A 101,424-nucleotide genomic window follows, 5' to 3' on the forward strand; every position below is an offset into this window, starting at 1 on the left:
TCGAGATCCGCATATTCGATCGGCCAATCGTCGGCCACGCCATCGATCGTCTTCGCTTTAAAATCCGCGTCATGGAACCGCAGAAAAACGGCGGTAAAATGTACGGTCCCCCCGCCGATACCTCGGCCGGAGTTGTTGTGCCCCATCGTTAAAGGGTCGCTTCCATCCACGATCCGGGTATCCTGCCATCCCAAACGTTTCATCGCCAGCTCGTCGCTCGCGAAATCTTTTTGCGGATCGCGGAACGGCCCCGCATCCAATACGACTACGCTCATCCCGGCCTCGCTCAATTCTTTGGCGAGCACGCCTCCTGCAGCCCCTGCACCGACGATGACTACATCCACTTCTTCGCCCGCATATTTTCGTTTGTTCATTGTTCCGGCTGCGCCTCCCAAGGATCCAATTGTCCAAGCTGTGTGCGTACGTATCCCCGCGGATAAGCCGGACCCGCGTAACCGATTTCGGACCATATTTTCGGATGCGAGCAGTACGCTTCGACCGTTAAATTTTGTATTTTCTTAAACAGCTCCTGTTGCGGTACGGTGGTCCATACTTTCTGCGGTTCGGCAATGGACTCGCTGATGTGCTGTAAATATCGTTTTTGCTCAGCGATATCAAGGTTCATATAAGAGGATCCATATACCGATTGAGCCCCTTGTTCAATTGCCTGAAGTCCCGTCCGGACTAAAGCGGAGGCCGCGGGAACACCTGGCTTTCTCTGACTCTCTCCCGGCGATTGGTGCAGCGTTTGATCGATATGCGCAACTACGAACTGAAGCACATCCGGAGTTTCATCGTTAACCAGAAGCGAGCTGATTCGTCCAACCATTTCCGCTTCGGCAGAGGTAAAGAATTGAAAGCCCTCGTTCGTTTTCAATCGGGATGTAACGATTGTTTGAGTATGGTCATCCCATTCATTCTTTTCGTTCATAACATCGAACGATGGATAGTGGCTTTGATTGATCACAGAATCACCGTGCCCCCCAATAGACTGCGATTAAACCAAGCACGCTCAAAGCGGAGAACATCAAAGGAAGGCCAACCGGCGGTCCAATGAGAAAATTGCGCAGCGCCCATCCTCCGACCCGAATCCCTACACCGCGAAAATGGAAGTAAAAGCCGATCAAACCGTCTAGAACGCCAAGCCACATGAGCACCAAAAACAGCGTATGCAGCCAAGGAGCGTTATACCAAGTCAAAATGAAACCCGCTAAAAAGAAAAGAGGCGCGGAAATGACGGGTACCCACATCGATTTATGGTTAAAATTTTGCCGGTAATGAAACAACGTCACTTGAATCCCCAATACCAGAAACGCCAAACTGACGAACAAAATAAGTATTCGATCAATGGACCACACAGACCAATTCATGTTGTGACCTCTTTTCCATATGCAGTATAGTCTGTCCTAATATTTCCTGCACAGGGAGAGACTATTCCTAACTAATGCGGATTCATCCTCAGTAATAATTGAAAATCGTGGATGACATACTACTTGGAAAAGAGAAACAAGGGAGCGCAGCCACATGCCGAGCATTCTGAATGCCAAGGAATCGAGTGCCACACCAAAAGTAAACCCACGGCAGCGTGCTCCGCAGCCTGTAGCGCAACTGATTCTCGAACAACTGAAGCTATGGGGAGTACAGCGCATTTACGGGGTCGTTGGGGATACCATTTTCGGACTCATGGATGCGCTTGCCAAACAAAACGCCATCTCTTTTATTGCCGTCAAACATGAATCCGTAGCCGCAATGATGGCCTCGGCGGAGGCGAAATTAACAGGCAAGCTTGGCGTTTGTATCGCGCATATGGGACCTGGACTGGCCAACCTCATTAACGGGTTAGGCGACGCTTTTTTGGATAAAGCGCCGGTGCTTGCGATCACCGGACAAGCGCCGCTAGGCAAAATCGGAACCGCCTATAAACAATACATCAATCAACAACAGATGGTGCATGCGGTTTCACCTTGCAGTTTATTGGTCGTTCATCCGGATGCGGTAGTAGAGTCGCTTACTCAAGCGATGCACACATCCGTTTTGCACCGAACCGTTTCTCACCTCTCGATCCCATTGGACCTTTTCGGCATGACAACCGCTATGCAGCCGTCAGAGCCCCTATATTTACCCGCTTCTGTTCCCAATTCCTCGGACTTGCGCGAAGCTTTGCATCTTATCCTGTCCGCCCAAAAACCGATGATCTTAGCAGGCGGCGGCGCCCGATCCGCCCGAGAGTCCATCCAAGCTTTAGCGGATCATTGGGGATGCGGAATTGCGATGAGTTACGGCGCGATCGGCATTATTGACGATACGCATCCGCTCTTGTTGAACGGTCTCGGAGAAGGCGGCAACCCCTACCTGGCTGCATTATTCCGGAAGGCGGATGTGGTGCTTGTTCTTGAAACGTCATGGTGGCCGGAAGGAATGGTCCCGGGTACGGCAAAAGTGATCCGAGTCGCTAAGCATCAAGCCGACCTCGGTACCGCCCCTGCGGATATCCGCTTGGCTCAGGATACGGCCAGTATTATTCCGCAATGGATCGAGGGACTGAAGTCGTACAAACCAAGCTCCGATTGGATTTATGAGGTTCAGCAGTGCAAGCTGAAATGGGCAGCCCAAAACGAAAACGAAAAGGGGCAATCCGGTTCCCCTCTTTCCCCCTCAAGCATTATCGGATTCATGGAACGATATATAGCAGAGGATGCAGTGATTGCTCTGGATGAGGGCGATTGTACGCTCTGGTTCATGAGAAATTTTCGGGCAAAACACCAACACATCTTGTACTCCGAGTGGTGGCGAACTATGGGATTCGGGCTTCCTGCCGCTATGGCGGGCCAATTATGCATGCCGCAAAAACAAGTCGTCTGTGTGACAGGCGACGGCGGTTTGGGGATGGTTTTAGCCGACTTAACAACCGCTGCGCGATACGGCTTACCTGTCACCGTTATTGTTTTGAACAACGGAACGTTACAAATGGAACGGGACAAAATGATCATGAAGGGGCTTAAACCCGAGGGAACGGAGCTGACGAATCCGGATTTCGCCAAAATAGCGGAAGCTTGCGGATGGATTGCTTACCGAATCGAAAACGGCGAGCAATTGGAAAAGGCTTGGAATCAATCGCGAACAAGCAATAACCCCGTCTTGCTTGATGTGCTTACTGCCCCTATCCCTCATCCAGACTTTAAATCGAACTAAAAGGAGAACGGAAATCATGACAACGACGACACAAAATCCGAATCAAACCCGGCCGCAAGTGCAGCCGCCTCTTCCCCCTTATCCGCCCCAGCATCAAACCGAGCAGCCTGGCATGGAATCGCTTATGAATCCAAGACCGGTATTCGATAATCCGGACTATATCGGAAGCGGAAAATTAAAAGATAAAGTGGCAATCATTACCGGCGGCGATAGCGGTCAAGGAAGAGCCATTGCCGTCGCTTTCGCCAAGGAAGGCGCAGACGTCGTCATCGTTTACTTGAACGAACATTCCGACGCTGCTGAAACCAAGCAGTTCGTGGAACAAAAAGGCCGCAAGTGCTTATGTATCGCCGGGGATATCGGAATCGAGTCGTTTTGCGGGCAGGTGGTCGAACAAACCGTCGCGCAATTCGGCAAGCTGGATATTGTGGTCAACAACGCGGCGGAACAGCATGTTCAGACTAGCTTGGAGAACATCACGTCCGAACAAATGGAAAAAACGTTTCGGACGAATTTCTTCTCCATCTTTTATTTATCCAAAGCTGCCTTACCGCATCTGAAGCGCGGCAGCACGATCGTCAATGCCGCCTCGCTTACGGCCTATGAAGGAAACGAACAATTGATCGATTATTCGGCAACCAAAGGCGCGATCGTAGCTTTCACCCGCTCCTTGTCCAAGTCCCTGCAAGGCAGAGGCATTCGCGTCAACGGCGTCGTACCGGGTTCGATTTGGACCCCTCTCATTCCAGCTTCTTTCCCGGCGGACCAGGTTGCGAACTGGGGGGCTAAGAGCCCGATGAAACGTGCCGGACAGCCTTATGAGATCGCACCTGCTTACGTTTATTTGGCTTCGGACGATTCTTCTTATGTGTCCGGGCAATTTATTCATGTCACCGGGGGAGTTATTACGAACGGATAGTCCAGTCTCTATCATTCGATCGTCCATTTGCAATCGCCCATGTATATTTTACCTTCTGTGGGAAAAATAAAGCGCAGAGGGGTGATTTCGGCATGAGCTCCAAATTCCGCAAAACGATGACGCTTTCCGCTTTGCTGCAAAGACGGGCAAAGCGGATGCAGACCATGATGGACAATCGCTTCGAGCAAGAAGTAACCGCTTTGGAACAATTTCCGCTTACCGCTGATTTGGATGCAAACCTCGGCGCTATTCGTTCGACATTCGGGGACAGTGATGATTTGGTCGTTCGGCGCTTTTTTGTCGCTCAAGGCGAACTGGAGGCCGCCATCGTTTATTTCGACGGGCTAAGCGACAATGAAACGGTGAACGAAAATATAATGGCTCCGCTCATGTCCGCCAACCGGCTGCCGGTCCGCAGCGACAGGTCCTTGTCGGTGAATGAGTGGCTGGAAAAATCGGGTATCCCGATTGGCGAATCAAGCCGCACCGACCGGCTGAACGAAATCATACGCTCCGTCCTGTCCGGCGATTCCGCTCTTCTGCTCGGCGGTGTGAATACGGCTATATTGCTGAACACGAAAGGCTGGGAACGCCGCGGTATCGACGAGCCGCGCACCGAATCGGTCGTCCGCGGCCCGCGGGACGGCTTTACGGAAACGCTGTGCGTCAATACTGCGCTAATTCGCCGCCGGTTGAAAGATCCGAACTTGCGCATTCGCCATATAACGGTCGGGCGTCGCACGAATACCGATATTGCGGTCGCCTATGTGGAAGGGATCGCCAATTCGCAAATCGTCGATGAGGTAATGGACCGGCTGCAGTCGATCGAAATCGACGCAGCGTTGGAAAGCGGCTATTTGGAGCAACTGATCGAAGACAGCCACTGGACGCCGTTTCCGCTTATCCAAAATACGGAACGGCCAGACAAAGCGACCGCCAACCTGCTGGAAGGCAAACTCGTCATCATCTGCGACGGAACGCCGTTTGCCCTAATCGCCCCAGCCGTCTTCTCACAGTTTTACCACAGTCCGGAAGATTACTACGAGCGATTTCTGATCGGAACGCTTATCCGGCTCATCCGCGTGCTAAGCATGATTATGGCTTTACTGCTGCCTTCACTCTATATCGCCTTCAGCTCGTTTCATCCGGAAATGATCCCGTCGAGGCTCGTCATCGCTATGGCGGCGGGAAGGTCGACGGTGCCGTTTCCTTCGATCATCGAGGCGTTCCTGATGGAAGTGACGATGGAAATACTGCGCGAGGCAAGCGTTCGTTTGCCCGGACCTATCGGTCCGACGATCGGCATCGTCGGAGCTCTTGTAGTCGGGCAAGCAGCCGTACAAGCAGGCATTGTCAGCCCGATCATGGTCATTATCGTCGCCTTGACGACAATCGGTTCGTTCGCCGCACCCAGTTACAGCGCCGCGATTGCCCTGCGCATGCTGCGCTTTCCGATGATGGCGGCTGCAGCGATGTTCGGACTTTACGGGATCATGCTGCTGCTTATTTTGATTATCATTCATTTGTGTTCGCTGAAATCGTTCGGGGTGCCGTATTTGTCTCCATTGACCCCATCCCGGTTCGGCGATTTGAAAGACGCCTTCATCCGCGCTCCGCTTTTTTGGATGAAAAATCGGCCGTCATTTATGAAAACGGAGGACAAGCGGCGGATAAGCACCGAGTCCGGAAAAGAGGAGGTCGGACAGCAGAATGGCGAACAACGCGAATCGAATGAACGCAACAAATAATCAGCGCCCCAAAAAGGCGGAAACAGTGTCTGGTAAAACTTTCCTGATTAGCAACCGGCAGTCCGGCGCAATTATCGCAAGCTCGCTAATTGGCGTAGGGGTGCTTACACTGCCTCGCGATATGACACAAACTGCCGGGGAAAGCGCATGGATCGCGACGATCGGCGGTGGGCTGATTGCAATGTTCGGTATGGCGATTATCGTTATACTGTCCAACCGATACCCCGGAAAGTCGATCATCGAATATGCGGCAGACGCGCTTGGTCCAGCCAACCACCCTATGATCGGGCGACTGCTCAGCTTCCCGATCTTTCTGGCTTTGTTCCTATTTTGGGGCTCATCTACAGCTATCGTCGCACGCACGTTTGGGGAAGTCGTCATCACAACCGTACTTACGAAGACGCCGCTCGAGGTTATCATTTCCACGATGCTGGTAACCGGCTTCGTACTCGTCATGTACAACGAGGAGGTGCTTGCCCGGGTCAACGAAATATTGCTACCGATTATTGTCATCCCCGTTCTCGTCATCGCACTTTCTTCACTGCAGAGCGCCAGGCTAGACAATTTATTGCCGGTTTTTAACGGCAATTGGGGCGGCTTATTCAAAAGCATACTTACAACATCGGGTTCGTATTTGGGGTTCGAGATAATGGCCGTCTTATATGCCAAAGCCGAAATGTCCGACAAGCGGATGAGCGGGAGCATGGTTGGCCTCGCAATACCAAGCTTTATCTACGTCTTGATCGTCGTATCCGGTATTGCCGTATTCGGCGTCGAAGAAATTCAATTGCTCGCATGGCCAACGCTGGAGCTGGTCAAAACGACGGCAGTTCCCGGACTCATTTTGGAAAGGCTCGAGTCCGCTTTTCTCGGCGTGTGGGTCGCAGCTGTATTTACGAGCGTCGGGAACATGTACTTCACTACGGCTGTCATCGCCAAGCAAGCACTCAAGCTGCGCTCGCACCGATGGATCGCCGTTTGCTTGCTTCCGTTCTTTTATTGGCTTTCCCTTCGCCCGCAGAACGTGCAGGAGTTGTTCCAATATCAGAATTGGTCCGGCAAATTCGGCATTTTTATCGCTTTTGTCGTTCCCGTTCTACTTTTAATCATCTCCTTGCTCCGGAAACAGCGCGGAAATTCAGGCGAGAACCGAAAGGAAGCGAAACCGTCTTATGAATAAACCGTGGCGAGCGGTACGCCTAGTTGTCTTGCTGAGCGTTGCGGTGCTTCTCTCGGCAGGCTGCTGGGATCGTAGAGAGATTGAGGAACGGACATCGGTCGTCGCCATTGCGATCGACAAATCCAACGAACAGCCCGGTATGATTTTGCTCACGGTGCAAATTCCGATTCCGATTCGAATCGCCGGTTCCGGTCTCGGTAGCGGCGGGGGTGGTGGTAAACAAGCGGTAAAAACAATGTCGGCTACAGGTGTGACGGTCGTCGATGCCTTCCAGAATTTGCAGAAACGACTCAATCAAGAGCTATTTTACGGACATACCCGCATTATCGCCATCGGCGAAGAAGTGGCGAAAGCAGGGATCAGCCAAATACTCGATCCGTTCCGGCGCGATCCGCAAATCCGCCGTCTGTTATGGCCGATCGTGGTGCAAGGTGAAGGCCGCAAGTTGCTGACCGCGACTCCAGCGCTCGAACAAATTCCGACCGTTTTCATTATGACGCTTATCGAGAATGGTGCCCGCAGCGGTCGCATCCCAGACATCAATTTAGGCGATTTTTACATCGATTTGACGACAGGTTCGCGGGAGCCCTATTTGAACTACGTCCAAGTGAATAAGGACGACATTAAATGGAGCGGTGTCGCTTTATTTCTGGACGACCGCATGATCGGTACTTTGGACGAACGGGAAACTTGGCGGGTCATGCGAGTTCGGGAAAAAAAGGACGGCGGCAGCATCGCGTTTCCATACAAGGGGAACCCTGCCCATTTGGCGACGATCAACACGGAATTCGTCAGATCCAGCAAAAAAGTAACGTTCCAAAACGGTAATCCAGTCGTCCGGATTACCATCAAGATCGAAGGAAACTTGCTGGAAAAGACGTTCCAAGCCGATTTGAAAGACCCGCAGACGATCCGCCAAATAGAGCAGGATGCAGTCCGTTATTTAGAGGAAAATACGGCGAAGCTCGTTCATAAGCTGCAGAAGCAATACAAAACGGATGCCCTGGGTATCGGTTCCTACATTAAGGCGTACCATCCGACTGAATGGAATCGGATGGACTGGAAGAAGCAATTTTCCGAAGCGGACATTCATATCGGGTATATAGTCAAGCTGCGTAATACCGGTATGGAACTGCATTGATGAACGGATGGGGGTAAACGAAACGACCGGCCGCAAATTGCTGACCGGTCGTTTCGTTGTTATATGGTTCGCAAGCGATCTTAGATTAACCCTGCTTTTTGCAGCAGCCGCTGCACGATGGCAGCCGTCTCTGCCCTAGTCATATTCGCCTGCGGCCTTAGCTGGTCGCCGCTACCTTCAATAATGCCATAGCGGATATGGAGCGCTGCGGCAGACGCGGCCCAATCGCTTAACAGGCTCGAATCGGTAAACGCTGCAAGCAGCTTTACCTGTTGACCGGAAACGGCCTGTGTGTCCATCATGGTCAGCGACATCGCTTTATACAGAATAGCCATCGCTTCCTGCCTCGTGATTTTCCGGTCCGGACCGAACGTGCCGTCCTCGTAGCCTTGCACCAAGCCGTATGTGGCAGCGACGGAAACGGCCTCGTAGCTCCAATCCGACGTTTTCATATCGGTAAACGCCGGAGCTTTACCCGCTGTCCGAAGACCAAGCGCCCTGACGACAATCGCCGTGAATTCCGCCCTTGTAATCTCCTGGTCCGGCTTGTACTCACCGGCCTTTACTCCGTTTACGACCAGACGCGACGCCATATCCTCGATACTTGCTTTGGCCCAGTGTCCGGCAATATCATCAAACGTTTTTACGTTGTAGATGACCGCATAGCTGCTGTTCGTCAAGCTGTTGATTACCGCATAGTACTTCCCGTCAAGCTGCGTCACCTTTGTCGGCACATGTGCAAGCGTACCATCCGCTTTCAAAACGACGCCCGTCGTAATTCGAGTCGGATCTATGCCCTCTGGCAGGGCGATCATCCGTTCCACGTAGGTGTCAAACTGAGTTGCCTCCATGACCTGATCGCCGTAAACCGCTCTTACCGTAAAATCGTACGGCGGTATGACCACAGTAAGTTCATCGTTTGCAGCGGCATTCCGCACTACTTGCGCCGTACTGGAAGCCGAGACAGCCACTTCGATTCGGATCGTAATGTTTTCAAGCGCTACGGTTTTACCGAGCTGTTCCGAAATCGCATCGATATTGATCTGAGAGGCCGGAATGCTATAGATGGCATACGGTGTTTGGATCTTTACAATTCCTTCTTTTTGTTCCAGGCTTTTCACCATGCGGCCGTTCAGCTCGCCGACAATCGTGGCCGAATCGGCCGTGACCGGAATCGTAATGACGGTGCCCGTCCCCTCGGCCGCAAGCTTCTCATCCAGCTTCTTCGGATCAAGCGTAACGGTGGTGACTTGCCGGTCGTTCACCGTTGTTGTCGTCGTCATCCCGGCATTCTCCGCTTTTCCGTTTACGTACACGATGACGGCTGTGTCCGGTTTATCGGAAGGTGCGGTCGGTGTGGACGGTACGGATGGTGTCGATGGTGCCGATGGCTCAGGCGACGAGTTTTCCTCTCCGCTTCCGCCGCTGGAAGGCGCGCTTGGCGTAACGGCGCCCGATGATTCGGAAGCAGCGCTGCCGCCCAATTGGTTGATCGCCTTGACTGTAAACGTATAAGCGGTGCCGTTCGTCAGTCCTGTCACGACAATCGGGCTTGCCGTTCCGGTTGCCTTCAAACTGCCGGGCGATGCCGTCACTTCATAACCGGTAACGGCGAATCCTCCGTTATCGGTCGGAGCCTTAAACGCAACGGTCGCTTGGCCGTTGCCCGCCGTAGCAGCAACTTCGTACGGAGCGGAAGGAACGGTGCCCGGTACGGCGCTTGTTTCGTTCGATGCAGCGCTATCCCCGCCCGTATTTTTCGCTTTAACGACAAAGTAATATGTCGTTCCGTTCGCAAGCCCCGTTACAGAATGACCGTAAACCGAGCCGCCTACCGTAGCTGCCTCCGATCCGTACTGGCCGGAAGTCGTGCCAACGTAAATTTTATACCCAAGCGCTCCGCTGACCGGGTTCCAGGAAAGCGTAACTTGTCCATTGCCTGCAGCAGGGGCTTGTAATACCGGCACTCCCGGCAACGACGCTTGAGGCGTTGCGCTTTTTTCGTTCGATGCCGCGCTGTCCCCTCCCGTATTTATAGCTTTCAGGACAAAGTAATACGTCGTTCCGTTCGTCAGCCCCGTTACAGGATGACTGTAAACCGAGCCGCCTACTGTCGCCACTTCCGCCCCATACTGGCCGGAAGTCGTGCTAACGTAAACTTTATACCCAAGCGCTCCGCTGACCGGGTTCCAGGAAAGCGTAACTTGTCCGTCTCCCGCCGCCGTAGTTTTCAATACCGGCACTCCCGGCAAAGCCGCTTGCGGCGTTGCGCTTTTTTCGTTCGATGACGGGCCGTCGACTCCGACGTAATTGGCTTTGATTACAAAATAATACGTCGTTCCGTTCGCCAGCCCCGTTACCTCATGACTGTAAACCGAGCCGCCTACTGTCGCCACTTCCGCCCCATACTGACCGGACGTCGTGCTGACGAATATTTTGTATCCCGTCGCTCCGTCGACCTGGTTCCAAGATAGCGTAACTTGTCCGTCTCCCGCTGCCGGAGTTTTCAGTACAGGCGTTACGGCTTCTGTAATCTGATCGTCTGCAATCGGGAGCCCTGTCCATTTGAGAACGCGGTTGCTGCCGTCGACCTCTACTACATACAAGTATTGACCGTTCGACGCTTCCATGTTGCTGTTCGCTGTCAACGTTTGCGTATACCCGAGGACAGCCGCGTCTGCTCCGACCACTGGCTGCGTAAAAGAGCCGGCCCCGCCGATCACGTAATTGTAGCTGCCGCCGGGAAGTTGGATCACCTTCGTCGTCCCCGGAGTTGTCCCCTTCGCTAGCACGATGCCGGATAATGCCGGCGCCGCTGTTGCAATCTGGTTATCCGTTACTGCAATATCCGTCCATTTCAAAATGCGGTCACTGCTGTCTACTTCAACCACATAAAGATGCTGGCCGCTACGAGCGGGAATGTTGCCGTTTAAGGTGAGCGCCGAGAGGTAGTTCAGCGCTTCCGCGTCCTCTCCTTTAATCGGCTGCTCATACTCGCCAGCTTCTCCGATCGCATATTTGTATGTGCCGGAGCCCGGCAACAACGTTGCTCTTGTTGTGCCGGCAAGCGTACCCGTTCCCCACACCAAACCGTTTAGAGAAGGAGCCAGCTTCGCGATCTGCTCGTCCACAATCAGAAAATCGCTCCACGCCGTAATCCGGTTGCTGTCGTCGATCCGGGCGGCGAACAGATGCTGACCGCTAGTGACAGGTATATTGCTGTTCCACACAAGCGAATTCATATAGCCGAGTTGTACGGCGTTGGCCCCGATAACCGGATGTGTAATGGAGCCTGCTGTGCCTAAAACATACCTATAAGTTCCCGTGCCCGTCAACTGTATAATCCTCGTCGTATCCGGCACACTGCCTGGTCCCCATACGAGGCCGGTGATCGGAGGGGCTGCTTCGGCAATCAGACTGTCGGCTATCGGAATGCTGGCCCATTTGAGAATCCGGTTGCTGCCGTCGACCTCCACCACATATATGCGTTTGCCGCTGTACATGGTGAAATCAACGTTTTTCTGGAGCGTTTCGGTATAGACGGCTGTGGCATCATCGCCTACCATCGGCTGTGACAGCGTACCCGGATCGTCGATCGCATATTTGTAAGTGCCGGTGCCGGGCAGCACTGTAGCTCGAGTCGTACCCGGCGTGCTGCCGATGCCCCAGTTGATGCCGGTCAGATCAGGCGCTCTCTGGGGGATCGAAACGCTCACTTCCTCCGAGTAGGAGCTGTCCCCGTCGGCATTGTTTGCCTTGACCGCAAAATAGTAGGTTTTCCCTTCCTCCAGACCGGTGGCCGTGTAGCTTCCATCCGTGCCGGGAACTGTAGCGAGCGAAGCGGAACCATAGGTACCCGCTTGGGTGCCCATATAAACTTTATACTCCGTGATCCCGTTTCCAACTGTCCAGCTAAGTGTCGCCGAATCGTTTCCGTTTCTTGTAACCTGTACGCCTGCAGGAGCGGGCGGTCCTTCCTTATACACGGACACTCTGATTTTGCCTGAGTACCCCCAAATCAAATAAAGCCGGTCGTCCGTTGGGACAAAACTGCCTTCATAAGTATTCGCACTCGATTCCAAACCGCTGTTGGCCGGTGTCCAACTCGCCCCATCATAAAATGCTGCTTTTACAACCATGGAGGGATTGGCCATGTTCCAATTCAACCAACTGGCGAACAGCTTGTTATGAAAGACGGTAAGAATCAAGTTTTGCTGATTAAAGCCCGGTGTTTTCGGGAATATTCCGTCCCCCACATTACTCCAGCCATTGCCGCCATAAGCTTTTATTTTAAAGTCGGCATTGTCTTTCCAAACGACATACAACAGACCGTTATAGGCTTGAATCTGCGGTACGAGGACCATCGCCATCGAGTCGCTGATTCCGTTCGTGCCCGACACATTCTCCCAGACGCCGTTTGCGGGTCGCTTTATGACAGGAAGATAGTAGGCATTCGGACTCAATGTCTGCTCGCTCCACGTCAAATAAAGCTCATTGTTATAAACGGAAAAAGCCGGATACGATGCCCCGCTATTCGATTTAAGGGAATCTATAGTTTCGCTCGTCCACGTGGTACCATTATATTTCCTAAGTTGAATTTTGCTGGTAGACGGACTGCCCTCGGCCCACGCCACATACAAGAAACCGTTGTGTGCCATCATGGTAGGCATCCGCCCCAGCCTGTTGCCTGCAGACCCGTTGAGAGGAGTCGGGGTCGGGTCGTTGGTTGTTGACACCCAGTTATTTCCCTGCAACTTTTTTACATAAATCGCCTTTTGTGGGTAGCTTCCGACTTCCTCTTCCCAGCTTGCATAGAGTTCATTGTTATAGACAGCCAACAATGGGGCGGATCCGACTTGACTGGCATTCACATTCAACCGTGTTCCGCCGTCTGCGGAGACCCATTGCTCGCCCTCCAATTTCATCACTCGAATCGAAACAGTAGAGGACATCATATCCTGCTCTTGGAAAATCACATACAATTGATTGTTAAACATGACGGCATGCGGTATAGCTGCGCTCTTAAAAGTAGATGGGGGATTTGTAGTGATTCCCCCGTTGTCAATGGAGGTCCATCCAGGACCGCTTTGTGCATGTCCGATAGAAGGCTGGACAGCGATCCAAAGCAACAGGATGCCGAGCATCGAGACGATAAGTTCCCTCCATATAGGTTTTCGTTTTGGGTTTGCCATAGTTTGCTTTCACCTCGTTAGTCATTATGGATGCCGGTTCTCGGCCAGAATCCAATGTAACAAACGGGCTCACAACATTTTATCAACAAATTTCGTATCAATCCGACAAAATGCGCTCTTTCATCGTTATCGCTTGCCGGGCGCCGGCCGGGTCACCGGTCCGGTTCAAGATGTCGGCCAGCCTATCGTAATATTCCTCCCTATTCGGCTCAAGTCGGATCAGCCTGCGAAGAATCGCGGACCGTACGTCATCCGGCGCTTTGTCCAGAGCCTGCGTCATGCAAGATATCCATTTCCCGCGCAGCTCCATTCTGCGGGCGTTCGCCCATGGATAATGCTCGGTCTCAAAATAATCGCCGTCGTAAAGCTGCAGCGTTTCTAACAATTCCTCTCCGGCAAGGCCGGTCTCCAGCTTGTCCGATAGCCGGTCGATATCGCTTTGGATAACAGATTTATTGATCCAGTACCGCTCGTCGCCGTGCATCACAATGTCGGGGTACCCTTCCGACTTGAACATGACCCGCAAATAATAAAGAGAAGTATGGAGCAGCCGCTGGCTTCGATCAGCCGGATAGTCCGGCCACAGTTCCTCCTGAATGCCATACCGGTAAACCGGTTGACCTTGATAATGCCAGAGAAGAGCGAACAGCTCTTTTGTTTTTTTCGTCCGCCACGTCATCAGCCTGCCGTCCGTCGCGTACAGCTCCATGCTTCCAAGCACCTTGAGCGATAAGGCTGCCTCCCCGCCTTCACCGGTTTTCCCCTCCATGACGGGAGCCGCGTCGTTTGGCTTTGCCTTTTTCTCCTGCAAATCCGCAAATCGGGATAAAGCTTTGATCAGCCGTTCCTTGGCGACAGGTTTGAGCAGGTACCCGATCGCATTCGTATCGAAAGCGTCGATCGCATATTGATGATGTGCGGTCACATATATAATTTCGGCGTCCGGACAGCGGTCGAACAACAATTCGGCGGCTGCAAGACCGCTAATTCCCGGCATCTCGATATCCAGAAAGATCAGATCGGGACGCAAGCGGGCGCATTGTTCGAGCGCTTCGGAAACGAGCTGGAATTTGCCGGCAACCGTGACGCCGCCAATCTCCGCAAGCTGAATGTCCAGGACGTCCAGGGCAATTTCTTCATCGTCGATCAGGATGGCTTTCCACATGATGATCCTCCGTCAAATAAAACGTAATTTGGGTTCCCAAGCCCGGTTTGCTTGAAATGTTCAGCTTCCGTCCATACTTCATTTGCAGCCGGCGGTTTACGTTGTCGATTCCGATTCCGGCGGCCTGCCCCTTTTCGAGCATAGCCAATTGGGATTGCTCCATACCCGCTCCATCGTCCTCCACGGTAATTTCCACGCGGCCGTCGCCTCGGCGAACGATAAGATGCACGGTTCCGCCCTCCGGCTTCTGTCCGATACCGTGACGAACCGCATTTTCGACAATGGGCTGCAAGGTAAGCGGCGGCAGCATACACTGCACGTTTTCATCGATACTGTACTTAACCTTAAGCCGCTGGCCGAAACGAAGCTGCTCGATCGCCAGGTAAGCGCGTACCAGTTCCAATTCCCGCTCCAGCGGCACCGTCTCGCTTTGGAATACGAACGTGAACTTGGCGCGGAGATAAATCGTCAAGTGATGGATCGTTTCCCGAAGCTTATTCGGATCTTTATAACTGAGTCCAAACAAGGCATTCAGGCTGTTGTACAAAAAGTGCGGCGTAATTTGCGCCTGCAGGAAGTCCATTTCCCGGCGAACCGCCTGCTCGGAGGAGCTTTTCATCGCAAGCAGCGACTGTACGCGCGCCTTTAATTCCGCAAGCTCGAACGGTTTCTGCAAAATATCGTTGGCCCCGGCCGCAAAGGCGGCTACGATGTCTCCGGTTTGACCCGAGGCGGTCAGCATCAGCACCGGAAGCTCGGCGAGCCCGTGCAGCGAGCGGATTTCCCTGCATACGTCCAGCCCCGAAACGCCCGGCATCATCAAATCCAGGAGGACCAGATCCGGCTTCTTGCCGAGCAAGGCCGCCAGCGCCTCCTCACCGCCGCCGACTGCCGTATAGGCATGCTTCATGGAAGCGACCGCATCCATCGCTACTTTCAAATTGGAAGGCTCGTCGTCGACGATCAGAATATGGAATCCCGTCCCCGTACCGGCTGTCGTCGTGCCGGAAGCGAGAGGTGTAGCCGTCTCCGCGCGATAATCGGCCGCCACTGCAGCCTCATCCACGATGTTTGGAGCTATCGGCAAGGTGAACGTAAACCGGGAACCTCGGCCCGCTTCGGATTCCACTTCCAATTGACCGCCCTGCAATTCGACCAGTTGTTTGGAAATGCTGAGACCGAGCCCTATGCCGTCGCGCGAATCGGCGCCTTCCTCGCCATATTGGAAGAATGGCTGGAACAGACCGCCCATCACATCCGGGGGTATGCCCCTTCCCGTATCCGCAATCGAGACGGCCAGCATGTCTCCCCGTATTTGTGCCGATATGGACACCGTGCCGCGATCGGTATATTTCAGTCCATTCTCCAATACATTATGTAAAATTTGCCGCAGACGATTTTCGTCGGCCCAAACAAAGGGAAGTGCGGAAGGCAGCTCGTTTACAAGCCGAACTTCGCTCTTCACGGGTGCGATCGATAACGTCTCGATGACGAATCGGGTCGACATGTTTAAATCCACGGGTTTCGGATGGATGGCAAGCTGACCGTGCCGAATCCGGTTCATGTCCAGAATATCGTGTACCAAACCGGCCAGCCTTCGCCCGATCAGATGAAGCAGCCGTATGTTTTCGCGATGTTCCGGTGATAACGGCTTCTCCTTGTTGTCGAGCAGCGTCTGCGACAAGTTGATGATTCCGTGCAGCGGGGTGCGCAGCTCGTGAGACGTTTTCGCCAAAAACTCGTCTTTTTGACGATCGTATACGATCAGCTGCTCCGCTAGCCGCTCGCTCTGCAGGAACGCCTCCCGAGCACGCTCGGACATGAGAAACGATTGCGACAAAACGAGAAGCAGCGGCGTTACAATCATATAAAACGGGTTGTCCAGGGCAAGCTGGTAGCGCGTTTGGGCGTAAACCCAACTAATAATAAGGAAAAATACGCCGAGCAAAATGTAGGAAACCTGCCCCCCGCGATGACGGTAGCGGAACATCCAAACAAAAATGAAAATGAAAGCGACGACTTGCAACACGATTCCAGGCCACAGAATCTGTACCAGATAATGATTCGGGATTGCGACGAGTCCCGCAAGATACGCGTAAGAAACCCGGCGAAGCGTCTTAAATCCTAAGCCTCCCCTATCGCCCAAGTACAGGCGGACATAGTGGATGAAAAAAAAGATGGAGCAATAAGGGAGAATAAAGAGCATCTTCTGCAGCAAGGGGAAAGAAATCGCCGGGAGCATGGTCGCCATAACGATCTCGTTGTCGATGCTGAGGAATACCCCCATCGTCAAACAAAACAAACTGAAAAACAGCAAATAAGGCTCCCGGCGCCACTGCTTGAACATCCCGGCGAAATAAATGCCGAATACGAGCATCGTCGTAATGACAATCATGTCCGCCAGACGGGCGTTATCTCGTCTAGCCAGTACGTCTGCCGTTAAACCGAATTCCGGCGCTTGCACCAAACCGCCTGCCATATACCGGTGGCTGGCCACTTGAACGAGAATCTCGATCGTATTCGTATTCGCTTTGATCGTACCAAAAAACGGAAGGTTGCTCGGAATAAACCGATCGCTTTGCAAATCCGGTTTTCCGGTACCTCCGAGGTCCTCCCCCGCCATATACACATGGCTCGACATGCGAATCTTTTTGCCTCTGAGGCTGTAATAATCCGCCTCGCCGCTCACCCGAACTTGCAGACGGTACGTACCCGCGCCGTATCCGCTGCCGGATGAAACGATGTCCTTCCAGCTTCCGGGAACCTGGATCGTTCGGCGCACCGCTTGTACCCACTTTCCGCCCGGGCTGAAATCTTGCGGGGTCAGCAGCTCGTTCTCATAAAACTCCCATTCGCCCCGCAGCGGAATGATCCCCTGCTTCGCAAAATCCCATCGTGCTGCGTCCAATACGCCATCCTTCGCCTCCGGATATTGAAAGGTAGGATTTAGCCATTGGTAAATAAATAATAGGGTAGCGACGGCAAATACCCCTATCATGCCGATGAGTACCGCCAGTTGTTTTCTCATTGAACCCGTTTACCGTCCTATCTGTTTACTTTCAGTGGTCATACTACAAGTATAGCATTCCTGTCGTCCGCCTTTTATCGGGAATTATTCACTAGACAATCTACCAATCAACTCATCTACTGCTCGCCCATATTGATTTTCAAAGTGTGCCCAATCATTCCCTTTATGTCTTACATAAATTGGAGCCTTAAAAAGAGGAGTTGATATTGTGGTACGTATCCTTGATAAAGCTGCCGTCCAGACACTTAGCCGCTTCAACCCGGCCAAATCGTTTACGATTCGACGTTCCCCGCAAAAATCTGGCATAGCATCAATTCCAATACGGATTCCAGCAAATTCTCAACCGAACCGGGTAGATTTGGTGGTATCCGTTGGTGTCAGAGGTATCACAGGCATTGGGCAAATTCGCTTTAGAGTCTTTCGCGGTAAAACAGAAATTTTCAACACACAGCAAGGGATCGAATATCCCACTTGGCAAATTCATACCTCTTGCTGCCACTATATTTGCTTTCTCTTTCTTACTTTCTCCCCTCTTCCACACATGGTCAGCCCCCTACCGAAACGGATGAACCAGAAATCATGTCATAAAATCATTATTTCGCAACAAACGAAAGATTTCCAGCAGAATGACATTGAAGCTAATCCAAGCCCCGCCAAACACATACCCGGCCACGACATCGCTCGGATACTGAATATTAAAGAAAATGCGGCTGATGCCCACAAATAAACACAACAAAAGAACAAGCATCAAGGCGGTGATTCGTACTTTTACATTTCCATAGTGACGGACCAATAGAAATGCTGCGAATCCACACACGGTGAGTGACAGTAAAGTTTGTTCACTGGGGAACGTATAAGGAAACCCGAGACCTGCTAACGATGGGCCGGATCGATGAAACAGTAACCGAAGCCCTTCATCCAGCGCTTCCCCCCCGACAATGACGACAGCAAAGAAAGTCAATTCCAATGCTCGATTTTTTCCTTTCGCCAGAATCCATACGATTGTGAAAAGAATTAATGGAGCAAATACGTAATACGTGCCCAGCATCGCAAAACGATCCATCCATCCGGTCCAGCTTGGACCGAATACCTCATGAACGATATAAGCGGTGATTTCGTCAAACAAAGCGAACTCATTAGCCAAAAAGTCTTGGATCAATCCGAGCATTAACGAAAAAAACAATACAAACCCGGCAAAAGCAGATAGCAAGATAAACTTTACTTTTCCCATCGTGTGAAAACGTCGAATCCCTTTTTCAAGAAGGGTGGTGACACTGGCGATCAGCTTGTCCTTATAAGTTCGATACAGATAAACCAAACCAACCATAGCCGCAGCGAGGAGAGCGCCAATAAACAAATAGCGATTGATGGTATGATGGTACAACTCCCATTTCGGCCCCAGTACTTTACCGAGCGATATGAACACACTCGTCCAAAAAAATGCTCCAAGATAGGCGAATGCCGCGTACTTTCGAAATGCGATGCGCGTCGTACCCGAAAAGTACCCGGTGATATGACGAACGCCGGGTATAAAATAAGCAATGAGGAGTACTTTATTTCCGTATTTTTGAAACCAACGGGATACCTTATCCAGCTTATCCGGGCCCAAATGAATACGGGCACCGTATTTTTCAAAAAAGGGCATACCAAGACGGTATCCAACCCAATAGGATAACGTCATGCCTACCGATGTCCCTACTCCAGCGCTGACGATGGCAAACAGCCAATTCAGCTTTCCTTGAAACACCAGCAGTCCGGCATAACTCATGAGAACTTCTCCCGGCAAAGGTAAGGCCAGCATTTCCAGGAAAAGGGCAAAAAAGAGGACCCAGTATCCATAATGCTCCAGCCAGTATGTTAAAAAGGACAACGTGATCCTCCCCCTTATTTCTGAGTGCTCTTCTTATGGTTCCCAAGCATCCATTCATAAATAATCGGAATAAGCAACTGTCGTGATGTTTGCGAAGGGCGTTTTGATGACATTGATCAGCACGCTTGCCTTTCCATCTGTACCAAGCTTGCCTCCAGGTTTTTGAAATCGAGGGTTTCCAGTACCTCTTCAAAGCGGTTGTCTCACGTACCCGAGCTCCATAGGTACCCGAAGCACTCTCTTCAGCCCTGTCAGACGGGTAAGGTGATGGCCGAACGTCACCCGGCAACATCCCCGGAATATGAATATTCATTTCATCTTATGTATCGCGCTGGAAGAACACTATAGCGCAACTCCTTCGTTTCATCGCTGGGTATTAGCCGTTTCCTGACAAGCACACATCTCCATAGACTAAACCGTATATGCGAAAGACGTACTAAGTGGTGCCTTAGTACGTCTTTCGTGGGAAAGTTTAATTGTTACGATATGGACGATGCTGCCCGGCATCAACATGAGGGTTAAGTGCCTCAAGGATTGATTGAGGACAGTTGCGCCAAGTCAGAAACCTTTAATGTTCCATCATCGTTTGAGGAGCAGGTACAGATTTCCCCGTTAAACTGTTTTCAAACATGTCAATTATGAACAAAAATCTTTCGGCTTCACGGAATACGTGATCCGCAAGTAACGGATGAATGATACTCTTTATTCGGCATGCGTCGATCAAATCTCTGGCCGTTTTCTTAAAGTCGCGCAACGACTTTACGGAAACCCGATTTTGATCTAGAAATTGATCAAGAAGAGGGCCCGTTTGAGATTGTGGACGCATGGAGTCCATGTCTCTGGCTTGAAATAGTAATTGGTCGAACTCCTGACTGAAATTTTCGGCTTGTTCGACAAGCTTCCGTTCCGAAGGATCGAGCAAATGCCCGATGAACTTGGCATGGTCGGCCATAATTCTCAGAAAAAATACATTTTCATCAATAATGGCGTCAGGAAGCGGTTCCAGTCTGCCTGCATTCAGTTCGGTAAGCCGGTTTCTGAAGTAATTGGCTTCCCTGCTTACGTGATCGACCAGCAACGGAAAATTATTCGCTCCCGGAAGCTGGCAACTTAATATCAAGCCGAGCACTTTTCTTTTGAATGCCCATATATAGGTAGCCGCATTACGAACTTCATCGTTAAAACGTTGGATCGTCTGCGGATCCGTTCCGATCGTGAACGCATTTGCCCTATTTTCGATATTTTCAAATATGGAATAAAATTGATTGGCTTCGTTGATTAATTGAGTATCTTCGCAACGGAAGCCAAGTCTGAGAAATAGGGAATGCTCCTTCATAATGCGCGACCAAAATCTTACTTCATCCAACGAACGCGCTACAAACCCATCGGTCATTGTGATGCTCCTTTCGACTCCATAATCTCCCCAATACCATATGTGTATGAATGCCTCAAATGGTTATATGCCCATTGACATCCAACTAAAAAACATGCCTGGCATAGCCAGACATGTTCTATTTAGTCAAGGCTGACTTTGACCAGTAAGGATTGATGCTGCTTAGGAAAGCAGCAAGTTCGTCTGCATTCGCGTACCATTTTTTCTCTATTTCCGCTGCAGCTTGACTATTGCCGGCTTTAGCCGCCTTAACAAGTTGCGCTGCCAACACAAGATGCTCTCTCATCAGACTGTTAAATTGAGTGGCAATCTTGTCACCGTAGTATCGCTTAAACACGGCAGCCATATCTGAAGGATTCCGAAGGAGACGATTTGTAACAAACTCCTCATCCCGCAGTTCTTCTGCAATGCTTATAATAAGCATCCTCGTCCAAGCAAACGTGTTGTTCCCGAATGTTGATCTTGAGCGGACCCATTCCTTAAAGAAGGCGAAGTCGGCTGCTCGTAAGGTAAATAATAGGATTGGCCATACTTATGTTGTGCAAAGATTTTCGTATGGGCCTTTGACTACTCAGCTTTCAAATAAAAAATCCCCAATTCATGGGGATCTCAAAAGCACCTATGTTTGTATTATCGGACATTGTTTTTGTTGTTCGTACCCCCGGAGTGGACTCCAGGCATTAAATTCAATTCGTTAAAGGAGCTGTTCAATCTTTCACCAGCTTGTCTGCTTCCTTTTCGAAGTAAGGGGTTCTTTTTAGAATTAGGACGTATCGCGGAGACTTTCTTATCATGATTCCCCTTGCGCTTGCTTTGATCTGACAATGATTTCTTATCCTTATTATGGTGAAATGGGGCGGCCTTCCAACTATTCAACGTTGAGTGCCTCCTCTCTCAAAAAATCGGCCCATTATTCATGGACTTTCTTGTGTTTGCCATATACCATACGGTTTAGAATCATTGTATTACCGGTCAGAGCATGGCGACAACGCGAATGCCATGGTTAGTCGAAATTTATGAACCGACTTTCGAGTCTTATCGCCTGAATACCTAGGGTATGATACTATGATACTTCCTTTCATTTGTCTTGAAGTGCTCCCCTTTTTGAAAGATCCGAACTCGATCATGACCGGTGCGGAGGGTGGTGCGCAACAGAGAGATAAATCCCTCGCTTCTCCAGCCGAATCAAATTCAACATGCATTCTCCTAATCATAGACGCATCTCATTTCCCTTCTTTGACGAATTGTTCGATCCGGTTCTTAATCGAATCGCGAACGAAGCGAAACCGGGTCATGATCTCTTCTTCGGTCCCGGTGGCTTTGGCGGGATCATCAAACCCCCAATGCCATTTGACGACATTTTTGTTCGATATGACCGGACAATGCTCGTCTGCATGTCCGCAGAGGGTAATGACAAAATCGGCCCGATTCAAAATATCCGGGTCTATGACGTCCGATGTGTGACCGCTTATATCGATCCCTGCCTCTTTCATCACTTGAACGGCACGCGGATTTAAACCATGCGCTTCCAGACCTGCACTTTTCACTTCGTACGTATCGCTTCCCATTGCTTTTAAAAAACCGTCTGCGATTTGGCTTCTGCACGAATTACCGGTACACAAAAAGTAAACTAAAGGTTTTTTCTCCATTGGTAGTGTCTCCTTTGGGTAATCTAATTGTTTAATGTTACGCCTCTTGATTGCTTCTATTTTTGTTTCCCGAAAATAGCTTTCAACATTATCGCTATGAGCGAAAGCACGACCGCGATTACTATGATACTTAACCATACATTTATGGACGTGGATTGAATAAAGGCAAGCCACAAATAAAGACCTGCAAGCGTAATAAACAAGGTGGGAACGGTTAGAAGAAGGCCGATCTTAAAGTAATACCCCCAGCCGATTTTCACATTTTTGGTTGACAGCACATGAAGCCACAGCAAAGTGGCCAAGGAACCGATCGGGGTAATTTTAGGCCCTAGATCCGATCCGATCACGTTGGCGTAGATCAATGCTTCACGAACGAATCCTTCTGTTTGCATGCCTTGGATCGCAAGGGCATCGATCATCACCGTAGGCATGTTGTTCATGATAGAGGATAGAATGGCCGCAATAAATCCCATTCCAACCGTGGCGACGAACAATCCTTTATCGGCAACCGCCTGAATGACACTGCCTAAAGCATCCGTAAGCCCGACATTTCGTAAACCATAAACGACAACATACATGCCGATGGAGAAAATAACGACCGCCCATGGAGCCCCCTTAACCACCTTCCATGTAGGAATCGCCGGGCTCTTTCTCGCCGCTAGCAGGAATGCGGCCGCAGCGATCCCGGCGATAATTGACACAGGAATAGACAAGAATTCACTTGCAAAATACGCCACAAGCAAGGCAGCCAGAATAACCCAGGATAGAGCAAATAGCCTCCTGTCTTTAATGGCCTCCTCAGGCCTTTTTAACTGGGTCAGATTGTAGGTTCTCGGAATACTCTTACGGAAATACAAGAACAGTACAAGGAGGCTCGCGATAATCGAAAAGAAATTGGGTACGATCATTCGACTTGCATATTCCACAAAACCGATATCAAAATAATCGGCGGAAACGATATTCACAAGGTTACTGACCACAAGCGGCAAGGAAGCCGTATCTGCGATGAAGCCACTTGCCATTATAAACGGGAGAACCATCTTTTCCTCAAATTTAAGCGCCCGGACCATTGCGAGTACGATGGGAGTAATGATCAAAGCAGCACCATCGTTCGCAAATAAAGCGGCGACAGCTGAGCCCAAAAGGATGATCAGCACAAACATCAGGACGCCATTCCCACGCGCCAGCCGAGCCATATGCAGAGCGGCCCATTCAAAAAGTCCAACTTCATCGAGTATAAGCGAGATTAGAATAATGGCTACAAAAGCCAATGTTGCATTCCATACAATGCCTGTTACGGTACCCGCATCGGAAAGGCTGACTACACCGAATAGTAACGCAAGGATAGCACCGGCGAGTGCGGACCAACCAATGTTCAAGCCCTTCGGCTGCCATATAACGAACGTCAGGGTAACTAGAAATATCAGAAATGCAATGTAAATCATGAAGCTCCTCCTGAAGTGTTGTGTTCAATTACAGCATTCGTTCTCTTCGCAAACGGCGGACATCAATTTGTCCTTTTGCGAAGGGATGTGCCTTAAGATTTCTGCGATATAGGGCTTGTCTTGGACACTCAGTGCATAATAAACCCACTGACCTCTTTTGGTCTCTTTAACGAGACCGCCATCCTTTAATTTGCGCATATGCTGACTTATGTTGGGTTGACTCGTTTGTAAGATATCTACGATTTCACAAACACAGAGTTCTTTTTCATTTAGCAAGGCAATAATGGTAAGCCGGTTTTTATCCCCAAGCAGTTTTAAAACATCGGCAACTTGTTCAATTTCATTCACTTCCAACACTCCTTTTACACAATCGGGATATTCATCCATTTCAATAAGTCGAATATTCCACTCTACGTTCAATATGGGAACGGAACGATTGGCCAACGCTCGATTCCCCGTTTGCAAATCGAGTTAATTTGTAAATGATTATATAATTAACTACTTATATATGAAAGTTAAGAAAATGTAAATATATTTCTAGTAAAAAAGACATAGTACATTTACACCATATAAATAGAAAAATATGTTATTCTATAAGAAAACAGGAGGGAATTTTAAATGAATAAGTCCCGCATTTTGCTCACTTTAATAATTTTCATGCTGGTCCTACCGACTGTTCAAGCAAATGCCCATTCTGGAAGAACGGATTCAAACGGAGGCCATAACTGTTCCGACGCATCCAAAAAGAAAGGGTTATGCACGGGCTACCATTATCACAATGGAGGAAGTTCGGGCTCAAACTCAAGTTCCGGCTCAAGCTCAATTCCGTCCAGCAAGCCAGCTTCAACTGCACAGCCGTCACTTCCAGCCCCCTACACCCAAGTCGCAAACAAATGATTTTAAAATCACGATACCTACATACGGCGTTCATGTAAATGGACAAAAGATAGACAATTCATCGAGTAAATTCCCTATTTTTGTATATAAAGATATTACGTATTTCCCGATGACCTGGAATTATACGCAAGTGCTTGGATTGAGCATTTCATGGAATGCCGACAACGGATTATTTATTTCAAAGGACAAAACCATCCCCTACCAGAATCAAGTCGAGCTTGATACTGGGGGCTACTTTGTTCCGGGGACACAAATGAATGCACGTTATCCGACATTCAACATCTTTATTAACGGTACATGGTTGAATAACGGAGCCGAAAGTTATCCTTTGCTCACCTACAATGATATCATTTATTTTCCGATGACATGGAAATTTGCAGTCGAGGAGTTAGGGTTGTCCATCAAATTGGATGAAAAAGAAGACTTTTTCATCGAACGACCTAAAGAGTCAGAAAACTAAACAAAATATAAAAAGCAGTAATAGTGAATGATTCCATCATCCGATACTACTGCTTTTTGGTCTTTTTGACTTCTCTAATAAAATTCAATCTGACACTCATTTGTAGTGCCCTCCGATCATCCCCACTCTGCGCTGCGCCTGCCCGGCATTCGTAACCGAAGAGGCCCGCATGATCGAGGCGTTGCCAAAACGGCTTTTGATCTCGTCGGTAGCCCGCTCGAGCGCCATTTTTTTCTCCCGCTCCGGAAATACGGTCATCTGGTACGTTTCGTCCGGCATCAGCTCGCTTAGGGTCACGCCAAGCTTCCGCACCGGCTGGCCATTCCAATGTTTGGCGAAAATTTCACAGACAACCTCGTAGACCTCCTCCGTCAAGTTCGTGTTGTGCTGCATTTTCATTTGCCGATAAAATCCCGTTGGCTGATCGAAGTCCGCCCCTTGGCAGCCCGCCGACACGACTTGCCCCATCAGCCCTTTCGAGCGTACCCGCTGGCATACGAGCTCCGACAGCTCCAGCAGCACTACCTTCAAGTCTTCGAGCTTCCGGTAGTCAAACGGCAGCGTCATCATATGGCCGATTCCTTTTTGCTGCGTATCGAACGTAAAAGGAGACACCGGCGAATCGTCGCTGCCGTTCGCAATCCGCCAGAGCACCTCGGCGTTAATGTCGCTGTTCCGGCCGAATTTCCGGCTGAGACGAGCTTTAAACTGCTCGAGCGGAATACGCGCCAGCTCGCCGATCGTCGTAATGCCCATCCGGTTGAAATGCTGGGTCATGCGGGAGCCGACCATAAACATTTTGTTGATCGGAAGCTGCCAGAGCGTATCGGCCAGCTCTTCCTTTTTGAGCTCGTATATGCCGGATGCGTTTTTCTTCGCAAAGTTGTCGCAGGCCATTTTCGCGAGTATTTTATTTTCGCCGATGCCGACCCGGGTTCGGATTCGCGTTTCGTTCCACACCTGCTTCTGAATGACCTGGGCAATCTGCTCCGGTTCGCCGAAAAGCCGCTCCGACCCGGTAACGTCGATGAATTGCTCGTCGATCGAATAAGGCTCGACCAAGTCGGAAAAACGTTCGTAAATCTCCGTAATTTGTAAAGAAACATCGATGTACAGCTGCATACGCGGCTTGATGATCTCGAGCTGCGGGCATTTGGCTAGCGATTCGCGGATCGTCTCGGCCGTCGTCACGCCGAACGACTTGGCGATTGGACAAGCTGCGAGAATGATACCGCTACGGCGCTCGGGGTCGCCGGCCACGACGATCGGCTTCCCTTCCAGTTCGGGCCGCTGCGCCTTTTCGACGCTCGCATAGAAGCTCTGGCAATCCGCCAAAAACACGACTCTCGGTCTGCGGACAGCAAGGTTCTTCATAGCCCGTCACCCGCCGGAGACAGCTGAATCCGGATCCAGGTTGCCGAGGTAATAGTGCATGAGCAGCTCGATCTCGCCCTCAAACGTTCCCCAGCGCAGCGTAAGCGAACGACATACGCCTTGAGCAGCGAACCAGCGGGTGAAGGAAATCGCATCCTGCCGTTCCTCGCCGAGCTCGACTCCGCTCGCCTGAAGCACCCTGCTTAACTTCGCAATGTCCCGGTCGATCCGGCGTATCACCCGTCTCGCCACCCACGTATAAGGGCTCGGGTATTCGTAAGTATTGTTATTCTCGAAATACAGGTTATCGCTTGCGAAGTTCGACCGGACAACGGGCAAAATCATAATGTTGCGAATAAGCTGTATAACGTCCGGCGATGCGGCGGTGTGCGTATGACTGACAAGCACGGACATGAGAGACCCTCCTTTAGCCCCGTATAGGAACATGTGTTCTTATTATATGCAGGTTTGCGCCGGTTATTCAAGAGCAAGGCGCTGGAAACGCCATGGATCGAGGCTTTCCGACAAAAAAAACGGCACCACGGTTGCATGGATGCCGCCCTCGTCACCTATGTTCTCAAAACACCTTCTGCGCGTCCCGCTCCTCCTTCAAAATTTCGACCGCCTCGCGGAAACGAAGCGAGTGAATAATTTCCCGCTCGCGCAAAAACCGCAGCGAATCCTGCAAATCGACGTCGTCGGTCATGTCGATCAGCCATTGGTACGTCGCCCGCGCCTTCTCCTCGGCCGCGATATCCTCGAACAAATCGGCGATCGGATCGCCCTTGGCCTGAATATAAGCGGCCGTCCACGGTACCCCGGCGGCGTTGCTGTAGAAAAGCGCGTGATCGTGAGCGGCAAAATTCGCCCCGAGCCCAGCCTCCTCCAGCTGCATCGGCGTAGCGTCCTTGGTCAGCTTATACACCATCGTCGCGATCATCTCGAGATGGGCGAACTCCTCCGTGCCGATATCCGTCAAGAGACCGATCACTTTGTCCGGAATCGTGTAACGCTGGTTTAAATAACGCAGCGCTGCAGCCAGCTCGCCGTCCGCCCCACCGTACTGCTCGAGCAAAAATTTCGCCATGCGCGGATCGCATTTGCACACCCGGACCGGATATTGCAGCTTTTTCTCGTAAATCCACATGGTTTCCTGTACCTCCTGACCGCTTCTCGCTTTCCTCCAATCGAAACGAACATGCCGGATGCCGGCGATCCGAAAATAGGAAAGCCGGAGCCGCACGGGCACGCACGGACGTCAGCACGCCGGAGCTTACACCTGCCAGGGCCAGGGCGTGTTTTTCCAATCCCACGGATACCGGCTGAAGCTGTGGCCGTACTGCAGCAGCGGGCCGTAATCGTTCTCGTACTCGCAGGCGATCTGTCTGCGGACCACGGCCGTCTGGTTGAACTGCTCAATCGCCTGCAAATCGTCCGGATGCGTATCGAGATAAAGCGTCAGCTCGATCAGCACAAAATCCGCTTCCTGCAGCCTCCGAAGCAGCTCATAGTAACGCGCATCGAGTTTGTTCTCCATCGGTTAGCATCTCCTGCTCTCGTAAGGACTGAAGTAAGCCGGCCATAACGTTCCGATCCGCAGCGCCTCCGCCGGGGAAAACTGAGGCAAGCCCGGGGGCTGAAGCGGCATCGTTAAGTTGGGCGGTATGACATACGTTTTGACAAGCATCGGCGGACAAGGGTCGAACGGGCCGATAAAAGGACGGTACGCTCGCAGTTGCGGGTTGATCACAGGCTGCATCCTCCTTATTCGAAAATGTCCCTGCAACTAATTGGGCTCTTTCTTAAGCCTATGTCGACAGCCCGGTCCAGTTTCCGCTTTCTTCGCGTGTACACAGCTTTTGCCGCGGCCGAATCGCTCGCCCCCTGGAGCAAACCGATCCGGTTGCCCCCCAAAACGGAAAGAAACCCCCAAAACACGGGGCGTTTCACCCGTTTGATGGAGGTTTCTTACATCTGTTGTTCCGCTGCAATTATTTTTTCAAGCTATCCCACGTTTTCTGGAATTCGCCGAGCATTTGCTCTTTCGTCATCTTTTTGGCGACGTAAGCTTGCATCGCGTCGGCGAATTTTTTGCTCGACGCTTCGCCGCCCGGGAATTTGAACCAGTTCCAGCTTAGCGTTTTGTTATCTTTGACGTATTTCATAATGTCCGCGGCGAGCGGTCCGAGTGTCGCTTCGTCGGCCGTTACCGACTTAAACGCCGGGATGAACTTGAATTCCTTCGTCATATAGGTTTTGCCGATATCCGACGTAACCATCCAGTTCAAAAACTTCTTCGCTTCGTCTTTGACGGCGGAGTTTTTGTTGATGACCCAGTTGTTCGGCACGCCGACTGGCAGTTTATCGCTGGCCGCCGCGTCGTCGCTGATCGGCATCGGCAGGAAGCCGACTTTCAGATTCGGGTTCGTTTTCGTCAGCTGCACTTGCGTCCAGTTGCCCTGCTGCGTCATGGCCGCCTTGCCGGTAGCGAACGTCGTGACTTGCGTGTTGTAGTCCGTTTGCAGCGGATTGGCGTTGCCGTACTTCAGCTGCAAGTCGAACAGCTTCACCCAGTTGTTGAACGTTTCATTGTCGGCGAATTTGGACGTGCCTTTGTTCAGGCCGTCGATAAACACGTTCGGATTGGACTGGTAAGCGAACGGCAAATTCACAAAGTGATTGCCGAGCACCCACCATTCGCCGTAGCCGTTGACGAAAGGCGTAATGCCTTTGGCTTGAAGCTTCTTGGCCGCCTCTTCCAGCTGGCTCAGTGTCTTCGGCAGCTCGGTAATGCCGGCCTGGGCGAACAGCTCCTTGTTGTACAGGAAGCCGTAACCTTCGAGGTTCAGCGGCTGGCCGTACAGCTTGCCGTTTTTCGTCATCGGCTCTTTGGCCGCTTCGACGAGATCTTTCACCCACGGCTGGTCGGACAAGTCTTCCAGATGTTCGAGCCACAGATCGAGATCGGTGAAGCCGCCGTTGTTGAAAATGTCCGGCTTGTCACCGGAGCTGAATTTCGCTTTCAGCGCCGCTCCGTAATCCGCTCCCCCGCCGACCGTATCGATCTGGATTTTGACGCCGGGATTTTCCTTCTCGTATTCTTTGGCCAGCTTCGCCAGCTGCTCGGCGATTTCGACCTTGAACTGGAACATTTTAATCGTGACGTTTTTGCCTCCGGCATTGCCGCCGCTTGCGGAAGAAGACTCCTCTTTTTTGCCGCAGCCTGCCGCGACGAGCGCCAAAAGCAGTACACCGATGAGACCGAGGAATGTAGCGCGTTTCATCATCTAAATTTCCTCCCTTTTATATATATATTTGGTTTATAGCTGTATTGTAAACGGATCGCTTGCCGCCAAACACGTACGCCGATGAACAAATAGGTGGAATTTTGTGAACCGCTTACCCTTACGCTTATCCTTTTACCGACCCGGCCGTAATCCCTTCGATAATATGCCGCTGCATAACAAGGAAAAACAGCACGATCGGCGTAACGCTGAGCACGAGACCGGCCAGCGCCAAGTCCCACTGCTTCGTATATTGCCCGAAGAACGAATACGTCGCCAGCGGAATCGTGCGCAGCTCGGGAGACGATAAAACGAGCGAAGGAAGCAAAAAGTCGTTCCAGATCCAAAGGCTGTTCAGCAGCAAAATCGTCACGCTCATCGGCTTCAGCAGCGGAAACACGATGCGCCAGAAGACGCCGAACGGCGAGCAGCCGTCCACGACCGCAGACTCCTCGATTTCCCGCGGTATCTCCTTGACGAAGCCATGGTACAGAAACAGGTTAAGCGATACCCCAAAGCCCAAATAACAAACGACCAGTCCGGGAATGCTGTCCATAAGATGCAAACGGTCCGCGACGCGCACAAGCGGAATCATGACCGACTGGAACGGAATGACCATCGCCGCGATGAAGGCAAGAAACAGCAGCTTGTTGAACCGGCTCGGCACGCGGACGATCCGGTAGGCGGCCATCGCGCTGATGACGATGAGCCCGATGTTGCTGAACAGCGTAATCAGCAGCGAATTGACGAACGCGCTCGGAAACTTGGTGATTTCCCAAACGCGGGAGTAGTTTTCGAAGTGGAGCGATTGCGGCAAACCCGCCGCGTTAACGAGCAGATCGCCGAAGCTTTTCACCGAGTTGACGATGACGAAGTAAAACGGCGCGAGAAACAGCAGCGCCAGCAGCAGAGCAACCAACTCCAGCAGAAGCAGTCGGGCCGAATAGGAATGGCGTGTTTCCATTTAGGCCTCCACCTCCCTTTTCTTCGTAATGCTTACCTGCACGATCGTCACGAGTGCGACGGCGACGAAGAAAATAACCGATTTGGCCGAGCCGAGGCCGAGCATGTTGTTGCGGAACGCATCCTGGTAAATGTTCAGCGCGATCGATTCGGTCGAGCCGAACGGCCCGCCCTTCGTCAGCGAAATGTTCAGATCGAACATTTTGAACGCCCAGGAGATCGACAGAAACAAGCAAACGGTGACCGCCGGCATAATCAGCGGAAACGTGATGCGCCCGAGCAATTGCAGCCGGTTCGCGCCGTCGATGCGCGCCGCCTCGATAATGTCTTTGGGCACGCCCGCCAGGGAGGCGATATAGATGACCATCAAATAACCCGCTCCCTGCCATACGCTGACGATGACGATTCCCCAGAACGCGGTCGACTCGTCGCCAAGCCACGGCAGGTTGAAGAAGGAGATGCCCGTTTTTTCGCCGATCGTACCGAACCCTTTGACGAAAATAAACTGCCAGATGAAGCCGAGCAGCAAGCCGCCGATCACGTTCGGCATGAAAAAAATCGTCCGCAGGAAGTTGCGAGTCTTAAGCGCCTGTGTGAGCAGCAGCGCGAGCAAAAAGCCGAGCGCGTTCGTCAGCAGCACGCTCGCCAGCGTGAACCGGACGGTAAAAGCGAAGGAGTGGAGAAATGCCCGGTCTTCGGTTAAGATGGTTGTATAATTGGCGAGACCGACCCATTTCATATCAGAGCTGACTCCGTTCCATTCCGTAAACGAGTAGCCGATGCTCATGACGAACGGAAAAAGCACGATCAGGACGAACACGAGCGCGGCTGGACCGACGAATGCGGCCCCAAGCGCCCAGTCTGCCATCGCTTTGCCTTTTTTCATCGTGTCGACCTCCTTTATTTTCTATAAACCGTTATATCGTTATTGTAAACGGAGCGCGTCAGCGCAAACATGGAACCTCGTGACGTATTAGGTGGAACTTGATGACGTCCGGCCGAGACTACGACGAAAGCGAGCTGGGTACCGGTGTTCCGAACGAGCATTCGCAACAAATTAATCGCTTTCCTGCTGGCCGCCGTTACGGTCCCGCTCGCAACATCCATCATAATTACGTACTGGTACACGAAAGATTCAATCGCAAAGGAACGGATCGGCGTGACCGCGGCGCTGCTCGTGCAAGGCCGGGAAAATATACGGCACTACATGGACACGATTCATCAGGCGACCCTGTCTGTATACAACGACGCGAAGCTGAATGAAGCGATCGAGACCGGGGCGACCGACTACTTAAGCGACAAGGAAACGTACCGCGCGCTTATGCATATGGCGAACGTAATGCCGGACATTTACCAGGTATACCTGTACCTTGATCTGGCGAAACAGCCCTATCTGCTGAAGAGCGCGCTGTTCAAGCGCATTCCCGAATCGCCGCAGCCGTTTCGCCCCGACACCTACGGAGCCGAGGTAGCCGTACAGCCGCCGCACGCCAGCCACGACTACGGCTTCGCGCCGACCGCCTATATCGAGCCCGCAACGGTTATGACGATGCACCGCATCATCCGGAGAGTTCCGCGCACCGAGGAGCTCGGCATTTTGTCCGTCGACGTCGATATGCAGGGGCTAAGGACGATGGCCGAAAGCTTGTACGACCGCAGCCGCGAGCAGCTGTTCCTTATCGACGAGCGCGGATACGTCGTGTACGGTCCCGATCCGGGCGACTGGGGGCGGCGTCTGGAGCAAGGCTGGGCGGCCGAGCTGCTGGCGCGGCCGGAGCGGGCCGGCAGCGTATTCGTAGGCGGCGGCGATGGCTTCCGAGGCGTGCAGGTGTACGATACGCTCGAGACGAGTTATTTGCGCTGGACGATCGTAAAGCGCATTCCGGACGAGGCGCTGTACAAGCAAGCTCGCGACGTGGCGCGTATCAACACCTTCGTGCTGGCCGCTTTCTCGCTGCTGTCTATCGTTGTCACCGTCGGCGTCGCCTTCCTGTTCACGGCGCCGATCAAACGGCTCATCGGTTACATCGCGGCGATCGAGAAAGGCAATATGAACGTCGACATCCGGCTGTCGCGAAGCGACGAGTTCGGCCTGCTGGCGGCGCGCTTCCGTTCGATGATGCAGCATATCAACAATTTGATCGTCAAGGAGTACCGGCTCGAGCTGGCCAACCGGACGAACCAGCTGAAGGCGCTGCAAGCGCAAATTCAGCCGCATTTTTTATATAACGCCCTGCAATCGATCGGCACGCTGGCGCTGCAAATGAACGCGCCGAACGTATACAAGCTGATCGCCTCGCTCGGCAAAATGATGCGCTACAGTATGAATACGGGGGAAACGTCGGTGCCGCTGGCGAAGGAAATCGACCACATTCGCTCCTACATGGAGCTTCAGCGAAACCGGTTCGGCGACGGCCTTGCGCTGACGCTCGATATCGACGAACAGACGCTGCAGGTCGAGGTGCCGAAAATGACGCTGCAGCCGCTCGTCGAAAATTATTTCAAGCACGGCATGGTCCCTTCGCCGGAGCAGCCGGGCGAAATTGAGGTTCGCAGCCGAGCGCTGCAGGACGGCACGATTGCGATTACGGTCCGGGACAATGGCCGTGGGGCGGAACCCGCCAGACTGGAGCGCGTTCGCAGGACACTGCGGCTCGCCGGGAAAGGGCTTGATCCGGAGGCGGAAGATGCGGACGGCGGCGGCATCGGCCTCGCGAACGTACTGTCGCGGCTGAAGCTGTTTTATGGCGATGAAGCGGATATGCAGGTTGAGGGGGCCGAGCCGCATGGGTTCCGGATCACCATCACGATACCGGCAAGGGGAAAGGAGGCAGACGATGAAGATCATCATCGTGGATGACGAGAAGCATGTGCGGGATGCGATCAAACTGCTGATCGATTGGGGCGCGCTTGGCATCAATACGATATTGGAGGCGGCGGACGGCGCCACGGCCGTGCGGCTGATCGAGGCCGAGCGGCCGCAAATCGTCTATACCGACATGATGATGCCGAACATGGACGGCCTTTCGCTGCTTCGCTGGATCAAGGAAAACGCGCCGGCGTGCAAAACGATCGTCATCAGCGGACATGACGACTTCCAATTCGTGCGGGGGACGGTCCAATACGGCGGCATGGACTATCTGCTCAAGCCGATCGACGCCGATCAACTGCTGGACGTAACGCAAAAAGCGCTTCGCAGCTGGAGCGAGGAAGAACGCGAACGGATGGAGTCGCATCTGCGGTCGATCCGCATCAATTCGCTGCGTCCGGTGTACTGCGATAAGCTGCTGTCGAACGTGCTCGGCGACCCGGGGACGTATTATGCCGAGAAGGAGTCGTTCGCCCAGGAGTTTCCGCAGCTAACGGAAGGCGTCCCCTGCCGGATCAGCTTGCTGACGACCGATACGCTGCGGGGCAAGCTGCGCGACAAGTTCGCGGCGCATAACGACCTGCTGCTGTTCAGCCTGACCAACATTTGCGGCGAGCTGCTGAACGCGCCGAAGGACGGCTTCGCCTTTCGCTTCTGGGGCTCGAGCCAGCAGATCGCGCTGCTGCATCTGGGACGGCCGGAGCGGGCGAGAGAGACGCTGGAAGCGATCAACGAAGGCTTGTATCGCACCTTCGGGACCCGCGCCGAGTTTGGCATGGGGGGCGTACATCCGTTTCCGCACGGAGCGAAGCAGTCGTATGCGGAGGCGGAAGCCGCGCTGAGGCAGCGCAATCTGCGCAAGCGGGCGGGGTGGATCTGCGAGTTCGATCCGCACAAGCCGCCCCATCCCGCGGAGCTGCATTTCAGCGACTACGAGGACCGGGTGCGGCTGGCGATCCGCAGCGCGAGCAAAGACAAGATCGCAGAAGCGGTCGACGACTGGATCGCCGAGGTGCGAAAAAAAGACGTCGTGACGATCGATCACCTCGACCTGTGGCGGCACGAGTTCGGGGTGCTTAAGTCGCGCTGGGTGAAGGAGTTTTTTCCGGTAAACGAAGCGGATGTTTTTCTTCCGCCGGAAAGCCAGGCAGAGTCGCTGCCGCTGAATGAGCAGGGAGAGCTTTCGCTTGAGAAGCTTCGCGACGAAATGACGGGCAGCCTGCTTCAGCTCGCCGAGCTGCTTTCCAAGGTGACGCAGCAGGAGAGCCATCTCATCTACGAGATCGCCCGCTATTTGCAGAGCCGTCTGGAGCAGGACATTAGCGTCCAGGAAGTCGCCGCGCATTTTTATTTGAGCCGCGAATACGTATCCCGCCGGTTCAAGCAGCAATTCGGCGAGACGATCAGCGACTTTTTGCTCCGTCACCGGATGGAACGGGCGAAGACGCTGCTGCTCAACCCGGCGCTCAAAATCGTGCAGATCGCCCATATGACCGGTTACGAGGACGAGAAATATTTCAGCAAAGTGTTCAAAAAAGCGCTCGGCGATTCCCCGGCCGAATACCGCAAAAAACAAACCGGAGACGCCTGAAGAGGCTTCCCCGGTTTGTTTTGTTTTTTGGTGCGCCGTCTTCGTTATTATTCCAGCTTGATCTTGAACTGGAGCAGACCGGCCTTGCGCATTTCCTTATACAAAATCATCAGAATCGGCCCGAGAAACAGGCCGACGACGCCCATCAGCTTGAAACCGATGTACAAGCCCACGAGCGTAGGCAGCGCGCCGATCCCGATCGAGTCGCCAAGTATTTTCGGTTCGACGATTCGCCGGAATATCGTAATGACGATAAACAACGCAAGCAGCCCGACCGCAAGCGACACTTCGCCCTTGAAAAACACGAACGCCGCCCAGGGCACGATGACCGAGCCTGTGCCGAGTATCGGCAGCACATCGACAATAATGATGAGCAGCGCGACCGCGAACGGATACTCAACGCGAAGGATGAACAAGCCGAGCAGCGATACGAGATACGTAAGTGCGCTTAGAATAATTTGCGCCTTCAGAAAGCCGAGCAGCGAGCTGCGCAAATTGCCGAGCACGCTCGCCACCTTGTCACGCGAACGGTCCTCGAACAGCCCGAGAAAGCCCGTTTTCAGCAAAGGCAGACTAAACGTCGTCAAGTAAAGCGCGACCATAAACACAACGAAGGCGATGAACAGCGTCGGCACCGCTTTGGCCGCATTCAGGAAATAACCCGTGATGCCGGCGATAATGCTCGAGAGCGAGTTGGTCAGTGTCGTAACGCCTTGCTCCAGAGCGGCTTGCATTTGCGCCGCCACGTCGACCGGAAGCGTGCTATAGAACAGCTCGGTCCGTTCGGTCGCATCCTTGAAGTAACGATTGAAGTCTTCCAGAAAAGCCGGCGCCTTTTTGGCGATATCGATCAGTTGCCCGATCAGCCCGGCCCCGCACAAATAAACAAGGCCGAACAGCAGCAGGGCAAACACCGTACATACGATCGTGGCCGAAGCGATGCGGCCGAGCCGCAGTGACCGCATCATCCAAGCAACGACTGGCTCCAAAAACATGGCGATCAGGAGCGCCAGCAAGAACGGCATCCCGACCGTAAACAAGCCGTACAGCAACCCGATGCCAACGACGATCGTAACGATCGTTTTCATCGACATGTTTTCCCGCCCCCTTTATTCCCCGGCTGGATCTTCGGCGGGCTGGGCGGTATCGCTAACGCTAATGTTCACTCTGACGACGCGCAGACGGTCCGCTTCCGCGACCTCGAACACATACCCTCCGTACTCCACCTTCGATCCTTTCAGCGGCATACCTTCCAGCTGCTTGAACAGCCAGCCGCCGATCGAGTCGACCTCGTCGTCCTCGATCTCGACGCGCAGCATGTCGTTAATATCCTCCAACAGCATCCGGCCGTCGACCGACGTAACCTCGCCGTTCACCTCAACGCTTGGGCGGCCTTCGTCGAACTCGTCCATCATTTCGCCGACGATTTCCTCCACTATGTCGTCTACCGTCACTAGGCCCGCCGTACCGCCGTACTCGTCGATAACAACCGCGATTTGCGACCGCTTCTTCTTCATCAGCCGCAGCACATGACTTACTTCCATCGACTCCGGCACGGTCAGAATCGGACGAATGAACGTCTTCAGCTCCTGCTCCTCGTCCGGGTCGCATGTAAGCAGGTCGGTAATATGCACGAAGCCGACGATGCGGTCTTTGTCGCCTTTCGCTACCGGATAACGCGTATGCTTGGAAGCGTAAACCGTCTTCAAATTTTCCGCGAACGACAAGTCCGTATATAGACAGTCCATATCCGTACGCGGCACCATCACCTCGCGGGCCAGCCGGTCAGAAAACTCGAACACGTTGTCGAACAGCGCCATCTCGTCCTTGTCGATAATCCCGCTCCTTGCGCTCTGATTCATCAGAATGCGGATTTCCTCTTCCGTATGAACCTCATGCTCGGTCGCAGGCTGGATGCCGATCAGCCGCAGCAGCCGGTTCGCCGTTCCGTTCAGCAGCCAGATCGCCGGCATGAACACCTTGTAGAACATCATCAGCGGCCCCGACAGCCACATCGACGTCCCTTCCGACTTCTGGATGGCCAGCGACTTCGGAGCCAGCTCGCCCAGCACAATATGCAGAAAGGTGATGACGCAGAAAGCGACAATGAACGATACCGTGTGGCTCCATACCGCATCCGCGAAGCCGAGCTTGGCCAGCACCGGCTCGACGATCAGCCGCGAAATGGCCGGCTCGCCGACCCAGCCGAGACCGAGCGAAGCGAGCGTAATGCCGAGCTGTGTGGCGGACAAGTAGGCGTCCAGCTTGCCGGTTACTTTCAGTGCATATTTCGCCCGCCCGCTTCCTTCGTTTGCGAGCTGAATGAGCCGCGAATGGCGCACCTTGACGAGCGCAAACTCGGCCGCCACGAAAAAGCCGTTCAGAAAAACGAGTACCAGCACGAGGAGTAAATATAGCAATAGTTCGGTCCAGTTATAACCCAATCGTTACTCTCCGGATAAGAAAACCCGGAGAATTCCTCCCTTTTGTTCGTAAAGTTTGATTCTAGTCTTTATCGATAAAGAAAGTTTAAGTTCAAGAACGCGTTAAAGCGAAATGAAATACGACTTTCTTTACCAAGAAAAACTTCCATTAAGTCGCGGTCGCTCATCCTTGAAGTACTTCGATATACGTTTTTCTTACGTATTAATACCCTGTATAGTTTCAAAGAATCATACGACCGCCTGGCGCTGCTTGAAATCGACATCGCGGTAGTAGGCGTCGGCGACTAGCAGGTTCGGCCCGCAGCAAGCGGCTGCGTCGCAGTGGCAGTCCACCTTCCGGTTCAGCGGATGCCGCAGCCACGCCTCAAATACGGCGTCGAACGAGTCCGCAGCCATATTGCCGAGAGCGGACAAGTCCGCAAAATCGGTGACGAACAGGTCGCCGCTGAACAAGTTGACGTTGAGCCGGTTCCGGCCGTCAGGGTCGTTGCGCACCGTCACATTCGGCTCATGGCGCAGACGCCGCACGATCTCCTGATCGGCCTCTGCGGCGCCGCAAGCGAAAAACGGCAGCGTGCCGAACAGCATCCACATGTTCTTGTCGCGGCTATCCAGCAGCCGATGAATCGCGGCGCGTATTTCCTCCAGCGACAGCTGCGGCAAATTCGCGGCAAAAGCGCTCGGGTACATCGGATGCACCTCGTGCCGCTTGCAGCCCATTTCGCCGATCAGACGATGAATATCGGCGATTTTCTCATGGGTGCGGAAATTGATCATCGATTCGGCGGACACGAACATGCCGCCTCGGCTCAGCGCGAGCGCATTGTTCATCATCCGCTCGTACATGCCGGCTGCGACCTCCCTGCCAACGGAATGCCCGCTATGAACGAAGCCGACCTGGTGAAAGTCGTCCGCCCCCGTATAATTGAACGAAATATGCATAACGTCCAGGTAAGGGGCCATCATTTCGTAACGGGACAGATCGAGCGTCACATTCGAGTTGATCTGCGTGCGAACGCCTCTGTCTCTGGCGTACCTCAGCAGAGGTACGATGTAATCCTTCACGGTTTTGAGCTGATAGGACGGCTCGCCTCCGGTAATGCTGATCGTCTCCAGATGCTCGACCTCGTCGAGCCGTTTCAACACATCCGCCAGCGGAACACGCACTCCTTCGCTCATCGTCAGCGCGTCTCCGACGGCGCAATGCTCGCAGCGCATGTTGCACAGATTCGTAACGGTAAACTCCACACTCGTCAGTACATGGCGTCCGAGGCGGCGCAGCGACCGGATCGGATCCCACGGGTCGTATTCCGGTGAAAGCGGCTGTAGAACAGCCGCGCGTTCGTTTGGATTCATTTGGTCTTTCCCCACCTGACTGTTCCTTATCTTTCCCATTTTACCCGAAAGCGGCGCAAAAAGAAAACCCCGACCGTTCGCGCCTGGCTTGCGCGCTTCCGGTTTACGGGGTTACTTGACGTCGCCTACGCTGACAACAACCAGCGACAAATGTTTGGACATGTCGATTTCGTACGGAGCATGCAGCGGCTGTCCGTCCGCATCGACCAGCACCCGGACGATCGGACGCTGCGGCGACTGGCTGTTAATGTCGACGACGACGCCGGATTCCCCGGTGTTCAGCGTAACGGTCGTACCGAGCGGATAGATGGCGACTTTATCCCGGAAATGCTCCACCATGCTTGTCTCGTACAAGGTGTTTGCCCCGGCGTACAGCGCTTCGACTGCCTGATGCGGCAGCATGGCGCTGCGGTATACGCGGTTCGACGTCATGGCGTCGTAAGAATCGACCAGTCCAATCCATTTTGCAAATTCGTGAATTTCCCCCCCTCGAATACCGCGTGGATACCCGCTCCCGTCAATCCTCTCATGATGCTGCAAGGCGCAATGGGCCGACAGCAGCGGAATGTTAGGTTCATCCTTCAGCAGCATGTAGCCGAATTCGGTATGCCGCTTCATCGCTTCGAATTCCGAGCCCGACAGCTTGCCAGGCTTTTGCAAAATATCGAGCGGAATTTTCGTTTTGCCGATATCGTGCAGCAGCGCGCCTAATCCGAGTACGGCGAGATCCTGGTGCGAATACCCCTCGGACAAGCCCAGCATCGTCGCATAGATGCATACGTTGAGAGAATGCTGGTACAAATAATGGTCGGTCACGCTTATATCGGTCAGCATGATCATGGCGGTCGGATTTTGGCTCAGATCGTCAATGATCAGCCCGAGCGCATCCTTGAACGCTTTTCCGATAAACGGCTGGTTGACGGACCGGCGCGGCAGCGTATCCATCATGATCCGTTTGAAATTCGAGCGGATCGTTCCGATGGCCATACGCCTCGTTTCCTCACTGATCGGATCTTGCACGATAACGTCGTTGGTGCGCGAATCTTCGATGTACAAGTGCGGAATGCCGTATTGGCTCAGCCGCTGGATCATTCCTTGGGAAAGCTCCACATGCTCGGCGAGCAGGACGAAGCCTTCCTCGTTATACACCTTTCTAGCGAGCCGCATCCCCGGGCGGCACAGTTGGATCGGCACAAGCCTCATGTTAATCGTCCCACATTTCTCCATCATTTTCTATTTCCGTCATGAATATCGTAAAGGAAAATAACAAAAAGAGCAATAAAAAAACATCACCGTTCGACACGAAAATGTCGAACGGTGTCATTGTGAAATAATCCTAAAAGCCTACCGCGTACATATAAATTAGGACAATAGCCGCAAGAATAAATCGGTAGTACGAGAAATAAGTCAGCTTCAGCTTGCCTACAAGCTTAATGAACGTAACGACGGCAACCAGCGCAACAACGAAGGATACGATAAAGCCTACGGCCAAAAAGCCGATATCTTCCGAGGTCATCGAGCCGAAGCTTTTGAGCATTTCGTATCCGGTTGCCGCGCACATGACCGGTATAGCGATCAAAAACGTAAAGTCGGCCGCCGCCGCCCGGCTCGCCCCGGCCAGCATACCGGCCGCAATCGTCGAGCCCGAGCGGGAGAATCCCGGCCACAGCGACAAGCATTGGGCGATGCCTACGAACAACGCCTGCCGGTACGACAGCTCGTCCATGTCGCGGACCGTCACCTTCGGCTGAAGCTTCTCCCCGATAATCATGAAAATCCCGCCTGCGACAAGACCGATGACAACCGTCTCCGGCATGAACAGCAGCTTGATATAATCACGCAGCACGAACGCAAGGCCGAGCGCCGGAACGATGGCGAGCGCAATGTGGATCAGATTGATGCGGCGGGGCTTGGCGAGTACTTCGCGGTCCCTCATGCCGAACAGGCGGAGCACGCGTCTCCAGTAAATGATCGCCACCGCCAAAATCGCCCCGAGCTGGATGACCACCTCGAACGTATCGGCTTTTTCGCCGGTAAAACCGATCATGTGGCCTACCAAAATCATATGGCCCGTCGACGACACGGGCAAAAACTCCGTCAGCCCTTCCACAATCCCGATAATAAACGCTACCCATAAACTGAACATGACTTCCTCCTATAAGGGCGATGTAAGCTCCTTAGATCGCAAACCAGCGCGGAATAGCGCACTCCCTGATTTCGTCCGGATCGCCAAGCTGCTTCGCCAGCACATCGCGAATGAATTCGGGTAAAAAATACGTGACCGTTTCTCCGCGGCCCAGCGATAAATAGCCGATGCCGAACGTAAACATGTCAATCGTGCCGACCTCGTACAGCCGCTCCGGCTTGAGCTCCTCCCCGCCGACCGTGACGGAGCGGATTTTGCGGTAAGGCTCGCCGCCAGCCGCATACTCCACACGCATTCCGGACAAACACAACGTTCCGAGCTCCTTGCCGCGAAACCCGAATCCTTTCAGCGGCTTGCGGATAAACTCGTCCAGCAGCGCTTCCTCCAGCGCCAGCCGAATATGCTCGCCGCGCAAACGAATCAGGCACGGGTTGATCGGCGACGGGCATATTTCCAGCAGCCGGAGAAACGTAACCGTCCCCGCGTCGAGACTTTGCAAGAGCTGCCCCGCATTGACAAGGCCAATCTCCGCCTTCGTCCAGCGGCGAATGCCGGAAGCGAGCAGATTGCCAAGCTCGGATTCGGCTCCCCAGTTGATCGGAAGCGATCGGTCCGTTAGCGCCGCAGGACGCTCCAGCCGCTTCCGGCTCGCCGCTCCCTGTTCGCGAATGAGCGCTTCGATCTGCGGATCGGACGGGAAATTCTCCGTGGAGTGGCAGATGCCGCTGAGCAGCCGAAGGTTTCCCTGATCGGGGTCGTAGCCGAACTCCAGTTCCCCCACATATTGACCGAAGCAGCCGGCGGCGGCGATAAACGTTCCCGCGTAATACAGCGGCTGCTCCAGCAAATGGTGGGTATGGCTGCCGATAATAATATCGATGCCCTCGATTTGCTCCGCCATCGCTTTATCGTTGTTGATGCCGAGATGGGAAACGACAACGACAATATCGACATCCGGACGGATCCGTTTCACCAGCTCGGCAGCCGTTCCCAGCGGTTCGGCGATCGTCCAGCCGAGCAGCGAGTAAAAGTCCGGATAGTAGGCGGTAAGCCCGATTACACCGACCCGAAGGCCATTCCGGTTCAAAATGCGGTACGGCTCCAGCCAAGCGGGCGGCTCCCCCGTCCGTGCCAGCCGCAAATTGCCGCAAACGACCGAATAGCCTTGCCGATGCGAGTAGGCGGCGCTCAGATGATCCGGCGTCATCGTAAGCCCTTCGTTGTTGCCGGGAACGATCAGATCGTATCCCGTCTCATTCAGGACGGCGATGTTGGCAAATCCTTCGCTGCCTTCCGTTTCCGGCCGCATCCGGTCCATATGATCTCCGCAGTCGATCACGATCGGATCGGACGCAGCATGTTTGGAGCGCAGCTGCCGCAGCGCTTCGCAGATCGGCGGCATCCGTTCGAAGTGACTGTGAATATCGTTCGTATGAAGAAGAACCAGTTTTCTCTCGCCCATCCTGCGCCTCTCGCTCCTTTGCGCTTACTCCATCCGTTTTATTCGAGTTCGGCCTCCATTTTTCCTGCCAGTCCCGTTTCATCCCATTGTATGCTTTTCTTTGCCGCACATGCAAAGGAAATGGTACACTACTTAGACGAGAGTACGGTACGGAGGTGTTCATTCATGACCCAGCAGTTTACGATTCGTGTATTCGCCGGTCTCGCAGACCGGTTCGGTTCCTCGTCCTTGACCGTGACGATGTCCGGCAGCCCCGTTACCGGGGTGCAGCTCAAGGACGAGCTGGTCCATCTTTATCCGGAGGCGGCGCCGCTTATCCGCTCCGCTTTCCTCGCCAAAAACCAGGCGTACGCAAACGATTCGGAGCCGCTCGGCGCGGGTGACGAAATCGCGCTCATCCCGCCCGTTTCCGGCGGCCAAGGTTTGCCCGGGCAAGCGGGTGCTACCCCTGTGACGGGTAAACACCTGCTGACGGCGCAGCCGCTTTCGGTCGAGCAGACATGCGCCCGAGTGGCGGATGACGAACACGGAGCGACTGTCGTCTTCATCGGCACGACGCGCCGGACGACGTTCGGCCAGCGCACCGTCCTGCTCGAATACGAGGCGTACGAGCCGATGGCGCTTCAGACCATGCGACAGATCGCGGACGAGATCGCCGAGCGGTGGCCGGGGGCGAGGTGCGCCATCTCGCATCGGATCGGGCCGGTTCCGGTCGGGGAAACGAGCGTCGTTATCGCCGTGTCGACCCCCCATCGGGCGGAAGGCTACGAAGCCAGCCGGTACGCCATCGAGCGGCTAAAGCACATCGTACCGATCTGGAAAAAAGAAATTTGGGAGGACGGCTCGGAGTGGAAAGGACCGCAGAACGGTCCGTGGAACCCGCTGAATCCGCCGGATGGAAGCACATAGAAACAAAAGAAAAGAAGCCGAGGAACAGTTTTAACCTGTCCTGGCTTCTTTCTTTTCAAGTGCCGACTCGTTTCGCCAGCAGAAATGCTTTTTTCCAAAACGGCTTGTTGATGCTCGTAATCTGCACGCCGTTTTTCGGCTGCGTCGAAGCGTGGATCATTTGCCCGTTGCCCATATAAATCCCCACATGCCCGACAATTTTGTTCGATTTAAACCTGCCGGGCACATAAAAGAACAACAGATCGCCTTTGCGCAGCATCTTCCGGCTGACCGTCGTAAACTCCTTCGCTTGCGCCCGCGCCGTCCGAGGCAGCGTCACCCCAAACTTGCTGTACACATAACCGGAAAAGGTCGAGCAGTCGAACACGCCCGACTGCGGATACGGGGCGGCGCCAAACACATATTTAATACCGAGATACCGCTTGGCCGTGTCGATCACCTTATTGGCGTCAATCTGCTTCAGCACAGGCAGCGCTTCTTCTTCCCCGTCCCCGAGGACGGTAGGCCCCGGAAGCAGGAGCGCCGCAGGCGTTTCCGCCGTTTTGTACGGATCGTTCGGATCGTCCGCGAAGCTTAGCTCGTCAGCGGCCGTTTCCGGGGCTTGCGATTCGTCCGTCGGCGAATCGGTAATCATGCCGGGACTCGGCTGAAGCGCTAGCTCCTTATCTCGCAGCTGGTAGTGGAAGTCGTCCCGGAACAAGTCCGGCATAATACTGACCGGGATGAGCAAGCCGCCCTCGATGACTTTGGGCGCATCGGGCAGCGAAAGCGGGGTTCCTTCCTTAACCGCCTGCGGGCTGCCCCCAGTCAGCTCCAGCTCCGCATCTTGATCCCCCATAAGCAGCCTGCCGGAAGCGGGGTCCCAACTCGTCTGAAATCCGAGAAGCCCGGCAAGCTTGGATGCCGATACATACATCTTGCCATCCACATCCACAATCGGGATACGGCCCTCATCGGCATTCAGCATCTGCACGTCCGATCCGGACAAAGCGCCCGGAGACTGCCGACCGGGAATCGTTTCCGGCTGCGGTACGGCTTGCCGCGATTTGCTGCGCAACATTCCGCCGTCCGTTCCGCCGCAGGCGGTAGTTGCGGCAAGGGAAACCGCGAGCAGCGTCATCCCCCATAATTTCGCATAATGATGTTTCATCGCATCGCTTCTCCCTTTGTCAGTGTTGTTCGCTTCGAATAGGTTTGGGAGAAGCGGCGCTTTTTATTCTTACTAAATAAGTGACGTAATTACTCCAAATATAAAAAAACCTTGATACGATTTGTATCGAGTGATATCATAGAATAAACACTTCCATAATAAGGGGGAACGCGAGCTTGAATATTGAACGGTATCACCAGTTAGATTCGATTAGGGGACTTGCAGCCCTATTCGTTGTTTTCTACCACCTGTATTTAGTAGCTCAAAATTTACTTCCAACTTCCCTAGATAAAGTACTCAAATACACACCTCTGCGAATTTTTATTACAGGAAACGAATCTGTTATTTTCTTTTTTGTTCTAAGTGGCTTTGTTCTATCCCTCCCCTTTCTGATATCAAAACAACCCTATGTCCCGTACATTATAAAGAGAATTTGCCGGATCTGGATACCATTTGCTGTAGCGATTTCATTTGCAATAGTTGCAAAGACATTCTTTTACGCTGATCCAATACAATCTCTATCTACTTGGTTTAACAGACAATGGGCTACTCCAAATAGTATGGGACTTATATTGAATCATTATGCACTTATTGGAACATATGATGTCTATGCTTACGATGTAGTATTATGGTCATTAATACATGAAATGAGAATTTCGCTTATTTTCCCCATTATTATGTATTCCGTTATAAAATATAATTGGAAAATAAATATTGCCTTTGGTGTTTTTTTAGCGGTTGTTGGTGGTGTAGTTCATCTATTTTATAATAATCCCTACCAGCATTTTTATAAAACCTTACTCTACTTACTTATGTTTATTATCGGAGCACTCATAGCAAAAAATTTACCGATTTTACGTTCTATTTACTCTAAGTTAAAAACAATAACTCGAACAGGAATCATTCTCCTTGGCTTTCTTCTTTATTGTTATTCCTTTCTATTCAAAAATCCAATGTTGAAGGATTGGGGAGCATTAACCGGATCGGCTATCCTGTTAATATGCGCTGTTGCATCGCCTTTATTTTCAAAAGCTCTACTGTTAAAACCATTACGCTTCCTTGGAAAAACATCGTATAGCCTATATCTTTATCATGTCATCATAATTTTTAGTTTCATTCATTTATTTTATGGAGTTATTCCACTTTGGAGCATTCTCTCGCTTTCGTTTGTATTGTCTTTCATTATTTCTTGGCTAGCTTGGAAGTATGTCGAAGTACCTTCGATGGCAATAGGAAGATCCATATCGAATTTCATAGTGAATCGAAGAAAAACCAAAAACGCTGCTCGCTATGAGACCCCTTCTAGCATAGTTGAGACTGGATCAGTAGTACAGAAACAGTAGTCTAAAGAACTGAACTGGATTCTCCCCGTCTTTTCATACCTCCATACATGCGGGTCACGCATAACGATTTCAAAATGTAAACAAAAGTTTACATTTAACGAGAAAGCAGCTTTTTTAGCCCTCTCACTTCCCGATGGGAAGTCGGGAGGGCGTTTTCGTTTTTTGGGGTTACCAAGATATTTCTGGTTGGCCTATTTTTATAGGGTCCTATGATTGCGGCCGGGAGAACGCAGGTTTTTTGGGACAAAGACCCCGCCACAAAATCTGTTCTCCCACTACCTCCAATGACCATGTTTGAGCTGGTTGAGGCATTCGACCTCTCATCACAGGTGAAGCTATGGGTTGGGTTTGGAATCATCGCGGTATTACCGGCTATATCCACATCATAGCGTTTATGAGATGACACAAGCGGTTGGAAAACCTGAAATGATACGACAGGTGGGTTCAGACGACTTGGCGATGTGATCTGCCAGTCGGAGGAACAAACGTGAGCTGAGCCGGTTGTTGTTCCGGAAGAAGCAACCTGACACTACCATCGGGCTGTTATAGCATATCTGTACCGCATGGAAATCGTGAATTTTATCGTGAATCCACTCCTATCCAAACGCTCGAAAAGCACGCAGTTATGCAAAGTTAAACCGGATGCGGCCCGATGTTTGGCACTTGGCTGAAATTATTATCGACGTGAAGTCGCACCGAAGTTGGGCGGATAAAAATTACGGAGATACAGCACCTGGCGAGGCAGTATGGTTTTGGTTTTATAACATTTCAATTCTTGCAGTTTAAGCTGAACGCGAGGGCGCTACTAGATCAAGTCTATCCAGTATTTAAAGCGTGGTTCGTATGTGTTTTCCAAGACAGCGTTGCAAGTGTTTGCATCATGTGCTTCTTAGGAATTTTGTAACCGAAGAGAGATAGTTGGGAAAATAGCGGTTCCTCCTACGGGAAGACATGGATCCGAACAAGGTGCAGCATGTTCAAGCCAAGCCATGCCGATGCCTGAAAAGCAAAACACGGCTCAAAAATTATGGCGGAGATCTTGCTTGCCTAGCAAGAGCACTTCCGTCGTTTGGAAATGAAAATCGAAGAAGAGGCCAAGAAGGTTTCTGATACGTATCTAGTAAGAACCATTCCGGGAATCGAGAATAAGTTGGTGGCAACTTTAATCGCGAGTAATCAGTTTGGGAACCCCAAACAGCTTGTAGCCTGATCGGGACTAAACGCAAGCATACATAGCTACGGTCAATTCGTAGCGTCCAGCACACGGAATCACCAAACGCTGCTCTAAAACTCCGGTAGACCAAGAGTATGAAGGGCATAGAGATGACGCCCTATACTGGACGTACATATAAAAAAACGTGTCCTAAGTTCTAGGACACGTTTTTTCTGTACAGAGGACTCGTTACCCGATACTACCTTCCATCTCCATCTTGATCAAGCGATTCATCTCGACCGCGTATTCCATCGGCAGCTCTTTCGTGAACGGCTCGATGAAGCCCATAACGATCATTTGCGTCGCTTCCGCTTCGCTGAGGCCTCGGCTCATCAAGTAGAACAGCTGATCCTCCGACACTTTCGAGACGGTCGCCTCATGCTCGAGCGTGATGTTGTCGTTCATGATTTCGTTGTACGGAATCGTGTCCGACGTCGATTCGTTATCGAGGATGAGCGTGTCGCATTTGATATTCGCCTTGGATCCTTCGGAGTTGCGTCCGAACGAAGCGAGACCGCGGTACGTTACTTTGCCGCCGTGCTTGCTGATTGACTTCGAGACGATCGTCGACGTCGTTTCCGGAGCGAGGTGAATCATTTTCGCGCCTGCGTCCTGATGCTGGCCTTTGCCGGCTACGGCGATGGAGAGCACCATGCCCTTCGCGCCGCGGCCTTTCAGGATAACGGCCGGATATTTCATCGTCAGCTTGGAGCCGATGTTGCCGTCGACCCATTCCATCGTCGCGTTTTCTTCGGCTACCGCACGTTTCGTCACGAGGTTGTAAATGTTCGGCGCCCAGTTCTGGATCGTCGTGTAGCGAACGCGTGCGTTTTTCTTGCAGATGATCTCGACGACGGCGCTATGCAGCGAATTCGTGCTGTAGATCGGAGCCGTACAGCCCTCTACATAATGCACGAAGCTGTCCTCATCGGCGATGATGAGCGTTCTTTCGAACTGGCCCATATTTTCCGAGTTAATGCGGAAATACGCCTGCAGCGGAATTTCGCATTTGACGCCCTTCGGCACGTAGATGAAGCTTCCGCCCGACCATACCGCGCTGTTCAGCGCCGCAAACTTGTTGTCGGTAATCGGCACGACCGTGCTGAAATATTCCTTGAAAATTTCCGGATGCTCGCGAAGCGCCGTATCGGTATCGGTGAAAATAACGCCTTGCTTCTCGAGATCCTCCTGCATGCTGTGGTAAACGACCTCGGATTCGTACTGCGCGGATACGCCGGCCAAAAACTTTTGCTCCGCTTCCGGAATGCCGAGCTTGTCGAACGTGTTCTTGATTTCTTGCGGCACTTCCTCCCACGTCTTGCCCTGCTTCTCCGAAGGCTTGACATAGTACGTAATGTCGTTGAAGTCCAGATCGTCCAGATCGCCGCCCCAGCGCGGGAGCGTCATTTTGTTGAACTGATCGAGCGATTTCAGACGGAAGTCGAGCATCCACGGCGGTTCGTTTTTCATCTGCGAGATTTCGGTTACGATTTCTTTCGTGAGCCCTTTTTCCGAACGGAAAATGTTCTGGTGCTCGTCGCGGAAACCGTACTTGTATTCTTCCATTTCCGGCATTTGCTTGGCCATTGTGATTCCCTCCTCTGTTATTCGTAATTCCTTGCCACTTATCCGATGTTATCGAAAAATTGCTCCGCGTTCCGCAGCGCGGCAGCCAGCTTCGCCACGTCGTCCTCGGTGTTGTACAAGTAGAAGCTTGCTCTCGCCGTAGCGTTCACGTTCAGCCATCTCATCAGCGGCTGACAGCAGTGATGGCCGGCCCGGATCGCAACCCCTTCCTGATCGATCACGGTCGCGACGTCGTGAGCATGAATGTCCTTCATGTTAAACGTCACGATTCCGGTCCGGTTATCGCGCGGTCCGTAGATCGTCAGTCCGTCGATTTGCGAAAGCTGCTCGTAGGCGATTTTGGCCAGGTAAGCGTCATGGGCGTGAATGCGATCCATCCCGATTTCGGTGAGGAAATCGATAGCCGCACCAAGTCCAACCGCTCCTGCTATGATCGGCGTGCCGCCTTCGAAACGCTCCGGCGGGTCCTTGAACGTCGACTCGTACAAATCGACCCGGTCGATCATCTCGCCGCCGAACTCGATCGGCTCCATCCGCTCCAAAAGCTCCTTCTTCCCGTAGAGTGCCCCGATTCCGGTCGGACCGCACATCTTATGTCCGGAAAAAGCGTAGAAGTCGCAATCCAGCTGCTGGACGTCGACTTTCACGTGAGGGGTGCTCTGGGCTCCGTCCACGACCATCTTCGCGCCGTGGCGGTGGGCGATCGCAGCAACTTCCTGGATCGGATTCATAACGCCGAGCACGTTCGAAACGTAGGTCATCGAAACAATCTTCGTCTTGTCGGTGATCGCGTTCTCGGCATCTTGCAGCGTAATCGTGCCGTCCGGCTGCAGCGGAATATATTTCAGCGTGGCGCCGGTCGCTTTTGCGACCTGCTGCCACGGAATAAGATTGCTGTGGTGCTCCATCGGGGTAAGGACGATTTCGTCGCCTTCCCGGCAAACGGAGCGGGCATAACTGGAGGCCACCAGGTTAAGAGCCGTCGTCGTCCCGCGCGTGAAGATGATTTCTTCGCGAAACTTCGCGTTCAGAAAAGCGGCGACTTTATCCCGCGCTTCCTCGTAGGCATCGGTCGCTCGGGAGCCAAGCGTATGCACGCCGCGATGAACGTTCGCATGATCGTTCTCGTAGTAGCGCTTGATCGCCTCGATTACCGCCCTCGGCTTCTGGGAGCTCGCGCCGCTATCCAGATAGACGAGCGGATGACCGTTTACTTCCTGATGAAGAATCGGAAACTGTTCGCGAATCTCGAGTCCGAGGCTGCTCATTGGCCAAGCTTCCTTTCGACGAGCGATTGAAGCTGCTTCTTGACGTTTTCCAGCGGCACCTCGTTAATGACCGGCGCCAGGAAGCCGTATACGACAAGCTTATGCGCTTCCGCTCTCGTAATGCCGCGCGACATCAAATAGTACATATGCTCCGGATTTACCTGGCCTACGCTGGCCGCATGGCCGGCTTTGACATCGTCCTCGTCGATAAGCAGGATCGGGTTGGCGTCGCCGCGCGCTTTTGGGCTCAGCATGAGCACGCGCTCGGTTTGCTGGCCGTTGGCTCCTGTCGCCCGCTTCTCGATTTTGGTGATGCCGTTGATGATCGCCGTCGCCTCATCCATCATAACCGCGCGCGTAATCATGTCGCTCGGCGTGCTTTTGCCGAAGTGAGTGGCGCGGGTCGTCAGGTTGAACTTCTGGTCGCGGGTGCCTACGGAAATGACCTTCGCATCCGAGCTCGATCCGTTTCCTTGCAGCAGCGTCGCCGTATCGGCCGCCGCATTGCCGCTGTTGAGCTCGCCGACAATCCATTCTATGCGTGCGTCGTTATCGACGATTGCGCGGCGGTACGTGATGCCCGTAGAGCCTTTGCCCAAGTTTTGCACAGTGGCGAACCGAACCTTGGCTCCCGGCTTCGCGATCACTTCGACGATGCCGTTGTGCACGAATTCGATGCCGTCCGCGGAGAAGTAGTTGTCGACATAAGTGACCGAGCTGTTCGCTTCGGCCACGACCAGTACGTGCGGCGCGAACGTTGCGCCGGCGTCGTCCGAGTAGAAGATCGCCTGCAGCGGCTGTTCGATGTGAACGTTTTTCGGAACGTACAGGAACACGCCGCCGTTCCAGAGTGCCGCATGAAGGGCGGTCAGACTGTTTTCGTCCGCTTTGACAGCAGTCATCAGGTACTTCTGCACAAGATCGCCATGTTCGCGGGCCGCCGTCTCCAGATCGGTGAAAATGACGCCTTTGCTCGCCAGCTCTTCATCCAGATGCGTCCAGACGACGCCTGAATTGCGGTGAACGATGAGGTTGTCCGCCGACTCGCCGATCAGCGTTTTGGCTGCTTCGGGCAGCTGGTCGAGGCTTTGCAAAGCGTCCTGCGCTTTATAAGTACCGTAGGCAGTGAGGTGCCAACGGTCGATTCTTGTTTTTTCGAGTTTGGGCAGTTCCAACGAACCGGCCAATTCCAAAGCTTTTAAGCGGGACTCGGTCAACCAGATTGGCTCGTTCCGGCTTTTGGACAAGTCAGCTACGGAATTGCGGTCGATTGGAAGAACGGTTTGAGTCATCGTCGTTTCCTCCAATTTTTATTAAAGTTGTTCGACCGTTTCGTCTACGATCCCGAGCTCTTCCTTGATCCAGTCGTAACCTTCCGCTTCCAGCTTCTCCGCAAGCTCCGGACCGCCCGACTTGACGATGCGTCCTTGCATCATAACGTGCACGTAGTCCGGCTTGATGTAGTCGAGCAGGCGCTGGTAGTGGGTGATAATCAGGAAGCCGCGCTCTTCGCTGCGCATCGCATTGACGCCGGCAGCTACGATTTTCAACGCGTCGATGTCAAGGCCGGAGTCGATTTCGTCCAATATGACGATTTTCGGCTCAATCAGCATCATCTGCAAAATTTCGTTCCGTTTTTTCTCGCCGCCGGAAAAGCCTTCGTTCAAATAACGGTGAGCGAACTCCGGATTCATGTCGAGTTCTTTCATTTTCTTTTCCATTTGGCGGATGAACTTGATCAGCGAAATCTCGTTGCCTTCCTCTCGGCGGGCATTAATCGCGCTGCGCAGGAAGTCGGCGTTCGTTACGCCGGGAATTTCACTCGGGTACTGCATGGCAAGGAACAGACCTGCGCGTGCGCGCTCGTCGACGCCCATCTCAAGCACGTCTTCGCCGTCCAGCGTAACGGAGCCGCCGGTCACTTCGTATTTCGGATGGCCCATGAGCGCGGATGCGAGCGTACTTTTACCGGTACCGTTCGGTCCCATGATCGCGTGAACCTCGCCGCCCTTCATCTCCAGCTGGATTCCTTTCAATATTTCCTTGTCCTCGATCGACGCCTTCAGGCCGTCAATAACGAATGTTGGTACGTTAGACATTTATGCTTCCCTCCGACTTTATACTTGATCTGCCGCGTTTGCAGCGGGGTTATTTCCGCTTGCCGGACGAAGCCGGCCGCGAAACGATTTGAACGAAACTCATATTGGAATCATTCCTAAATAAAGCTTAATAGGTATTAACAATCCCTACAACATGATTCTCAATGATTCTCAATATTTAATATTATTATAAAAGTAACCCCAAAATCAATAAAGGGTATTTCGACATATTCTAAATCTTTTTGTTTATAAAGTCTTCAAAAGAAAGGGACGGCTATGCCGCCTTACACGATTGATTCCTATTCCCGGCAAAAAATCTCGATTTACTGCGCAAGCAAAGTTTTGATTTCCTGGGAAATCCGCTCGAAACGGGCTTCATCCATAACCGGACGTTTACCGGACTCAGGCAGCTCGCTCTCGATACGAATCCAGGACTTGCAGCCCGAATAAGAATCCAGAGTCGGAACGCTAACCGGGGCATCCAGCTTGTAGATACGCAAAAGCAGCACGTGCAGCGGCTTCTGGCGCTTCCACTTCAGCCGCTCTTCCGCAAAATGATCGGTCCATATGTGATAAGCCCGAATACGATTCAACTGCTCCTGACTCGTAACCTCGATATCGGCGGCAACTTCCGCGTAGCAGCCTATTTCCGTCAGGCCGGCTTCCGCGCTCCACTCCTCCAGCGTTTCCGCCAAAGTCGGCTGCGCCTCCTCCTTGAGAAGCTCCCGCCGCTGATGCTCGAAAGTCGGATACAGCCAAAACGACGGACTTTCCAAGCGGAACTCTTTCGTTTCTTCGACGATGCCGCCTTTGCGCAGCAGTACGATTTGGCGACCTTCCGCAAGGGCCCGGATCGCTACCGCCCATTCCTTGAGCGCTATCGGCCCATTGTCCATTGCCTGCCTCCTCTCCTGACTCAGTACTACCATTATACGATTTTTGCCGACGGCAAAGCAAACGGCTTCCTTCCGTTTACCAAACCTACAAAGGAAAGGCTTCTGAGTGTTTAAAAGTTTAAGAAAGCATGAAACCGCACAGTAGCTAAGCTGCCGTGCGGTCGTTGAGACGCCCCCCAAACCGAGGCTACGGCCGGAAATGACATTCCAGCAGGGCAAGCGCTTCGTCGATCGTTTCAATATAATCGGCGTCCGGGTGATGAACGCAGTATAGGTGCGAAGAAATGATCGTTCCGGAAATGGCGCCCGCAAGCGTTAACACGAGCATGTCGTCGGAAGCGCGTTTGAGCCGTTCACCGATCAAACCCGCGACCATGCCGACGGATTGTGTCGTATTGTTCAGCAAAACCGCACTCAATTCCGGATAAGAGCTCATAAGCTGCATACGCTCCCGGATCGCCTCCCGTTCTTCGTCCGGGATTTGCGCCGCTCCCTCCCTTGCCGCCCGGCGAAACGCCTGAATCGGATTCAGCTCCGGCGGCTGGGCGCGATAACCTTCGATGAGCAGCGGATCGAAATCGTCGTCCATAACCAGCGATTCTTTCGTCGGAAAATAACGGAACAGCGTGCTTGGCGACACCTCCGACGCTTCCGCGATCTGCTCGATCGTCGTCTCGTAATACCCCCGCTCGCGAAACAGCCGCAGCGCGGTTTGTTGAATCGTCGCTCTCGTTTTCGCTTTTTTGCGTTCGCGAAGTCCGATCTTCGCTCGGTCGTCAGCGGTCACTTTTTTCGCCTCCGGTCACTATTACTATCGTTTCTAGTGTACCGTTTTTGAAGGCGCCGAACAATGCTACAGCCCGAGATCCTTCGAGGAGTCGGCTGCAGCCCCGCCGCTCGGCAGAAACACCAGCGCAAGCAAGAATCCGAGCGCAGCGATGCCTCCACATATCCAGAGCATGACGTCCATACCGTGCACGAACGCATCCTTGACCGTAACAAGCAGTGTGTCCGAGGCTGTCTGCCGAGCTACCGACACGCCAGCAGTTATGCTATGGCCGGCACGCCCGGCGATTGTCTCCGGCACGCCCGCTTCGTTCAGATGCCCGCGGTAATTCGCATTCAGCGCAGCCCCCAGCAGCGCTACTCCGAACGATCCCCCAACCTGCCGCATCGCCATGATGAGCGCCGAGCCTACGCCGCTTCGTTCTGCGGACAGTTCGCCGAGCGCCGCATCCATCGCCGTAGGCAGCGCAAGTCCCAGCCCGAGCCCTGCCGCCGTCGTCCACAAAGCGGCGAAGCCATATCCGCTGCCGCTCCCGGTCATTGCACCGGCCGCAAGCGCCACCGCCAGCACGGCGAAGCCCGCCGCAGCAATCGCCTTCGCTCCGCTCTTCGGGATGAGCCCTTGCGCCGCCTTGGCCCCGACAATGAGACCGCCGATTAGCGGCAGCAGCCGCAAGCCCGTACCCAGCGTATCGGCCCCCAGTACGGCTTGAAAATATTGCGGCATCGCAAAGAGCAAGCCGAAGATGGCGAAGGACACCGCCGTTGCGAGTATCGTCCCCCACGTAAACCGGGCCGAGCGGAATAAGCTCAAGTCGATCAGGCTATGGGCGATCCTGCGCTGCCACAAGACGAACAGCGCCAGCGCTAGTACCCCGGCGCCGAGATAAGCGATAGAGGACGTATCGGACCACCCGTGCTCGCCTGCGCGAATAACGCCGTACGTCGTTAAGACGAGCCCGGCGCTGGATGCGATGATGCCGACCATATCCAGGCGGGGACGCGACTGACTTCGCGATTCGGGCATCAGCGCACTGACAGCGAACAGGGCCACTGTGATGAACGGAAGGTTAATCAGAAATACGGCGCCCCAGTCGTAATGCTTCAGCAGCCAGCCGCCGATGATCGGCCCAAGCGGAATGCCGAGCATGTTGGCCGTCGCCCATACCATTAATGCCTTCGTACGTTCCGCTCCTTCGAAGAGCACAGGCAGCACCGACATGGACAGCGGAATGAGGAAAGCCGCGCCGAAGCCTAGAAACATACGCATCACGATCAGCATCTCCGGCGAACCGGAATAGGCGCATGCCACGGAGGCCGCCCCGAAAAGAACAAGCGCGGCGAGCAGAAATTTTTTCCGGCCGAACCTGTCGCCCAGCATCCCTGCGGGCAGCAGCGCCGCGGCCAGAACCAGATTGTAGGCGTCAACAATCCATTGCAGCTCGCTTGTCGAAGCGGACAAGTCCGAGGCCAGCGTCGGAAGCGCTACATTCAAAATCGTCATGTCCAGCCCGACCGCCAGCAGGCCGAAGCTGAGCGCGCCGAGCACCCACCATTTTCGCTTCTCATTTGAACGAAATCCCACCGTAAAACTCCACCTTTCCATCCGTTTAAACGGAATGTGCATAGTGGAAGTTTATACAAAATGAAAGTAACTGTCAAGTTATAGTTAGTATCATTATTTTTTTTATAGGGAGCCTCCCGCCTTAACTCAACCTTGCAGCGCTTCCAGCATCCATACCCGCTTCTCCAGAGAGCTCTGCATCTCCGTCAGCATATCGGCCGTGCTGTGGTCGCCGGCTTGATCCGCCTGATCGATTGCCCCGCGCAGCTCACCGATCATCGTCTGAAAATCTTTCACGAGCGCCGCGACCATCTGATCGGCGCTTTCGTTGCCGCCCGCTTCCTGAACGGAAGCCGACGCCAGCATCTCCTTCATCGTCGCCACCGGCTTGCCTTTAATCGCGAGAATCCGCTCGGCCAGCTCGTCGATCCACTGGTTCGCTTCGTTATACATTTCCTCGAACTTTTCATGAAGCGTAAAAAACTGCTTGCCCTTCACATACCAATGATAGTTGTGAATCTTGACGTACAAAACCCCCCAGTTGGCGAGCTGCTTGTTGATAGCCTCCACTACGGTCGTTGCTGCTGTTGCCGTTGCCATAAGCGATTCCTCCCGTTTCCGTATATTGTCGTGTCCATACAGGCCTTTACCCGTCTGCTTCGGTTTTGAAACGCAGATAAGGCTTATTTTGGCTTTAAACGCGCCTCCTTATGTGTTCAACCGAGCAACGAATCATATTCCAGTATCCCGGTTGTTAAACTTGGTATTTTCCCGCCATCCAATATCGCTTATACTAGTAGGTATAGCAGTTGCTGGACCATTTTGACGGAGGTGCGTTATGACGCAATATCATCCGCTTACCGAACAGGAAGCCATCGAATACGCCAAATCAATACCGGGGTTGTTTCAGGCGGACGCCGCCTTGTCGTCCCGCGAAATCGGAGACGGCAACCTGAACCTCGTTTTTCATATTAGCGATCCGGCCGCAGGGACAAGCATTATTTTGAAGCAGGCGCTTCCGTATGCCAAAGTGGTCGGCGAGTCTTGGCCGCTGTCACTGGACCGCTCCCGGATCGAGAGCGAAGCGCTGCAAATCGAGGGCGAGCTATGCCCCGATCTCGTACCGCGCGTATACCGGTACGACACGATTCTCGCGCTGACCGTGATGGAAGATTTGAGTGATCATATCATTATGCGCAAAGGCTTGATCGAACGCCGCGTTTATCCGCGATTTGCCGGCGATATCGGCCGCTTTCTCGCGCGTACGCTGTTTCACACTTCGGATCTCGGCATGAATCAGCAGGCGAAGAAGCTGCGGCTGCAGCAATTCATTAACCCGGACTTGTGCAAAATAACCGAGGATCTGATCTTCGATCATCCGTATACGAATGCCGATACGAATAATTTCGACGAGGCGATCCAAGACGAAGCCGAAGCGCTCTGGAACGATCAGGAGCTGCATCTAGAAGTGGCGAGGCTGCGCCAAGGCTTCCTGACGAACGCTCAGGCGCTGCTGCACGGCGATCTGCATACGGGAAGCATCTTCGTAACGGAGCATTCGACCAAAGTGATCGACCCGGAGTTCGCCTATTACGGGCCGATGGGCTTCGATATCGGCGCTGTGCTGGCCAATCTGCTGCTGAACTTCGCCGGCCAGGAAGGCTGGAGCCCGGATAACGCCAGCCGCTCCGAATACCGCCGCTATTTGCTGCAAACGGTCAAGGACGTCTGGGCGACGTTCGAGCGCGAGTTCCGCTCGCTGTGGAACGAAGGCTGCGTCGATCGCATTTCGCGCACGCCAGGCTTCCAGGATGAATACGTCCGGCAACTGCTGCGCGACACGTTCGGTTATGCCGGCTGCAAAATGGTACGGCGCATCGTCGGTCTCGCCCACGTGGCCGATATCGACACGATTGCGGAGCCGGCCGCCAAGGAGCGGGCTCAGCGGCTCTCGCTTGCGATCGGCAAAGCGCTCATCAAGCATCACCGGAACGCCGCTTCGATCGACGAACTTATCGACATCGCCGTGAAAGCGGCCGAATAATACGGATAGAGAGGATTACAGCGATATGAGTCATGCAACTACTTCGCCGGACCGGAGAGGTTCGGCGAACGAGCCTTTGCAATCGGTGCTTTGGGCGGGAACGCATCTGGATCTGCTCGACCAGCGGCAACTTCCGGAGGAGATCGTTTATTTGCAGCTCCATACGTCGGAAGACGTATGGGAAGCGATCCGGCATTTAAAAGTTCGGGGAGCTCCGGCCATCGGCATCGCCGCTGCGTTCGGCGTATATCTAGGCGTACGCCATGCGGAAGGGAACGCGGAGCACATACTGGCGGAAGTGAACCGGCACGCCGACTATTTGGCGACATCGAGACCGACAGCCGTGAACCTGTTCTGGGCGCTTGACCGGATGAAAGCGAAGGCGGAAACGCACGCACGCAGCGGCGAGGCGGACGGAGAGGCGCTCAAAGCGGCCATGCTGGCCGAGGCGGAAGCGATTCGCGCGGAGGACGAGGAGACGTGTCGCCTGATCGGCGAACACGCCCTGACGCTGCTGAGCGACGGGATCGGCGTGCTCACCCACTGCAACGCGGGCGGTCTAGCTACGGCCAAGTATGGCACGGCGCTCGCGCCGCTGTACCTCGCCAAAGAGCGCGGCTGGGACATCAAAGTGTTCGCCGACGAAACGCGTCCGGTGCTTCAAGGCTCGCGACTGACCGCATTCGAGCTGCAGCAGGCAGGGGTCGATGTGACGCTGATCTGCGACAATATGGCCGCTATGGTCATGTCCAAAGGCTGGGTGCAGGCGGTGATCGTCGGAACGGACCGCGTGGCGGCCAACGGAGACGTAGCGAACAAAATCGGCACGTACGGAGTCGCCGTCTTGGCGAAAGCGCACGGCATCCCGTTTTACGTCGCCTGTCCGATGTCCACCATCGACCTGAACACGCCTACGGGCTCGGAAATTCCGATCGAGGAGCGCAACGAGGACGAAGTGACGCAAGGCTTCGGCAAGCGAACGGCTCCGGCCGGAGTCAAGGTGTTTAATCCGGCATTCGACGTGACGCCGAACGAATATGTGACCGCGATTATTACGGAGAAAGGTGTCGTGAAGGCGCCTTACGGGGATGGGCTGAAGAGGTTGTTTGAGTGACAAGCAAAAAAAGACGCCGTATGACGGTTAACCGTCATACGGCGTCTTTTCTGTGTCTCCAGGCACAGTCGGGTTTTCACTGGTGTTAGAAAGCGGTTTTGTGTAGACGTCCACGACTTTTGAAGCAAAAAAATCCGATGTTTTGCTACTGTCGATCGCTACTTGCTGTATAATGTCGTAGATGTCCAGGATCACTCGCTTCTCCACCATACGTAAAGATCACTCCAGCTCTAACGTTTACTCACCACAGCCATGTACTAACAAAATATCCTACCTGATACATTTTGTATACTAATTCTTATTGTAAGATACATTTCGGATCTATGCAACAATAAAAAATGATTAATACCGAGGAACAACTAGGGTAAAGTACCCTTGGTAGTCCTATAGCAGGAGAATGTCTTTATAGAAAGTTCAATCCACGAAGAAACGATGTCGGTCGCCGTCTATTCTTCGGCCGAGAAACCTATTAGATGTAGAATGGTGCACCAAATCACTGTACTTACATTTCTTGAATCAACTTCGACCTCAATTGCTTATCCCCCTTCCGCTACGGAAAGAGGTTGCTGCTGCAATGCCGGATGACGATATATCGGGAAGTAGCTGTCGTCTTCGATTTTACCTCGGGCTGCTTCAGCAAGCTTGTTATAGATATCAGGGAGATGTATTTTTTTACCTAAGTAATAATCCATGTTGGTGTCCATATTAAAGGTCTGCTTAAACTCGTAGAGACTATCGTTACCCGTATACCCTCCACCAAGATGCAAATATTCATAACCGCGGTTCTTTGCCCAAAGCATCGCTTCGTGAACAAGCAGATTAATAGGGCCGAATTTCAAATAGGTCTTGTCGGAACCAAGTAGATGATAATGCACGTACTTGTTATAGTGCATGAACAAACAGGATGCAATAATCTTATCTCCATAAAGCACTTCTATGAGCTCGATGCTACCTTCGAGAAATTGTACTGTATTGTAGAAAAAAGTCTCGCTAAAATAGTAATAGGAGTGCGCATTGTTTTTATCCATAGTAGAGTAATAGAGTTTTACGAAATGTTCCAATCGACTCGGATCCGCATGGCGAATCGCTAAGCCTTCCCGGTAAGCTCTCCGGATGCGATTCCTGTTACCTACCTTATAACGGCCCGATATAATTTCTTCATCATCAGTCAAGCTTAAACAAATTGTATTTCTGGAGAAAAAAGGACTAGTAGCTATATAATCTTCATAATTTTTGAGAATGGGATGAAAGCGTACGAATTCCGAGACGATACGTTGTTCGCCACAAAACGTTTGAAAGGAGGAAGAGAAGCGTTCGAACAGCTCGGCCCTTTCATCGGGATCTTTAACATTGGTTATTGGACCACCGTAGCCATAAGGCGTTGTAATGTCAAACAAGGGACCCATGATTTCAGCTGCCTGGACACATTGCATATGATCAATGCGCCTCAACAAGAATGGATAACAGACAATCGAATCACCCTCTGTATATACGAACATCTGGGATTGACCTTCACCGTTTTCCTCATAAATCCTACAATATTCCAACGTATAATAAATATCAGATTCCGGAATGAGAGATAGATAATGATTCCACATAAGTGAATCTCTAGCAGTAAGTACGATCGTATTCATAAAGTCACCCCTATTCATATCTTAACCAACGCTTTTACCGGTTCCTGATTCAGAAATTGAGAAGGCCCTTCCTATACCACATACGTTCCAAACTCATATTCGGACAAAGGCGCTTATACTGATTTTCACTAAAAATTTAGGGAGATGAATGAAAAGGCCGATCGCATAATGATCGTTAAAAGGTATTTAACGTCCTTACGACATCTTCATATGTTTCAGTATGATTTGCTTCAAACTTTCTACGTGCGATTTAACGGTATCACTCTCGCAGGTTTCCCGATTTGTCTCTGCGATAAAAGCTTGAAGCTCTTCGGCGAACTCCCGCAAGTTGGTCCCTGTTTTCGTCTTACTCATACGGTCACTGCCTTCTTCAACGCTTGATCGATAATATCTATAATCCTTCCTTGATCGTTCATGGATAGGCTGGACCCGGATGGCAAACAAATTCCGTTCTCGAACAACTTGTCTGAAACGCTATCATCCTCTTGATGCGGGTAGTAAAAACAGTGACGAAAGAGCGGCTGTAAGTGGAGCGGTTTCCATACTGGACGAGCCTCGACATGGTTCTCTGCCAAAATATCTACAATTTGGATAGCTGATATACCGCATCGTTCCGGATCGATAGTGAGTGCCGTTAGCCAGCGTGTCGATGATCCGAACTCAGCTTCGGGCATGAAAGCAATTCCGTCCCGGTCTGATAAATGACTGAAATAATTACTATAGACTTTTCTTCTCGCAGCTATCCGCTCATCCAAAACCTTTAACTGCCCCCTGCCAATGGCAGCAAGCACGTTGCTCAACCTGTAATTATAACCGATCTCGCTATGCTGATAGTGCCGAGCCGGATCCCTGGCCTGCGTCGCCCAATACCGCGCTTTATTTAGCGCATTCAGATCTTCGGAAACGAGCATGCCGCCGCCGGACGTCGTAATAATTTTATTTCCATTAAACGAATATATGCCGAATTTGCCTAACGTTCCGCTTGCTTTGCCTTTGTATATCGCTCCCAGCGATTCGGCCGCATCTTCTAGGACAGGAACCCCATATCGGTTGCATAATTCGAGAATTGGATCCATATCTGCGCTCTGACCATATAAGTTTACGACAATAACCGCTTTCGGTAATTTACCAGCCTTGTTCGCATCGTGTAACGCCCTCTCAAGAGCAAGCGGAGACATGTTCCACGATTCCGGCTCCGAGTCGATGAAGATAGGAACCGCGTTCTGATAAAGGATTGGGTTTGCCGAAGCAATGAACGTAAGACTGGAGCAAAAAACCGTGTCCCCTTTGTCGACATCGAGCAACTTCAGAGCAAGATGAATTGCGGCCGTGCCAGAGCTCAGCGCAAGTGCACCGCCGGCTCCCGTATACCGAGCCAGCTCGTGTTCAAATCCATCTACATGTGGTCCAAGCGGAGCGAGCCAATTGTCACGGAATGCTTCTTCAACCAACCTAATTTCCCACTCCCCCATATGGGGCGGCGACAAATATAACTTGTCGGTCTCGTTTCCCACTTTACCTTCCCTCCTTTGTATCAACTGATTACAACCGATAGAGCACCGACATGAATACCGCTCACCAAGTCTATTGCTCCCCTGAGCTACCCATAAATGTAGGCATCGTAGCATGGCCCTGTTTACTAATACCTTCGCTTCGGAACACTTTGCCGATCGTTCTCCACAAAATTACGACGTCCAGCCATAAAGAACTATGATCTACATACCATACATCCATAGCGAATTTTTCTTCCCATTCAATATTATTCCTTCCGTTAATCTGCGCCCATCCGGTTATTCCCGGCTTTACCTCATGTCTTCTTGCCTGCTCGGGCGTGTAGCGGTCCAAGTACTCCATCAAAAGCGGTCTGGGACCGACTAAACTCAATTCTCCCTTAATTACATTGAATAGCTGAGGAAGCTCATCAAGACTGAATCGGCGCATCCATGTACCGAATGGGACAAGACGTTGTTCATCCGGCAACGGTTTCCCATCGTGGCCGTTTTTATTGATCATTGTACGGAACTTGAATAACTCTATCGGTTTGCTCCGATAGCCCGGACGAACTTGAACGAATAGTACCGGGGAACCCATCTTAATACGGACCATGATCGCCAAGAACAGGATAAGAGGCGTTAGCAGAATTAAGGCTGGGATCGATATCGCCAAATCAAATATCCTCTTGATCATTCGCTTGAACTCCTTTGATACGCAGTTGTGGTTACCTATTCATACGACGGTATAAAGTCGCGTTTAAATGGCGTATACTGGTAACCATGAAGGAGATGATTTATATGACCCAAGCAGCCCTAACAATCCGTCAACCGTTTCTTCTGGCGGAAGGACTCGGAATTGCAATGGAAGTAACGCTATCGGAGCTAACCGCCCAGCAAAAAAAACGATTCCATTCGATAATCGAACAAGTGAAATCGTCAAGGGAAAGTCGAGCTCCTGTATTCGATCGCGAATCCAAAGATATTCTGCTTGACTGTCTCCGTTTATTTAGGCAAAGTCGAACGTGGCGCTGGCTCCGTTCCGACATGGTTGACGCGTTGTCCGACTTCGAGAGATTTGTCAGGAAAGCATAGGGCATCAAATAACCTGATCTGGTTTGAAATGACGACCGATTCGTCGAACATCGCTTCAGCCATTTGCCGGCCGTTTCGGCCGAAAACTTCTCTCTTGATGCCGTCGTCTGCAAGTTCGAGCATACTATCAAATAATTCCGCTGAGTTGCCCTTTTTCACCAAAAGTCCGTTTTCGCCTTGGATGACTTCCTCGCGACATCCGCGAATATTGGTGGCGATCACGGGCTTTCCCATAGCCATCGCTTCAATGATCGACCGCGGAAGTCCTTCACGGTACGAAGGAAGAACAAATACGTCGCTCAAGGCCAGAAGATCCGGAATGTCTTTGCGATATCCAGGCGCTATTATGCCGGGGCCCTTCAACTGCTCTTCTATCCGAAGTCTCGTCTCCTGATCCCGTTCACTTTGCAAAACATCTCCTATCATAAGAAGCTTGACCCGGGGGCGGCAGCTGCGCAATCGCGTGAAAGCTTCAAGGAGCTCCAAAACCCCTTTTTCCTTTACAAATCTGCCTATAAAGGAAAAAACGATATCGCCATGAGCGATACCGAACTGCTCCTTGAGAGTGGCTAACCGATTTGGATCCAAGCGCTGCATATTAAACTTGTTACGAACATCAACTCCGTTTCCAAGGTGCATGATACGGTCGCTGCTCGTGAACCGATGATCCAGACTCAGCTCATAATCTTCCCTGCTTTGAAGCAGCAGCCAATCTGTGAAATATTTGGCGAAAAATTTTTCCAATCCGTAGAACACGCGGTATGCGACTTGCGACATACCGTCGTGAAAATAAAAACCGTGAGCGGTGTAAATGATATGCTTCGCTCCGGCCAGTTTGGCAGCCACTCTGCCGAGTATTGCCGCAACCGGTGTATGGACGTGAACGATTTCGTATTTTTCGGTCTTCATAAGTCGGTACAACCGGAATAGTGATTTCAAATTGCTGATAAGGCTGATTTTTCGGTCGATTGGAACATTTCTCATTGTTAATCCTTGCTGCTCCAATTGCGCAAACCTGCCTGTATCCGTACATGCATTGTGGACGACATAGCCTTGTCTCATGCTCTCCAGAACGAGTGGCTTGAGCAAGCCATCGACGGAAATGTCGATCGCGCACACTTGCAATATTTTTTTCATTTTATAATCTCCACAATTTGATTTGATCCGGACAAGACGACGCATCCAACACGCTCTTCACGTCCGCAACAACCCCTGAACCCTGCTTTAGTATCGCAGTAATATTGTTCCAGCCCATATCCGTGAAGGCATGATGCGGAACGGCCAGTAATATGGCATCAGCAGGTTCAAGGCCGTCGAGCGGTACGAGCTCCAAACCATACTCATGTTGAACTTCCTTCGAATCCGCAAGCGGGTCGGATACTTGAACCCGAACTCCGAATTCGCAGAGTTCTTTCACGATATCAGCTACCTTGGAATTACGTATATCCGGCACATTCTCCTTGAAGGTTACACCCAATACCGTCACGACCGAGCCTTGAACCGGCACGCCGGTCAAAATGATTTGCTTCACAAGCGATGTTGCGATAAACTGACTCATGGAATCGTTTATTCGGCGCCCCGCCAAAATAACTTGCGGGTGATAGCCTACGCTTTCCGCTTTATGCGTCAAGTAATAAGGATCTACTCCTATACAATGCCCACCTACTAGGCCGGGAAGGAAGGGAAGGAAATTCCACTTCGTTCCGGCGGCTTTAAGCACTTCGGACGTATCGATATTCAATTTGTCGAATATGATAGCCAGCTCGTTCATTAATGCGATGTTCAAATCACGCTGAGTGTTCTCGATAACTTTTGCCGCTTCGGCCACTTTGACAGTAGGAGCCCTATAGACGCCGGCTTCAACGACAGAGCCATATACGGTTGCAACGACATCAAGAGTTTCTTCGTCTTGCCCGGATACGACCTTAACGATTTTTTTGAAAGTATGGTTACGATCACCCGGGTTAATTCGTTCCGGTGAGTATCCGACAAAGAAGTCGACGCCCGCTTTAAAGCCGGAGTGCTTCTCCAGCGCAGGAACACATACTTCCTCCGTCGTACCGGGATATACGGTCGATTCGTATACAACGATCGTTCCATTTCGCATATGACGCCCGACCGTCTCCGATGCTTTTATAAGCGGCGTCAAATCCGGTTTCTTGGCTTCATCGATAGGGGTAGGCACCGCAATAATAATGAAATCGCAATCGCTCAATGCGGTCGGATCGGAAGTAAAGGTAATAGAAGCAGCTTTCAGCTCCTCATCGGTTACTTCTCCGGTATAGTCCCATCCTTGCTTAAGTGTCGCGATCCGGTTCGGATTAATGTCAAACCCGACTATAGTTTTTCTCTCGCCAAATGCAACTGCAACCGGCAGTCCAACATACCCTAATCCAACAACACCTATTTTTCTATTCATGTACGTTCACCCCGTAATATTGTAAGTACCAATCCGCAAACTTCCCAATCCCTTCCTTAATATCCGTTTTCGGTTTGAAACCGACATCGTTCATCAAGTCGTCAACGTCAGCATACGTTTGGGGAACGTCTCCGGCCTGCAACGGGAGAAATTCTTTTATGGCCGTACGTCCGAGCTTCTCCTCCAGCGTTTCGATAAATCTCAGCAGCTCGACCGGCTGGTTATTGCCGATATTATAAATTTTATACGGAGCGTAGCTCGTTCCGGGATCCGGCTTCGCGCCGCTCCACTCCGGATTCGGCGTAGCTTTGCTTTTCACTAATCGGACGATCCCCTCTACGATATCGTCTACATATGTAAAGTCACGCAGCATCTTTCCATGGTTGAATACTTGAATAGGCTTTCCTTCCAGAATCGCTCTCGTAAACAAAAAAAGCGCCATATCCGGGCGCCCCCAAGGTCCATAAACAGTAAAAAAACGCAGCCCTGTCGTCGGCAGGCCGTACAAGTGGCTGTAAGTATGGGCCATCAGCTCATTAGCCTTCTTCGTAGCCGCATAAAGACTAAGTGGATGGTCAACATTTTGATGTATCGAGAACGGCATCGTCGTATTGGCCCCATAAACCGAACTGGATGAGGCATAGATCAAATGCTCTACCTCGTTATGCCTACACGCCTCCAATATGTTAACGAAGCCGACTATGTTAGAGTCAATGTAGGCATACGGATTGACCAAGCTGTAGCGCACTCCCGCTTGGGCTGCCAAGTTAATGACAGTAGTCGGACGATATCCGGAAACGATGCGCTGTACCGCTTCGCGATCCTCCAAATCGTTTTCAAAAAAAAGAAACCCCGGATATTTCTCCAGGATTTTCAGCCTATTACGCTTCAAGCGGGGATCGTAGTAGTCGTTAACATTGTCGAGGCCTATGACCTCGTGACCTTCATCGAGTAATCTTCTCGTAAGATGGAAGCCGATAAACCCTGCTGAACCTGTAACCAATATCATGTAGATATGTCATCCCTTTCGACTTTGTTTTAAGAAGCGTTGTGATCAATCCACGCTTGAAACATTAAAATATCCCATAAATAATAATGCCAATTCCGCTTTCCCGATACGTGCTCCTCCCATTTTTGCCGAATCGGCGCGGGATATAAGTATCCTTGTTCTTCCATCTTCCTCGCATCTAGTAAATGCTCCGCCCATTCGCGCAAAGGGCCTCTCAGCCAATAATCGATCGGTACCCCAAACCCTTGCTTCGGTCGATCCATTATTTCTTTTGGCACGTATCGATAAAGGATTTGGCGCAGCAGCCACTTGCCAGTATCGTTCTTTATTTTCATAGACAACGGAAGCTTCCAGGAAAACTCTACGATTCTATGATCTAATAAGGGAATTCTCGATTCCAAGCTTACTCCCATGCCGGCCCGGTCTACCTTCACCAAAATGTCGTCCGGCAAGTAACTAACCGTATCGAGATACATCATCTGCTCTTCATAATTGGTAATTGAATTAGGAATTTCACTATGGAAGATAGTGTTCGGCTCAACAGCCCCCTTCACGATTGACTGAGGTGCCTTCCAGTGCGACACCTTATTCCTGTAAAATGACTGAGCGTTCGTTTCGCCGAGGAATTCCGCCAATAAATGAAGCCGATCGCCGACATGACCTTTGCGTGAGAACCAACCAAACCGTCGGTTCCATGTTTCGGCGGGGACAGACCGAATTATGTTTGAGAAGCTCTCCCTTCCTATTTTTGGAAACCTGTTAAGCTTACCCCATAACTGCTGGGTCGAAAAATATCGATTGTATCCACCAAACAATTCATCTCCTCCATCCCCGGACAGACTGACCGTCACATGCTGCCTGGCCAACTGCGCTACCAAAAATGTCGGAATTTGCGAAGAATCAGAAAATGGTTCGTCGTACAAGGACGGAAGGATCGGTATGATGTTCATTGCTTGATCAGAGGTTACATAGAGTTCTGTATGGTCCGTGCCTAAATAGCTAGCGACCGTTTTGGCATGCATGGCTTCATTATAAGCTTGCTCATGGAAGCCGATCGTAAATGTTTTGACCGGTCGTTCGCTTATCGATTGCATCAAGGCGACTACTGTTGTCGAGTCGATGCCGCCGGAAAGAAACGCCCCCAGCGGGACATCGGCGACCATTTGATGCCGTATCGTGTCCAGTAAAAGCTCATTCAGATGGTCTACCGCCTCGGTCTCACCTCCTGCGAACTCATTGGTCTTTCCGGCAATTGCCGCCTGCTGTACCGACCAATACGGCGCTACGCGATACTCAAGAGTCGTGATATCCAGAACGAGCAAACAGCCTGGCTGAAGCTTATGTATTGAAGAAAAAATCGAATACGGTGCCGGAATGTAGTTATGTCTTAAATACAAGGTGAGCGCGTTCCGGTCGATTGGATTGCGAAATTCTGGATGCGCCCGCAACGCTTTGAGCTCTGAGCCGAACAAAAAAACGTCGCCCGCTCGGCCGTAATATAGCGGCTTTTCCCCTAGCCGATCCCTAGCCAAATATAGCTTGCGCTCCCGCTTATCGTATATGGCGAATGAAAACATACCAACGAATTGCTCCAATGACCGCTCCATTCCCCATTGCTCAATGCAAGCGAGCATCACCTCCGTATCGGAATGGCCTCGAAGATGGGCTTCCGCCTCCCGATTCTCGACTGTCAGCCGCGCGCGCAACGAACGATAGTTGTATATTTCGCCGTTAAATACAATGACGTATCTGTTCGATTGAGAAATCATCGGCTGATGTCCATCTTGTGACAAATCTATAATTGATAATCGTCTGTGTCCTAGAGCTACCCCAATTTCTGGGTCCGTCCAACTGCCGCTAGAATCCGGTCCCCTGTGTATAATACGATTTGTCATAGACGTAATAATCGCCTCAAGTTCATGTTTCGGAGTTTCTCTCAAACCATCGACAAATCCTGCTATTCCGCACATTGCTTGGCTCCTCGTTTTCGTAATTAAGTTGATCCCACCGATTGTCGTCTATTACCGACAAGCAGTATATCTTCATACAAAGACTCATACCGTTCGACAACCGAGTTCAAGGAAAACATATTTTGAACCCTTTGCCTCGCACGCATGCCTTTTAGGCTTCGACTTCTGGAGTCAGCTTCGTATATTAGCTTCAATCCTTGAGCCAGTTCTTCACTTTTTCCGGCCGGTACGACGACTCCGGTTTCCCCCACAATCCAAGCGCAATCTCCGACATTTGTCACCACACAAGGAACTTCACAGCTCATTGCTTCTCCGATGACATTGGGGAATCCCTCGCTTGTTGAACATAACGTGGCAATATCTAATGATGCAGTCACTTCCGGAATATCGGATCTTCCGCCTAGTAATAAAACTCGATTGTCTAGACGTAATTGTTCGATCATTTCCTTCAATGCTCTATTTTTGTAGTCGACGTCCCATCCAACAAGTAAGAAATACACGTTATCTGAACGTGTCATTTCAAGCAACCGGGCAGCAGCTTTCAGAAATGTGGCGTGATCTTTCAGCGGATGATATCGTGCTATAAGCCCAATGCAGAAAGCATCATTCGGGATTCCGAGTTCGCTGCGGATTTTTCGTCTAGCGCTTTCTGAGGCTTTGAATGTATCAGTGTCAAATCCGTTGGGTATCACTTGAAATTTTTCTTCCGGATATCCAAGGAGCTGACTATGTTGTTTTACGCTTTCCATGGAATTGTTAATAATTTTGACCGGCAATCTGGATAATTTACCGCCCAACCATACAACCGTAGCTGTCGAAGCTTTTAAGGCTCGCAAGTCGCAATGGGACCCCCGGATGTTCCAAACGACTGGTACATGCCGAAGGGTCAAGTGACACGCCAAATTTCCGTGATACATCCATCCTTGAAGCAAATCAGGTTTTACACGTTTTACAATTTGGACGAGTCTCCACCAATGGTGCGGCAACATCAAACCTGACGGCATGTTTACCGTAAAGAGCGGCACCCCGAGCCGTTCAATTTTCTCACCGTAAACCCCTTTATCCATTAAGGATATGACAGACGGTTCAAACCGCTCCATATCCGTTTTGGATAACAGCTTGTAAAGCATAGCCTCGGCACCACCGGCGTAAAGGCCGGTAATGATATGGGTTATTTTGAATCGTTTCATCGGTCTCTCCCTCGGCTACTCTTCAAGAATTTTGGAATACTTTGCTATAATCGAATTCAAACCAAAATTGTCACCCAAAGACTTGAATACTTGCGGCCCAGGCTTAACAAACCATTCCTCACTCCATGCAAATCGTTTCTGCACTCGATCCGATTGATGGGTCAGTTGCATAATCTCGCCTGCACCTCCGGCATTTTCGATCGTTATGACCGGACACCCGATTGTAATTGCCTCCAGCAGGGCGTTCGGCAATCCTTCATAATATGACGACAGCACAAATAGATCCGCATGCTTTAACCATACAAACGGATTATCCTGAAATCCCGCAAAAACAACGTGTTCTTGAAGACCGAGACGATTGCGAAGCTTAATCAAGTCTTCTTCGCCTGCGCCCCCCCCGATAATCCATAAGCGAGCATCCGATTTCATTTTTAACAAATCCGGAACGGCCTCGATTAAACGGTCAAACCCTTTTACGGGGTTCAAACGCCCTATCGCCACAATGTTGGTGCCCACTTTAGTTTTATACGGATTTGCTGAACTTTCGGCCTTTTCCCAAATCGCCTCTATATCTACCGGGTTATAAATTTGAACCATCTTTTCTGATGGGATCGCAAAGTTTTTTCTCAAATCCTCCATCATATAAACCGATTGGCATACAATCTTATCCGCTTTTTTATAAAATGTTTTATAAAGAAAGCTCCAAATTTTCGATTTTCCTTGCAAACTTTGCGATGCTATGCTTCCTTCCCTTACTAGCAACTTCAAGTTTCCTGGAAAGAAAGGTTTCAGTGCGACTAGAAAAATATTAAGATGGCCAAGCGTCGACATCATCGTATCCGGTTTAACGGACCAGACCAATCTTAAGAACGGTAGAAACGAGTTCCTGACCCTTTTGCTCTTCAAATCGTGCACCGTCACATCCTCGGGAATATCTTTTATATACGGACCTTCTTTTGATACGACGGCCAAGTGCAGGTCGAATCGTTCCCGATCCAGATGCTTAAGCAGTGTCAGCATAACCCGCTCGGCACCGCCTCCGCGCAGCGAAGGAACGACCAGCATTATTTTTTTTTTCATTTATGCACCTCTGTCACACTCTATCGATTATGAACCGATCGCCTTATCCAATTTGCAATACATTTCCCTATAGTTTTGTGCCATAACCTTGAGCGTGAACAGTTCTTCCACCCTCTTCCTTCCGCGTTCTCCCATCGCGACTCTTGCATGATGGTCCGATAATAGCTTCATGATAGCTCCCTTCAATTGATCGGAGTTTCGGGGAAGCACCACGTACCCATTAAAATTATCGATTACGGCTTCCGGATTTCCGCCGACGCGTGTCACGACAAGCGGCAACGAGCATGCCATTCCTTCCAAGATTGCATTGGAGAACCCTTCCTCGTAAGAAGAGAGAACCTGAATATCCGTAATATTCAAAATGTCTACCATGTCTTGCCTTACGCCCAAAAATTTTACTTTATCGGCAATATCCCAATGTTTTACCAACCGTTCAAGCTCCGATTGCATTCCAGCGTCGCGGCCTACGAGCAAAAAACAGACATTGCTTTGCCTTCTTAATACAGCCGCAGCCGCTTCCACAAATTCGAGGTGCCCTTTATACGAATGCAGATTCGCTACATTCGTTACAACATAATGATTCTCTGGAATGTGCAACTTTCTTCTAAGCGATTCGGTATCGATATGGCTTCTCTTAAATGTAGATTCATTTACACCGTTATAAATTAAGGTTAATTTCTTCGCAATAAACTTCTCGCGCTGCAACGTATCGTTATAAACTTCTTTAGAATTGGCCGTTACAACATCTGCGAAAATGTTCGTCATATTCTCGATCCATTGCAGCCATGGCTTTCGATCTTTATATGCGCCCAAACTTCTACGGCTTGTGACGATATTTTCAATCCCTGCCAACTTCGCGGCAATGACACCATATACGTTCGCCCAATACAAGTACGTATGAACGATGTGGGGACGATCTTCTTTCAAAGCATTCCTCATTTTCCAGATGACTTTGAGGATGAGTTTCATAAATTGCAAGCGGGAACAGCAATTGACAATTCCCATTACTTTAACCGGTACGCCGATTTGTTCAACTTGGCTGGCTAATGCCCCCTTCTCTCTAAGGCAGTAAACAATAGGCTCAAACAAATCCTTATCCAATTCCTTCACCAATTCGACCACATGACGTTCAGCTCCACCTGGAACTAAAGTCCCGATAATATAAACGATTCTGACTTTTTTTCGGGAACCACCCATTATCCACACTCCCCGTCTTAAGACCTGAAACTGATAATAGCGCAAGCGCAGTAACAAAAGGTTGGAACGTTAGTAGATTATGGTTAAAAAATCCTTCGACTATAAAAACAAGTACGAATGCGATTCCGGCTCGATTTTGTTTTGAAACAAAAAATAACAACAATCTAATTAATACATAGATGAGGACTAGCAAGCCGATCAAGCCATAATCGGTCCAAACGAGCAAATACAAATTGTGGGGACCGACGGGCAATGAACCAGAAAAACCCGTTCCGTGTCCAACGAATGGCGACTCCGCGATCAGATTTATGTACGTGGAGATTAAGTCGACTCTGCTGTCCGACTTTATCGAATCCGAATCGCCATTTAACATTTCTTGGACTCTCTCGAATCTGGTTTGCCCGGTGCTAGTTTCATATAGGGTGCTTATATTCGCGAAACTGCTGCTCGCGTATATAATAAAGAAGGCCGCGACGGTCGTAATTGAGACTTTCACCAAAAATTTGATCCTGTTTTTTCCTAAACTAACCGCCACGAAACCGACGTACAATGCAAAAGCGAGCGAAAAGATGATAATGCCCCCTCTGGACAACGTCGCAAATATACCGATCGCCGTCATGATCCACATCACGCCGTCCATTACTTTGTATTCGTTCCAATTCACACTTAATATAATCAAAATGACCAGTATGTAGCCGCCAGTGTTAGGGTTCTCAGCAAATCCTGCCGCCCTACCGATGACATTGGTATATTGCCCACCTTGTACGACATCAAGTCCCACAGAGTATAAGTATATGAGCAATGCCGCTATCGCAAACCATTTCGCAGATTTCTCGATATACTTGATACAACCGGTACATACCAACATGATCAGAAAAATAAGATAGATTAAATAATGGGTGCCTTCGTTTTGAAGACCAAGTACCGAGTTTGGATGAAGACAGTACAATAGACCCACGATTGCAAGCCAGAAATAAAATAGAAGTACATCCTTGATGTGGACATACATTTGAATAAAACAATATGCACCGTCCTTCATATATTCTTTGTACAAACAAAATAAGAACATCCCCAATGCGGAAACTAACTCCAAGCTACCTATTGAAATGAACAAAGGCCCTTTTTTACCCAGGTCGTAATCCAGCGACGAAAGTGTAATTACGAATAATACACAAGCCATAATCCAAACGATCCAGTTCGCAATATCAATCTGAAGTGGCTTTGACTGAGAAATGTTTTTTTTCGATCCGGTACTAGGCATGTTCCCTCACTTCCCCGCCCCTGCCTCCCGTAAAAATTCGCTTAATATCAATTTGGAATAGGCGATATATGAATAGCAAGCAAACAGAACAAATCACCGTAGCAATGGTCAGCCATAGCACGAGTCCCAAGTTTCCCGTTGGGGTCGCAACATTTTTTATTGAACCAATCAGAGCCAAAAGGCACAAATTGGACATCACCGCTTTAAGCAAAAACTGGACAGTTTTTCTTTCGAGCAAGTGACCTACTCTTCTGGTAAGAAAACAATATAACAACGTCATCGTCGCTCCACTGGCAATGACTGTACCTAGCGCAATACCGTTATGCCCGTAAAACCGCATCATCAAAATACTGGTGCTCACATTTACTACAAGTCCTATCAAAGAGACGATTACTTGATCTCTTGCATCTTGGATTGCATTATAAACTCTTGCCAAAATGGTGTTACCTAGTTGGAAGTATAAGCCAACGGAATATACGGCCCAAGCCGTTGAAGTATACCGGGTAGATTGGGCATCGAATGCTCCTCGTTCAAATAACAATTTTACAATTAGAGGCGAAAAATGAATTATTATAACGGCGATTGGAAACATAACTAGGGCATAGGCCGAGAAAATATGGTTTACATTATGTTTCAACTGTTCAAGTTTGTTTTCCGCGATCAGTTGCGAAAAAGACCGCATTGTCGTCGAAGATATCGTAAGGACTAGTATTTGAACAAATATCGAATTTAACTTGTCTGCGTAATTTAACGACGAAATGGCTCCTTCATACAAGTGACTTGCCAACAATTGACCAATCATTGGATTTGCATGACCTAAGGTTGCACTAATGAGCAGAGGAACCGTTAATACTAATGCTTTTTTTGTTTCAGGATTAAAAAAATTGAACCCGCGAGGTAAAACTATGCTTGCTTTGCGCAGAAAAAGGAGCTGTACGGCGATGTCAACAATCGAGCCGATCAACAAACTATAGCATAAAGTAAACATATCCTTATCGGGGTCTGTAAATATGTATCCAATAGAAACAAATGCACCGACCAAAGCCGAGATGCATGGCATAATAAAATTGTTTCTAGCGTTGTATAAGTTTTTAAGCAGAATGATTCCACAATTGGTTAGCAACGTGAATATGAGCACTTTACTGAGTGAAACCAATAAACCGAAATAACCATTATCAAATCCGTAAGGAAGCAGCTTGAGCAAGATTTGGGAAGTTGAAGTAAACAATGCTATGAGAGCAACGACAAAAGCGATCATTAGTAGACTGATGCTTTTATATATGCGCATTGATTCCACTTCACCGTATTTGACCCTACTGGATATAATAATCGGAATTAATGCGCCTTGCAGTGGTCCCATCAGCAGCCCAGATAACAGGATCGGAATAAAAAGCGCCATGACAAATACGTCATATTCGATATTTGTCCCGAAATAAAAAGCCACGATAATATTTTTTCCGAAGCTGACAACATTGCTGATTATCGTAAACATCATCAGGACTACCATAGGCTTTTTCAAAAAAGCCGTCATTCTCAAGATTTGACTAGTTCTTTGCTTTCCCACTGTTCCACCGTCCGATACATAGGTACAATATGCCCGATAAGGTCTTTGATATACTCTTTATTTCCCCGTAGCACATGCTCCAACTTGGAAATTTCCGCTTCCAATTCGCTTCTGTTCACATGGGCCGGTTTTCCTATGAAAATACGGTTATGTTTTGTCGAAGCAAGCCCCTCCTCGTTCGTCAGAAGCTCTTCGAACAATTTCTCTCCGGGACGAATGCCCGTATAATGGATAGGAATATCGACATTGGGCTCGAAGCCTGACAAACGAATCAAATCTTTTGCAAGGTTGAGAATTTTTACAGGCTCACCCATATCCAGGACGAATACTTCTCCTCCATTCGCCAAAGAACCTGCCTGTATAACCAGTTGAACCGCCTCCGGTATCGTCATGAAATATCTAATCATGTCCGGATGAGTAACTGTGACGGGTCCGCCGCTTTCGATTTGCTGTTTGAATCTGGGAATGACGCTGCCTCGACTCCCTAGCACATTGCCGAATCTGACCGCGGCATATTTCGTGCGGCTAGTATGATTCAAACTCTGAATGTACATCTCAGCGATCCGTTTCGTCGCCCCCATTATACTTGTCGGATTTACGGCTTTATCCGTCGATATGAGAACAAACCGGCCCGTACCGTACTTATCGGCGCAATCCGCAACGTTGCGTGTGCCCAGCACGTTGTTTTTGACTGCTTCCGCGGGATTTCGCTCCATAAGCGGTACGTGCTTATGCGCGGCTGCGTGAAAGACGACTTCGGGAGAGTACGTCCGGAATACATCGTCAATCCGGTTCCGATCCTGGACATCTGCAATAATGGGTTCCAATTCAAGTTGCGGATATTTGCTCCGTAGCTCCATCTCTATGGAATAAATGCTGTTCTCCCCATGGCCAAGAAGTAGCAATTGTTTAGGGCGAAACTCCGCAATTTGCCGACATAGCTCGGACCCTATCGAGCCGCCTGCCCCTGTTATGAGTACGGTTTTGTTTTCTACATAGTTGGCGATACCTTCCAAATCGACTTTTACCGCTTCCCTCCCGAGCAAATCTTCGACTTCTACATCACGAATTTCTTTGATAGTGATTTTTCCGTGAATAAGATCATCCAAGCTGGGTATGATTTTCAATTTGGCTTTCGTCATTTTGCAAACATCGATCAGTTGCGATATCCCCCTCTTGGATAAAGAAGGAATTGCAATTATAATGTCATCAATCTGAAATCGTTCGACAACCTCACCTATTTGATCTTTCCCCCCCAATACGGGAATACCCAAAACTTGGTGCTTATGTTTCTTAGGATCGTCATCGATAAAGACAACCGGATACATTTCGGAATTACGATTGAACTTCAATTCTTTCGCAATGAATGTACCGCAGTCTCCGGCACCTATGATGAGCGCTTTTCGTTGACTCGATTGGCGCTTATTGTACGAGTCCCTTGCAATTCTCCATGCAAATCGCACGCCGCCCATAAGTAGCAATGTGGTTTCAAATATGGATAACATCAACGAAACGGGTAATAGCTGGCCCTTGACGATTGAAGTGATGGCAAACGATAATAAACTGCTTAACGAAACCGATTTGATAATAGAAATCAATTCGCCTATACTGGAATAACGCCATACTCGTTTGTACAGATTAAACAGGATCATGAAAATTGTACTTACAGCAATCGAAACGAATGTGTATGACAGCCAATCCGCATAGTGGCTCTTTGGAATACGTCCTTCGAAATGAAGAAAATATGCCGTGAATACACTTGCCCATACAATAACAATGTCCGTTCCAACCAATATATAAGTTTTGAAGTTTATCTTCATATACCTACACTCCTTATTCCACTCATTTTCTTTCACAAAAAGAAAACAACCGGCAGGACCTTCCGACAAAGACAAAGGCATGCCAGCTCTTTTCAATTTATGAAAAGGTTGGGCATCTAACCCACCCTCACACCACACCACCGACGATCTACGTCTAAGGCGGTAACCGCCCACAGCATGGTCGAGTGCCTACATTGATAAAGGTAAGTAGACATCACCTAATTGTCGTTACGTTATGGAACGGTTTTCCTAAGTCCCATTTACAAACTGATGGCGCGGGATCGCTTTTTATCATTCAAGACGACACCCAACACAGGCGCCTTAATTTGTTCCAGTCGATTTATGGCCTGTGCAATATGGCCTTGTCTTGTTTTTCCAGATTTGATTACGAGAAGCACTCCGTCGCACAGTGCTGCGATAATCTGGGCATCGGTAGATTGCAAAACAGGTGGAGAATCGAAAAAAATGAAATTATACGTTTTCCGGAGCTTCTCAATTAATGAAATCACTTGATCAGAACAGATCAATTGCGTTGAATACTGTTGTAGCGGTCCGGACGTCAAGAGCGATAAATTGGCAATCGAAGTATTACAGACGGATTCGTCCACGGAATGTCGTTGCAACAATACATCTGAAAGACCGATTTTGTTCGATACGGAAAATACTTGATGAAGCCTGGGGATTTTCCAATGGGCATCGATCAAAATAACTTTGTGTCCTTCCTGAGCGTAGGCAATTGCAAGATTGGATACCGTCGTCGTTTTCCCTTCGCCGTGTAAAGAGGAAGTAACTAATATGGTGCTGGGATCTTCGGCCCCGAATCGAAGATTCGCTCTCAAACTTCGGTAAGCTTCGGAAGCAGCTGACATCGGGTCGAGGTAAGAAACTAACGCACTCTTATTAATTGGTACCGACATATGTCTCACCGCCCTTGCCTGATTTGACTGAAGACGAAGCGCCGTTCTGCACTCCAGAACTATATCTTTGTATTTTCGAAACGGTCGCAATCACCGGTAATCCGAGTCTCCGCCGCGCCTCTTCATCGCTGCGGATCGTATCATTCCCTACTTCCATTGCGAACACGATGCCAACTGAAATGAGGAGCGACAGTAAAAAACCGATTACGATGTTGAACGGAATGTTGGGCGATAGGGGTTTCGGATTGTTGAGCGTTTTTGCAGAATGTAGAATCGTAATATTATCGGTCATCATAATTTTGGGAATTTCCGTCTTGAACACTTCAGACACCGCATTAACGATTTTTACCGCATTACTTTGCGACGAATCCGTGACGGTCAATGTAATGATCTGAGAATCCCTGACTCCGCTGACTTTTACTTTCCCTATCAATTGATTCGAAGTCATCCCGATATCAGGGTATTGTTCGACGACTTTTTCCATGATGGCCGATGTTCCAACAATTTCCTTATAGGTGTTGACTAAAATAAGGCTCGTGGTTACAGAAGAGTAATCAACCCGATCGCTTTGGGCTGAAGATTTGATTTGATTAACAATCAGCTTAACCGATGCCGAGTAGATCGGCGTGACCAAATAAGCGCTATACAAGTAAGCCGCACTACAGCCAATTAAAACGAATACCGCTATAATCCAGAATCGTTTTCTCAAAATCGCACTTAGTTCTCTCGTCTCTGTCATCCAAATTCTCCTTTGTTTCGATGTTTAACATAGAACTTCAAATTGCGATGATTTCGCATTTTTTTCAGCTTCGAACATGTTATATCTCTCTATTTTGGTTATGCCGTATTTCGTGCGTATCGCTTCCCTCCATATTCGAAAACCTGGATCTAACATGAATTTATTGGCACCGGTAAGGTGAACTCCGTATTCGTAGATCCCCTCCAGTTCTCGACTCCATACTAGAAGCCCATTTACCAAATGCACGTGCTGCGTTACCCGAAATTCAAACTCGAGCCATACCCCCCGGCTTTCGGGTATATTTAGATTTGTTGAGAAATAGAGCTCCGTCATGCCGAGATGAATAATTTTCACAAGCGCAAATTTACTCTGCACGGCCTTATCCCCAATATGCACAATCTGCATTTTTCCGATCAAGGTAGGCGTAAGTTTGCATCGCACCGGTCGTCTCAATTTATAAAAACCGCCTCTCCGTAAAAATCGTAAAAATCGTTATGTGCGACGCATTGCTACACCCATTAATTGACGATACGTTACGTATCATATAAGACGCAAGTATTCCTTATGATCGGCTACTGGTCGGTCGGATAAAAACTATAGCCTTATTTTCCGCTGGAAATCAATTTTTCCGTTCGTCGGATGCAGGCATGTCTATCCCGGAAATACGCATCATGTCGTCGCGTTTCGTTTGACTGGTTTGCTGGGATTCGGAAATAAGTCTCTTTGCCATTGTCGGGTCTTTTCCCATATAACGTATAATATCCATTACATCGAGTTGAATCTGCTTTTCGCTATTCTTTTTTTTTCTAGAACTCGACTTATTTCGACTCATACTTTGCTCCTATATATGATATCGTCCCCAGAATCAGTTTATGATACACTTTGTATCGTGTCAATACATTATTTTTTATTGATCTTGTTATCGCACGATTTATCCGGGTATACTAATACTACGTAGATTAGGTAATAGGAGGACTCATAATGGACCTTTGCGGGGATAGAATTGCCTACTTAAGGGAGAAACGTGGCTTAACCCAAGAAGAGCTTTCTATAAAATTGGGGATATCACGCGCCTCACTATCCCATTACGAAACGAATCGGAGACAGCCCGATTACGAAACACTTCGTAACATTGCCAATTTTTTCGATATATCGCTTGACTATTTACTTGGCAGAACTAATAATCCGCAAACCGTTCTCGACAGAGATATCAGGGACTTTGTCGATAGTTTGGAATTATCAGACGAGAAGATTTTAGAGAAATTCATGTTGACCATCGACGGCAGAAAACTTACTCCCGAGGAAGCAAAACGATTTATTGCATTTGTTAGAGCGGAGCGATCGATGTAATGCTATCGAATGTCTCATAGAAGAAATCGGAGGTGTTCTACTTGTCAAACATTGATCAGAGAAAAATTACACGCAGGAAAGCTTTAGCCGCACTAGGTGTAGGAGGCATTGGACTGGTCGGATCGACATTTTTCCCCGGAAGCGCCAATGGTGAAGTCACTTCGGCCGACTCCCTAGCTTTACCGCATCTGCAGCAGCCCTGCATTGTAACAACAATCCATGATTTACGGTCCATTGTCGTCCCTAACGCAGATTCGGTCTATTATGTAAAGGATCCGGGTCAAGAAGGGTTCTTCTATTACGATCCCGCTGATAAAAGCTCTGTGGACGATACCGGCACCGTGCTTGTCTCCAAAATCACCGGCGCTAGATTTAAACGAAATATCCCTAACGGGGTTCTCAATGTAAAATGGTTCGGAGCCAAAGGGAAAGGTAGTGTCGATGATACGGCAGCCATTCAAAACGCTATCGATGCCGCTAATAATTACCGCGGAGGTGTCGTTATCATTCCGAGCGGGGACTATTTCATTTCCTCCGCAATTCGTTATTACAGCTACAGTCATATTGTCGGCATGGGGAAGGTTTCTGTAAAAATTTGGAATAGAGGTTCCGATTATGCCTTTAAACCGCATGACAGTTCCATCATTACCCGTCATGCAAGCATCGAAAGTTTACGGATAACCGGTCATTCCGCAAATACCGGTGGAATATTAGTTCAAAACTGCAATGAATGCATATTTGAAAACATAGAGTTCGGACAAATCCCCGGCATTGGACTGCATGTAATCGGCACCATTGGCGGCTGCTACTGGAACAATGTATCGCAATGTACATTCCTCGGAACCGCAGGAACTACTCATTCCATCAAATTTGACCAAAACTCCCTTGAGAATCGCCCCAATGCCAATAAGGTTCATCAGTGTGTCATATCGGGTGGTGATATCGGCATCGAAATCGTTTCTGGCGATACGATCATCATAAGCGAAACCGGTATCAGCGATACGACCGGCCCCTGGCTTAAAGTCGGAGGAAATTCTTGCAAATTTATCGCCAATCGTTATGAAAACCACTCCGATGGCGGCGGCATTATTCTTACTCCCACATCTTATGATTGCATTTTATTGGCTGAATCTTATACCGGTAAAGATAAATACACAGACTCGGGAAGAAACAATCTCCGTTTATCGACGAGTCTGGCTTTGCAGGGCTTATCCGTATATCGGCAATCCATTACGCCTTCCAATAATGCAAACGATTCCTTCGAGTTTGTACCGCACCAATCATTCGCTGGCGACGTGATGAGAGTTTATACTAACGAAACAAAAACCAACAAAACTTTGACCATCGATAAGATGGGGAACATTACGACCAAAGGCTCGGTAAACTTAGGAGAAGGGACTTCGTTCCGACTGCCGAACTTACCTAACAATCCATCCGACCCTCAGAAAGGCACCATGTTTTTCGATACACGCATTAACAAAATAAAAGTGTGGACTGGATCAAAATGGGAAACCGTAACCAGCTCCTAATCTTAGAAAAGACCCGCCGGCGACTGGCCTGGCGGGTTTCCATTTGGGCGACTTGCTTTCCAGTTCCCTGGCTTCCATATCGGGACTTCACCATTCAAATTTCAACAATTTCCCATCAAGCAACTCAAAGTCTTCATTCAAATTATAAGTATGGGTTGCCACTAATTTTTCCGTCCAATTCGGCTTTATTTCCGATATTGGCTTCTCTTTATAGTAATGCTCATTCAAAATCTCGACTTCATTGAAAATGATCGAATACCCGTAATTAATCAAGCAATTTTGCGAGGGCCTTATTAGCTTACCATCCTTTTTCAATAAATTGCCGGCCGGTCGAGCATTGCCGGCGTCGGAGACGATTGGGTTCATCGGATGAGGTTTCCATTCGCCCAGTGGAGAATCTGAATAAAATAAATGAAGTTCGTCCAACGTGGAAGCCCCTTTCGAAGCAATGTTAGCAAAAAGCCAAAATTTATGATTGTACTCAACAATAGTTGTATCTACTGCTTTAATATTATTCATAATCACCTTCTCCAAAGTCCATTCCACCGGAAATTGGGTAGCTCGATACAATTCTATCGTTTTGTTTCCAGAAGATTCCGGAATCATGTAAATCTGGTCTTGCCATTCAAATAAAAATGGGTAGGACAAGTGATATGGGGTTTCAAGCACGACTTTCGGCTCGGAATACGTGTTGTTCTCAGGTTCGAATTCGATATAGGAGATAACCCCTCTCCCTAAACTATTTATATAATCCTCAAAAAATACATAATTCCTTCCATTCTTCATTAGAATAAAAGGATCAGCATAAAACCGTCCCGCAGGCGGTTTTATCATTTCGAACTTACTTTGATGCTTGTTTTTAAAAGCGATAAACCATTGCTCCTTCATGATCTTTAATTTGATTCTTAACCGTATTTGGTATAAGGTCAAAGATGATAAAAATTTGATCATTTGCAAGTTTGACGGCATTTTAACTTTTTTAGTTGCAGGCTGGAACGATTCGTTGTACGTATCTAACGATGTAATATAATCCCAGCCTCTCGTATAAAGGTCGTTCAATCTTCTATGTACGAATTCAGACGCTTTCCAACAAGTTGCATTCCGATTCAAGAACAAGGAACGAAAGACCGTCGGTGATACCGATCGGTAAATGACTTTGCCATCGTTCGCGCGATTCGAGGTAATTTGCAAAGAAGTTTCCGTTCTCACGTTTTTCTCATAAATTTCCCAAAAAAAGGAATAACTCCTGTAATAATCCATAATATCATCGTGCTCATACGACCATACTCCATATTTCGCCAAATGAATCATATCTCTGCACATCGCAGGAAATCCAATTTTAACGATAACGTCCAGTTTGTATTGTTTGATTGCGATTTGATCGAGATCGGGAATAATGCTAGTTTCTCCACCTCGATTTGGGCTCACAGACCGTATCTCCACATTTACCTGTTTGAGCAATGGCTCGATCGACTTTGGCGCAAACGCATCGAATGGAACCCTTTTCCTGTGAAGTTTGTAGTCCAACTTGCAATAAGCGGAATACAAGAGACAGGAAAGTGTTGGCTTCCGCTTTGTTGAGGCGATCGATTTTACACTTTTCTCCTTTACGAGAACGATACAAAGCTCCATATGTTTCGAATAAACGATGTCCGTAATAATCTTTTCTACCCAATTATGTACCGTTAAGGATTCGATCATGATACCGATCTTAAGACGCCCGTTGTTCGCTGCCGATTTCAAAATACTCCCCCCCCAATGTTGGTAGTTATAGCTTTACAATATCATATGTTACATTTCGTATCAACAAAACTCAATAATAACGCAGCTATTCATAGAGATATAGCTGCGCATTCCCCGCTTGTTTGTTGTGGAATCATACGTCTAACTGGTTCGTATTGTTGCCGCTTTGATTGATGACTCCATCACTAATGTTGGCTTTAACGACTGAATGATGCGTTCCTTGACGCAAGTAAATAGGTGTTGCAATCGTATTTGCTACCACGCAGTGGTTCGTGCCGTATATGTCTAGATTTACTTTGGCTGTACCACCGGCAATTCTATTTCCAAGCAATGATACTTTCCTGGACAACGGATTGAAAATGAAGCCGATCGTGTTGCAATTGCTGACCAAGGTTGTAGAGCACCCCGCAAAATCGGCGAGCAGCCCGCCGCCGCAATCAACCGTGGTTACTTTTCTATCCCCGCCAGAAGGTGAATCCATCGGATATTTGATAGCCGGAAGTTGTTCCTTGTTTAATGTACCGAGATTGCATTTATCGATCGTGGAGATCATCCCGACCGAAGGAGCCGTGTACTCAATACAATACCCTGCGGTGTTTTTAATTGTAATATCCGCTATTTTTTGACCCGAGCCGGATTCAATTATAATCCCTCTTCCTGTATACGTCTTTCCATTGCCTTCAAGAGTCAGTTGTGTAATTTGGGACCCGTTCTCCATCCGCACCATATCCCCGTTGAACCCTTTTAAAATGTACGATAAGCTTCCGATCCCTTTCAAAATATAACTATCCGGTATTGTTATTGTTGAGGTTATCTTATAGGTTCCTTTCGGAACAACCACACATCCCGTGCCGGCACTGAAAGCTTGTACAAATGCTTTTGTATCATCTGCTACTCCGTTTCCAACCGCTCCGTAATCAACTATATTAGCTTCGTAAGTCGCCATTTCGGTCAACTCCTTGTTCATTATCTAATTGCTACGATATAATATGGAAAGCTATTAAAATGGTGCGTAGACTTTTATACCATTTTGGAGTCATAAAAGTTATGGAGAGAAGCCCATACGACCTCTCTCCTCCCCCCTCACATCAACAGCAAAGCATCCCGCCCCTTCATGCCCGGCACGATGCCGAGCTTCTCCGCCTCGAACGTGACCGACTCGAGCGGCGCCTCCAACAGGTCGGCGATCGAGCGCACGCCCGTAGCTCGGCCGGCGATAATGCCGCGCTCCTTCAGCCTCTCGTTGAGCAGCGCCACATCGAGAGCGCCGCACATAATATACCCTTTATCGGTCGCAAGCGCGATCAGGGATGTTTTCGGCAGCTCGACGGTGATGCCAATAACGGTACGACCTTCGAGTACGATCGGTTTTACCTCCATCATGTTCGTTCTGATCTCCCTTCGCCTGTAGTCCTACACTATATGCAGCCGGCCTACGGTTAGTCCGGTCGTTCGCCTACCGGTCCGGATAGCCATTACAGGCCACGGAAATCGTTACTTCCGGTACATTTTTTGTTATAATAAGGACTACTTACCTACTCGTGAATCTCGGGAAGTGAATACGTGGGAACAAATCAATCGTCATTCGAGAAGAAACAGCATTTATTTCGTCTGGAGGTCCTGATCGAGGAACCGACCCATACGCTGGCGCTGGCGGCGCTGCTGCAAGCGCTCAGTCATCCGAAGATCGAAGACTTTCGCATTGTGGAGGGGCTGCAGTTCGGCAAGCTGATCGAAAAAGCCGAAAGCGAGAGGAAGGCGCAGCCAATTCCGATACCGCCGGGGCAATCCGTTCCGGTCGGGCGCGCGCTTGAGCAGGCCAAAAACGGGAGCGGCATCGACAAAGCGAAGAAGGGTGTGCAGGCAAACACGGCAAAGAGCTCGGAGGGTCCTTCGCGGAATTCGGGCGATACCGGGCTGAATCTGGAGCATCTGATGAGGCTCAAGGAGAGCGGCACGCTCGTGCGGATTGTAGCGGTCAAAGGCAAAGGCGTCAAGCTCAGCATACCGTGCCGCATCTTGAACTATGACAGCGACAACCAGCAGCTTACGATCTACCATGTCGACGAGCGAACCGTTTACTCCTTCAAGCTCAACGAGATTGAGGATATAACGACCTGATCCGGCAGTAAGGTTTGTGACAGGTTGCAGCTTCGCAAGACAAGCCGCATTTTCGTCCCCGTGGTCGTTTGTCCAAGCAGTAGCTCGCCACACGCATAGTATGAGGTAGACTCGCGAAGGGAGGACTTCCTAATGCAATCTACCGTCAAACGGCAAGACGTGAAGAAGCTCGTCGGCAAACGGATTTATGCGGTTCGCAAGGACGGCGCTATCGTCACCGGACTGCTGCGGGGCATGAAAGGCAATCAGCTGATCTTGGAGCAATCGAAAGGCAAAACGGTGAAAACGAAAGCGTTCGTGCCTCTTGCGTTGTTCGATCTGCTCGCAATTGGGACAGCCGGCGGCTTTGGATTCGGTTCTGGATTTGGATTCGGTCCCGGATTCGGCCCTGGATTCGGTCCTGGATTTGGATTCGGCCCAGGCTTTTTCTAGTAATGTGAAAAGCTTCTTGATAGAAGCATTTCGATGAATTATGCTTTACCAATAAACGAAAAAGACGGCGGGAGCGTGCATGATCGCAGCTCCCCCCGTCTTTTTTGTTTGTTTATCCCCGCTTGCGAACGCTGGCGGCGAGAAACGCCCAGCCGATCATAAGCGACACGCCGCCGAACGGAGTAATGATGCCGAGTTTGCTAATTCCTGTCACAGCCATCACATACAAGCTGCCCGAGAACAGCACGATGCCTGCGAGAAGGAAGACGGCCGCTCTGGCCGCAAGCTTCGATTCCCCCAGCTTGTCCGCAGCGAGGCCGATCAGAATGAGTCCCAGCGCATGGGCGATATGGTACTGTACCCCGGTTTCATAAGCCGCGAGCATATTTGCATCGATTTTATCCTTGAGGCCGTGCGCGCCGAATGCTCCGATCGCGACCGCGAGCAGCATGGCGATAGCTCCCCAGCTTACATATTTCCGAAGCATGGAACCGTTCTCCTCTCCGTTTGGTCTTATATGTCCAGCATAGCGGATCGCCCGCCGTAAAACCAGCGAACATTCGGTGACGTGCCGAAAGATCTAGATCTCACTATTTTTTGATACAATTTGACACAAAACTATTGGCTCGTCGGCCACAATCTGATACAATACGTATCAACAACACATTCTCCCATTTCCGTACAAGGAGGGCATCTAACATGCCGCGCAAACGCGTCTACACGGACGAACAAAGACTCGAAAGACACCGCGAAGCAAGCCGCCGCTACCGCGAAGCGAATCTCGAAAAAGTAACCGCGTATAATAAACAATGGAAAATGGATAACTGGGAATATTACCGCGAATACAACCGCGAATATTTGCGCCGCTGGCGCCAAACCAAAAAAACGGGGCGGGCGACCAAATAAGCGGAGTCCCTCTCAGTCCCTGCCTGGCTCTTACACGGAAGCAGGTCCAGGCATCCAACCGCGGCTGCGCAGCTCGGCCACGGAATCGCGGACGCACCGCTCCCCGTCTTCCCCGAAATATTCGAACGAGATGAAGCCTTCATAACCGTTTGAGTATAACGCTTGACATACGCTTACATTATCTACGTCTCCGTCCAGAACAGGGGTCGGACGGCGCGTTTCGGGTGCATCCAGATTCCAGAAATAGCTTTTCATGTGAACATGGTCGGTATACCCGTACAAAACGTGCAGCGCCTCCAGTTGATCGACGCGGTCCAGATACAGGTTGAATCCGTCGAAAATCATACGCAGCCGCGGATGATCCGCCTCCCTGAAGATACGGCGGATCGATTCGATCTGATCGGCGAACGTATTGTTATGCAGCTCCAGACCCAGATTGACGCCGTAGCGGTCCGCAATTGTAAGCGCCTTCTTCAGTGCCTTCATGGCTTTGTCCCACATTTCAGCGGGCGCATCCTTCGATGACAGATGTCCGAAGAAAATCCGGACGAGCGGGGCTCCGAACCGGACGGCGTATTGCGCCGCTTTCTCGATAACCGCCAAGCTTTCCTCGCGTTCCTCGTCGCTTTTGGAAAAATAGGCGTATGGGCTTACGGCCGGCACCGCAAGTCCAAGGCGGCGGATTTCCTCGTCTAGACCGTCCACGGACCCGGTTCGCAACGCGTATTCGTCGATATGTCCGGTCCACAGCTCGATGCCGGCAAGCCCCAGCTCCGCTGCGCGGTTCAGTACGTATTCCACCGGCTTGTCCCGGTTTCCCGTCGAACAAAGACTCCATTTCATCGGTAATCGCCTCCTCTAGGCTAATGGGCGCGCCCGCCAAAAAAAGGTCTCCCGGAACAAGTCGGGAGACCGAGCGCTGCCGCGTCACTGGTTCAGGACCATTATAAGCCAGCCCTCTTCGGAGCGGCAACAGATAAGGCTGTCTTTAACCGGTCTATATCACCCGGAGCCGTTTATACATCGTACTCGAGCTGTTTTTTCGCTTGAACGATATAATCGATCGGGGTCTCGATTGTTTTCCCGTCGTATTCCAGCGCCCCCATCTTGAGGCTTAAGTCGACTCGATGCCGGCCCGAATGTTTCAAAATATTCGCTTCGCGGAACGTCTGCCGGATCCGGTCCATGACGATATTCGCCCCTTCCCGGTCGGTAAACAGAAGCAATCCCCACATCGTATCTTCTTTATCAAGCAAATAAATCGCGTCGTTCGTGCGGATGCTGCTCTGGCTGACGTTCGTGATGCCTGCAATAAGCTCTGTGAGCTGCTCGTCCGCGATCATGCCCCTGATTTCCTTCAAGTACTTGATCTTGATAACAAGCAGCGTAAGCGGAATGCCGTATCGGGCCGACAAGCCCGCGAAGATGCCGACGTCCCTCGTAAACGATACTACGTTTTTCAAATCGGTATTTTCGTCCAATGTCGCCAGTCTGGACGTCTGCGAGCGCAGCTCCTCATTTTCGGCTTGCAGCCTGCGGGAAGCCAGCGTAAACAGCCATACCGCAACCGTAAGCAGCGGGGTTACGAGCATCCAGAAGTAAGCGCTCAGTCCGATCGCGCCGCCATGGGACACCGCATCGTATACGATGAACGTCCCGTAACCGAACAGGAAGACGACATTGAGGACGAGACCGGTTGTCACGTTCGTAAAATACGTAATAACGGCGATCAGCACCGCGATATTCAGGAAGACGAAATTATGGACGTATGCGTTCGGATCGCTGGACGTAAACGCTACGCATATCATGCACAACACAAGAAACAGCAGAAATGCGATATCCGAGACCAAGCTGTTGTTTCTTACCTTCATCGCCGGCCACCCCGCTTTTTCCGTTTCTTCCGGTGCTTTCGTGTGAGCAGCAGCAGCGACACCAGCACCACGATCATCGTCGTGCCGCCAGCTACCGAGAAGCGGAGCACATCGCGCCGGACCAGCAGCTCCGGCAAGAATGAACCGGAGCGGTCGCCGGCTTCCTTTTTAAACCGGAACGCCCGGAGGATCCCGTCTTTGTCCGTGAGCACCCCGTCGCCGTATAGACTCCATTTTCCTTTCTCGTTCGCCAGCAGCTTCGATGCCAGGTAATAGCTTTCCGAGCGCGCTCCGGTCACGACAAGCATCGCATTCCCGGCCGCATAGGGCGAATCCAGCAGTTGCAACGTACCAACCCGGCTCCCATACTCCGGATCGATGCTCATCTTTTCATTAGAGAGAAACGACCCGCCCGTCCCGTCGTATTGAAAGTACAGCTTGTCGTTGCTTGTGCGAATGACGGCATTGTCCTCGTACGTGCCGATCGCAATAATATTGCGGTCTTGCAGATCATCCGCCCGCACATCGTCCCCGTACACGGTCACATCCCCGGTATTGCCGCCAACATTTTTTCCGAGCAAATTAAACAGGTTCGAGAACGTTTCGTACGTATAGTCGTCACGTTTCTGCGGAAGAACTACCCCGACGCGGTTATAAATACCGTCGCGTATGAACGGGGAAGGGTAGTAACCGAACAACAATTCGGTCCGATCCTTCGTGCGGAAGTCGATCATCGATTCGTTCGTCGTGTAAGCCCAAGGCGAATTGGACTGAGGCGCCAAACAGGCCGCCTCCACTTGACGTAAATCGAAACCGACCGTAACGGAAAAATTGCCGGAAACGGTGAGATCGCTCGGGATCGTAAATACAGCCGTATCGCCGTCTGCCAGTTCCCTCGTCAGATGTTTGCTGCCGATCGGCGTCTGATTGACGTATACGGTGACAAGCGCGCGATTGAAATCCAGGTTTTGGGCATAGCGGAAGTGGAGGCGGATTTCTCCGTCATTCACGACGGTACGGTTGACCGGCAGCGGCACGAAATACGTTTTTTCCGTATAACCGGCTCCTTTCAGTTCGTCCCCGGTGGCCGTCAGCGCCATGTGCGTACGGAACGCCGGCTTCGGCATCGCCACGTCCGCGCCTGGCTCGACCGCTTTCGCGCCCGTCTGAAGCTGGCCCATCAGCTCCGTATTGGCGATTAGTCTCCCGGCCTTCGTCAGCAGCTCCCTGTTTCGCGACGTTGCGACGAGAACCGTCTTGCCGCCGATATCCAGCAGCTGCAGCCATGCTTTGCCGGAGACATCCTTATCCCCCAAGAGCGTCTTGATCTCGTCGGGAAGCCGGTCATACAATCCGATGAGCACGACCAGTTCCTTGTCCTTCAGTCGATCCTCTTTATACGGAACAAGTGGAATTTGCTTGTCCTCGAACGGATTGCTCCTCGCGAAGCCGGACAAGGCGTACACGGCAGCCTCCAGCTCCTCGGGCTCGCTCTGATCGGGAGTAACGATTGCGCTTTCGCCCGAAAACACCGAATCCAGCCCGGAAAACCGCTCGTAAAAGTCGGCTATCGTGCCGTCAAGCGGCTGCGACGTATAGCGGACGTTAATCGCCGTAGCGGCGGAAAGCTGCAGCCACTGATCCGGAATTTGATCGACCGAGCAGAGCTCGTCGTCTAGCGTGCGAATATAGCTTTGCAGCTCCAACTTGTTGTCGCCCTTGCGCAGCAGCTCCTTCGGAACGGCTATGGAGAGATGCTGGATTCTGCCTTCCTTCAGCTCCGGGCGGAACGAGTAAAACGGCGTATCGTTGACGAAGACGGTTACACTGGTGATCCACTGTTTCAGCAGTTGCGTCACGGCGTAATCCATATTCAAAGTCACATCCTGCACGTTCCAGTAATCCGGAAGCTGAAACGTTCTCAGCTTCGAGCTTCGGGTACCGGAAAAGGAAGTGTCCGCATTCGCAAACGAGTACCGGAACTGCTTCGAGCCGTCCGCCTCCGGCGCAGCCGAAACGATTGGCCCGAACGAAGCAATAACGATCAGAACTAGCAAAAGGAGGGCAATCGTTTTGTTGTTCATGAGGCTCATTCTCCCGTAACAGTATCGAACCCGCAATCTTGGTCTCGCGTTTATTTATATCGTTCTAAAATCGCTCGGTTTTATACCATTTCACTTCCCGAACGAGCAGGACATCCTTCGAATATTGGTACATCCCGAATAAAACAACCGCCAGCCACATTTGGCAATACGAGACGTACATAAGCAGGATGATCGCCAGATTGGAAAACGTCATTTCTCCCTTTTCCGTCGTAATCGTCACAAACGTCCCGATGACAAACAGCAAAATGGCCAAAAACCACAAAAAAGCGCTCAGCCCGGCAATCGTCGTCTGAACGTAGCCCAGGGCGTGGAAAACAAGCAGCAAATCCGAAGCGACAAGCGCCATAAGAAGTAAAAAGTAGATGGAGATGTAATACATAATGTCGTAACGGATCAGCTTCGCCGACGGATGGAATAGCAGCTTCATATTTTTGACGATGACATAAATATTGCCTTTCGCCCAGCGGGTCCGCTGCTTGAACCACACCTTCACCGTCTGCGGCTCCTGCTCCCAGGTGACCGAGCGCGGCTGGAACTTGATTTTGTAGCCCATCATATAAATCCGGAAGCTGATTTCGGTATCCTCCGCAATCGCCTTTTCATCCCAGCCCCCGATGCTCTCTACGATGCTTCGCCGCATGACGAAGTTCGTTCCCGGTATCGTAGCAAGCCCCAGCAGCTTCCAGCGGCCGGCCTGGACCATCCATTGGAAAGACAGCGTTTCGATATTAATAAAACGCGTCAGCAGGTTGACGTTCCGGTTGCGCGTGCGGAACTTGCCGATGACGGCCCCAAGCTTCGGATCGTTCACGATTTCGGCGACCAAATAACGCAGCGCCTGCTTCTCCGGCGTATTGTCGGCATCGTAGATCGCGATCAGCTCGCCCTTGCTCTGGGCAAAGCCGATATTAAGCGCGTTCGACTTCCCTCTTCCTCCGGTAATGTTGTCCGTGTTGATCACGATCATGTTTCTTAGCGGATTCCGGTTTTGTATGCGAGCTAGCAGCTCGCTGCTATTATCGGACGAATTGTCGTTAATGACGATAATCTCGTAACGATCGTGCGGGTAGTCCAGTGCCAGCAGCGCTTCGACCGTCTTCCCGATCACTTTGCCTTCGTTATGGGCCGGAACCATAATCGTGACGAACGGCTCCTCGCCATGCTTCAGCTCCGGCGGGCTTTTGCGTTCTTCTTCCATATAGTAGACATATCCGGCAATGATGAGCACGATGTTGACGAGCAGGAGCGACCAGATACAGATAACGGCGGCTACCATCACATAATCGGCGAATGTCACACCCATTACCCCCGAATTTTAAATTTCCGCAAATACAAACGCCGCCCGATCAGGAGAAAGCAGCCAAAAATAACGAGTGTTGCGGCAATGATCACGATAAAAATCCGGTTTTGTACAGAAAACAGCGTCGTGAAGCTTTTCTGCACCTCTTCCTGATACTTATAGTCGTCCTTCACCGGGTCGGAGCCTTCCTGCTCGTGAACCATTTTGCCATCAATGGACACCGCTGCGTGTAACGAAACGATCGTATGCGAGCCACTGCGCACTTCGTGACGGTATTCCTTGTAATCGTCGAAGGCGATTCTTGTGCCGACGAGCGCCTTCAAGTTTTTGGCAAGAAGCTCTTTGTCGTCGGTAAAATCGAAAGTAACGGCCGTATCCGTCCGAAACGTCTGAGACTGCCCCCCGAGCTTTCCCATCTTCGCCAAATCGTCCAAGCGGACGCTATACAGCGAAGAAACGAACGTCCTGGACATATTCGTTCGCTCTATATGGAGCGGAGAAACGTCGGGATACAATACCGCCGAATCGAAAAACCGCATCCCGTTGTTTGCAAAAACGGTATCGTACGTCCAGTACAATTCCGCGCCGATGCCAAGCGGAGCGATCCGGTTCTCAGCCAGCACGGCAATAAACGATTCCATCCTCGCCTGCAGCGTTTGCCCGTTCAAACCCGGCGTAGCCTGCACGACGGGCGCGTTCACAATAATGCTGCCGTTTCGCGACTGCACGTATTGCAGCGCGCTCAGATACCGTTTCATCGCCGGAAAATCGGTATTGCTGAATACGGGCTGCACGCTGGCGATAAAAGGAATGCCCGCATCATACAGCCGGTCCGCCATATTTTGCAGAAGCTGCAAATCCGAGAATGGGTAGATGTCCTTCACAAGCGCAAACGTCCGTCCAGGCAGCTTGACGTCGAGCCACGTTCCAAGCACTTCGGCCATTCGGGCTTCGTTTACAATTCCTTTCTCAAAAACCGGAACGTGCACGTCCGCTTGCCGAAACGGCTCATTTTCGCCAATATGCAAATAACCGCCTTTGAACGCTCGGAAATCGGCGAGGAACGCCTCGTTAGAGACGGCCAGATCGGGTGCGTTGACAACCACGATCAACTTGCCGTAGGTCCCCATCATGCCGCGCTTGTATTGTTCCAGGCTGAGGCTCGTCACTTGCGCTCGGTAAGCGGCCAGCAAACGCTCCATAACCGCCACGTTGCCTTCCGCCCTCGTTCCGATGCCGAGACTGTCATATAGCAGCAGCACGCGCTCCGTTTGTGCCGCCGCGGGTTCGGCAGCGCCGGAATCCGGGGGAAACAGCAGCATACAAGCGAGCAGAAGAAGAAGGAGGCTACATACTTTTTTGCGCCGCAAAGGTCGTCACCCCCTTGTGCGGAATACGAGGACCGTGCTGTGCCGGTTCGTCCGCTTCCCGGAACAGCCGCCTGCCGACTACATCCGCTACGGTGAGAAACGTCACGATATCGAACGCAAGCGTAAATAAAAATTCGTGCTTGGCCAGATCGGCGTCGCCGGCGCCGACGATCGATACGCAAATACCCGCCAGTCCGATGAGCATCATCGTGACCATAAACAGCATTCTTTGCATGAGCCGCACGTTTCTGCCGATAACGGCCGTAACGAAAGTCGGCGCGTACAGCCCGACCACGACGAGAGCCCACAGGACGATAAAGCCGAACGTCTTCGGCGCCGCGTTTTCCTTCAAGAAGCTGTAGGCCGAGAAAAAGGACGTATGCGCGCCAAACGGCTTGCCCGCCGACAGCTCGTAGTTGCCCATCGCTCCGGGCCGGATCGTGAAGGCGTTTTTGGCGGCGATTTGCAAAATTGAGCCAAGCTGGTCCGGATGCTGGATATAGTAAAACAAAATCGAAACAAAGCTGTATTTACTGTAAAACTCTTTTTGCAGTAGCTCCGAGTTGACATCAACCGTCGCATACGGCTCGTAATGAATCGTGCCTTTCAATATCGCGTACTGCTCGTCGATCCCCAGCGACTTCAGTGCGGAATCCGGATCCGGCGTCTGCATCAGGACGCCCCGGGTCATCGCATGATACTGATTGACGTTCACGAATTCATCCGAAATCATCATATACGTCACAATTCCGGAGAGGAATAAAACAACAAGGGAGCACGCAGTAAGGATGCGAAACCGGGTTTGCTCGCGAATCCATATAAGCGCCAGACCGAGCACGGCCACGATCAGCCCGACAGGCGCATTTTGCTGCTTGGACGTGGTCAGAATGAGGGCGCTGACGACAAACAAAGCGAGCATGGTATAGTCGTTGTAGCGTCTCCGGTACAACAGCAGCCAGGAAGACGACATGAACAGCACAGCGACAAGAATGACGCTCTCGCCATAAAACGAATTAAAATAAGCCGTATAAGCGGTATCGCCGAAAACGAACACGGCTAGGCCTGCGATTAGGAACCCCCGTTTCCGCGAAACTCTCCAGGTTACGGCCTCGACCAGCAAGTAGACGCCAGCCGTATACAGCAGCGTATAAAGGATCGCTTGAAACCGGATATCGAATACGGCAGGGTGAAAGAGCAGCTTGTTCAAAAAAATAGCCGCCTTCAAAAATAACGCCTGGGACGAAAAAATCATCGAGGCGTTTTCGTTGTAGTATTGAAAAATGCCGTACTGCCTGACAAAATGCCCAAAGCGTAATTGATCGTAATCCGGATTGCTGAAATAAAGGCCGTTGCTGTAAATGCTGCGGAAAAAATCCCCGTTGTCGGCCATCCCGATATAAGGCGGTATGAACAACGCGAAACCTGTTATCGATAAAACGGCAAGCGCCGCAAAAACAGACGGCGTAATAGCGGAGCCGAGCCGATGCCCTATGTGCCTTATGCGTAATGTCTCCGTTATCGTCGTCATGCGGGTGTCGCCACCTTCGTTGTTGTGTGTAGAATGCTTAACGAAATAAAGGACCTAGTAGTAGCGGGTGATTTATTTCGTTAAGCATCCTTAGTAGGAATAAGCGAGCAGCGCCATCAAATTGTCGAATGAATAGGCTTGATAGGTTTCGGCGTTGCCGAAGCCGCCGAACAGCTCGTGATCCGGAGCGGTGATCTGGAATGCGCCCATCCGTTTGATGCTGTCCGCATACAGCTCTTTGTCCCCGATCTCCGAGCCGAGCATGGCGGCCAGCGCATAGATGGCCGTCGATTGGACCGAGCTTGCCGGTACGCCGCTTTTTGTATACTGACCGAACAGCTTTCCTTCTTTTACCTGCTCTTTGATATAACGAATCGATTCCGGCCGCGCTTGCTCCACTTCCGCTAAGTGCAAAATCGTAAGCAGCGACTCCACCGTTTGGATCGTCTCCGACTCGTACCGCCCGGCCACATACCGGTACCGGGTTTCATATAACGGAAAACGGTCGCCGAGGTAGCCGTTCTGCGCGATTCCCAGCATCGCATCCAGCAGAGACTGCCGCTGCTTGTCCGTGACCGGCAAAACCCCAAGCGTTTTCAAATCGATATAACAAAGGGTGATAAAGTCATTAACCGTTCGGCTTGTCTCATCGTAAAAATCGTAGACTCTTCCGTTTTTGACGTTATACGAATAAAAGCGGCTGCCGTATCGGATCGCTTCCTTCGTATAACGATCGTCAGCGAACGCCCCACCGGCTTCGTACAAAGCGCGAATGAGCCGGAGATCGTCCACGGCCGCGTTGACGGCATACTTTTTGGGCAGGGTCGGACTGTAGCGGTAGCTGAAGCCGCTTTTCATGTCGAACGTTTGCCGCGCCAGCTCCCATTGCCGGTCGAACAAGCTCTGTTTCTTCGTTATCGCGGCATATCTCATCATAAGCGAGGCCGATTCGCTCAGTACCTCGTGTCCGGTCGCCGCTTCCGCTGACTGTCCGGTCTCGCTGTAATTCGTATAGATGCCATACGGACCGGTCAGCCGCTTCCCAATAAAGTCGGCCGTCCTCTCCCGCTCGGCCCGGACGTTTAATTCGTTCCCGTACGAGCGGATCGGCAGCGGCTGCGTGCCCGATCCAGATATCGACGATATTTGTTTATTTTTAACAATTACGCCGGCGGCAGCCACAACTCCGATCGTTATCGCGGCTGCAAGGAAAAGCGACCAAGGCCTTTTCAAGTGACCACGCCCCGATTCATGAATGCGATCCGAAAAGAATTACCGAATCATTCCATTCCGAGCTTACAAAAAACAAAAATCGCCGAATGTAGACGGCGACATAGGGCTCGGTTTTGAAGTAAAACCGTCCGTGTTGCAGACAAAGTCCCACCGTAGATAGGACTTTGCCCGCAGTTTTGCGGTTCATGGATAACAAATCATTGTCCAAGTAGACCATATCATACTTTAAATTATTAATCCATATTAGCTAATTGTACAATAAAGGAAACCTTAATTTTTGTTAAAATCAGTATATGCTTCTAGCACCGGCGTCAGCTCCGGCCGTCCTGTAAGCACATGCTGCCGCAAACGCGCCGTCCGGCGTTCGCCCGTGCGAAGATCCGCTCCGAATAAAGTAAAATAAAGCGCATTATGCCTCCGGATGCTGTCCGCATCCTCTGCGCTCGAATACGTCGTTCCGATCGCGGCGCATTCGTCCGGGTCGGCCATCTGCACGATACTAACAGCGCCGTCCGACATAAGCGCGACCGGTTTGCCGTAGAACGGGCCGGTGACGAACGGAGCGATCGGCAGGCCGGTTTTTTCGTTCAGCCATCGTCCGTCCAGCCGGGTATGTCCGGCTTCGTTATCGCGTGGAAAGTAGACATAATGCCCTTTGATCAGCGGGTGATCCTCCACCTTGTGCAGCAGCATGTCGGCGGAATCCGTACGCCCCGGCCAGTTTGGAAACACGATATACGGTTCCAGCGCAAAGTCGAAATAGGACGATACCGTAATTTCAAACTTGGACGCCGGCCTGAACGCCTCTACAGTAACGGTCAAATCGATCGTGGAGTCGTCCTTGATCTCATACACCGCTTCCATCTCACACGGATTAACCTCCGTCGGCGTAAAATGCAGCGTTACACCCCGCTCCGATAACTCACGGACGGTAAACGGCTCGTATCTGGCTATGCCTTGCAGACGACGGTCGTACATAATCCGGTACAAGTTCAACGCATAGTAAGGCTCCCTGACGATGTCGAACCCTGTCCCCGGCAAGCGCATCGAGACGAGCCCATGCCTCTCCTTGTCCGCTCCGAGTACGAGTTCGGTTTGACCCGCCCGAAGCGGTATTCTTTTTTGCTCAGCTTGCGCCCCTGTATGATCTGCCATATTCATCAACCTCTCCGCTTATATGGATTCTTTTTGTTAATCGATTACTACATCCGACGGGATCGCCGCTGCGGGCGGCCATCTTGTGTCCGTCCAGCCGCAAGCGAACGTATCCTGCCCGGGTTTCCGGGGCAGCGGAGGCACGTCCGTTACCGTCCGGCCGCGTGCTCCTCGATGCACTCCAGAAAAGCGCGCCCGTATTTGTCGTATTTATGCTTGCCGATCCCTTTGACCGACAGCATATCGCTTTCCGTACGCGGCTGTTGAACGCACAATTCCCGCAACGTCGCATCGTGGAATATCGTGAACGGAGGAACCCGCTCCCGTTCGGCAAACGATTTGCGCAGCTGGCGCAGCTTCTCGAACAGCGATTCGTCGCCAAGCTGCTCCTCCCGCGAGGCGCTTCGCACGGTAGGCGCTACCCGCTGGAACACCTGCTCCTTGCCCTCCAGCACCGCCTTCGCTTCCATCGTCAGCGTCAATACCGGATACTGACTGTCCGTCAGCTTCATGTAGCCGTCGGCGACAAGGACGTTGATCAGACCCACGATGTCCTTTTCCTTGCGTGAGCTTAGCGCTCCGTATGTGGGCAGCTGCTCGAAGCCGAACTGCCGCACCTTGGCGTCGTTCGCGCCGCGCAGCACCTTGGCCGTCATTGTAATGCCGAAACGCTGCTTCATGCGGGCGACGCACGAAAAAACTTTCTGCGCGTCAAGCGTCACGTCGGCGACTTCGCGGTCGTCGGTACAACTGCTGCAACGGCCGCAAGCTTCGCCGTCCGAAGCGCCGAAATACCGGACGATGTAGCGCTGGAGGCATTCGGTCGTATGGCAATATTCAACCATGCCGTGCAGATTGCCGTATTCGATCGTTTTTCGCTCCTCGTCCCCTTCGCCTTGCTCAATCAAAAACTTCTGCGTCATCACGTCCTGGGGTGCGTACAGCAGGATACATTCGCCCGGCTCCCCGTCACGGCCTGCGCGCCCGGCTTCCTGGTAATAGGACTCGACATTTTTCGGAATGTTGTAATGGATCACATAACGCACATTCGATTTGTCGATGCCCATGCCGAAGGCGTTGGTCGCTACCATGATTTTCAATTCGTCGTACAAAAACATTTCCTGGCCTCGCGCCCGCTCCTCCTCGTCAAGCCCTGCGTGGTAGCGCCCCGCACGCACGCCCAGCTTGACGAGGTAGCTGCAAATGTCCTCGACCTCTCTGCGGGTCGACGCGTACACGATGCCGCAATCGTTCGGGCGGCTGCGCACGTAATCCGCGAGATACGCTTTTTTGTCGGCCCCCTTTAGCACGGACAAGCTGAGATTGTCGCGCGCATAACCGGTCGTTACGCGGACCGGGTCCTGCAGCCGCAGATGGCGGACGATGTCCTCCTTCACTTTATCCGTTGCCGTTGCCGTGAAGGCGGCGACGACCGGCCGCGGCCGGATCAGCCCCAGCACCCGGCTGATCGACATGTAGCTGGGGCGGAAATCGTGCCCCCACTGCGAGACGCAGTGCGCTTCGTCGACCGCTACGAACGGGATATGCAGCTCTCCAAGCAAACGCCCGAACCGTTCCGATTCGAGACGCTCCGGCGCCACATAAACGAGCTTGTACTTACCGTCCGCAATTTCGCGGAAACGGGTGTTCAGCTGCGCCGCCGTCAGTGTGCTGTTAATGAAGGTTGTCGGAATCCCGGTCTGGTTAAGCGCATCGACCTGGTCCTTCATCAGCGAGATGAGCGGCGAGACGACCAGCGTAATGCCGTCCATCGCGGCCGCCGGCACCTGGTAGCAGATCGATTTGCCCGCTCCGGTCGGCATGACCCCGATGGCGTCCCGTCCGGCGAGTATGCCCGATACGAGCTCCTCCTGGCCTGTCCGAAAGCTGTCGTAGCCGAAAGCGGTTTTCAGTATTTGTTTCGCTTGTTGCAGCGCGGGCACGTCATTTCCCTCCAATGTTCACGTCTGGTTTCCAGCTTCCACTATATCATAGAAGGGCCTTACCCTACACCGCTGCGACAGCCTTTTGACAAGGATTAGAGCGCGATGGCGGCCGATTTGCGCCCGCTTTCGGCCCCTATTGGGTGGTTTGGCCGGTTTTTGTGCAATCGCTGGAAAAGCGACAATTTTGTTTTAAAGAAGCTTGGTTCCCCGCAGCGCGGTAATGTTTGCTATGATGGATGTAACTTAGCGCAGAAAGAGGGATGAACATGTCAGTCTCTACGATTCGGAAGGAAGCTCGAACCCATTTGATGGCAAATTTCCATGGCGAAATTTGCATCGTTTTTGCGGTGCGGAACGCGTAAGCCTTAGACGCGCACTCCCTGCCGCCACCTATGATTTGGAGGGAGAATGAACCTATTATGTCTTTCAGCTACTACGGAGAGTTATGCACGGAAGTTTACGATTTGACGAAGCGGGTTGGACATTCGTTCGGAGGAGAGATCGAGTATTACCGGAATCGTCTGCACGCGCTCGGGGGCACGTTTCTGGAAGCGATGGCCGGCTCCGGCCGCGTACTCATTCCGCTCTTGGAATCGGGCTTGCGGATAGACGGCGTTGATTCGTCGCCGGAGATGCTCGCTTCATGCCGGAAGCGTTGCGACGAACGGGGCTTGCAGGCGAACTTATACGAAGCAAGCCTTCAAGAATTGGCTCTGCCGGACCTCTACGACGCGATTATTATTCCGGGCGGCTCGTTTCTGCTCATCGAAAAGCGCGACGAGTCGATCGCCGTCCTGAAGCGGCTGTTCGAACATCTGAAGCCCGGCGGCCGTCTGCTGCTCGATCTGTTTTTGCCCGAGACGTTCGATATCGACAAAGGCAAAGTCAGCACGTCGACGTATCAGCTTACGAACGGCGATACGATCACGATGGAGGGCAAGCTTGTCGAGACGAATCTGTTCGAGCAGTACCAAGTGAGCTATTTGAAATACGAAAAATGGCGCGCGGGCAAGCTGCTGCAAACCGAGCTGCAGCGTTTCGCGCTGCGCTGGTACGGCATCGAGGAATTCAAGCTCGTTCTGGAAAGCGTCGGCTTTACGGACATCGTTCTATCGGCGGACTTCGAGTATGGCAAACCACCGACAAAAGCCAGTTCCGCATTCGTATATGAAGCTGTCAAAAGATAGGAGTCCGTACTATGATCGTACAAGACCCGCTGCACGGGTCGATTCGGATCGACGATGTGGATATTCGCGAGCTGGCGCACACCGCCGCTTTTCGCAGGCTTGCCGGACTGAAGCAGCAGGGGCACACTTGCCTTCTGCTGCCGGAAGCGACCCACAGCAGATACAGCCACTCGCTTGGCGTCTATGCAAATATGCGCAGCATGATCGAGAAGCTGCAAGCTGCGGGAAGCACCCGGTTCGAGCCGTTTGAAATCAAGATCGGCCTGACCGCCGCGCTGCTGCACGATATCGGGCACGGCCCGCTCTCCCATTGCTTCGAAGCGATCACCGGCATCCATCACGAGAGGTGGACGACCCGGATGATCGCCGAGCATCCGGAATTAGCAGACGTGCTGGCAAGAACGCCTGGCTTAACCGAAGGCGTCCTGTCGGTAATCGGGCGTTATGGCGATTATCCGGTGCTGCAAGAGCTGCTGTTCTCGCAGATTGGCGCAGATAGGCTCGATTATACGGCGAGAGACTGGTACTTCTCGGGCATCGGTGCAGAGCCCCTCGAGCCTGAAGCTTTTATCCGGGCCATGTGGCTGCGGGCGGGCAGACTCGTCCTGCTGCCGGAAGCTGTGCCGTATGTCGAGCAATTCGTTCGCGTCAAGAGAAAACTGTTCGAGCAAGGTTTCCAGCATCCGGACGTAATCGGCAAGGACGTACTGCTGAAGCTGCTGTTCAAACGGGCGAGGCTGCTGTTCGTCTCGGGCCAGCTCCAAGACGTCCCTGAGCCGCTTCTGCCGTTGTTCGACGGCTCGTTCTGGCCGGTCGCGGCTTACGCCGAACTCGACGACGAGTCGATCGGCGCCGCTGCGGCGCGTTGGGCCGGTCATGAGGATGCCCTCTTGAGCTTAATCGGCCGCACCTATTTAGCTCCGCTAAAGTCCAGCATCGCCTGGAAGGAGCTTGACGGCGCGGACGATCCGCGGGCCATTGCGGTGCTGCCGGAGGCGGGCGCCCCATTCTTGTCCGAAATCGCGGAGCAGCAAATCAAGTACGGCTGCTACCGAGCCGGAATAGGCATTGCTGCGGAGTCCGGCAGGATCTTCGACGTATCGGAGCTATCGGAGACCATCCGGGAACATTCCCGCTACAGCGGCAAACGTTATTTGTTTTATATTCGGTGAAATGTGTTACGCCCTGCGCGCTCGCGTCAGGGCGTATTCGGCTTTTTTTCGAGTGAACGAACATGAGCCCGGTTCGATGTCGGCAATTTGTGACAATAAGAGTCTTTAGAGCATGTTAAATCAACTTCATTATCGGCGTATAAAGAGATAGCAGTCTTTTGAGACTTTTATTCAAGGCCATAACCGCTCCTAGCGGTCCTACCCCCTAATTATGGAGAATAGTCTGCACAAGCTAGAGCGTTCGCAGTCTTACTTGAAATCTCACGTAATCAGGCTTTAAAGCGCAACTTGGAAGGGGGTTAAGTCTGGCTTCGCAGCGGCGATCCACTCCCGGAACTCCGCCGGCGAGC

85 protein-coding genes (1 of these 85 only partly in view) are annotated in these 101,424 nt (G+C 51.3%); 20 read left to right on the forward strand and 65 right to left on the reverse strand.

Annotated features, from left to right (window positions below; all coding sequences use genetic code 11):
- The 3 genes in view from D7M11_RS07935 to D7M11_RS07945 are tightly spaced (at most 40 nt apart) and all read right to left on the reverse strand, a layout consistent with a single transcriptional unit that may run on beyond the window.
- Positions 1 to 374, reverse strand: partial view of a GMC family oxidoreductase gene (locus tag D7M11_RS07935; RefSeq protein WP_120746627.1) — the beginning only. Its footprint begins 1,213 nt before the window's first position; only the first 374 of its 1,587 coding nucleotides appear in the window; its start codon is at positions 372 to 374; its stop codon lies beyond the left edge, outside the window.
- Positions 371 to 931, reverse strand: a complete 561-nt coding sequence (locus tag D7M11_RS07940) for a gluconate 2-dehydrogenase subunit 3 family protein (RefSeq protein WP_240041001.1) — start codon at positions 929 to 931, stop codon at positions 371 to 373. Before D7M11_RS07940 ends, D7M11_RS07935 begins: the two co-directional genes overlap by 4 nt.
- Positions 932 to 971: 40 nt before the next feature.
- Positions 972 to 1,370, reverse strand: coding sequence for a hypothetical protein (locus tag D7M11_RS07945; RefSeq protein ID WP_120746629.1), 399 nt, complete (start codon positions 1,368 to 1,370; stop codon positions 972 to 974).
- Positions 1,371 to 1,524: 154 nt separating this feature from the next.
- On the opposite strand from D7M11_RS07945, the gene D7M11_RS07950 reads away from it, so the two are divergent.
- The 5 genes from D7M11_RS07950 (at position 1,525) to D7M11_RS07970 (ending at position 8,180) form a co-directional block, all read left to right on the forward strand.
- Positions 1,525 to 3,192 (forward strand): thiamine pyrophosphate-binding protein, encoded by a 1,668-nt coding sequence (locus D7M11_RS07950; RefSeq protein ID WP_120746630.1) that lies wholly within the window; start codon positions 1,525 to 1,527, stop codon positions 3,190 to 3,192.
- A 16-nt stretch (positions 3,193 to 3,208) separates the two neighbouring features.
- A complete protein-coding gene (locus D7M11_RS07955; RefSeq protein ID WP_120746631.1) occupies positions 3,209 to 4,111 on the forward strand; it encodes an SDR family oxidoreductase in 903 nt (300 codons plus the stop codon).
- Between the two features lie 92 nt (positions 4,112 to 4,203).
- Complete coding sequence (locus D7M11_RS07960; RefSeq protein ID WP_420817842.1) at positions 4,204 to 5,859, forward strand: spore germination protein; 1,656 nt, start codon at positions 4,204 to 4,206, stop codon at positions 5,857 to 5,859.
- 25 nt (positions 5,860 to 5,884) lie between these two features.
- Positions 5,885 to 7,039 (forward strand): GerAB/ArcD/ProY family transporter, encoded by a 1,155-nt coding sequence (locus tag D7M11_RS07965; protein WP_158606504.1) that lies wholly within the window; start codon positions 5,885 to 5,887, stop codon positions 7,037 to 7,039.
- On the forward strand, positions 7,032 to 8,180 hold the full coding sequence (locus D7M11_RS07970) for a Ger(x)C family spore germination protein (protein ID WP_120746632.1): 1,149 nt from the start codon (positions 7,032 to 7,034) through the stop codon (positions 8,178 to 8,180). The genes D7M11_RS07965 and D7M11_RS07970 overlap by 8 nt, the downstream gene beginning before the upstream one ends.
- An 80-nt stretch (positions 8,181 to 8,260) precedes the next feature.
- Here the strand turns inward: D7M11_RS07970 and D7M11_RS07975 are convergent, their stop codons facing one another.
- The 9 genes from D7M11_RS07975 to D7M11_RS08030 all read right to left on the reverse strand — a co-directional run bounded on the left by D7M11_RS07975 (position 8,261) and on the right by D7M11_RS08030 (position 24,270).
- A complete protein-coding gene (locus D7M11_RS07975; RefSeq protein ID WP_158606505.1) occupies positions 8,261 to 12,841 on the reverse strand; it encodes a fibronectin type III domain-containing protein in 4,581 nt (1,526 codons plus the stop codon).
- Between the two features lie 628 nt (positions 12,842 to 13,469).
- Positions 13,470 to 14,537, reverse strand: a complete 1,068-nt coding sequence (locus tag D7M11_RS07980) for a response regulator (protein WP_120746634.1) — start codon at positions 14,535 to 14,537, stop codon at positions 13,470 to 13,472.
- Positions 14,509 to 17,565 (reverse strand): ATP-binding protein, encoded by a 3,057-nt coding sequence (locus D7M11_RS07985; protein ID WP_120746635.1) that lies wholly within the window; start codon positions 17,563 to 17,565, stop codon positions 14,509 to 14,511. Before D7M11_RS07985 ends, D7M11_RS07980 begins: the two co-directional genes overlap by 29 nt.
- Positions 17,566 to 18,142: 577 nt before the next feature.
- Positions 18,143 to 19,435: a VTT domain-containing protein gene (locus D7M11_RS07995; protein WP_120746636.1), complete on the reverse strand. Its 1,293-nt coding sequence runs from the start codon at positions 19,433 to 19,435 to the stop codon at positions 18,143 to 18,145.
- Between the two features lie 568 nt (positions 19,436 to 20,003).
- Positions 20,004 to 20,828, reverse strand: coding sequence for a DUF2935 domain-containing protein (locus D7M11_RS08000; protein WP_193556138.1), 825 nt, complete (start codon positions 20,826 to 20,828; stop codon positions 20,004 to 20,006).
- A gap of 118 nt (positions 20,829 to 20,946) precedes the next feature.
- Positions 20,947 to 21,252 (reverse strand): hypothetical protein, encoded by a 306-nt coding sequence (locus D7M11_RS08005; RefSeq protein ID WP_120746638.1) that lies wholly within the window; start codon positions 21,250 to 21,252, stop codon positions 20,947 to 20,949.
- A gap of 799 nt (positions 21,253 to 22,051) precedes the next feature.
- On the reverse strand, positions 22,052 to 22,477 hold the full coding sequence (gene arsC / locus D7M11_RS08020; protein ID WP_120746640.1) for an arsenate reductase (thioredoxin): 426 nt from the start codon (positions 22,475 to 22,477) through the stop codon (positions 22,052 to 22,054).
- Positions 22,478 to 22,533: 56 nt separating this feature from the next.
- A complete protein-coding gene (locus D7M11_RS08025) occupies positions 22,534 to 23,922 on the reverse strand; it encodes an arsenic transporter (protein ID WP_120746641.1) in 1,389 nt (462 codons plus the stop codon).
- 24 nt (positions 23,923 to 23,946) lie between these two features.
- On the reverse strand, positions 23,947 to 24,270 hold the full coding sequence (locus tag D7M11_RS08030) for an ArsR/SmtB family transcription factor (RefSeq protein ID WP_120746730.1): 324 nt from the start codon (positions 24,268 to 24,270) through the stop codon (positions 23,947 to 23,949).
- A 270-nt stretch (positions 24,271 to 24,540) separates the two neighbouring features.
- Between D7M11_RS08030 and D7M11_RS37905 the strand changes: the two genes are divergently transcribed.
- Positions 24,541 to 24,819, forward strand: a complete 279-nt coding sequence (locus D7M11_RS37905) for a YHYH domain-containing protein (protein ID WP_120746642.1) — start codon at positions 24,541 to 24,543, stop codon at positions 24,817 to 24,819.
- Complete coding sequence (locus tag D7M11_RS36875; RefSeq protein WP_193556139.1) at positions 24,701 to 25,279, forward strand: hypothetical protein; 579 nt, start codon at positions 24,701 to 24,703, stop codon at positions 25,277 to 25,279. The genes D7M11_RS37905 and D7M11_RS36875 overlap by 119 nt, the downstream gene beginning before the upstream one ends.
- A gap of 96 nt (positions 25,280 to 25,375) precedes the next feature.
- On the opposite strand, the gene D7M11_RS08045 is transcribed toward D7M11_RS36875, so the two are convergent.
- From D7M11_RS08045 to D7M11_RS08080, 8 genes are all read right to left on the reverse strand, one after another.
- Complete coding sequence (locus D7M11_RS08045; protein WP_120746644.1) at positions 25,376 to 26,653, reverse strand: DNA polymerase IV; 1,278 nt, start codon at positions 26,651 to 26,653, stop codon at positions 25,376 to 25,378.
- A 6-nt stretch (positions 26,654 to 26,659) separates the two neighbouring features.
- Positions 26,660 to 27,067, reverse strand: coding sequence for a YhjD family protein (locus D7M11_RS08050; protein ID WP_120746645.1), 408 nt, complete (start codon positions 27,065 to 27,067; stop codon positions 26,660 to 26,662).
- Positions 27,068 to 27,230: 163 nt separating this feature from the next.
- Positions 27,231 to 27,800, reverse strand: coding sequence for a manganese catalase family protein (locus tag D7M11_RS08055; RefSeq protein WP_120746646.1), 570 nt, complete (start codon positions 27,798 to 27,800; stop codon positions 27,231 to 27,233).
- A 126-nt stretch (positions 27,801 to 27,926) separates the two neighbouring features.
- Positions 27,927 to 28,190 carry a spore coat protein CotJB gene (locus tag D7M11_RS08060; protein WP_120746647.1) on the reverse strand — a complete coding sequence of 88 codons (264 nt, stop codon included), beginning with the start codon at positions 28,188 to 28,190 and terminating at the stop codon, positions 27,927 to 27,929.
- A gap of 3 nt (positions 28,191 to 28,193) precedes the next feature.
- Positions 28,194 to 28,340, reverse strand: coding sequence for a spore coat associated protein CotJA (locus tag D7M11_RS08065; RefSeq protein WP_240041012.1), 147 nt, complete (start codon positions 28,338 to 28,340; stop codon positions 28,194 to 28,196).
- A 304-nt stretch (positions 28,341 to 28,644) separates the two neighbouring features.
- Positions 28,645 to 29,937, reverse strand: a complete 1,293-nt coding sequence (locus D7M11_RS08070; protein WP_120746731.1) for an ABC transporter substrate-binding protein — start codon at positions 29,935 to 29,937, stop codon at positions 28,645 to 28,647.
- A gap of 127 nt (positions 29,938 to 30,064) precedes the next feature.
- Entirely contained in the window at positions 30,065 to 30,901 is an 837-nt protein-coding gene (locus D7M11_RS08075; RefSeq protein WP_120746649.1) for a carbohydrate ABC transporter permease, read from the reverse strand.
- Positions 30,902 to 31,786: a carbohydrate ABC transporter permease gene (locus D7M11_RS08080; protein ID WP_120746650.1), complete on the reverse strand. Its 885-nt coding sequence runs from the start codon at positions 31,784 to 31,786 to the stop codon at positions 30,902 to 30,904.
- 144 nt (positions 31,787 to 31,930) lie between these two features.
- Here D7M11_RS08080 and D7M11_RS08085 point away from each other — a divergent pair, with 144 nt between their 5' ends.
- Positions 31,931 to 33,760 (forward strand): sensor histidine kinase, encoded by a 1,830-nt coding sequence (locus D7M11_RS08085; protein WP_120746651.1) that lies wholly within the window; start codon positions 31,931 to 31,933, stop codon positions 33,758 to 33,760.
- Entirely contained in the window at positions 33,738 to 35,360 is a 1,623-nt protein-coding gene (locus D7M11_RS08090; RefSeq protein ID WP_158606506.1) for a response regulator, read from the forward strand. Before D7M11_RS08085 ends, D7M11_RS08090 begins: the two co-directional genes overlap by 23 nt.
- 47 nt (positions 35,361 to 35,407) lie before the next feature.
- On the opposite strand, the gene ytvI is transcribed toward D7M11_RS08090, so the two are convergent.
- The 6 genes from ytvI to D7M11_RS08120 form a co-directional block, all read right to left on the reverse strand.
- A complete protein-coding gene (ytvI, locus tag D7M11_RS08095) occupies positions 35,408 to 36,454 on the reverse strand; it encodes a sporulation integral membrane protein YtvI (RefSeq protein WP_120746653.1) in 1,047 nt (348 codons plus the stop codon).
- Between the two features lie 15 nt (positions 36,455 to 36,469).
- Positions 36,470 to 37,804, reverse strand: a complete 1,335-nt coding sequence (locus tag D7M11_RS08100) for a hemolysin family protein (protein WP_120746654.1) — start codon at positions 37,802 to 37,804, stop codon at positions 36,470 to 36,472.
- A 228-nt stretch (positions 37,805 to 38,032) separates the two neighbouring features.
- Positions 38,033 to 39,160 (reverse strand): radical SAM/CxCxxxxC motif protein YfkAB, encoded by a 1,128-nt coding sequence (gene yfkAB / locus D7M11_RS08105; protein WP_120746655.1) that lies wholly within the window; start codon positions 39,158 to 39,160, stop codon positions 38,033 to 38,035.
- Between the two features lie 111 nt (positions 39,161 to 39,271).
- Positions 39,272 to 40,390 (reverse strand): HD-GYP domain-containing protein, encoded by a 1,119-nt coding sequence (locus tag D7M11_RS08110; protein ID WP_338042483.1) that lies wholly within the window; start codon positions 40,388 to 40,390, stop codon positions 39,272 to 39,274.
- A 106-nt stretch (positions 40,391 to 40,496) separates the two neighbouring features.
- Positions 40,497 to 41,306 (reverse strand): undecaprenyl-diphosphate phosphatase, encoded by an 810-nt coding sequence (locus tag D7M11_RS08115; RefSeq protein WP_120746657.1) that lies wholly within the window; start codon positions 41,304 to 41,306, stop codon positions 40,497 to 40,499.
- A gap of 31 nt (positions 41,307 to 41,337) precedes the next feature.
- Positions 41,338 to 42,768: a bifunctional metallophosphatase/5'-nucleotidase gene (locus D7M11_RS08120; RefSeq protein ID WP_120746658.1), complete on the reverse strand. Its 1,431-nt coding sequence runs from the start codon at positions 42,766 to 42,768 to the stop codon at positions 41,338 to 41,340.
- A 165-nt stretch (positions 42,769 to 42,933) separates the two neighbouring features.
- Between D7M11_RS08120 and D7M11_RS08125 the strand changes: the two genes are divergently transcribed.
- Positions 42,934 to 43,677, forward strand: coding sequence for a molybdenum cofactor biosynthesis protein (locus D7M11_RS08125; protein WP_120746659.1), 744 nt, complete (start codon positions 42,934 to 42,936; stop codon positions 43,675 to 43,677).
- A 55-nt stretch (positions 43,678 to 43,732) separates the two neighbouring features.
- Here the strand turns inward: D7M11_RS08125 and D7M11_RS08130 are convergent, their stop codons facing one another.
- Positions 43,733 to 44,827 (reverse strand): C40 family peptidase, encoded by a 1,095-nt coding sequence (locus D7M11_RS08130; protein WP_120746660.1) that lies wholly within the window; start codon positions 44,825 to 44,827, stop codon positions 43,733 to 43,735.
- A 176-nt stretch (positions 44,828 to 45,003) separates the two neighbouring features.
- Here D7M11_RS08130 and D7M11_RS08135 point away from each other — a divergent pair, with 176 nt between their 5' ends.
- Positions 45,004 to 46,170, forward strand: coding sequence for an acyltransferase family protein (locus tag D7M11_RS08135; protein ID WP_158606507.1), 1,167 nt, complete (start codon positions 45,004 to 45,006; stop codon positions 46,168 to 46,170).
- Positions 46,171 to 47,572: 1,402 nt separating this feature from the next.
- Here the strand turns inward: D7M11_RS08135 and sufB are convergent.
- From sufB to D7M11_RS08175, 8 genes are all read right to left on the reverse strand, one after another.
- Positions 47,573 to 48,970 (reverse strand): Fe-S cluster assembly protein SufB, encoded by a 1,398-nt coding sequence (gene sufB / locus D7M11_RS08140; RefSeq protein WP_120746662.1) that lies wholly within the window; start codon positions 48,968 to 48,970, stop codon positions 47,573 to 47,575.
- A 38-nt stretch (positions 48,971 to 49,008) separates the two neighbouring features.
- Positions 49,009 to 50,238 carry a cysteine desulfurase gene (locus D7M11_RS08145; RefSeq protein ID WP_120746663.1) on the reverse strand — a complete coding sequence of 410 codons (1,230 nt, stop codon included), beginning with the start codon at positions 50,236 to 50,238 and terminating at the stop codon, positions 49,009 to 49,011.
- On the reverse strand, positions 50,235 to 51,530 hold the full coding sequence (gene sufD / locus D7M11_RS08150; protein WP_120746664.1) for a Fe-S cluster assembly protein SufD: 1,296 nt from the start codon (positions 51,528 to 51,530) through the stop codon (positions 50,235 to 50,237). Before sufD ends, D7M11_RS08145 begins: the two co-directional genes overlap by 4 nt.
- Positions 51,531 to 51,551: 21 nt before the next feature.
- The gene (gene sufC, locus D7M11_RS08155) at positions 51,552 to 52,337 is read right to left on the reverse strand and encodes a Fe-S cluster assembly ATPase SufC (protein WP_120746665.1); all 786 of its coding nucleotides are present in this window, start codon (positions 52,335 to 52,337) and stop codon (positions 51,552 to 51,554) included.
- A gap of 323 nt (positions 52,338 to 52,660) precedes the next feature.
- Positions 52,661 to 53,266 (reverse strand): DUF1802 family protein, encoded by a 606-nt coding sequence (locus D7M11_RS08160; RefSeq protein ID WP_240041002.1) that lies wholly within the window; start codon positions 53,264 to 53,266, stop codon positions 52,661 to 52,663.
- A gap of 154 nt (positions 53,267 to 53,420) precedes the next feature.
- Positions 53,421 to 54,020 carry an acyl-CoA-like ligand-binding transcription factor gene (locus D7M11_RS08165; protein ID WP_240041003.1) on the reverse strand — a complete coding sequence of 200 codons (600 nt, stop codon included), beginning with the start codon at positions 54,018 to 54,020 and terminating at the stop codon, positions 53,421 to 53,423.
- Positions 54,021 to 54,086: 66 nt separating this feature from the next.
- The gene (locus D7M11_RS08170; RefSeq protein ID WP_240041004.1) at positions 54,087 to 55,604 is read right to left on the reverse strand and encodes a DHA2 family efflux MFS transporter permease subunit; all 1,518 of its coding nucleotides are present in this window, start codon (positions 55,602 to 55,604) and stop codon (positions 54,087 to 54,089) included.
- A 126-nt stretch (positions 55,605 to 55,730) separates the two neighbouring features.
- Positions 55,731 to 56,183 (reverse strand): Dps family protein, encoded by a 453-nt coding sequence (locus tag D7M11_RS08175; protein ID WP_120746667.1) that lies wholly within the window; start codon positions 56,181 to 56,183, stop codon positions 55,731 to 55,733.
- A gap of 238 nt (positions 56,184 to 56,421) precedes the next feature.
- On the opposite strand from D7M11_RS08175, the gene mtnK reads away from it, so the two are divergent.
- Entirely contained in the window at positions 56,422 to 57,627 is a 1,206-nt protein-coding gene (gene mtnK, locus D7M11_RS08180) for an S-methyl-5-thioribose kinase (protein ID WP_120746668.1), read from the forward strand.
- Positions 57,628 to 57,652: 25 nt separating this feature from the next.
- Complete coding sequence (gene mtnA / locus D7M11_RS08185) at positions 57,653 to 58,741, forward strand: S-methyl-5-thioribose-1-phosphate isomerase (protein ID WP_120746669.1); 1,089 nt, start codon at positions 57,653 to 57,655, stop codon at positions 58,739 to 58,741.
- A gap of 27 nt (positions 58,742 to 58,768) precedes the next feature.
- Here the strand turns inward: mtnA and D7M11_RS37075 are convergent, their stop codons facing one another.
- The 17 genes from D7M11_RS37075 to D7M11_RS37080 form a co-directional block, all read right to left on the reverse strand.
- The gene (locus D7M11_RS37075; protein ID WP_120746670.1) at positions 58,769 to 58,951 is read right to left on the reverse strand and encodes a hypothetical protein; all 183 of its coding nucleotides are present in this window, start codon (positions 58,949 to 58,951) and stop codon (positions 58,769 to 58,771) included.
- Between the two features lie 326 nt (positions 58,952 to 59,277).
- Positions 59,278 to 60,375, reverse strand: coding sequence for a GNAT family N-acetyltransferase (locus D7M11_RS08195; RefSeq protein ID WP_158606508.1), 1,098 nt, complete (start codon positions 60,373 to 60,375; stop codon positions 59,278 to 59,280).
- 350 nt (positions 60,376 to 60,725) lie between these two features.
- Entirely contained in the window at positions 60,726 to 61,847 is a 1,122-nt protein-coding gene (locus D7M11_RS08200) for a DegT/DnrJ/EryC1/StrS family aminotransferase (protein WP_193556145.1), read from the reverse strand.
- A 112-nt stretch (positions 61,848 to 61,959) separates the two neighbouring features.
- Positions 61,960 to 62,562 (reverse strand): sugar transferase, encoded by a 603-nt coding sequence (locus tag D7M11_RS08205; protein ID WP_120746673.1) that lies wholly within the window; start codon positions 62,560 to 62,562, stop codon positions 61,960 to 61,962.
- Positions 62,563 to 62,870: 308 nt separating this feature from the next.
- Positions 62,871 to 64,097, reverse strand: coding sequence for a glycosyltransferase family 4 protein (locus tag D7M11_RS08210; RefSeq protein ID WP_120746674.1), 1,227 nt, complete (start codon positions 64,095 to 64,097; stop codon positions 62,871 to 62,873).
- A 1-nt stretch (position 64,098) separates the two neighbouring features.
- A complete protein-coding gene (locus D7M11_RS08215; protein ID WP_120746675.1) occupies positions 64,099 to 65,379 on the reverse strand; it encodes a nucleotide sugar dehydrogenase in 1,281 nt (426 codons plus the stop codon).
- Complete coding sequence (locus tag D7M11_RS08220) at positions 65,372 to 66,388, reverse strand: NAD-dependent epimerase (RefSeq protein WP_147433407.1); 1,017 nt, start codon at positions 66,386 to 66,388, stop codon at positions 65,372 to 65,374. Before D7M11_RS08220 ends, D7M11_RS08215 begins: the two co-directional genes overlap by 8 nt.
- 29 nt (positions 66,389 to 66,417) lie before the next feature.
- Positions 66,418 to 68,358, reverse strand: coding sequence for an asparagine synthase (glutamine-hydrolyzing) (asnB, locus tag D7M11_RS08225; RefSeq protein ID WP_120746677.1), 1,941 nt, complete (start codon positions 68,356 to 68,358; stop codon positions 66,418 to 66,420).
- A 23-nt stretch (positions 68,359 to 68,381) separates the two neighbouring features.
- The gene (locus D7M11_RS08230; RefSeq protein WP_120746678.1) at positions 68,382 to 69,548 is read right to left on the reverse strand and encodes a glycosyltransferase family 4 protein; all 1,167 of its coding nucleotides are present in this window, start codon (positions 69,546 to 69,548) and stop codon (positions 68,382 to 68,384) included.
- A gap of 15 nt (positions 69,549 to 69,563) precedes the next feature.
- Positions 69,564 to 70,628 (reverse strand): glycosyltransferase, encoded by a 1,065-nt coding sequence (locus D7M11_RS08235; protein WP_120746679.1) that lies wholly within the window; start codon positions 70,626 to 70,628, stop codon positions 69,564 to 69,566.
- 27 nt (positions 70,629 to 70,655) lie between these two features.
- On the reverse strand, positions 70,656 to 71,825 hold the full coding sequence (locus tag D7M11_RS08240; protein WP_120746680.1) for a glycosyltransferase: 1,170 nt from the start codon (positions 71,823 to 71,825) through the stop codon (positions 70,656 to 70,658).
- Positions 71,758 to 73,086, reverse strand: a complete 1,329-nt coding sequence (locus D7M11_RS08245; protein WP_120746681.1) for an O-antigen ligase family protein — start codon at positions 73,084 to 73,086, stop codon at positions 71,758 to 71,760. Before D7M11_RS08245 ends, D7M11_RS08240 begins: the two co-directional genes overlap by 68 nt.
- The gene (gene murJ, locus D7M11_RS08250; RefSeq protein WP_120746682.1) at positions 73,079 to 74,617 is read right to left on the reverse strand and encodes a murein biosynthesis integral membrane protein MurJ; all 1,539 of its coding nucleotides are present in this window, start codon (positions 74,615 to 74,617) and stop codon (positions 73,079 to 73,081) included. Before murJ ends, D7M11_RS08245 begins: the two co-directional genes overlap by 8 nt.
- Positions 74,618 to 74,619: 2 nt before the next feature.
- Positions 74,620 to 76,470, reverse strand: coding sequence for a polysaccharide biosynthesis protein (locus tag D7M11_RS08255; RefSeq protein ID WP_120746683.1), 1,851 nt, complete (start codon positions 76,468 to 76,470; stop codon positions 74,620 to 74,622).
- 260 nt (positions 76,471 to 76,730) lie between these two features.
- A complete protein-coding gene (locus tag D7M11_RS08260; protein ID WP_120746684.1) occupies positions 76,731 to 77,387 on the reverse strand; it encodes a CpsD/CapB family tyrosine-protein kinase in 657 nt (218 codons plus the stop codon).
- Entirely contained in the window at positions 77,371 to 78,126 is a 756-nt protein-coding gene (locus tag D7M11_RS08265; protein ID WP_120746685.1) for a YveK family protein, read from the reverse strand. The genes D7M11_RS08260 and D7M11_RS08265 overlap by 17 nt, the downstream gene beginning before the upstream one ends.
- Before the next feature lie 24 nt (positions 78,127 to 78,150).
- Positions 78,151 to 78,543 carry a hypothetical protein gene (locus tag D7M11_RS37080; protein WP_205127039.1) on the reverse strand — a complete coding sequence of 131 codons (393 nt, stop codon included), beginning with the start codon at positions 78,541 to 78,543 and terminating at the stop codon, positions 78,151 to 78,153.
- Between the two features lie 564 nt (positions 78,544 to 79,107).
- On the opposite strand from D7M11_RS37080, the gene D7M11_RS08280 reads away from it, so the two are divergent.
- Together D7M11_RS08280 and D7M11_RS08285 are read left to right on the forward strand one after the other, a co-directional pair.
- Positions 79,108 to 79,476 carry a helix-turn-helix domain-containing protein gene (locus D7M11_RS08280; RefSeq protein ID WP_120746688.1) on the forward strand — a complete coding sequence of 123 codons (369 nt, stop codon included), beginning with the start codon at positions 79,108 to 79,110 and terminating at the stop codon, positions 79,474 to 79,476.
- A gap of 41 nt (positions 79,477 to 79,517) precedes the next feature.
- A complete protein-coding gene (locus D7M11_RS08285; protein WP_158606509.1) occupies positions 79,518 to 81,005 on the forward strand; it encodes a glycosyl hydrolase family 28-related protein in 1,488 nt (495 codons plus the stop codon).
- 87 nt (positions 81,006 to 81,092) lie between these two features.
- Here the strand turns inward: D7M11_RS08285 and D7M11_RS08290 are convergent, their stop codons facing one another.
- From D7M11_RS08290 to D7M11_RS08300, 3 genes are all read right to left on the reverse strand, one after another.
- The gene (locus D7M11_RS08290) at positions 81,093 to 82,748 is read right to left on the reverse strand and encodes a glucosamine inositolphosphorylceramide transferase family protein (protein ID WP_120746690.1); all 1,656 of its coding nucleotides are present in this window, start codon (positions 82,746 to 82,748) and stop codon (positions 81,093 to 81,095) included.
- A gap of 133 nt (positions 82,749 to 82,881) precedes the next feature.
- On the reverse strand, positions 82,882 to 83,694 hold the full coding sequence (locus tag D7M11_RS08295) for a glycosyl hydrolase family 28-related protein (RefSeq protein WP_158606510.1): 813 nt from the start codon (positions 83,692 to 83,694) through the stop codon (positions 82,882 to 82,884).
- Between the two features lie 137 nt (positions 83,695 to 83,831).
- Positions 83,832 to 84,131, reverse strand: coding sequence for a YunC family protein (locus tag D7M11_RS08300; RefSeq protein WP_120746692.1), 300 nt, complete (start codon positions 84,129 to 84,131; stop codon positions 83,832 to 83,834).
- Between the two features lie 180 nt (positions 84,132 to 84,311).
- On the opposite strand from D7M11_RS08300, the gene D7M11_RS08305 reads away from it, so the two are divergent.
- Together D7M11_RS08305 and D7M11_RS08310 are read left to right on the forward strand one after the other, a co-directional pair.
- The gene (locus D7M11_RS08305) at positions 84,312 to 84,869 is read left to right on the forward strand and encodes a hypothetical protein (RefSeq protein WP_120746693.1); all 558 of its coding nucleotides are present in this window, start codon (positions 84,312 to 84,314) and stop codon (positions 84,867 to 84,869) included.
- Between the two features lie 132 nt (positions 84,870 to 85,001).
- Complete coding sequence (locus D7M11_RS08310) at positions 85,002 to 85,301, forward strand: hypothetical protein (RefSeq protein WP_120746694.1); 300 nt, start codon at positions 85,002 to 85,004, stop codon at positions 85,299 to 85,301.
- A gap of 112 nt (positions 85,302 to 85,413) precedes the next feature.
- Here the strand turns inward: D7M11_RS08310 and D7M11_RS08315 are convergent, their stop codons facing one another.
- Positions 85,414 to 85,788 carry a DUF423 domain-containing protein gene (locus tag D7M11_RS08315; protein WP_120746695.1) on the reverse strand — a complete coding sequence of 125 codons (375 nt, stop codon included), beginning with the start codon at positions 85,786 to 85,788 and terminating at the stop codon, positions 85,414 to 85,416.
- 212 nt (positions 85,789 to 86,000) lie between these two features.
- On the opposite strand from D7M11_RS08315, the gene D7M11_RS08320 reads away from it, so the two are divergent.
- Positions 86,001 to 86,207, forward strand: coding sequence for a hypothetical protein (locus tag D7M11_RS08320; protein WP_120746696.1), 207 nt, complete (start codon positions 86,001 to 86,003; stop codon positions 86,205 to 86,207).
- Positions 86,208 to 86,237: 30 nt separating this feature from the next.
- Here the strand turns inward: D7M11_RS08320 and D7M11_RS08325 are convergent, their stop codons facing one another.
- The 9 genes from D7M11_RS08325 to recQ form a co-directional block, all read right to left on the reverse strand.
- Complete coding sequence (locus D7M11_RS08325) at positions 86,238 to 87,050, reverse strand: sugar phosphate isomerase/epimerase family protein (protein ID WP_120746697.1); 813 nt, start codon at positions 87,048 to 87,050, stop codon at positions 86,238 to 86,240.
- Between the two features lie 173 nt (positions 87,051 to 87,223).
- On the reverse strand, positions 87,224 to 88,078 hold the full coding sequence (locus D7M11_RS08330; protein WP_120746698.1) for a diguanylate cyclase domain-containing protein: 855 nt from the start codon (positions 88,076 to 88,078) through the stop codon (positions 87,224 to 87,226).
- On the reverse strand, positions 88,075 to 90,162 hold the full coding sequence (locus D7M11_RS08335) for a cellulose biosynthesis cyclic di-GMP-binding regulatory protein BcsB (protein ID WP_158606511.1): 2,088 nt from the start codon (positions 90,160 to 90,162) through the stop codon (positions 88,075 to 88,077). The genes D7M11_RS08330 and D7M11_RS08335 overlap by 4 nt, the downstream gene beginning before the upstream one ends.
- A 64-nt stretch (positions 90,163 to 90,226) precedes the next feature.
- Positions 90,227 to 91,480 carry a glycosyltransferase family 2 protein gene (locus tag D7M11_RS08340; RefSeq protein WP_120746700.1) on the reverse strand — a complete coding sequence of 418 codons (1,254 nt, stop codon included), beginning with the start codon at positions 91,478 to 91,480 and terminating at the stop codon, positions 90,227 to 90,229.
- A 5-nt stretch (positions 91,481 to 91,485) separates the two neighbouring features.
- Positions 91,486 to 92,805: a DUF2334 domain-containing protein gene (locus D7M11_RS08345; RefSeq protein ID WP_193556141.1), complete on the reverse strand. Its 1,320-nt coding sequence runs from the start codon at positions 92,803 to 92,805 to the stop codon at positions 91,486 to 91,488.
- Positions 92,806 to 92,830: 25 nt separating this feature from the next.
- Positions 92,831 to 94,381 carry a glycan biosynthesis hexose transferase WsfD gene (wsfD, locus tag D7M11_RS08350; protein WP_193556142.1) on the reverse strand — a complete coding sequence of 517 codons (1,551 nt, stop codon included), beginning with the start codon at positions 94,379 to 94,381 and terminating at the stop codon, positions 92,831 to 92,833.
- 90 nt (positions 94,382 to 94,471) lie between these two features.
- On the reverse strand, positions 94,472 to 95,614 hold the full coding sequence (locus D7M11_RS08355) for a hypothetical protein (protein ID WP_120746702.1): 1,143 nt from the start codon (positions 95,612 to 95,614) through the stop codon (positions 94,472 to 94,474).
- A gap of 270 nt (positions 95,615 to 95,884) precedes the next feature.
- Entirely contained in the window at positions 95,885 to 96,769 is an 885-nt protein-coding gene (locus D7M11_RS08360; RefSeq protein ID WP_120746703.1) for a hypothetical protein, read from the reverse strand.
- A gap of 149 nt (positions 96,770 to 96,918) precedes the next feature.
- Positions 96,919 to 98,712, reverse strand: coding sequence for a DNA helicase RecQ (recQ, locus tag D7M11_RS08365; RefSeq protein ID WP_240041005.1), 1,794 nt, complete (start codon positions 98,710 to 98,712; stop codon positions 96,919 to 96,921).
- Between the two features lie 422 nt (positions 98,713 to 99,134).
- Between recQ and D7M11_RS08370 the strand changes: the two genes are divergently transcribed.
- The gene (locus D7M11_RS08370; protein ID WP_120746704.1) at positions 99,135 to 99,902 is read left to right on the forward strand and encodes a class I SAM-dependent methyltransferase; all 768 of its coding nucleotides are present in this window, start codon (positions 99,135 to 99,137) and stop codon (positions 99,900 to 99,902) included.
- 11 nt (positions 99,903 to 99,913) lie between these two features.
- On the forward strand, positions 99,914 to 101,074 hold the full coding sequence (locus tag D7M11_RS08375) for an HD domain-containing protein (RefSeq protein WP_120746705.1): 1,161 nt from the start codon (positions 99,914 to 99,916) through the stop codon (positions 101,072 to 101,074).
- Positions 101,075 to 101,424 lie beyond the last annotated feature (350 nt).

This window comes from Paenibacillus ginsengarvi, from assembly GCF_003626695.1.
In the GTDB taxonomy this organism is placed as follows: Bacteria; Bacillota; Bacilli; order Paenibacillales; family NBRC-103111; genus Paenibacillus_AB; species Paenibacillus_AB ginsengarvi.

What these genes read in the sequence shown, in the direction of transcription:
- sufB (WP_120746662.1), bottom strand. Translation starts at nt 48,970, where the DNA reads ATGGCCAAGCAAATGCCGGAAATGGAAGAATACAAGTACGGTTTCCGC.
- D7M11_RS07970 (WP_120746632.1), top strand. Translation starts at nt 7,032, where the DNA reads ATGAATAAACCGTGGCGAGCGGTACGCCTAGTTGTCTTGCTGAGCGTT.
- D7M11_RS08075 (WP_120746649.1), bottom strand. Translation starts at nt 30,901, where the DNA reads ATGGAAACACGCCATTCCTATTCGGCCCGACTGCTTCTGCTGGAGTTG.
- D7M11_RS08055 (WP_120746646.1), bottom strand. Translation starts at nt 27,800, where the DNA reads ATGTGGATTTACGAGAAAAAGCTGCAATATCCGGTCCGGGTGTGCAAA.
- D7M11_RS08110 (WP_338042483.1), bottom strand. Translation starts at nt 40,390, where the DNA reads ATGATGGAGAAATGTGGGACGATTAACATGAGGCTTGTGCCGATCCAA.
- sufC (WP_120746665.1), bottom strand. Translation starts at nt 52,337, where the DNA reads ATGTCTAACGTACCAACATTCGTTATTGACGGCCTGAAGGCGTCGATC.
- D7M11_RS07945 (WP_120746629.1), bottom strand. Translation starts at nt 1,370, where the DNA reads ATGAATTGGTCTGTGTGGTCCATTGATCGAATACTTATTTTGTTCGTC.
- D7M11_RS08310 (WP_120746694.1), top strand. Translation starts at nt 85,002, where the DNA reads ATGCAATCTACCGTCAAACGGCAAGACGTGAAGAAGCTCGTCGGCAAA.
- D7M11_RS08245 (WP_120746681.1), bottom strand. Translation starts at nt 73,086, where the DNA reads ATGCCTAGTACCGGATCGAAAAAAAACATTTCTCAGTCAAAGCCACTT.
- D7M11_RS08325 (WP_120746697.1), bottom strand. Translation starts at nt 87,050, where the DNA reads ATGAAATGGAGTCTTTGTTCGACGGGAAACCGGGACAAGCCGGTGGAA.
- D7M11_RS08335 (WP_158606511.1), bottom strand. Translation starts at nt 90,162, where the DNA reads ATGAACAACAAAACGATTGCCCTCCTTTTGCTAGTTCTGATCGTTATT.
- mtnK (WP_120746668.1), top strand. Translation starts at nt 56,422, where the DNA reads ATGACGCAATATCATCCGCTTACCGAACAGGAAGCCATCGAATACGCC.
- yfkAB (WP_120746655.1), bottom strand. Translation starts at nt 39,160, where the DNA reads ATGAATCCAAACGAACGCGCGGCTGTTCTACAGCCGCTTTCACCGGAA.
- D7M11_RS07955 (WP_120746631.1), top strand. Translation starts at nt 3,209, where the DNA reads ATGACAACGACGACACAAAATCCGAATCAAACCCGGCCGCAAGTGCAG.
- asnB (WP_120746677.1), bottom strand. Translation starts at nt 68,358, where the DNA reads ATGTGCGGAATAGCAGGATTTGTCGATGGTTTGAGAGAAACTCCGAAA.
- D7M11_RS08280 (WP_120746688.1), top strand. Translation starts at nt 79,108, where the DNA reads ATGGACCTTTGCGGGGATAGAATTGCCTACTTAAGGGAGAAACGTGGC.
- D7M11_RS08195 (WP_158606508.1), bottom strand. Translation starts at nt 60,375, where the DNA reads ATGAATACGATCGTACTTACTGCTAGAGATTCACTTATGTGGAATCAT.
- D7M11_RS08235 (WP_120746679.1), bottom strand. Translation starts at nt 70,628, where the DNA reads ATGAAAAAAAAAATAATGCTGGTCGTTCCTTCGCTGCGCGGAGGCGGT.
- D7M11_RS08240 (WP_120746680.1), bottom strand. Translation starts at nt 71,825, where the DNA reads ATGGGTGGTTCCCGAAAAAAAGTCAGAATCGTTTATATTATCGGGACT.
- D7M11_RS08255 (WP_120746683.1), bottom strand. Translation starts at nt 76,470, where the DNA reads ATGAAGATAAACTTCAAAACTTATATATTGGTTGGAACGGACATTGTT.
- D7M11_RS08060 (WP_120746647.1), bottom strand. Translation starts at nt 28,190, where the DNA reads ATGGAGAACAAACTCGATGCGCGTTACTATGAGCTGCTTCGGAGGCTG.
- D7M11_RS08200 (WP_193556145.1), bottom strand. Translation starts at nt 61,847, where the DNA reads ATGGGGGAGTGGGAAATTAGGTTGGTTGAAGAAGCATTCCGTGACAAT.
- D7M11_RS08260 (WP_120746684.1), bottom strand. Translation starts at nt 77,387, where the DNA reads ATGTCGGTACCAATTAATAAGAGTGCGTTAGTTTCTTACCTCGACCCG.
- D7M11_RS08120 (WP_120746658.1), bottom strand. Translation starts at nt 42,768, where the DNA reads ATGGGCGAGAGAAAACTGGTTCTTCTTCATACGAACGATATTCACAGT.
- D7M11_RS07950 (WP_120746630.1), top strand. Translation starts at nt 1,525, where the DNA reads ATGCCGAGCATTCTGAATGCCAAGGAATCGAGTGCCACACCAAAAGTA.
- D7M11_RS08330 (WP_120746698.1), bottom strand. Translation starts at nt 88,078, where the DNA reads ATGAAGGTAAGAAACAACAGCTTGGTCTCGGATATCGCATTTCTGCTG.
- D7M11_RS08360 (WP_120746703.1), bottom strand. Translation starts at nt 96,769, where the DNA reads ATGGCAGATCATACAGGGGCGCAAGCTGAGCAAAAAAGAATACCGCTT.
- murJ (WP_120746682.1), bottom strand. Translation starts at nt 74,617, where the DNA reads ATGACGGCTTTTTTGAAAAAGCCTATGGTAGTCCTGATGATGTTTACG.
- ytvI (WP_120746653.1), bottom strand. Translation starts at nt 36,454, where the DNA reads ATGTCGATGAAAACGATCGTTACGATCGTCGTTGGCATCGGGTTGCTG.
- D7M11_RS36875 (WP_193556139.1), top strand. Translation starts at nt 24,701, where the DNA reads ATGGAGGAAGTTCGGGCTCAAACTCAAGTTCCGGCTCAAGCTCAATTC.
- D7M11_RS07980 (WP_120746634.1), bottom strand. Translation starts at nt 14,537, where the DNA reads ATGTGGAAAGCCATCCTGATCGACGATGAAGAAATTGCCCTGGACGTC.
- D7M11_RS08070 (WP_120746731.1), bottom strand. Translation starts at nt 29,937, where the DNA reads ATGAAACGCGCTACATTCCTCGGTCTCATCGGTGTACTGCTTTTGGCG.
- D7M11_RS08025 (WP_120746641.1), bottom strand. Translation starts at nt 23,922, where the DNA reads ATGATTTACATTGCATTTCTGATATTTCTAGTTACCCTGACGTTCGTT.
- D7M11_RS08115 (WP_120746657.1), bottom strand. Translation starts at nt 41,306, where the DNA reads ATGTTCAGTTTATGGGTAGCGTTTATTATCGGGATTGTGGAAGGGCTG.
- D7M11_RS07975 (WP_158606505.1), bottom strand. Translation starts at nt 12,841, where the DNA reads ATGATGGCACACAACGGTTTCTTGTATGTGGCGTGGGCCGAGGGCAGT.
- D7M11_RS08230 (WP_120746678.1), bottom strand. Translation starts at nt 69,548, where the DNA reads ATGAAACGATTCAAAATAACCCATATCATTACCGGCCTTTACGCCGGT.
- D7M11_RS07960 (WP_420817842.1), top strand. Translation starts at nt 4,204, where the DNA reads ATGAGCTCCAAATTCCGCAAAACGATGACGCTTTCCGCTTTGCTGCAA.
- D7M11_RS08080 (WP_120746650.1), bottom strand. Translation starts at nt 31,786, where the DNA reads ATGAAAAAAGGCAAAGCGATGGCAGACTGGGCGCTTGGGGCCGCATTC.
- D7M11_RS08300 (WP_120746692.1), bottom strand. Translation starts at nt 84,131, where the DNA reads ATGATGGAGGTAAAACCGATCGTACTCGAAGGTCGTACCGTTATTGGC.
- D7M11_RS08315 (WP_120746695.1), bottom strand. Translation starts at nt 85,788, where the DNA reads ATGCTTCGGAAATATGTAAGCTGGGGAGCTATCGCCATGCTGCTCGCG.
- D7M11_RS08050 (WP_120746645.1), bottom strand. Translation starts at nt 27,067, where the DNA reads ATGTCCGTGCTTGTCAGTCATACGCACACCGCCGCATCGCCGGACGTT.
- D7M11_RS08295 (WP_158606510.1), bottom strand. Translation starts at nt 83,694, where the DNA reads ATGGCGACTTACGAAGCTAATATAGTTGATTACGGAGCGGTTGGAAAC.
- D7M11_RS08220 (WP_147433407.1), bottom strand. Translation starts at nt 66,388, where the DNA reads ATGATATTGGTTACAGGTTCAGCAGGGTTTATCGGCTTCCATCTTACG.
- wsfD (WP_193556142.1), bottom strand. Translation starts at nt 94,381, where the DNA reads ATGACGACGATAACGGAGACATTACGCATAAGGCACATAGGGCATCGG.
- sufD (WP_120746664.1), bottom strand. Translation starts at nt 51,530, where the DNA reads ATGACTCAAACCGTTCTTCCAATCGACCGCAATTCCGTAGCTGACTTG.
- D7M11_RS08320 (WP_120746696.1), top strand. Translation starts at nt 86,001, where the DNA reads ATGCCGCGCAAACGCGTCTACACGGACGAACAAAGACTCGAAAGACAC.
- D7M11_RS08000 (WP_193556138.1), bottom strand. Translation starts at nt 20,828, where the DNA reads ATGACCGATGGGTTTGTAGCGCGTTCGTTGGATGAAGTAAGATTTTGG.
- D7M11_RS08215 (WP_120746675.1), bottom strand. Translation starts at nt 65,379, where the DNA reads ATGAATAGAAAAATAGGTGTTGTTGGATTAGGGTATGTTGGACTGCCG.
- D7M11_RS08370 (WP_120746704.1), top strand. Translation starts at nt 99,135, where the DNA reads ATGTCTTTCAGCTACTACGGAGAGTTATGCACGGAAGTTTACGATTTG.
- D7M11_RS08125 (WP_120746659.1), top strand. Translation starts at nt 42,934, where the DNA reads ATGACCCAGCAGTTTACGATTCGTGTATTCGCCGGTCTCGCAGACCGG.
- D7M11_RS08210 (WP_120746674.1), bottom strand. Translation starts at nt 64,097, where the DNA reads ATGAAAAAAATATTGCAAGTGTGCGCGATCGACATTTCCGTCGATGGC.
- D7M11_RS08375 (WP_120746705.1), top strand. Translation starts at nt 99,914, where the DNA reads ATGATCGTACAAGACCCGCTGCACGGGTCGATTCGGATCGACGATGTG.
- D7M11_RS08145 (WP_120746663.1), bottom strand. Translation starts at nt 50,238, where the DNA reads ATGAGCAGCCTCGGACTCGAGATTCGCGAACAGTTTCCGATTCTTCAT.
- D7M11_RS08175 (WP_120746667.1), bottom strand. Translation starts at nt 56,183, where the DNA reads ATGGCAACGGCAACAGCAGCAACGACCGTAGTGGAGGCTATCAACAAG.
- mtnA (WP_120746669.1), top strand. Translation starts at nt 57,653, where the DNA reads ATGAGTCATGCAACTACTTCGCCGGACCGGAGAGGTTCGGCGAACGAG.
- D7M11_RS08065 (WP_240041012.1), bottom strand. Translation starts at nt 28,340, where the DNA reads ATGCTTGTCAAAACGTATGTCATACCGCCCAACTTAACGATGCCGCTT.
- D7M11_RS08130 (WP_120746660.1), bottom strand. Translation starts at nt 44,827, where the DNA reads ATGAAACATCATTATGCGAAATTATGGGGGATGACGCTGCTCGCGGTT.
- D7M11_RS08090 (WP_158606506.1), top strand. Translation starts at nt 33,738, where the DNA reads ATGAAGATCATCATCGTGGATGACGAGAAGCATGTGCGGGATGCGATC.
- D7M11_RS08045 (WP_120746644.1), bottom strand. Translation starts at nt 26,653, where the DNA reads ATGAAGAACCTTGCTGTCCGCAGACCGAGAGTCGTGTTTTTGGCGGAT.
- D7M11_RS08265 (WP_120746685.1), bottom strand. Translation starts at nt 78,126, where the DNA reads ATGACAGAGACGAGAGAACTAAGTGCGATTTTGAGAAAACGATTCTGG.
- D7M11_RS08005 (WP_120746638.1), bottom strand. Translation starts at nt 21,252, where the DNA reads ATGCTTATTATAAGCATTGCAGAAGAACTGCGGGATGAGGAGTTTGTT.
- D7M11_RS07985 (WP_120746635.1), bottom strand. Translation starts at nt 17,565, where the DNA reads ATGAGAAAACAACTGGCGGTACTCATCGGCATGATAGGGGTATTTGCC.
- arsC (WP_120746640.1), bottom strand. Translation starts at nt 22,477, where the DNA reads ATGGAGAAAAAACCTTTAGTTTACTTTTTGTGTACCGGTAATTCGTGC.
- D7M11_RS08205 (WP_120746673.1), bottom strand. Translation starts at nt 62,562, where the DNA reads ATGATCAAGAGGATATTTGATTTGGCGATATCGATCCCAGCCTTAATT.
- D7M11_RS07940 (WP_240041001.1), bottom strand. Translation starts at nt 931, where the DNA reads ATGAACGAAAAGAATGAATGGGATGACCATACTCAAACAATCGTTACA.
- D7M11_RS37075 (WP_120746670.1), bottom strand. Translation starts at nt 58,951, where the DNA reads ATGGTGGAGAAGCGAGTGATCCTGGACATCTACGACATTATACAGCAA.
- D7M11_RS08345 (WP_193556141.1), bottom strand. Translation starts at nt 92,805, where the DNA reads ATGCTGCTGTTTCCCCCGGATTCCGGCGCTGCCGAACCCGCGGCGGCA.
- D7M11_RS08160 (WP_240041002.1), bottom strand. Translation starts at nt 53,266, where the DNA reads ATGGTAGTACTGAGTCAGGAGAGGAGGCAGGCAATGGACAATGGGCCG.
- D7M11_RS37905 (WP_120746642.1), top strand. Translation starts at nt 24,541, where the DNA reads ATGAATAAGTCCCGCATTTTGCTCACTTTAATAATTTTCATGCTGGTC.